We start from the raw sequence: 102,648 nt of genomic DNA, 5'->3' as shown, positions 1-102,648 counted from the left end.
GACAGGTTCAAGGTAGTGGCCTCGGATATGCATTACTCACAGACTGTGGTGGCACATATCAGTAAAGACGGACACTATTACATTCACCCGGATATCAAACAACGCCGTTCGCTTTCAGTGCGGGAAGCGGCCAGACTGCAGTCGTTTCCTGACAACTACTACTTTGAAGGACCCCGGACTTCGGCGCTGAAACAGATTGGCAATGCAGTCCCGCCGCTGATGGGTGAACGAATTGCCCTAAGCGTTCGCAATGCGCTGAATGGCGTCGGAAATTTTCTACGGCCGGACTCTCCGGTAGGTAAACGCCGCTCCGGCAAAAAAGACAAGCAGTTGGCGCTAAACTACGCGCAGTAAGAATCCGATACGATTCCTGCTGCATATTAATCCGGATTTCAGTCAGACAGCTGGTGCCATCTTCGTTCAGGGGATGTACCAGCTGTTTTCTTCCCCATGCCAAATCTGATATAACTCTTACCTTCATCCGATACCTCCACTATCGGGTTTCTACCTACCGGCAACAGGCCGGCTATCAATGAGCTTTGAGACAATTCCTTTCGAGGAGGCCGGCCCGCGGGCTGATTCCATGCTCGAAACCCTACGCTCCATCGGTTACACGCTGGACACGGCCGTGGCCGATATAATCGATAACAGCATTGCAGCCGGAGCAACGGACGTACAGCTCGAAATCATCTGGCAGGGGCAGCAGTCCACTTTGACACTATCGGATAATGGCCGGGGTATGAACCCGGAAGCGCTACGGGAAGCAATGCGACCGGGCAGCCGGCACCCCAGCCAGGTGCGCCACAAAGACGACCTGGGACGGTTCGGACTGGGCCTGAAAACTGCCTCTTTCTCCCAATGCCGCCGGTTCACAGTTCTTTCCAAGCCCCGGCTGGGAGAGGTGACTTTCCGGTGCTGGGACCTAGATTATGTGAACGAGGCAAAGGCTTGGAACCTGCTGTGCCACGTCTCGGATGAATCCCTGGTGGAACAACTGGCAGCCCAGCCGCAGGGTACCATTGTGTTCTGGGAAAAGATGGACCGGCTGGTGAGAACCCTGCAGCTGGGCAATCCAAAGCACGAAGCGCTTTTTGGCCAGTACGTCAAGCTGGTCGAACATCATCTGGCCATGGTCTTTCACCGTTATCTGGAAGACGGCAGCCTGACGATTTACGTTAACGGAGAGAAGCTGAGCCCCTGGGACCCTTTTCTCACGGCTGAACCCTTCACCCAGCGTCTGATTGACGAAACCCTGCTCAGCGGGCAGGTGGTTATCCGACCCTACATTCTGCCGCATCACCGCCGGCTTTCCCATCCCGACCTGTTTGAGGAAGCAGGGGGCCTGCGCGGCTGGGGTGCCCACCAGGGCTTTTATATCTACCGTAACCGGCGGCTGCTGGTAGCGGGGGACTGGCTGGGCCTGTTCCGCCGCGAGGAGCACTGCAAGCTGGCCCGCATCATGGTGGACCTGCCCAACACGCTGGACGATGCCTGGCAGATTGACATCCGCAAAGCGCAGTCCTTCCCGCCGACCACGCTGCAGGGCGACTTCAAGCGAATCGGCACCCATGCCCGCACCCGGGCGGTGGAAGTCTACCGGGCCCGTGGGCGCAAGCTCAAGCACACCCACAGCATTGGTTTCACACCGGTCTGGCAGGAGAATGTCCGCCTGGGTCAGCGGCACTACACCATCAACCGCCAGCACCCGCTGGTAAAGGACCTGCTCGAAAAAAGCAAAGGCCAGTCTTCCGCGCTGCTGCATGCCGTGCTGCGGATGTGCGAGGAAACCATCCCCGTACCCCTGATTGTGCTGAGTGAGGCGGAAAAGCCCCGCGAACAGGCCGTGCCGTACGAAAACGTCGGCGACGAGGAAATCATGCCGTTGCTGCAGGACCTGTTCAGGGACTTCCGGGCGGCCGGCCGCTCCGCGGCTGACGTGCGGCAGTTGCTGTTCAACATGGAGCCTTTCAATTATTTCCCTCACCTCATCGACAAGCTCCCGAATGCCTGATTCCCACGAGGAGGCCCTGAGTGTGGCCATCACCATGCTCACGCCCAAGGCCCATAAAACCCCGGCTGTTATAACCGAAACGGTGGGCCGGGTCGGGATGCTGTACCCCGAGGCTGACAAAGAGCGGCTGCAGGCGGACCTGCTGGCCTACTACCGGGTGAAATCGCTGGATTACGCCATTCTGGAGGATAAGGCCAACCGGCAGCCCCCGTGGCTGGACAAGGCCCGTGAGGACATCAAATGGAAGTTCTGGAGCCGCTACCGCGACTACATGCAGTTCGACCGGCGGATGGCCGCTCATACCGTAGACCAGCTGGGCGACCTGACCGATGACATCCTTGACCGTCTGAGTAACCCCCGCAGCACCCTGCCTTTTGACCGGCGCGGTATGGTTGTGGGGCAGGTACAGTCCGGCAAGACCGGCAACTACACCGGTCTTATCTGCAAGGCGGCGGATGCCGGCTACAAGCTCATTATTGTGCTGGCGGGTATCCATAGCAGCCTCCGCAGCCAGACGCAGGAACGTCTGGACGAGGGCTTCGTTGGGTATAATACCCAGACGGCCCGTACTCACCGCACCGGAAACCACTGGATTGGTGTGGGGAAGCGTGACCGCAAGGTGCCGGCTCACTCGCTGACCACCAGCGCGTCAAACGGGGATTTTAAAACCTCCTTGGCGGACAGTGTACCCGCTACCATTTTCGGGTCGGACCCGGTGCTGATAGTGGTGAAAAAGAATGTCAGCATCCTGCGCAACCTGATTCTGTGGCTTGCCGCCAAGGGAGAGGAGACCGAGAAAGGGCACCGCCTGCTGAGCGATATGCCGCTGCTGCTGATTGACGACGAGGCTGACAACGCCTCGATTAACGTCAGCAAGGAGAATATATCGGCTGTGAACGCCGCCGTGCGGGTACTGCTCTCTCTGTTTGAGCAGAAGGCCTACGTGGGCTACACGGCGACTCCGTTTGCCAACATCTTCATTCCCGTACTCAGCCGCGCCGATTTTGAGGCATTAAACCTGAGCATCAAAGGGCGCCACAACACCCTGGACGCTGCCGTCGGGCAGGAGCTGTTCCCCCGGGACTTCATCGTCAATATTCCCCCGCCGACCAATTACATCGGCCCCGACAAGATTTTTGGAATCGGCGACCCGGATGACGAAGAGGATGGCTCCCATGAGAACGTCCTGCCGGTGGTGCATGAGCTGGACGAGGAGACCGACAACTACCTAGAGCTGTTTCCCAACAAACACAAAAAGGACGACGACCTGCCCACTTCCCTGCCGGATTCCCTGGAAGATGCAGTGAATCACTTCTTCCTGACCTGTGCGGCCCGCATGGCCCGCGGGCAGACCCGGCAGCACAGCTCGATGCTCATCCACGTCTCGCGCTTTGTGCGCTGGCAGAACCAGACCGGAAAACTGGTCAGCGAGTACCTGAGCGACTGCCGCTCCAAGCTGACCCTGCGCAAAAACAGTCTGGAGCCGGCGCTGAAGGCGTTATGGGAAAACGAGTACGAGCCGGTCACGGCGCGGTTTATCGATGAAAAACTGCTGGATGACCACGCCATCAAACCCCTGAGCTGGGAGGCGGTGCGCAAGCAGCTCCGGCCGGCCATGGAACGCATTAAGGTGCGGGTGGTGCACGGCACCCCGGACCGAACCGGCGATACCCTGCACCTGCCGCTGGCTTACAGCGATTACGACGATACGGGATTATTTGTCATTGCCATCGGCGGAAACAAGCTTTCCCGTGGGCTTACGCTGGAAGGACTGTGCGTGAGTTATTACCTGCGGGCATCGCGGATGTACGATACGCTCATGCAGATGGGGCGCTGGTTCGGCTACCGTCCCGGATACGCCGACCTGTGCCGGCTGTTTACCAGCGGGGAAATCATCAGCTGGTACCGTCACATTACCCTGGCCACCGAAGAGTTGCGTCTGGAGTTTGACCGGATGGTACGGCAGCGCCGCACGCCGGAAGAGTACGGCCTGAAAATCCGCTCCAAGCCCGGGGTGCTCCAGATTACGGCGACCAACCGGATGCGCGGGGCCTGGCCGCTGCAGCTGAGTTTTGCGGGTGAGCTGATGGAGACCTATGCTTTCCCCCGTCGCGACCCCGGTTTCATAAAGACCAATTACGATGCGGTGCAGAAGCTCATCAACCAACTGGGGGCACTGGCTCCGGTGGGCAGGCAGCCCTATGCCTGGCGCGGGGTAAGCGCCGATACGGTGCAGGGTTTCCTGCTGGAATACCTGACGACCCAGCGCAACATCGAGCCGGGGAAACTGACGGATTACATCAGTAAACAGCAACAGGACGGACGCCTGACTAAATGGACCATCATCCTGATGCAGGCAGAAAATGATACGAACCTGAAGGTGCCGTTTATCATCAACGAAAAGCCGGAAATGGTCCGCACCACGTTCCGTAATGCGGCCGGGGCAAAGGATAAGTCCAAAGCGGTCAGTACCGTCGAATACGTAATTCCCAAGGCGCACATTATCAGTCCGCGCCACGAAGCGCTTGATTTGGACGACACCCAGCTGAGCAAGGCATTGGAAGCCACCCGGGCAGAGCGTGCCGGGGCTGCTTACCCTTCCGGGGAGCAAATCCGGTTGCAGCGGCCTGCTTCCGAGGCGCTGCTGCTGCTGTACCCGCTCGACCCGAGGCCCGCAGAATATGAGGATGGTATCCCGGTGATGGGTTACGCCATTAGTTTCCCGGCGCTGAAAGGTGACCGGAAAGTGACTTACATGGGTAATTCACAGTTGCTGGCCGAGTTTACCAATGAAGACGATAACGAGCTGGACGACGAGGCCGACCAGCAGATAACCCGCGACGATGACTAACGCCGGAACCGCCGCTGGCCTAGAAGCCATCTGGAAAGAACTTGCGCTCGAACCGCCGGCATCCGGTAAGGTAGAGGCCCTCCCGTGTTTGCCGGCCAACCCCGAAAGCCCGCTTTCGGCAGGGATACTCAATGCACCCGACGGAGGTATCCGCCGGGTGCTGATGCTTGCGCTGCCGGTGCGCCTGCGTTCGCGCATAACCCCCGACCGTCGCTATTCTGGCCTGAGCCTTGAGCCGCTGCCGGACCCGGATGAACCCGAAAAAGCGTTTCTGCTGGCTCTGATTCTGACGGATGAGCGGTTTTCGGACATCTTCTCCATCCTAGCGGCCGACATCGTGGCGGCTTTGGCAGATGCCCATGACAGCAACGCCCACCTGCGGGCTTTTATGGCCCGGCTCAACCGCTGGCAGGAACTGTTCGGCTTGTTTAACCCGGCCGGGCTCAGTGGTCCGGCGCGGCAGGGTTTGTTCGGGGAACTGCACCTGATGCGGGAACTGCTCGCGGAGGGGCTGGCACCTGGTCTGGTAATAAATGCCTGGACAGGTCCATTGCACGACCCCCAGGATTTTCACTTCGGGCCAAACGCGGTGGAAGTGAAAACCAGCTCCGGGAGCAGTCAGTCCTTTCAGGTCAGCGGCGCCGCCCAGCTGGATGAGAGTCCCTTCGAACAGCTCTTTCTGGTGCATCTGTTTCTGGAGGTAGCGGAAAATGCCGGCGAAACGCTGCCCCAGCTGGTGCAGCATCTGGTTGCACAGCTAGAGTCCGACCCGGCCGTATTCAAGCTTTTTGAAACCCGCCTGCACCAGGCCGGCTACTTCCATGCGCAGGCCGAGCGCTACCACGCGGAGGGATTCCGGGTGCGGCATACCATGCCGGCCCTGGTTCACGAGGCCTTCCCGCGCATCCGGGCGGCGGACCTGCCGCCCGGGCTTGGCTCAGTCGCTTACACCGTCGACACCGACCAGTTGCTTCCCTATCTGATTCCTTTCGCTACCCTCACTGCTACGCTCGATTCCCATGTCTGATACCGACGAATTGCTGACCTTTCTGACCGACCTGAATCAGGAAATCCGTGCTCTTACAGAGGCGGAGCAGGAGGGAGCGCTACTGGAAGAAAAAGCTACTGAGTACATGATTGGCATGCTGTCTGATGCTGGTGAGACGGAGGATGCCCGCGTCTGTACCAGCATCAAAGCAAACAAAGCCAATCAGATTCAGCATAAAATCAACGGGTACGCGCTCAGCGAGGACTACGAAACCGTTGACCTGTTCATTACCTTTTTCCAGGAGGGTGAGGAGGTGCGCTCGTTTCCCAAAAGCGAGGTAACAACAGCTGCCAACCAGTCGGAGCGCTTTCTGAAGGATGTATTTAACGGCTACCGGGAAAAGCTCGATGAGTCGGCTCCGGTCTATGACTTGGCGCAGGTGCTGTTTGAGCACGCCGCCAAAGTGGTGCGGGCGCGCATCTTCATCCTGACCAATGCCCGGCTGACCTCGGACATTGTGTTGCCGGACCGCAAACTGCGGGATACCCTGCACGTCCAGTACCATCTGTGGGACCTTGAGCGCTTCCACCGTCTATGGACCAGCCGGAACCGCCGGGAGCCCATTGAAATAGACTTTGAAAAGAGCTATGGCAAGCCGCTGGCGTGCCTGCCCATGCCGGTGAGCAACAATGATTATCAATCCTGCCTGGCGATTGTTTCCGGGACCATGCTGGCGGAAATCTACGAGCGCTACGGTGCCCGCCTGCTGGAGCAGAACGTTCGTTCCTTTCTCGATTTTACGGGTGGCGTAAACAAGGGAATCCGCAACACCATCCGCACGGCTCCCCACCGGTTTCTGGCTTACAACAACGGCATCGCGGCCACTGCCGAGGATGCCGAAGTGCGGGAGATGCCCGGGGGAGGGTGGGCCATCTACAAGGTCCGCGACCTGCAGATTGTAAACGGGGGCCAGACCACGGCCGCTATTTTCCGCACACAGCGCCAGGACAAGGCGGACATCAGCACGGTCTTCGTCCAGATGAAGCTGACGGTGCTGCGGCGGCCCGAGGAGATGGACGAAATCATCCCGCTGATTTCCCAGTACGCCAACAGTCAGAATGGTATTCAGGCGGCCGACCTGTCGGCCAACAATGCCTTTAACCGGCAACTCGAAAAGATTTCCCGTACCTGCTGGGCGCCAGCAATCAAAGGCTCCGCGCTGCAGACCCGCTGGTTCTTTGAACGGGCCCGCGGCCAGTACAAGGTGGCCTACAACCGGGAGCTGTCGTCGAGCCGGCGCACGGCTTTCGAGAAGCAGAACCCGCGCAAACAGCTTTTCAGCAAGGAAATGGTTGCCAAGTTCGAGCACATGTGGAACGGCTACCCCCACCTTGTGGCCAGGGGTGCCCAGAAGAACTACTCGGAGTTTCTGAAGGATAAGCTGAAGAAGGATTTCCTGCCCAATAATGTCTTCTTTGAGGACCTGATAGCCAAAGCCATTCTGTTCCGGGCCGCGGATACAGAGTATGGCCGGGGGGCTACCAAAATCGGGGATTTCAAGTTCCTTACGGTCCCTTACACCCTGGCCTTTCTGAACCACCTCACCGGAGGGCGGATTGACCTGTTTAAAATCTGGAAGCAGCAGGAGGTATCAGAAAACCTGCGGGAAGTTATCCGCAAGCTGCTCTACGTGGTCGACAAATTCCTGCTGGACAATGCCGGTGGAAAACTAGTAAGTGAACGGGCCAAGCAGGAGGATTACTGGAAGCTGCTGCTTACCAAAGCCCCGACCAGCGACAGTCGCCAGAAGATGCTCAACCTGCTGGCAGATGACTTTGCGGACCCACAGCAGCAAAAGAAACGCTACAGTCAGAACAACGATGAACTGGCAGCTGAGGAGCGCCGGCAGGAGGAAGAGTCACTTCGCTCCCTTGGGGCAAAGGCATGGGAAATCATTGAGCAATGGGGTCGTCAGACTGACCTGCTGACACCGCATAAACGCGGAAAATGTGCTGCAATCGCCCTAAGCATCAATAAAAAACGTCCTCTTACGGATAGCGAAGTTGAAAATGGCAGGTCTGTTGTCGACTTGGTGCTGGAGAAAAATCCGCAGCTGCTTGAAGAGCTGTATGCTGAACAGACTGTATCAGCCACCACTACTGCGCCCCGTAGAATCATAACCATGCAGGATGTTGAGCATCTGGTTGATTGGGAAAAATCGAACAGGAAGCTCAAAGCAGAGGATGCAGGCTTCCTTATCAAAATAAAGAAAGGGGAATTGAGGCTCAGCGATTCGGTCAAAGGCAAAGTATGGTATTTACAGAATAGTGTAGTTCGTAACGGGTATGTTCTTCCTGTACTAACAACGTAGAAAATGTAATGCAACTAAGTGGCTAGTTGTTGTCCCAAAGAGCTAATTCACTATGTATGAACCAAACTAGGCTTGTGTTTGGGTTAGTCGTAATGTAAAATATAGCCTCTTCCAAAAAAGGCATCATGAATTCATTTATCAATTTATACATCGCATCACTAAGCGATATATAAGTTAAGTGAAATTCAGTCGCTTTGTTATGCACAATAGCGTTTCGTATCATGTATACCATTTTTGGCAATACTTCCTTCAATTTAGCAACATTATTGACAGCGCTAATTGTAAAACCATTTTTAGATACAGCAAGCGCATTCATTACAGATTCGACATCAGATGTTTGAGAAGGATTCAGCCCACTAACAAACGTGCTCCACTTCGAGTAAATCAGGTCGGCAACAAAGCCGCCTGCATATGGCAAAGCATTGACATCAGCTAAAAAATCTTTTAACGCTACCAGTTCGCTTTCTGCAATTTTTTTGTTCATTGTACTAAAATCTCTCATCGAAAACATTCTTCCATTATTAATGCTCTCCATCTTCACTAGTAATGATTTATACATAAATTCTTCAATAACATGGTATATAAGCAAATATTTAGATAAAATCTCTTTATTATGACTGTATTCACTCAATACGTATAGAACGTTGTTGAACTGCTGATATTTATTCGAGATGGAGATGTTATCCCGCCATGGATTGGATGTAGCTGAAGTATAGTTCTTGGGGCTATGGAAAGGTAATCCAGCTGAAACGTAATGCATAAGGACCCCAGCGATTGTACTTGGCATACTAGCAAAACTTCCGTTTTTTGCCAATATGTATTTCCTTTTTTCATTTATCGACCCTGCTGCAAGTTTAGATAATAAAACAAGATACAGTGACTCAGGGATTGTGTTTTGCGTTATATAGTCATGAAATCCGGATGGATTGCTGAAATCAATAACAAAAATTGACTCGTCAAAATGACTGCTGTTGTAAAAATGAAAAAATGGTATTATGGTTGAATCAAGCTCTAAGGCTCGACCAATATCAAAATTAACAGTATAGTTAACTGGATTCGGGTCGGTTAGGTTAAATGACTCATTCGCGAGTAGATTAGATATTATTGTAATAAATCGAATTTCGTTTAGATTAAGTATTTGATACAAAGGAAAATCGGATTCAAGTATGGCAATAATAGCCAGTATATTCGGGTAGTCCGCAGGAAATACTTGATTTTCTTTAGCGAGAGTGAGATTAGTTATTATTGTACTAAGCTGTTCGCTGATTTCCACAAATCTCTCCTCATCTGCCGAGTTTAAGGTTCCAACAAAAGCTTCGATTGATGGCTCGTCATTCAGACTCTGTAAGAAGCCAAGAAGGTTGTCAAAGATGATATCCGTTCTATTCATTTGTGGAGCCTTTGAAGAATTCAACCCATGAAATGCCTCCACTATTCCGGCTACTTAGCACGTGTAAAACCCCTCTAAAAACAGCGTTTTTATTAGCTGTTCCGATATTCACTTTTGCCAAATCTAAGCTGTTACGTTCTGTTTCGAACTCGTGAATATTCAATCTGCGGATATTCGTGAGTAATAAGTCTACAGCACCTTCAAATGCGGAATCAATGTTCTCAATGTGAATATTGTGTATTCCTATTGACTTGCCAATTGCTCCATAGATACCGGACAGAACAACTTCTCTTCCAATCCATTTTATCCCTTCAATATCATAATTAGCCAGTAAGCTGGATTCTATTTCAAGAACAGAATTAATATAGCGCACCAAGAATTCATAACTCAGCAACTTCGAATCAATTTCGGTCGCAAAATCTTCATTCTGAGATTTTAGAATGAGTGTTGAGTTTGTTGTGACAGGTTGCCCTACTCTGAAAGATAGTAATGCTGATATTAAATGTGAGAACAAAAACTCGCCCCTTGACCTTTCTTTGCCGTAATGAATTGAACTGGTTTCTCGTTCTCTAACAAGATGAAATCTGCCAATATTGATGTTTTCAAAAACCGGTAAAATGTTTAAAAAAATCAACTCCAGTTGATGCTTAATTTTAACTGGCTTATGTCCAGCATTTAGAATAAGCATTTTATTCACTTCTTCATCCGGAGACAGATTGTACCAGACTTCAAACCATTGATAGTTGTCCTTAAATGATTGTTCAATATCTCCTGATGGTCTCTTTTGCTTGAAATCCTGTACTATATCAAATAATATCTTCGTACTGGAGTTTATGTTCGTAAGCTCCTTAGAGTACCTCTTCGACATCTGATAACGGTTAAGCTCAAGTATGTCTCTGCTGGCACTCAGCTGCTCTTTAGCTAACATTATAGTTTTCCATATCATATGCAGCCTATACGTGCGTTGTAGTCCATCAAGTATTCGAAAAGCAGCAATGTTAACAGTGCCGCATTGCGGAGGATTCTCTTTTGTACTGCTAACAGTCAATACAATTGGGGGAATATGGCTCCCCTTTAATACAGTATTAATCAACGAGTCCAAGTATATATTCGATACTATTCCACGCTGAATCTTATACTCTTGGTAATTCTCTGGAAGGCTGTTTATATAATCAAACAAAGAGGCTTTTATTAAATAACACATTGTAGAGCCTTCAACTCTCGTATCTAATATTTCGGCTTGCATATGCGCTCGATTATTTGTGAAGACTGTTTAGTTGGTTGGTCTATTATGGACAGCCAATTAGCTAAGGTATGGCAGTTTTTAGCTATTCTTCAACTTGCTGGGGCAGATGGTTACCCAAGACAGAGTTCAGAGGTGGAAGCTGATGAAGGCTTCAGGGTGATGGACTAACCTTAGCCAAGCCTCCTTTATTCAGGGAAAGGGATGCTGTTAGGTAGCAGTTCTGTTATGAGCGTGTCTCACCCGGCTTCGGTCTATGCATTGTCGTTCGTGTTTCTCAACTGACTGAAGCTCGGCTTTCCGCTGAGGGCGCGACAGGTGGCGCTGGGCTGCCGTGGCCGGGCATAGGTATAGGGGAATAGGATAGGTCTTGTTTGTTCCCTTGGCGCTGGCGGTTACATCGCACATCCACTCGGCCTCAAGGCGGTAGTACACTTGTACTATCCACCAAGTTTGAGGGTTTGTTTATGGGCATTTGAAGATACGGTCTCTCTGGTCGTTCCGGCCAAGCCAGCCTAGACATTGATTTCGCGGACCATACAGCTACCAGTAAAGTCAAACGTTTTGTCGCCGCCTTTGTCGTCCAGCACACTTACCATATCCAGCACAATGGTCTTACGCATGGCTTCAACGAATTTCTCCATTCCGTATTCGATGTTTGTGGCGTGAATTGTGAAGCCGAGCTTTTGAAGTTTAGTGAGCACCTGAAGATGTGGATGGCGGTAGCCGTCGTGATGACCGGACGAAATCACGGCTTTCCTCCCGGCTTCAGCTGCCAGCCCCTTCCAGAACCTGCCTGAATAATTCTTCTTGGAACCGTGGTGGGGGGCTTGGACAATCGAATATGCTATGCCTTCCAGTTCCGGGTCGCTGTTGAGTCGCTTCAGTGTTGAGGTGACGGCATCTGCAGTCAGCAAAATATTAAAACTGTTGATGGTAATGAGCAACACAGTCGAAAGCATGTTTGCTGCTTGGCTGGCTTCCTTGGGATTGGAACTGGAGTCCAGTCTGACAAGCCGGTTATAAGCTTCCCCCTCCAGATGGGCCGGCGAGAGTGTCTTAATCGCCAGATTTGGTGTGAGCTGCCTTTGCCATCCTTCCATAAGCTGGCAGATTTTACCCAATAAACCCTGTGAACGCAGGGCAGGGAGGAGTTTCACAATTTTGCCCAGTTCCTGAACAGGACCGGGAGTTGGCTCGAAAAACTTCCAGTAATCCTTGTTCAGGTGGAAGACCGTGTGGCCAAACCACCCAATCGGAATCTGTTCTTTCAGGCAATGCTCAAAAAGCTCAATAAAGCCGGAATAATGGTCCTCGTGGGGGTGAGATAGTATCAGAAATTCTATTCTGTCGTAGCCTCCATCAATGAGGTGTTTGAGTACAGGGTTGCTGTCCTCTTTCTTGTTGCAGTCGATAACCCCTATCCGCTTCTCGCTGCCGTCAAGCCATTCGAGTATGATTGAGTCGCCTTGGCCAACATCCTTAAAAGTTAAAGAGACCATTATTCCTCTTTAAATATGCTTTCGTCTACGTCATCAAAATAACCCTCTTTTGAGAAGAGAGTGGCCAGTTTATCGGATTTGGTATTTGAAAACTCAAACACCTTACTTCCTGGCTTGGTAATAACTCTGATGAACATGTAACCTCCTTCTTCCAGGGTCACTGCGCCTTCCAAGGGCTCCAAGTCGAATCTCCTTCGTTGGAATTTTTTCTCTTCCTCGTTGACCAAGCAATCGACCAATACAGATTGCTTTTTTACTTCGATTATCTGCCCGTAAAAACTCTCCGTGGTCGAAGGCGTGCCTATCTCGAAATTCAACTCTGCGAGTAACCTTTCAACATCGTAGGCCCCACCAGCAAGAGAGAACTGTTCTTTTGATTTCAGGTGTACCTGAGTTGGTGTGCGGTTTATATCATCCAGAATATCAATCACATCCTGCGCCTTATTGGTGTCTCTGGACCATACAACCAGAATGTATCTCTTGCCTTCAGGAACGATATTCCTGATGCTTTGGGCGCACCTGTATGGGTCAAACGGCAGGCCAATATTAGGGTCATAGTGCAGGTCAAGAAATACCAGTTCTATGCTCTCGATGGGATGTGGCGGAGCCTGCATTTCCTCCAGATTAACCTCGAAGAATTCTGCTTTTATAAGCTTCCTTCCAAAAGCCGTCTGAATGGGCAATGCGTCAGCCGGCATGTCATCAATCAGTGCCACCTGAGTTCCCTGAAGTTTCTCGAAGAGTAGCATACTAGAATTTATTAAAGAGTAACTCGACCGCTGCGCCATTATACATGGCCGGAATATTCCTCTCAAGCAGTTCTTCCTTGTCGTAGATGATGTTAAGCTTTCCGAACTGCATCATGGCTGTGTCTATCATGTACATGCCAATGCCGATTCCCCCATCCTTTCTACTAAAGAATGGTCGCACGATGTCCTCGATGTTGTCTTTAAACCCAGGGCCGTTGTCAGCCACTACGATGGAGACGCCATCCTTCGACTTGGTCGCGGATATATAAATTCCTTTGTTCGGCTTATACACTGTTTCCAGCCAGTGGATGCTGTTATCGATGAGATTCATCAACATCGTTATCAGCAGGCGCTTGTCACACCTGATTTCGCTGATTCCCGGGTCGACATGCACGCTGACGTTGACCTTTCTCATCTGCAGCCGCAATTCATAATTTTTTACGGCCTGCTCAACTGTCTCAGCGAGCAGAATATTTTTGATGCCGCCCTTTCTTAAAATTGATAGAATTCCGTTTACGTAGTCAGTTAACTCGTTAACCAAGCTTTTCAGCTTTATCGAATCGAGGGGATTCTCTCTGACGCTATCATGTAATCTTGGAACAAGCTTTTCAATCTCATGAATGGCAAAAGAAGCTGTCATACCAACACCAGCAGGAATCAGGAGAGCTGTCTTATCCTGCTGGTACCTTTTCTCAAGAGCACTTACTTCCGATAAAATCCTTTTCTTTTCTTGGGCATTCGGAATAACAGCGCTCTCAACCAGTTCTTTAAAGCTTTTGATGTTGCCCTCGAAAGAGTTAGGGCTCTCTTTATGGTTAAACTTAAGCCATTTTCTGCGGTCAACTGAACGTTCAACTTTAAAATCATTAAAGATGAATTCTAGGCAGAGGATGAATTTTTCGAAGGCTGCATTAGCGATAAAACCTTCTCTGTTCGTTTTTTCAACAAGCACTCCGGATTGCGCAGGGTCCAAGTAAATGAAACCTATCACCTGATTGTTGGAGAACCACTCTTTATTCTGAACCCGCTTGAGGTCAAAACCCAGCCAGTCATTTCCTGGCTCACCATAATCGTAAACGCGCAGGTCACCTTTAAAAACCCGGATGCCTGACTGTTCTTTTAACAGGTCCTTAATCAGGGTAGGTTCAGGCATTGTATCCCGCAGGGATTGAGCATCGAGGTCGTAGGAATAAACCTCCAGTTTTAAAGTGCCAAACGAAGCCGACCTATTCAAAAGCGCTTCGGTATGAGCCTCTATTTCTTCTGCAGCAATCTCCTTGTTTTTAGCGAAGAAGTTTCGCACAGACTGTTTCAGTTCCTCCCTGATATTTCTCTTGTACTTACTCCGGATTACCGCGTCCTTGCTTTTCCCGTCAATATCCCTGTGCCCGAGCGCAGTGTTGTTTTGCAGAGAGAAGTGGTAGTCAAAAGTCAGGTTGTACTGCGGGTCCAGCGCGGCCGTGAGTTTATATGGCGCGGCATCCAGTACCTGGTTTACGCTTGGCAGAGCCTTCAGCCAGTCGTTATGGAAATTGAGGGCTATGCTAAATTCCTTCTCCTCGTTTTTGGGCGAAAGCATGGATACAGTGCTTCGCTTGAGTTGCCTAGCCATCCCCTTCGTCCACGTCTCTTTTAAGTCATTCAGCTCGATGTATGTGCCGGGAGACTTTTTAAAGTGAAATGACTCAGGGGCAGTTACTTTCTTCCAAGAGATAGCAACTTCGTCAAGGTATTTTTGGGAGGAGAATGAGCGCCAGTCTATTTCTACATGTAATTCATAGTCCAAGAGATTTACGTTAGCGGTAGCTCCACTTTTGCCCGGGGTGACTTCAGCAGGTCTGGTTTTAAGTTTTATGAGGTTACTGAGCTTATGAACGGCAAATCGTCCCACGCCTTTTTCACCCATTGGGACTCTTTTGAATACAGGGCTCAGATTGGCCTTTCTTGTTCCATCATCCTGCAATGGTTTGCGGAAATCAGTTCCTGGCTCAAACCAAACACTGGTTAGCACTGCCTCATTTATTCCTGTGCCATTGTCTGTTATTACTATCTGAGCTTTTTGTGGGTCCTCAACGTTGTTAAATTCAATCTTTACCTCAGTGGCATCAGCATCATAACTGTTCTTTATAAGCTCATAAATAGCCATGACAGGACTCTTTATGAGTTCCTCTCCTAAAAGTATCAGAAGGTTAGCTTTTGGCTTAAATTGAACTTGGTGACCGGATGGTTCAGCCATGATACGTGTTGGGGTGATAGTAGTGTGTTATGACGATGTCAAGCAAAAGCTTTCGGAATCGCGGTAAGCGGTACCGTTATTAATCGAAATCCAGATAGAAAATTAGATTATTCAAATCCTCGTCAAGTTCGGATTGATTGGCATAAAAGAAAGTCTCTTCCTCCAGAATTTCATCATGCTCACAAACTGTGAGCATGAGCGTAGGTCCTTCACCGCGTCCACTATCCCGCTTCTTCTCTTTATAAAATTCAGCTTCAGGATATTGTGTACTGATATTGGATACATACTCTGCAAGAGCCTGATTGAAGAGAGTCGGAATGTTGGCTGTTGTCTGCATGGTCAAATCCGGTTTGTGGTTTAATTGGTCTCAATGTGTCAGTGCATTTAACTTCAAGCAGCATCAGAGGCTGATGGCGTACTATGAATAATGCTTTGAGGACTCAGGGTCTGGACAAAAACGATTACAAGCCTAGGGCTTGAGCAGCATTATATGCAATAACATCCGTAAGGCGGGTATACCGGCTAATCATTTCGTCAGTCTTCTGCTTTGTCTGGTTTTTGATAAAGTTATTGGACTGGCCGTTGAGCACGGCAACCGTGATAAAGGAAGCCCGCAGCGAGTGGGCTGAGTACTGGTCGCCCAGGTGCGTCTTGACCACGTTGTTTAGCCGGCCATCGGTCAGGCGGCGGGTGCCCGGCCGGCCCGGCTGCCCCGGCTTTGCGCGCACCATCGACACGAATAGCGGCCCGGACGTGCGGCCGAGCACCGCCACCCATTCCTCGCAGGCGCGAATCGGACAGAACAGCGGGGTCGGCGCGTAGAACACCGCTTTGTCTTCGGTTTCGCCCTGCTGGTTGGTTTTGCTTTTCTCCAGGTGCAGCACCAGTGCCCCGTTTTTGTATTCCAGCGCCTCGACGTTGAGGGCCACCAGTTCCGAACGCCGGAATGCCCCCGCGAAGCCGAGCAGCAGAATGGCCCGGTCCCGCAAGCCAACCGGTGTGGTCAGGTCCAGCCCGCGGATGGCCTGCTTCAGGGCCTCGACGGTAAAGGCCGGCGCTTGCTTCTGCTTTTTGCCCACGACGCGTCCGATGCCGCGCAGCACGGTCTCGACCGGCTTGGAGCCCACGGCCGACGGATGGCCGTGCAACTCGTGCTTCTTTTGGATGGCGGCCAGGTGCCGGCGGATGGTGGCCAGCTTGCGGGGCAGGTCGGCCAAGTGGGCAATGTAAGCCGCCAGGGTCGCTGCGTCGGCCGGGTACGGCGTCAGGGCGTTGGCTTCGCAGTAGGCCTCGAAGCTTTTCAGGTCGGCCGAGTACGCCAGGCGCGTGTTGTCCGCGCCGTGCAGCCCCTCGACAAAGTAGCGGCCGACGTGCGCGGCCAGGGCTTCGCCCATCTCGGCCAGCGATGAGGCCGGCACGACGGCTACTTGCTCTTTCTTTCCCTTTTGTTCGTTCATGGGTACAGGCGTGAGAGAGTGTCCGGCGTCGTGCTCACGGACTCCCGTGCGCGGCTGGATTGGTGAAAATCGGCCGGGTAAAAGTACGAAAAGATTAGGGATGATAATTAATGATTATCATCCCTAATCTCTGGAAATTGACTGAGCCTTTCTAACCCTGCTCATCGAGGTAGTCTTGCCAGATTTCTTTCCATTCGCTCAAATACGCTTGCGCTGATTCATGGCTTGGGAAGTCATAGGTTATGACGTCGGCCAAGTATTCCTTCTCCCATTGCTTCGTGCCCGGGTGCAGCACGTAAACCGGCCGGGTCTTGTATTCCACCACCAGTTGCCGCGTGTCGTTGTCGTCGATAAGAAACGGCGACAATTTGAAGCACTTGATTTGCGCTAGGTCGAGTGTCAGACCCGCGTGCGTGGTAATGGTTGCCTTATTGTTCATGGGATGCTTTCTGGTTCAGGCCGTAAGCGCGGGAGCCGAGCTTTTTCATAAAAAGGTATTCACGTCTTTCAACTTCTAACCGGGTCATGGTTTTGGGTAACGTCATGAGGACAGTAAATTGGAAATGCCGGGCGTGAGATGGGTCGGCTTCCATTAATTTGACGAGTTCCACATTGCCCCCGGTTCCTGCTGAAGTGACGTACTCCCTCCAGCGCCCCCAAATGCCTTCCGTCCCGGAAGCCGAGCCAATGTATTGCTTGCCGCTGGATTTGTCCAGAATAAGGTAGATGCCGGCCACGGCGCTAAGCATCCGGCACCACTCATCCCGTGGAGACTGGCTTTTCACCAAAGTTCGGAGCTGCGCAAAAGTGATGGTAAAATCCAAGTAATCGGTAAACGGCAGACTGAAAGGCCGCGCCTGAATTTCCAGGACCGTTTTAGGGGCCGTATCGCGCATCATCATGTGCCAGTTGCGTTCATTGCCTTTGCCCCAGTCAATAATGACCCGCTCTTTGAGGTCCTCGTACCCGCGCATTTCGGTTAACGTGTAGTCGAGCGCATCTTGGCCCATCGCTTCCACCGGGCCGACGGCATAAACACCAACAAAGCGTGCCCGTCGCCCGTCTTCGCCTAAAAAGGAAACGAGGTATTCACAGTTTTTGAACACCTCTTTTTTCTGCCGGCGCTGATAAGCCAGGAATTTTTCTGGTTCGTCGCGGTACAGGGCATACACATCGACCCCTCCCGTCGTGTCCCGGTGGCGGACCAGTTTCACCCGGCTATGACGGGGCAGTCGGCGATGATGCAACAGTTCCTGCAACGTGAGGGCAATGCCCGGCGCTTCCTTATAGTAATAGATACAGCCATCCAGTACCCCTTGGTCCTGGTCGGGGTAGCTGAACACAATTTCCTGTCCATTGGCTTTGCGCAAAATGGTGCAGAGTTGTTCCGGGCCAAAGCTCATCATGTAGGTTGCCGGGCTCACGGCATCGGGGAACCGCTGATGATACTCGTTCAGCAACGCATCAAACTCGCTGTGGGGGTCTGAAAGGGATTGAGCCGTCATGTAAGCAGGGCTGAGGAATTAGCAGCCGGTCCTAATAAGTGGCAAAAAATCGTTCCGTGCAAATCGAAGATATCCCGAACATTTAGCTTAGCCCCGGCAGCAAATTTTCGGCTCGGATGAGGACGACACGTTCTGTCGTCGTCCGCCTGCACCTTCGTTTAAAATTGGCTCTAATACCCATGCAAATCCCACTCATCCCACCCTTTGCCAGCGGCCCAGCTCAAGCGGATGCCCTGTTCACGTTCTGGCTACAAGAATGTGCCGATGTACCAGCCGTGCAGGCATTGACGCCGGTCACAAATGCCGGCCTGTTGATCGTCTTGCAGCTCATTTTGGCGGATACTGGGGATATCAAAGTGGACCATCAGGACATTTGGACCGTGCTGGCCGGAGCCAACTCCATTCAATTCGGCATGGCAACCGGGAAAGGCCACAACCGCGTCGCAGTAGTCGGGCAGCAACTGTGGGATGGTTCCACCCTGCTTGGCGATGATACACTGCCAGCCCACCGGATTTTACTGGCCATCCAAAGCGGAACGGCGACGGAACTGGAGATGGACGAGCTTACCTACCTCTTGGAGTACGTAATGAGCCAGGCCGGGGACCAAGCCGAAGTCGTTTTTGGGCACGGTCTCAATCCGGCCCTCGGCGAAAGCATCCAGGTGATGATGCTCGTCAGTCGGCAGTAAGACCACCCTTTCTTTTTGAGTAACCCCATGCTACGACCGCTACGCATTGCAAAACTGGAATGTCAGACCGAGGAGGACCGGCAAGCCAGGCAGGAAGTGCTAAACGCTCCGGTGCCTCCCGGCCTGCCACTTGGCACCAACATGCTCCTGATTTCCGTCGCCGGCCGCTTCCGGGGGCGGGGCCTAAGCCTGGCTGAACTGGTCGAGGCCGGGAAACACGGCTGGCAGGGGGCACAGCGCTACTATGGAGCGGAAACCGACAAGTTCGAGCGGTGGGGGTTGCTGTGGGTGCAGGAGAGTATGTCAATGGCGCTGTATGACCACGAAAATAAGGCCGGCCCTCCATCATAGCAGGTGTTTGTCAGCCACCACTAATCCTTACCTTGCACCTTGCTTACGCTTCTTCAGGAGAGCAGGTACCGTCCGTTTGCCTTCTACTTCAGGAGATGAAATTGGGCAGCGTATCCGGTTGAAATCCTGGACGAACGGGAGCAACTACTCTGCTCTGTGACTACCCACGCCCATTTTCTTCGTCACTTATTAGTGGTCCTGCGCCTGCAGCACCTCAAGCGGGCGGTGCCTTTTGAGGAGTTGCGCGACTACCTGTTGGAGCAGACCTCGCTGCGGGACCTGGCCGCTAACTATTCGCAGCGCACCCTGCAGCGGGACTTGCCCCAAATTGCCGAGCGCTTTGGCGTCAACATTGGGCATGACCGGCAAGCCGGCGGCTACGTGATTGTCACCGCAGACCCGTTGCCGGAAGGCTACCAGCGGCTGCTCGATGCCTTTGAGCTGCAGGAGTTCCTGCGGCTCCCGACGGCCCTGAGCCCGTTTGTGCAGTGGGAATCCCGTCGGCCCCTGGGCACGGAATGGTTGCAACCGTTGCTACGCGCCGTGCAGCTACGCCGGCAGGTAGTGTTTCAGTACCACAAGTTTTGGGAAGAAGCGCCCACCCATCGGACCGTTTCGCCCTTGCTGCTTAAAGAATTCAAAGGCCGGTGGTACCTGCTGGCGCACGAGCCGGCCCGCCAGGGGCTGCGGTGCTTTGGGCTCGACCGCATCCGGGCCCTGGAATCAACTGCTCATTCATTTGAACCCCCTGCCGACTTTGAGCCCGATACTTACTACGCCCACAGCTTTGGCATTATCCGCCCAGACCACGAGCCCCCGGCCGAAATTGTCTTGGCGCTGGAACCTACACAGGGTCAGTATCTCAAGTCGTTTCCCCTCCACTCTTCACAACGGATACTGGTGGATACGGACGAGGAGCTACTGCTGCAGCTCACCTTGTACAATACCCACGACCTGCTGATGGAACTCCTTTCGCTTGGAGACCAGGTGCAGGTATTGGCCCCGGTGTCGCTGCGGAAGCAGATAAAACAGATTCATGCCACCGCTATGAAGGCCGTACCCTTGTAGCGGGCAGCAACCAGCCTGTAGCCTACGACCCTAAACCATCACCTTACAAACAACATAATCCCCATTACATGGAAGCATCAAGTACCATCAAGAAAATGCTGGCCGGCAACAAAATTGTCGTTCCAACTTACCAGCGCGCTTACTCCTGGGACACCGAGGCGAAAAAGGAGAATTCCACCAAACAGGTGAATGTGTTTCTGCGCGACTTAGAGCAATACAACACCAGCTCGGCAAAGACCCCTTACTACTTCGGGCACTTCCTGTTTGAAGAGATAACTAAGGAGGACTTCGCGGTGATTGACGGGCAGCAGCGGCTTACCACGCTCGTTATCTTTCTTTCCGCCCTTTTTACCCGCTTGAAAGCAATTCGGAAGTTAACTGACCCGGAAATTGAGGCCAAGGAAGACATGGTAAAGCGGAACTCGACCTACCGCTTTGAAACCGTCGATTACGACCGGCAGCTATTCAAAGACTATGTTATCAACTAGGAGCGGAAGGATAACCGCGGCCTGCAAACCACTTCTGCCAAACGCATCGTAGCCGCATTCGACTTCTTTACCAATGTCCTGGCTGAGAAAGACGAGAGCTATCTGGTGAAGATGCTGGACACCATCAGTGCGGCCACCTGCACCACCCACCCGGTGCGGGACGAATCGGAAGCGATTCAAATGTTCATCTTTCAGAACAACCGGGGAAAAAAGCCCTCGAATCTGGAGATTATCAAAGCGCAGTTCATGTTTGCCGTGCACTTGCAAGGCGGGGAAGCCAAGAATAGTCTCATCGACGAGATAAAGACGCGGTTCGAGAATATCTACAAGTCCATCTCCTCTATTGAAGGGACTATCAAGGAGGATGATGTGTTGGGGTACACCTTCCAAGTGTTTTTCAATTCCTTATCGGAAAGCAACGCGCTCGATAGAATCAATAAGAAGCTGGCGGTTGCCGACCCCGTACCCTTTGTCAAAGCCTTTACTCAAGCCTTGGACACGAGTTTTCGGCACCTGACGACCTTCTTTAGACACGATGAGCCCGAGCACCATGCGATTCATTCACTGGTAGCCCTTGGCGGATATAGCCTGGCCATCCCCTTCATCATCAAAGCCTACACGTTCAGATTGCCCATTGAGAGCATCTGCCAATTGTGCACCTCGTTGGAATCCGTGGTGCTCCGGAGCCGGGTAATTGGTACGCGGGCCGATTTAACTTCTCGTCTGAATGATGTGTATTCGGACTTCACGGAGGATACCCCCAGCATCGAACCGATTGTCAAGCGGGTCAATTATTTGAAAACGACCACTGAGTGGTGGTACGCCTATTGGAATAGAGTGGAACTGGACAAGGCCCTGCAAGGCTGGCTGCACCCGGCCACTGCCCGGTTCCTGTTGTGGAAGTACGAAAATCACTTGCTGGGCAAGGGCAAAAGCGGGTATGCCCTTTCCCGCTTCGATGCCGTTACCCGCCCGGAACTGGAGCACATTGCGCCCCAGACGCCAACCAAAGGGGAACCAGTAGCCGCGGGGTACCCGGCATACGACGAGGAATTCAGAAACCAGTATATCGACTGCTTGGGCAACTACCTGCTGTTATCCAAGTCCCATAACTGCTCGGTTGGGAACAGTCCGTTTCTGGACAAGCGGGCTTCCTACACGCACACGGCGCAGCAACGGGAGATTCAGGACCTTAGCGCGGAATCCAACGTGTGGAGTAAAGAAATGATTACTGCCCGTAAAGCAAGCATCATTGAATTCATTACTGAGAATCTGTAATAGCAGGTAGCTGAGCCACTAGCGATAATGCAGACAGGAGAAGCAAAGAAGCCCAACCATAGTAAGGTTGGGCTTCTTTGTTTGGTAGTGCTAAGCCACACTAATCGATACCTGTTATCTGACGAACAAGACTGAAGCCTTTGGTGCCCGTTAGGTATCATAAGGAAGAGTTATGATACCTAAAGTGCTGATTTTGCTTGACCAGCATAAGTAGCGTTAGTGTCCTGCTCGCAACGTAGATTGCGCTCCTTACTGACCACTGCTTTTTTCATCACGTGCCCCTTACCACGCCTTCTTATATATGTGTCTGAACCCTGACTCGGATGAAAAGTCGGCTGTTCCTCCCGGATTAAATTACAACATCTCCGATAAGGAACTTGACCGCGACATCATCAACCTGCATCTGCCCGAGCCGGATAACTACATCGCCACCGACGAGGAGTTGCGGGCCTTGTACTTGCCGGGCGAGTACGACCGCATGATGGAGGAATTTAAAAACCTGTAGGGCTAACTTGCCGGCCTTGCTTCGCCGGCTCCTGTTTATGGACTCAACCGCATATAAGGAAAGCCTGCAGCAGGCAGCATCTGCCTTGTTCAACATTCGCGAGCGACTTTTCAATGCCGTCTTCTAGGTCGCCATCACCGGGGAACTGAAAGAGTGGTCTGACACCATTACCGTTGGGGAGCAGGTCACTTTTTCCAAAGAGATGTTCGAGGGATGTGAAGATGCTAACGTGCAGTTGCTGACGCAACTTCTGAATAACGTCGAGCAGACCTGCGATTCATTGCTGAATCTGAACAATATCGAGTTGGAAGGCGAATAGCGCATGCGGGCGCATTCGTTAACTGTATTAAAAACTGTATGCTGTAAATATGGTCCACCTTTCCCCAGTTAATACCCTCTATTTTTCCGAACTGCTGCCTGCGGCGGCTCCACGGCTTTGGCAGCAGCTGACACCGGTACTGGAGGAACACGCAATTCCTTATCAGTTGCTGACCCAGACCAAAGACATCTGGGCTGTCGACTATATGCCGGTGCAGGTGAGCCGGACGGAATTTGTGCAGTTTCGCTACGACCCGTCCTATCTGAAATTTAAGAAGTACGCTAATAAGCGCACTGATGCCACCCCGGTATTGGCCGCATTGCCTCTGCCGGGTGCCACACTGAATCCACTGCGTCTTGACGGAGGCAACGTGGTGCGGGTAGGACAGAAGGTTATTGTTACCGACCGGGTCTTTTCTGAAAACCCCGGTGTGCCGCCCGCCCGGGTGCGAGAGCAGCTCAGTGAGGCCTTGCGGGGAGAGTTGATTATTATTCCGGCCGACCCGCACGATTTCACCGGGCATGCCGACGGCATGGTGCAATACTTGGACGAGCGAACCGTGCTCATCAACGACTATCGGGGCAAGGAAGCCCAGCTAGGGCAGCAGCTGGCCAGTGTGCTGAGTAATGCCGGCCTGACCTGTATCCCGTTTCCCTACTTTCCCCAGGCAGGCAGCTATTCATCGGCGGTGGGTGCCTACATCAATTTTGTGCGGGTAGGGCCGCTGGTGCTGCTGCCCGTCTTTGACCTGCCTTCGGACGAAGCGGCGGTGTACCAGACCGAGCGGTTGTTCCCTGGATGCCGGGTGGTTCCGTTGAATGTGGCAGAGCTGGCTAAGGACGGTGGGCTGCTGCATTGCGTGACGTGGGCCATTGACCAGCCCGGTGCGCATGCGTTGCCGCAGGAGCTGCCCGAGCCAAGCGCCCATTCTTATTATGGCCGGAAGCAATTCCAGAAGTGGGGCGATACCACACAGCCGGGCCGGCCGCTGGACCTGCGGGACCGTTACCGCGGCAGCCTATTAGGTGCTACATATGGGGACGCCCTGGCGGCGCAGGCTGCTCCTACGGGAATTCCCGCGCAGGCCACGGCTGTCACACAGCTGATGCTGTTCACGGCGGAAGGCCTGCTGCGGGCAGAGCACCGCAGCGTACAGAAAGGCATTGGCGGGGCCGAGCCGCAGATTGTCTGGGAAAGCTGGCTGCGCTGGCTTGGCACGCAAGGCGCTACCCCTCCCGGAGGGTACAATCCGGAAAAGGTGACTTCGGGCTGGCTCAGCCGGCAGGTGCCCCTGAAGCATTCCCGTAAGCCGGCCCCTACTACCTGGAAGGCCTTGACGACTTCCCGGTATTATCCCCCGGAAGCCGTGCCTAATATGAGCATGGGCGCGGACCCGCTCGTGAGGGTGGTGCCGTTTGGCCTCTTCCATTTTCACTCCACAGCGTACGCCATGGAGCAGGCAGCCAAAGTAACCGCCTACACACACGGGCATCCCGTGGCCCAGGCGGCAGCCGGCTGGGCATCGGCGACCGTGGCACAGCTGGTGCACGGGGCCTCGTTGGAAGAAGCAGCCCGGGTGGCGTACCACCTGCTCCCGCCTGCCACCGCAGGCGGTGACCTGTGCCGGTATGCGGTGGACATGGCACTGCAGCTGCACGGGAAGCCGACACATTTGCTCGCGGCGGACTTTCGGCAGTTTATGGCGGGACGCACTGCGCCGGCAGCCCTGATGGGCGCACTCTACCACGCGCTGCAGTTCCGGGACAAGCCCGAAACTGCCCTGACGGAAGCCGCTCAGGTGGGTGGGCGTTCCATGGCTGCGCTAACGGGTGCCTTGCTAGGCGCGCACCTGGGCGAATCGGCCTGGCCGGGCGGGTGGAGCAGCCGGCACGACCTGGCCGGGCTGACCCTGGCCATGGCCGATGACCTGTTTACCCGCGTGAAAGGCGACAGCTTTACCCTGGACGAGGAGTGGTGGGCGCGGTACCCGGGGTTTTAACCACGTTCTTAAAGTCCGCTTTTAAAGCACAGTACTCACTTTTTTGCAGAGATGGAACATATTAAAAATTACGGCATTCTCGCTTCGATTGCCTGGAACAGCAACGACTGGACCGCTGACCCGACCGACGCGGACCTGAAAAAGTCGAAGTACGATTTTGTCAAGGATAACCAACACACCCACGAAAGCATCAACTTTGGGCACGAACTGTATCCCGCTGAAGCGGATGGCAACTTTATCGGCTACACGCCGATGCTGCGCCGGTTACCGGACGTGGAAAAGGCAAAGAATGTGTGTGCGGTATTCTTTTTAAGCTCCGACTACCAGAACCAGAACCGCAAATGCATTGTGGGCATCTACGGCTTTCCGGAAATCGGTTGGTTTGAGCGGACAGCTGAGCACCCGATTTTCGAGAAGTACGATGCCGGCAACGTACGCTCTCATCTTGATGATATCATCTATTTCAAGAACCCGGTGGTACTCGATAACGAACGCGTCGTCCGGGAGAAGCTACTGCCTGAGGGCAAGCTGATATCCCAGCAAGGGTTTAATTACCTGGATTCGGACAACGTCTTCAACGTCCTGCTGCTGGCTGCCCGGCTAAACCCGGACAACACCAAGCTAACCAACCTGCTGAAGAAATTTCCGAATGACCTGAGCTACATCAACGAGGTGATTGATGCAGAAGATTTTCGCGGATTCCTGGGTAACCAGGATGCGGACAGCTTGGAATCGCTTGCCTGCCTGGAGAAAAAAATGCAGCAGCTGCGCCCGCAGCTAAAAGAACGGGTTTCGTCCTTTATCGAACGGGGCGCCATTGCCAGCAAGGTCAAAGTGCTGACCAAGCACAAATGCCTGGTTTGTGAAGCCATGGGACTGAGCCCCGTCGGGTTTCGCAAGCCGGACGGCACCCCTTACGTCGAAACGCACCACGTCGAGCCGGTTTCACAGCTATCAGTGGGGGCCCTCGGCTTGGCAAATCTGATTACCATCTGCGCTAACCACCACCGGCAGATACATTACGGCAACACCAAACTGACCCAGCAAACCACGACGCATTTCACCTTCATACTGGACGGGCAGAAAGTGGTCATTCAAAAAGTAGCGCTGTAAACCAATCTCAGGCGGATTGCTCATTCAGGTAATCCTGCCAGATTTCCTTCCACTCGCTCAAGTGGGCCTGCGCGGATTCATAGCTTGGGAAGTCGTAGGCAATGACATCGGCCAGGTATTCCATCTCCCACTGCTTCGTGCCCGGGTGCAGCATATACACCGGCCGGGTCTTGTATTCCACCAGCAGTTGCCGCGTGTCGTTGCCGTCCATGAGAAACGGCGACAGCTTGAAGCACTTGATTTGGGCCGGAGAATTAGCAGCCAGACCTGATAAGAAGCGAAAAACTGGCCGGTGCAAACCGAAGATATCCCGAACATTTAGCTTGAAAAGGCATGTTTGCATTTTAAGCAGGAGGTCAGAAATTTTAATCTTCGTCAAGGTGCGCTGATTTATAGAACCAAAGGCCAGTATAGCCTGACTTGCACTTCGGTTAAGTTTTCTGCGTGGCGGTTAAGTAAAGCAAGCTGGATAGATGATAACGGAGTAAGGTTAGTACCTATACCGCAGACTACCTGCCACTCTTCAGTAGTAAGGTCGCGGGCTGCAAGTGATGGGTAGTCTAGCTGTTTCTCCAGATATTCTGTCAGCGCAATGCGATGTTCTCTCGGATTGGCTACCCATTCAGGGCGTAATTGTCTGGCCGCTACAACTGACGGCGGAATATTGCCCTGAGCCAGGTTACTGATAAATCCCGGAATGCTGTTTTCCAGCTTCCAGCCAAGCGATAAATAGGCAACACATTTGCTGTCGTCTGTTGCCCGCTGAAACAGATGCGTCATCATCTGCGAATTCTTGATACGGTTCATAAATAAATCTACCGTGCGGAGCAGCAGCGCTATCGTATTTGGGTAGGGACGGCTGCCTAATGGTCCCAGGCCAGCCCCGGCATCCGATACGATGATGGTGTTGCACTCGTAGCGGCTGGTCGCCTGCGTGAGCTTCTGCAGGCCCTGATTATCATACACTCCGCCATCAATAAGCTGCGGCTGGGCATGGATGGTATCAGTCGGGTCCCGAAAGTATTTCGGGTCAATGGTGATGGGCGTAAAAGCAAACGGCACACAGGAGGAGGCGGTTACTGCCCGGGCTATTGGAAAATCGGCACCATTAAAATGCACCGGATGAGGGGCATAGGTGTAGGTGGAGTCGGCCATGGAATCCCGCGAAAACGTAAAGGGCCGACCTGTTTGCAGATTCGAGCTGCCAATCGCCAGCACAGGCTTTTCAGGCAACTGCTGCAGCGTTCGTCCCTGGTAGAAAAAAGTATCGTAGGCCTTCTCTATTTCCTGGCTGACGGGAAGCAGCCGAAATTGAAACCGGAGCACAAAATAAAACAAGCCAGCCAGCGGAAGCAGGGCAAGCGGGGCCCAGCGGGTAAACAGCAGGAAACCGCTCAAGGCGAGAAAAGCCAGTACCAGCAGTACAGACCGCACGAATGACCAAGAGCGTAGCGCATAGCTGATAACGTTACAATGGAGTAACGCCGCTGTCATACCATCATGGAATTCCTCGAAACTTCCCTCGTGCAGGCAGTAGGCCGCCCCGGTAATGGAGCCTCCGGAAATGGTTGAGATAACTTCGATGCGGGAAAGCAGCTCCAGTTCGTGCAGTTTTTTAAGCGTGCCTAAGTGAAAAGCGGCGGCCCGGTAGCCACCACCGGACAGAGCTAAACCGAAGCGGCGAACGAATGTCATACTAAATCTGTGCTGAAAATACTGGTAAATAACCGATTAGCTGGTATTGGTTAAGACATCTGGCCCAGTGCCTCTTGTCGGGCGGCGTTGGTGCACGGAGTAAAGGCCAGTCTGTTCGTGATAAACCTCTGGCAAGAGCCACGGGGTAAGTCACCGGTGGAGTAAATGGCGCAGCCGGGGACTGTCTGCTCAAGGCACCGTAGTAAATCCGGCCCCGGATGCATGCCGTCATTGGGGGCTGCTACCCAGAACCTGTCAGCTCCGAACTTCTGCATCCGCGCAGCATTCAGATTGTAGCGACTGCCGTGATGAGGCAATTGTACTAAGTGGTAGTGGCTGAGTTGATGACTCCCCTTTTCTATAGCGGCAAACGAGGGCTCACTGGCATCGGCAGTGAATAAGCATCTATCTCCCTGCGCTGTTATCAGTTCTATTACCACACTGGCTTTGTTATCGTGCGAAGGGTCTTGGCGATTGGCAATAGCGCGGCAAGGGTCAATAATGGCTTCCGCCTCAGCAAGTTGTTGACTTGGAAGGAGGTTCCAAGATAACTGCCGCCCGGCTTGTTGCATCATTTGCTGAAAGAATGCTGGGCTTGGTCCCAAAATGCGTAAGTGGTCCTGATGAGGCTTCGGAAGTAGTGTGGTACCAGCAAAAGCGTTCCGGTGTGCAATGCCAAGATGTTGCAACTGCTTTTCGAGGCTGCTGGCTTGCTTTAATGACTCGGCCAGAAACTGTGCCCGTCCCTGGAGGCGGAATTCTGCGAAGAAGAGGAGACGAGTCTTCTGCTGTACTTCCCGTAGTAGCAGGCGGCTCCCCCAGGGACCAACCGGGTTGTTGAAGTAAACAGCCTCTACCTTGTTGCCTTGCTGGTGAAGCTGCGTTAGCAGTTGTTCCATTCCACCCAAATGGTCGCTATGCATGTGCGTGTTGACAGCAATCAGGTAGGGTGATGGCCCGAGGGCGTCTTTTATACAGGCGTTAAAATGGTCAAGGACCAATCCGGCATCTGCCTTCTTTCCAGCATCTAAAAAGACTACGTAATCCCGCGTACTGTCACGGGCCCAGATAATACTGGCATCGGCCTTATCTAGGCTCAGGATATCAATGACAAAATGCATAAAAAAAGCTGGGGTTCTCAATTCTGTGGCGGCTGACCAACCGGAAACAGGTTAAGCCAAGCGGTCAGGCAACTCATATGCTTGCGCTGGATACCAGCCGGCGAAGCTAGACGATTTACCGCACCACACCGCATTATCCCAATACAGGCCTTAGCCAGGCTGCTGTATTTTTTAGCAAAAAAAGCTAAAATTTATGGCAAAGCCATTGTCTCCGCGCAACTTGAACGTTACTTTGCCTGACTGTTTATTTTATTTCGCTCATGCCTTCCAAAGCCAAAGAAGTTATCGTGCCGCCAGTGGGCGTGTTCCGGGTAGTTTTTCTCTATGTAGGGCAGGGCGACGCGGCCATTCTGGCTGTGCCGGACGGGCCGGCATTTCGCTACGTGCTGCTGGACAATAATATCGACCGTAGCGCCGGGGGCATCAATACGGAAAAGCTGCTCAAAGACCTGCTTGATGACGGCCTCGACGTGTTTATAAATACGCACCCGCACCGCGACCACACTGAGGGTATTGAAGTCATTCACGAGGCCACGCCCATCAAGGAAGTCTGGCACTCGGGGCATAAGCCTGGCAAAGACAGTGATGGTGCTTATCAGGAAATGCGCCGGGTAATCAAGGATATCGGCCCGGCCAATGAGTACAAGCTTTTTGGCAGTAACTCGACTAACAAGATTCGCAAGTCTGATGGTATTACTACCGTGACTAAAATGCTGGGGGATATTACCTATCAGGTGTTATCGCCCGCCGAATACCTTTGCGATGACATTGCTGAAGGCGAGGACAAGGAACGTGACCGTCGCATTCACGAGCACTGCGCCGTTATCCGGTTTTCCTATGGAAACCCGGCCCGACATATTCTTGTAACGGGCGATGCTGACCGCGTGGCTTGGGAAGACCACATTATGCCCTACCATCAGACGATGGTTAAGGCCGATGTGCTGAGCGCAGTGCACCACGGCTCGCGTACGTTCTTCAAGTTTCACGGCGACGACGAGGACGTGTATGAAACCCATATCGAAACCATTGCACCGGAGTATGTGATAGTCAGCGCTCCCACACAGGATGAGAGCCGTCACAGCCACCCGCATGATGATGCCATGGACTTGTACAAGGAGCATGTCAGCGACCCGGCTAATGTGCTGCATTCCGGCAAAAACCGGGAGTCATTTATTGTAGACATACACCCGGATGGCAACTGGACGGTAACTCCGGACCAGGAACTGGTAGAGGCCTACGGGTACGACAACGACGGCGGGGATGGCGGCAAAGCCAGCGGGCGCAGCGCGTCGGTCAGTTCCTCGCGTCCGGGCACCCGTCTGGATAAGCAACCTATGGGCGCTGCGCATGAGTAAGTGGTTTGAGCGCCATCCGGACATCCTGTACGCAGAGGCTGACCAGCTGGCCTCTACCAGTAGCTATGAGCAGCAACACCACGAACTGGGTAACCTTTTTGTTTCGGCCGGTAATATTCTCGTCCGGGCAAACGGCCGCGTCGAGCGCTTTCCCGTGGCCATTGTGTACGCCGAAGCTACACCTTACGACCTGCCCAAGGTGTTTTTACTCGACCAGCCGCTGACAGAAAGCGACGTAAAAATTCTGGCCAGACTGACCTGTGATGCCGTTGCCCAAGTGCTTCAGCAGAAAGCCAGATTTTATTTTAAGCGCCACCAGAATCCGGACGGCAGCCTTTGCTTACTGGAACAGGATAATCTGGACCGCCACGGAGCGGAGTTCTACGATGCCCGCAGCATTATCCGCAGGGTTCAGCAGTGGCTGACGGCACAGTTGCTGGGCCGGCCCATGCCGGAGAGCCAAGAAGTAGAACTGTACGCGCATTATCCCCACCGGCTGCCTGTGCACATACTCCTGACGGCGGCCTTTTATATAGCCGGGGCGAGCCGGGGCCATTTCTATCTGTTGCCAGTACCCCTGTATACTGCGCAACAAGACCACCAACTATACATTGGTGCGGGTCTCGTATCCGACTCCGCTCCGACTGACGAAACAATAAACTGGCCGCACATGCCGGAAGGCCTGCGCACTCCGCAACAGTTAACGCGGCAGCCCGGTAAGCTCAGGCAGGCGCTTAAAGACAATAAGCTGGTGGAAGGCTACTGGTGGTCACTGCCTGGCGAGCCGCCCGTTTTTGCCGATGGGGTAGTCCTGCTGCAATATCTGACTGATAATCTTCCCGAGGGTGGGCAACCTGCCGAATTGTTATGGAAACCGCTTAAAGACCGGCGCGATTACATCTTCGTGGGTTTGTGCTTTCCTAACCGGCACGCGCAGCCGGAGTGGCTGCTGCTGACTCTGGAAAGAACGGGCAACCAGTTTAAGGCTGACTATGCCCGGCGCAACGTGCCTGAACTGCTCCGGAACTACCGCCTAGCGTCATGCTACAGTGAGGCGTTTCGCGACCAGGATTACCACCTGCGCAATAGTGGCCGGGTATCTTATGAAGCGGTGCGCGGGCAGGCCGTGACCGTTGTGGGCTGCGGAGCACTGGGCAGTGAGATTGCTGACTCGCTTGGTAAGGCTGGGGTGGGGCACCTGAAGCTGGTGGATAACCAGACGCAGTATCCGCACAACAGCATCCGGCACCTGGCAGGCCTGCACTTGGCCACCCTGCCCAAAGCGGTGGCCGTAGCACAGGTCGTTGCCGACCATAATCCCTTTGTCAAACTCGATGTTGCAGTAGAGGATATACTACGCGGAGAGTTTGCGCACTATATGCTGCCGGCCGGTATTGGTATCTGTTCTATCGCTGAGGACAATACGGAAGCTTACCTGAATGAGCAGGCAATCGCGCACCAGCGCACGATGTTCTACGCCCGTGCACTGCGTGGTGGCAAGGCCGCCCGTATTTTCCGGATTATCCCTGGTGTAGACGCATGTTTTCACTGCCTGACGTTGTATCGCCGGGAACAGCATGAAGACTTTGTGGATGTGCCCGAAGACACCGCGCTGCCCACCCTGCGTAATGAGTGCAACAACCCCATCCGACCGGCCAGCGCGGCCGACCTCAAGCTGATTTCGGCCCTTACCAGCCGTTTATTGCTCGATTATCTGCAAAGCCTTACTCCCACTGCCCCAAACCACTGGGTCTGGGCTACCGAGCCGATTTCGGGCTTGCCCGAGCAAGCGGGGGTACCATTCAGTCTGCACACGCGCAGTCTGCTGCCGCACCCGGACTGTCCCTATTGCCAAGCTCTGCACAGAATGCGTGTGCTAATAGAGCCCGCCGCGCTGGACTTCATGCGGCAACTAACACTGGCTACCCCCGGCGTTGAGACCGGCGGTATTCTGATAGGGAAGATTAGTGCGGGCCTCGTGCATGTCCAGTACGCGTCGCCTCCCGGACCCGGGGCCGTGCGGACGCCTATGCGCTTCGAACGGGATGTTGAGTCTTGTCAGCAGTTTTTGAACGGTTATGCCGCCCAGGGACTGCTATACCTGGGGGAGTGGCACAGTCACCCTGATGAAAATAACAACCCCAGCACCACAGATTTGACTAGTCTGGCCCGGATTGCGCAACAGCCCCAGTACCTGACTACGAAGCCCATCATGCTCATCTTCACTCGTTCCGGTCAGGTAGCCTGTACAGTGCATCCGGTCAGTGCCACTTACTATTTATGCACGTTGGAAACGCTTGCTACAACCGTAGAAAATACAAACCAACCACCTGTGGATTAGCTGTTAGCCCGCAGCCACGTTGCCCGATTGGCAATTTTCTGTCTCCTTACTGCTGTGACTTTAATCGACTGAGTTAGTAATCTTAGGCTAATCCTCAAGTCAAGACCTCCCGTTTCTGGCTCGCCTCATTGAGGACTACGGCATGAGCGTGGAGCCGTTGATGGAACACCTGCAGATGACGTATTGCACCATCAGGCAGCGCGAACCCCTCTCGTCCGGCTTTCCGCTGGCTGGGGATATCCGCGTCGCCGACGTGCAGGCAAGCCCAGCAAGCCAAATCTGAGCTGACTCGATTTTGTGGTAATTTTGGTTGCAAAAACGGCCGCTAAATCGCGCAAAATAGGATGGACATCAGCCCGAATTTTGGTCCTAAAGAGGCCAACTAAGAGCAGCGCCAAGCTCTATCGGACCGTGCTGACGCATTGAATGCAATCCAGAGCCGCAATTAAGCCCCATTGCCGAGCATTTGACCTAGCGCTACATCAAAGGCGAATTGAGTTTGGTCGCAGTACACACACAGCTGGAAGCCTACTATCCGGTAAGTCAAGGTAATTAAGTCGGCTGTCTTATTGTTGGGGGAGACACACATTTTCCACGCTTGCTCTGGCTGACAAACGGCGCTGATTAACCGCTCAGGACCGCCCTTATCGCCGATTTTACGTATCTTGTATTATGGAAAAGACTCCGTATTTCTCCGAAAACGAACGCACTGAGCAGCAGCGCCGCGACGTGGTTAAGTTTGCGGTGGGCGTATCGCTGAGCCAGAGCCAGCCGCCCTCAGCGCAGCTGGTCGAACTGCAAAACCGCTATATAGCCGGGCAGATTGACTTGGAGCAACTGGCCGCCGTACTCGATGCCGAATACGGACCCGCGCCTAGCCCGGACCCGCACGCTAAGTATGCGCCGGGCGAAGGCCCGCTCGTGGAGCCCGCTCAATCTTACGAACCCTATCTGCAATTCGAAGAGCGCATTGTGAGCTTGGCTTAGTAAGCTGGCACTCCAGCATCTTGTATCATCCGCGAAGCCCGGCCCGGTGCCGGACTTTCTGCTAGGCTTGCCCTGGTACTTCCCGCCCTATGGCTGACCTCTTTGCCAACCCCGCCGATGGGTTGCTTTACAATAATGTGCGCGCCACCAGCGAGGTGCAGCTCGACCGCTTCGAAGCCGACCTGTCCATCAAGCGCCTGATGCTCGTTCGGGCGCAGGTAGGGCTAACTACCCCCCGGCCGGCCAACGTGCCCATCGTGGGCCCGGCTTACCCCATTCCTCCTACCCCACTGCGGTTTGACGAGCAGTACCTGCGCGCTATGCACCGGTACCTGTTTCAGGACGTGTACCCGTGGGCTGGCGAAACCCGCCAAGACCGGTCGTTCCAGGGCTACAAGCCTGCCCCCAATGTGCAGGCCGACCACCTGATGACCTATGCTAACCACCGCCGCATCGGTCCGGATGTGGCGGCGCTGGCGGCGCAGCTGGCTGCCGAAAACAACCTGAAGGGCCTGACCAAACCGCAATTCGTGGAGCGGGCGGCATACTACCTCGACCACTTCAATCACGTCCACCCCTTCCGGGAAGGGAACGGCCGCACTATGCAGGCCGTGCTGATGCAGCTAGGGCACCAAGCGGGCTACCGGATAAGCTTTGAGAAAGTCTACAAGGATTTCAATCTAGCGCGGGATACCGGCGTAGTGGGCGTTTCCGCCAATCACCACGAGAACCAGACCCGCCTGCGCTACCTGCTCGACGCGGCCACTACGCCACTGCCCGGCGCTGCCGGCTTGCTGGCCCGTTTGCCCAGCCAGGCACAGCCCTTGGCGGCAACCACGCTGGAAGTAGCCCGCATCGAGGCGCTTCGCGAATTGAAAGCCAGCAGCCAATGGGTAGGAATTCGCCACGCGGAAGAAACTGGAACTTCATTGAAAGCTCCCAACGGGGCAGCGCTTACCTCGCCGGTAATGAACTACGTGCAGGCCGCTATCATGGCCCGGCCGGAGGCGCTGACCGAGCAGGCCACGCTGGATGAACTGAAGAGTGCCTACCTCGTCATTGCCCGCTCGGACCAGCCCCATTTTTCGGACAAATCTGTGCTGCAGCGCTTTACCCAGGCCACCCAGCAGGCCGTTAAACTTCATCAGTCACTTCCGGTGGCTCAGCAGCAAAGAGTACCATTAACACAGCCCAAAGAGGCAGTTGTGCCGCCTGTTACAGCAACTTCCACGAAGCAAAAAGCCCCCGCGCCGAAGCGTCGAGGGCCGAAATTGTAGTTGCCGAAAGCAGTTTAGAACGGTTTGAACCGCTCGTAAGGGTTGTACGGATTGCGGTTGGGTGGCGTGACCTTGCTGGAAAGCCCCCAGAACTTACTCAAGCCAAAAAGCACCAAGCCCCAGGTAGCAGCAGTGCTGCCCCAACTGGGAGACCAGGACGAATAAAGAAAGGCGATAATCGCCGCGAAAATCAGGAAGCTACGCATACCAACACGGGTTAAATCTTCACGCTAACTAGGTAGGAAACGCTACGAGAAGTGCTTTCGTTGCTTTAGCCGCGCCGCTAAGACCGGCGGCCGCTAGTTAAACGTTCGGGCTTTGAGCAAGTCGGCGTTAGTGAGCTTGAGCTTGACGTTGCGCCCGCCGCCCTTCTCATACACCTCGATGATAAGCTGCTTTTGCTCAGGGATGGTGAATTTCTTAAAGATGTAGACCTGCTGGAGTTGGCCTTTGGCGTCAATCTTTTTCAGGCCCCCATTGAAGACGTAGATGGGCGTGATTTCTAAAGCCTGCTCGGCCGTGCGCTTGGCTACCTGTTTATCCTGGATGTAGAATTTGACGAAGTCCACATCGTAAGTTACATTCGATTTGTTGGCAACGTGCAGCGGAAAAAACAGGGTTTCCTGCTTGTAGCCCACGTTGCCGGCGCGCACGCTGAGTTGGTTGGCACTCTCGCTGGCCGAGGTGCCGCCCGCCGCCAGCGCCTGCCGGGAGTAGGCATCCAGGTTGCCCTGCGGGATGGGCGAGTTTGATAAAATGGCTTCGCCCTGTGCCGACGAGGCCGACCCGGCAGCACCGAGGTCGAGGCTGAGCACCTTGGGGTCATGCTGGTAGTTCACCACGAAGGAGTATAGCTTTCCATCCGAGGTGAGCACCGTCATGTTCGACTCTGGAAAGCCCGCCGAAGCTGCTTTCACCCGCACGATGTTTTCCGCGCCGGTAGCCTTCGCCGCAATCAGGCCCGAGCTGCCCAGGTCGACGTAGGTGACCGGGAAAGGAAATACCAAGTGGGTGGTTTTCTGGTCGCTGATGTAGAGTGGGTAGGTCGGCAGCTTGTTGGCTTCCGAGTATTGCAGCATCCGGGCGGCTGAAGTCTGGGCCCGCGCCGGAGCAGCCGCTAAGCCGAGTAAAAGGGCGCTGGTAGCAAATAGGGTGGTTTTCATGGAAGAGGGTCGTTAGTCTTTGTCTACTTTGAGCATCACGTTGTAGCCAGCCTTGAGGCGCACTTTGACTAGGCGAATTTTCTTCTGGCCAATGCCTTTCACGGCACTCACCGCCACGCCAGCTGCGGCCATGGCAGGGTCAGCACTCATCGTCATCATGTCGGCCGCGCCTAGCCCTTCTGCACCGGCTTGCTTGGCAGCATCGCGCGTGATAGCCCCGGGAATGTGCAGGCCTTCCAGGCCGTCCACGTCGTACACTTCCAGCGCCGCCGGAAACACGCTGTTGCCCGATTTCAGCGTTTCGATGGCAATGCTGAGCCGCTCGCCAGCCAGGCTGCACTTGCCGTAGATGAAGGTGTTGGCCGGCAGCGAGTGGCCGTTGATAACGGCCGACTCGGTGAGGCGCATCTTCACCAGTGAGCCGCTGACCACTTCCTGCGATTCGTGGATGACGGCCGGCAGAGTATTGCCGTCGCCACCCGTGCCGGTTTCAGCATCAAATCCCTGAAAAGAGGCCGTGCGCTTGCGCCCCGGCCCATTGGAGCCCAGACGCGATACCACGGCGTCATCATCGATGGCACGCAACCGGGTGGTGGGTTTCTTCTTTTTCGGTAGGGCTGCAACCGCGCGCGGGGCCGCTCCTCCCCCACCGGCACTGTTGGATTGAGCTAGCAACGCCGCCATTTGCAGCTGCGCCTTTTGCTCGGCTAGGTCGCGTTCGTGCTGGCTGCGCATCAACTCCATCTGCTCCTGCGGGGTGAGGGCACCAGGGGCTGTTGTGGTGGGTGCTACCGTGCCAAGCGCTACGCCGCCGTTCATTTGGGCCTGCTGCGCGGCAATGAGCTGCTGCTGGGCCTCGACCACTGACTTGTCGACGGAGCCGTTGGGGCCCGCTTTGCCATCGGCCCCCACCGCGTAGGAAAGGCCCGAGCCCGAAGTCGTATCGAGGCGGGCATCGACTAGGCCCCGGTTGCGCAGGGTGTCGACCGGGCTGGCGTAGGCTTCGAGCTTGCTGCTGGTGATGGTGCCCTTCTCGGCCTTGGGTAGATTGGTATTGAAGCCGGTTTCGGTATTCTGCGCTGCTGCCGGTGTGCCCTGGCCGCCCCCGCCTAGGTAGAACATGACGGCCAGAAAGGGTACTCCCACCATTGGTAAGAAGGTGGCCATCTTGCGGGTGCGAAGAAATTGCGCGTCGTGCGGCGCGTTGGTTGCCGTTGCCATAACTGGGGAGGATTAACGGGGGAGCGTATTCAGGTCTTCATTCTTGAGCACCCGCCAGTTCTCCATCAGGAAGCCGTGGGGGTTGTTCTCCGAGCGGGTCACGTCGCGCAGAGAGCACTCGGAAAGGAAGTTGCGGTTCGTAACCGAGGTAGCCCGAATGACGCGCTGGTGCCCGTAGCACCGCGCCACCATCGGGCGCGAGTTTGTCACCACCACACTGTCTACCGTCATTTCCAGGCTGATGTTGGCGGCAATCAGGTCGTTGTAGAAGCCCTTTTCCTTGAAGTTCTCATACTGCCGCTTGGCCGAGTTATCAGCCAGGTACAACGCCTTATTGACGTTGCTGTCAATGGCTTTCTGGTCGGGGTCGAGGGTGAAGAACAGCTCGTGAAAGCGCGTAACGTGGCTGCGGGCCTCCACCGGCCGGTTGGCCCGCGCATCCCGCGCCCCGGCCGTGAGTAGTTGCCCGCCTTCCAGCACGTAGATGCGATTGGCCGCGGCATTGGTCGTTTGGAAGGCGAAGTAGGCGATGGTGCCGGCCAATACCAGCACGGCCACAATGAAAAGCAGCGCCAGAGTTTTTACCTGCTGAAAAGCCGAATCAATGGTTTTAAGGGAAGCAAACATGGGAAAAGGAAATAGTGGGAAATCACCGCGCGACCAGGGTTAGCCCCGCAGGCGGTTGACGAAGCTGGCCGCCCGCTCGCGCACGGCTGTGCCGGCCCGGTGGCCAGCGGCCTCGCTTCGCGTCATGTTGCCCGAGGCACCATTGCCGGCCAACGCCTGACCTGCTCCAACCGCCGCCCCCAGGCCCGACGCGGCCCCGGATACGCCCGCCGCGCCCGCCCGGCCCGCCGAACCTGCCGCCGCGCCGGCCATTGCCGCTCCCCCACTCATGGCCGACTGCATGGCCCGGGCGGCCATGCCAGCCCCGGAGGCCGCAATCATCATATCGGTGATGAAGGGAATAATCAGGTAGCCCGTGATGGCAATGCACAAAAAGACGAGGTAGCCGAAGTCGGCCGAATCCACACCCTGATTGGAGGTCAGGCGGGTGATGTCGCCTTGCAGCATCATTATTTGAAACTGGCCCATAATGGCCCCGAAAATGTTAGCCACCGGCACCCACAGACTGATGGTGATGAACTGGCCCAGCCATTTGGGAATGGAATTGCCAAAGCCCGGGAAGATGGCCAACCCAAAAGTGAGCGGCCCCAGCACCGACAGCACAATGAGCAGGAACGTGGCCAGCACGTTGATGAGCAGCCGGGCCGCGACGTGGAACAGCTCCAGCGTGTTCTTCATCCACTCGCGGAAGTTCTGGTTCACATCATACTTCAGCTTGTCGAACGAGAGTGACATCTGCTGGCCCATATTCATCATGCCCAGCTCGTCGAGCCGCTTCTCATAGGCCTCGTCGGTGGCGAAGTACTTGTTTTCGGGCCGGGCGGCCAGTAAAGCCTTTTTCTGGTCCTGTAAAGCAGTAATATGAGTGGTCTGGTCTACCCGCACCGAGTCCGTGCTCGACGCCAGCGCGCCGGTGATGCCGCGCAGGCCACCGAGCAACTGCGGAAACAGTAGGATGGCCAAGCCAATCAGAAACGGACGCAGCAACGGGTACAGGTCGATGGGCTCGGCGCGGGCAATGTGGCCCCACACCCGGGAGCTGATGAAAATGAGGGCTCCCACCCCGCCCACGGCCCGGCCCAGGGTCACGAACTGCGCCACCAGGGGCAGCATGGAGTCATATAGCCGGCTGAGCATCTGCTCCATTTCGAGCATTTGCGCGGTGATGGAATTCATTTCCATAGTCGGGTGGGTTAGGGGCTAGTGAATGAAAGCGAAAGGGCTACTGCTTAGCGCCCACGAGGGTGAGCACGGATGCCCGGTCCTGAATGGCCTGCTGCTGGGAGAGGGCTACGGCGCGGCATTTATTGGTGTAGTAGGTCATCAGGTATTGCTGCTGCTGCATCTTGTCGCCAATCTTGTTGATGAATTTGATGCGCTGCGGGTCTGTCATTTCCGCCCGGTTCGTGGTCATGATGGTGGCCAACTCACCAATCAGGGCTACGTTTTCCTGCAGCAGCACTTGGTACACCTGCGCTGCTTCGGTTACCTGATTTGGGGAGAGGCCGCGCCCACGCAAGTCGGCCACACCCGAGCTGAACTGCGATATCATCGAGGCCTGCGCGGCGTAGATTTCCCGCACCCGGCGGTAGTTGCGCACCCCCGCGCTAATCTGTAGCAGGCTGCTGTACCACTGCGCGTGCAGGGCTTGCGTCTGGTCCACGATGCCCTTAATCTTGCCGTTCACCATCTGCATGTCGCCGGCCAGGGCCTTGCCCCGGGCCAGCAGCGTGGTCGAAACGCCTTGGTGCACAATCTGCTTTCGCGAGCTGGATTCGGCGATGGGCGCGGAAATAACGGCCGGAGCCTGGGCAAAGCCCTGCTGGGTGCTCAGCCCCAGGCTAAGCAGCAGCGTCGTGGTAAATGATTTCATCGGGAGAGGAAGAGTTAGTGCGCGCCCATGAGACTGAGCAGCGCCTGGTGGTCCTGCTCGACCTGCTGGGCGGTCTTGAGCACCATCATATTGCGCCGGGTGTAGTAGTTGACCAGGCCCAGCTGGTCGGTGATTTTGGCGTCCAGTGTGTCAATGAACTCCATTCGTTCCGCGTCGGTCATCTTGAGCATGGACGGGCTGGTAATGGTGGCCAAGTCGGACACGGTATTGGCTCCTTCGGCCAGCATCTTCGTGTAGATGGACACCATCTCGGTTAGCTGGACCGGCGTGATGTAGCGCGAGGTACGCAGCACGTTGATGGCGGCGGAGTAAGTCGAGATAATCTGGGTTTGCTTGGCGTAAATGGCCCGCACCCGGCGGTAATCCCGCACCGCGCTGCTCACCTTCAGAAGCCCGTCGTACCAGGCCTTGTGCTGCTCCATGTTCTTGAGCGAATAGGTCTTGGTCAGTTCCTGCTCTTTCACGCCCAGAGCTACCAGCTTATTGGCTGCCGCTTCCAGCCCCTTCATCGTGTTTTGCAGGCCGGTTTGCACGCCGCTTTGCACTTCCAGCACCGGGGCCGTTACCACCAGCTGGGCTGAAGCTTTCGAGGCACTGAGGCCAAGCAGCGCCAGGCTGAGGAAGCCAATCTTCGTTTTCATAGGGAAGGCAAGTAGTTGACAGAGGTGGCGCTACAGTGTCCGCGTGTAGGGGTGCTCCAGATACATCATGTGCCGCTCGGCCGCGAAGCGCACCCGACTGATGCCGGAATGAACGCTCTGCAGCGTCGGCAGGGCCTGGGTGGCCGTCACGTTGGGCTCCTGGATGAGCGGTAGCAGCATTTTCATGGCTTCTTCGCACTGCGGCGTAAAGCCGTTCCAAGTGGCCACGTCTTCGAGCTTCACGCGTTTCATGCCCCGCGAGTGGACCACCGTACGCAGCACGTAGCGGTAGCGCTTCCAGATGTTGGCCACCACGGGGTGCTCCTTCACCGCACCGTTCAGGTCGCTGGCCTCCCAGGTATTCACGGCCTGCGCGAAAGCCCGGGCGGCGGTGATGTCAGCTTTTTCGGCTTTGGGAGCCGATGCTAGGCTATCGGCAAACGCCACGGCGGCCACGGCCACGGGTGAGGTGGAAACGGTTGGAAGAGCTGTTTCGACGGCTTTATTGTCCGTCGCCGTCGTAGCCTTGTCGGAGCCGCAGCCAATTAGCAAAGTGGCCAAGCCTAGTATTGGAAGCGTGATTTTCGTTTTCATGATTTTTCCCTTTGGTTGAAATCAGCCGCCCTACCCTTCGCGCAGCTCGTTGGCGAAAAGCTTAATGGCCGTGGGCATGTCGCCGGTCTGCTTGAGCTTCTCGAACAGCCGCACTTTCTCGGTTTCCTCGGTGGTGTAGGTCACGTATTCTTCCTTCGATACCTCGATGGCATACACCTTCGACACGACCCCACCCAGGCTGATGAATACCTCCGTGTAGCGGCCCCGCGTGGCTTTGTTGTCGCGGTTGATGCTCAGCACCAGGTCCTTTTCCTTGGGCGTGAGCGAGAGCAGCGCCTGAATCTCATCGAAGCGGTTGATGAACTTGCGCTGGTCGAGCAGAATCTTACAGTCCGAGTTGTTGATGATGGCATCCTTGACAATCTCGTTGCCGATGATGTCATCGATTTCCTGGGTCACCACGATGGCCTCGCCGAAAAACTTGCGCACCGTCTTAAAGAGATACTTGATGTAGGCGGCCATGCCCGGGGTGGTCAGCGCCTTCCAGGCCTCCTCAATCAGTATCATCTTCCGCACCCCTTTCAGCTTGCGCATCTTGGAGATGAAGGTTTCCATAATGATGAGCGTGACCACCGGAAACAAAATGGGATGGTCCTTGATGTTGTCCAGCTCGAATACGATGAAGGGGGCCTGCACCAGGTCCAGCTCTTTCTCGGAGTTGAGCAGGTAGTCGTACTCGCCGCCCCGATAGTAGGGCTTGAGCACGTAGATGAAATTGTCGATGTCGAAGTCCTTCTCGCGGACCTTTTCCTCCTCCAGAATCTTGCGATAAGGTCCTTTAACAAACTCGTAGAACGTGTTGAAGCTGGGCTTAATAAGCGCATTGGCTTCGAGCATCACGTAATACAGACTGACGGCCGTGGAGAGCGAGACGTACTCCGACTGGCTCACGCTTTCGTCGTCCTTTTTCCAGAGCGCCTGCAGCAGCGTTTTGATGGATTCCTTCTTTTCGACATCCAGCTTGCCCGAAATCAGGAAGGGGTTGAAGGCAATCGGGTCGTCCTCCTCGTAGGTGAAATACACCCCGCCCACCAGCTCACAGAGGCCTTTGTAGGAGTTGCCGGTGTCCACGAGCAGCACGTGCGCGCCCTGCTCGTAGTACTGGCGCACCATGTGGTTGGTGAAAAACGACTTGCCCGAGCCTGAGGGGCCCAGCACGAACTTGTTGCGGTTGAAGATGATTTGCTTCTTCATCGGCTCATCCGATATATCGACCAGCACGGGCTTGCCCGTGAGGCGGTCGGAGAGCTTGATGCCTTTTGTGGCCCCGGTGCTGCGATAGTTGGTTTCGGAGGCCCAGAAGCAGACGGCCTGCTCGATGAAGGTGTAGAAGGTTTCCTCGCTTGGAAAGTCGCCGGCATTACCCGGAATGCCGCCCCAGTAGAGGGCGGCGATGTCCACCGTGTTCTGCCGCGGCTTGCAGTTCATGGCATTGAAAGCGGCGTTTACCAACTTGCGCACCTCGGTCAGCTCCTCCTCGTGCCGGCCCCAGGTGAGCACGTTGCAGTGCACGCGCACCGGGCGGTGCTTGTGGGCAATCAGCTCATTCAGAAAGGCGTTGTAGTACTCGAAGTTGATGGCGTTCTGCCGCGAGTAGAGCGAGAGCGAGTTAAGCCGGTCCTTCTTCTGCTCGAAGGTTTTGACCGTCTTGGTGGTGTTATCCAGGAACACGTACTGGTTCAGGATGTGATTCGCGCCCAGCAGCAGCCCCAGCGGCGCGGCAAACGAAATGGGAAAGTCCGAATACTCGGTGCTGTATTGCTCGTAGCGAATGTCCGTTTCCACCGAGGTGGGCAAGTCATCAAGGTTGGCCACCGAGAACATCTGGCAGAACTCCGCCCCCACTTTCAGCCCTTCGGTCAAATCCAGGTCCACCTGCAGGGCCTGGTCGGACAGGTCTAGGGCCAGGTACTTTTCCAGCAGCCCGGCTTTTTCGGCCGTGCCAGCCAGCTCATCCGAGGTGAGCCGGTGCGAGCGGATGTAGGGCGCGTTGGTGGGCCCTACCCCTTCCAGCGTGCGCACGAACTGGCCCACGTTGTCGAAAAAGCTCTCCAGCACTTTCGTGTCGAGCATATCCTTGGGCACGATGTTGCGCCGGGCCAGCAGCCCCGAGGTGCTGCCCCAGTTAGGCCGCTCCGACGAGGTTTTGGTGATGTAGAGGTAGCAGAAGTGGTTCAGGAACGGCCGCTCGTTGAAGTGGCGCTCATAGGCCGAGGAAAGCAGCGTGCGCTCGGCCTCGAAGCCCGGGGCGTACTTGTCCTCCACGTACCAGTCCTGCTTGTGCACCACGCAGTGGTCGGGCAGCAGGCGCACGGCCTTCACGAAAGCCGCCTGCAGCTGGGCGTAATCGTCCCGGGAGAGGGTAAAGATTTCCGGCAAATCCAGCCGGAAGGCCACGGTCACGTCCGCATTCTTCGAGATGAGGCAATCCTTTTCCACCTTGTAGATGGGCTGCTTGGATTCCAGGGAAACGGAGGGCAGAACCTTATTGCTCATAAGCGGAGAAAGCACCCAAAACCAGCCGCTAGGCGCGGCCGGCCGGGTCCTCGTTGAGGCGTTGGAATAAGCGGCTGTGCCGGTTGGTGATGTACTTGGGCGACGAGCGCCGGGCGGCGGCCTTCATCAGCCCGTGCTCGCCGTAGCGGCGGTTCAGGGCGAAAACCCCGGCCCACATGCCGCCCCCGGCCCCGAAGGTGACCAGCACGGTGAGCACCAGCGGCACACCCACTAAATAGCAGGTCACGAACAGGGCGAACACCAGCCCGATGCCGGCGGCCAGGAAGTAGATGTTGCTGCCCACCAGCCCCTTGAATTCCACGGGCTTGTTGATGCCGCGATTGAGGTCGTAGAGGGGCATGGCGGCGGTTTAGAGGAAGAACGAGCGCACCACCGTGGCCACAATGACCAGGAAAATCATCGAGCCAAACCACGACACGGCCGTTTTCTGGGTGTCCTGGTCGCCGGCGTTCCATTTGCCGTAGACCTTGATGGCCCCCACCAGTCCCAATACCGCGCCGATGGCGTACATAAGCTTGGTCAGCGGGTCGAAGTAGCTGGTGACCTGGGTGGTGGCATCCTGAATGCCGGCCGTGCCGTTGCCGCCCCCAGTCTGGGCGTAGAGCAGCTGTGAGCTGAGGAGCAGGACCGCGAGAGTCAGCGAGGTAATGAAAGGCTTCTTATTCATGGCAATGGGTAATGGAATCAGGAATATTGGAAGTGGAAATGGAGCGCCGGCTACTCGTCGTCGGGGCCGAAGAGGTCGTCCAACTCGGCGTGGTTGAGGGCCATTTGCTGGGCCATCTGCTCGGCCAGACTGGTGCCGGCCAACTCGATTGGCTGCGCGGGCTGCTGGCCAGCTTGCAGCAGGGTTAGGTATTCAGCGACGGAGGCAGCAGCCACCAGCGTGGGCGGGTCCACGGGAGCGATGTCCAGCCGCGAGGCTACCGGCTCCTCGAACGTGGCCAGCGGCTCGTAGCCATCCGCTACCAGGGGCAGCTGCACGGTTTCAGGCTCCAGTACTGCATCAACCGACGCATCCGCAGCCACGGACTCCGGGGGCAGGTTGTGGGCTTCGCGCCGGACCAGCGCAGCCAGGTGCTCATCGGCCTGGTCGGCTTCTTCAGTGCGGTTTTCATCCTGCGCCTGAGCCTCGTCGCCCGCGGCGGCCGTGGCTTCCATTGGGGTGGTATCGCTGGTGCTTTCGTCGTGGCCGGTGGCCGTGCCGGTGGAATCGGGCAGCGTCCCGCCGACCAGCGGTTCGGCGGCCGCCGGCAGGTTTTGGTCGGCCCCGGCTTCGGGGCGTTCCGCGTCTTCAGCGTCTTCAGCGTCTTCCCGGGTTTCCGTGGCCGCTGGCGTGGCCTTCACGAAGGCCGAGGTGGGGCGCACCAGTGAAGGCGGAGCCACCGCGCTGCCGCCCGCGCCGGCGAGTTGGGCACCGGCCAGCTTTTTGCCCGGCGTCAGCAGGGCCTTGAGTTCTACCCGGTAGTAGAGCAGGCCCACCACCAGGTAGTAGAGAACGACCACAACCAAAACGAAAAGGCCAAACTGGCCCCAGGAATAGGCGCTGAGCATCGCGGGGAAATAGCGTGGCACCCCAGGCCGACCGGCCCGGGCGTGAACTTGCCAAACCGTGATTTGACGCTACAAACCTATGCGGGCTATAAACCGCTTGGGTAGAAAGTTGACGAATGGCTGGAATTCGGTGGTGAGGTGCAGCCCCGACACACGAACGGCACCGCATTCAAGCCTGAATTTTAGAGAAAAGAAACTTGGCTGTTGCAGAACTTGCTGGACGGCTCACTAAGCGGGTAGGCGGGCTGTCAAAAGCACGTAAATGGCCCATTTGCCATTCTTTCCAGTTTGATTCGGCTTATCAAACCCTTGTTTCCAGACGCCACACCGAGTTGTGCAACCGCCACGAGCGACTGATTAGCGGGGCGCAGAGTGATGACTTGCCCGGCTGCGCTCGCCATTCGTTTTTAACTCGGCGGGAGTATTTCCCGTTGAACGGAATCGGCTGTTGACCTTCCCTATGCTCCTACTTTTCCGCATCTCCTGGCTGCGCATGGCGGCCGCGTGGGGGGCGTTTGCCTTCTTCATGATGCTGGTGGCGTACGGGCAGGCCATTACGGGCACCGGGCCGTTGCAATGGCGCACGGTGCTGCTGGGGCCGCTGCTGTACGGGCTGATTGGGACCCTGCTCACACCGGTGGTGTTTGTGCTGGCAGCGCGCTTCGACCTCACGGCCGGCCGCGCCCACTGGCTGCCCTACCTGCTGGTGCACGCGGCCGCCAGCGTGGCCCTCACGGTGGCCTACCGGGCCTTGTTCATGGCCACGCTTTACCTGGTGGGCGGCTCGAAAGCGCCCGTTTCATGGGTCACGATTCTGGCGGGGTTTAATTTCTGGATTCCGCTCTACTGGATGGTGCTGTTCGTGGCCTACGCCCTCGACTACCACGACAAATGGCAGCGCCGCAACCTCGACGCAGTACGCCTGGAAATGCAGTTGGTGCAGGCCCAGTTGCACGCCCTTAAGCAGCAGCTCAACCCGCATTTTCTCTTCAATACCCTAAACGCCATTGCCACCCTCATCGGCGACGAGCCCGCCGCCGCCCAGCGCATGACGGCCAAGCTCGGCGAGTTTCTGCGCTTGGTGCTCGACCACTCCGATGCCCAGCAGGTGCCGCTGGCGCAGGAGCTGCACTTCGTGGAGCTGTACCTGGACATGGAGCAAGTACGGTTTTCTGACCGGCTGGCCGTGACCTACGAGGTGGACCCGGCCGCGCTCTCGGCCCTGATTCCGCACCTGCTGCTGCAGCCCCTGGTGGAAAATGCCGTGCGCCACGGCCTGAGCGCGGGGGGCACCGGCCGCCTGCATATTGCCGCCGAGCGGCAGGGCCAGCAGCTGGTGGTGCAGGTGCGCGACTCCGGCCCCGGTCCTGCGCAGGCCGGCCCCCGGGGCGTGGGCCTCGAAAACACCGAGCAGCGCCTGCGTGCCCTCTACGACGACCGGTATGCGCTGCGCCTGCTGCCCGCGGCCGGGCAGGGCACCGTGGTGCGCATCGAATTACCCTTTCACCACTAATCCGTGGCAATGGCCCCCATTCAAACCCTGATTGTGGACGATGAGCCGCTGGCTCGCCGGCGCATTGCCCAGCTGCTGGCCGACCAGCCGGGCTTTGTCATCGCGGGCGAGTGTGGCACTGGTGCCGAGGCAGTGGCCGCGCTCTCGCACGGACTGGCCGTGGATTTAGTGTTTCTGGACGTGCAGATGCCCGATTGCAACGGCCTGCAGGTGTTGCAGCAATTGCCGGCCCAGCCGCGGCCGTTGGTGGTGTTCGTGACAGCCTACGACCGGTATATGCTGCAAGCCTTTGAGGCCCACGCCGTGGATTACCTGCTCAAGCCCCTGGACCCTGACCGTTTCGCGCGCTGCCTGCTCTACGTGCAGCAGCGGGTCGGCCAGGTGGCCGCGCCGGGCTGGGAGGCGCTGGTGCAGGCGCTGCCCGCCCCGCCGGTGCCGTATGCGTCGCAGCTGCTGGTGAAACAGCCCGGACGTTTCTACTTCGTGCCCGTCGAGCAGGTACGATACCTCGAAGCCACCGGCAACTACGTCACGGTGCACGCGTCCGGTGAAACCCACCTAGTGCGCGCCACGCTCACCCAGCTGGCCAGCCAGCTCGACCCGGCCCGCTTCCTGCGCATCCACCGTTCTCTGATTGTGCACACCACCCACATCAAAGAGCTGCGGCCCTGGACGCATGGCGAGTACCTGCTCACGCTGCACGATGGCACGCACCTGACCTCTTCGCGCAGCTGCCACGAGGGCATTCAGCAGTTTCTGCGGCAATTTGTCTCTTAAGTACAGCTATTGGCTGGGCCAACTGCTTAAGAAATATTGCTGTTCGTCCCGCTAAAAGGCCACTTCGTCACGGTGGATAAACACTGCTTACTTATCGGCCGTATGAGCGGGTGTCGGGCCGCATTCGTGGCGCAGCTATGCTTTGCCAGCTTATATGCCCCAAACTACTACTTCGCTACCTAGCCCCGTGGCTTTACTCCCGGCCCCGGCCGAGCATGAGCTGGTGCAGCGCCTGCTGGCCCGGGACGAGCGCGCTCTGGGGCAGTTGTACGAGCAGTACGCCCGGAATCTGTTCACCGTCATTCTGCGGGTGGTGCAGGACGAGGCGATGGCCCAGGACGTGCTGCAGGAAGGCTTGCTCAAGGTCTGGCTCAGCATTGGCAGCTACGAGGCCACGCGGGGCCGTCTGTTTACCTGGATGGTGCGCGTATGCTGCAACCAGGCCATTGATGCCCTGCGCAGTCCGCGCCATCGCTTTCACCGCCGCAATCCGTCGCTGGAGGCTGCCGGAGCATACTATAGTCCGGCTCCCACGGCCTTTTATCCCGAGCACATTGGCGTGCGCGAGCTCATTGTGCATCTAAAGCCCCGACAGCGGGAAGTCATGGACCTGCTCTATTTCGGCGGCTGCACCCAGGCCGAGACGGCCGAGCGGCTAGCCATTCCGCTGGCCACCGTGAAAACCCGGGCGCGCGCCGCTTTGGCCGTGCTCGCCCGGACGGCCAGCTAGTGGCAGCGCCTACCTAAGCAGCGTCTTACTAACTAACCTGTTTCATCTCTCATTTTTTACTTTACTCCCTGACCTGATGGCCAACTTGCACCACTTCCGAGTGCCCGCCCTTCTTGTTTCGGGCCTTGCCGTGGTGGCGGCGGCCGCCTGCCAGGGTGGTTCCGACACGAAGACAAGTACCGAAACTTCCACCACCCAAGCAGCGACGGATACCACTGGCACCGGCGCCACGCCGGTGGAGCTGCGCACCGGCAACGCCGAAGCCGGGCGCGACGTGTACCGCAACGAAACCTTCGGCGACGAGGGCTTCTGGACCGATGCCGTGCGGATGCCCCAGGGCATGAAAGCCGCCAAGCTCACGGTGCTCGACGCGCTAAAAGCCGGGGTCAGCTTCGACGTGGACGCCATGCCGGCCGACCTGAAAGCGGCCTTTGCGAGCGAGTTGAAAACCGACCACTCGCCCGCCAAAGCGCCCAAGCTTAACGACCCCGCCACCCTGGATGCGCTGGTGAAGGCCAACGCCGTCATCGGCATGGTGCCCAAGGGCGGCAAGGTGGGCGTGACCTGCGCCTTGTGCCACGCCATCACCGATAAGTCGATGTACGAGCTGACGGGCAAGGGCACGATTGGCAAGCGCATCGACGGCCCCACGCCGCACGGCCTGAACGTGGGCAAGCTGCTGGCCACGGCCGCCAACTCCCGCGCCCTGTTTCCCACCTTGCAGCTGCAGCAGCCCGACGGCAGCACCATCGGGCGCGCGCCGAAGGGCCTGACGGCTAAATCGACCGAGGCCGAGGTGGATGCCTACCTCAGCAACCCGAAGTTCTACCCCGTGGGCAGCTTCGACGACTCGCCCGATGGCAACGGCAACGCCGTGCACATCACGCCCTTTTTCCGGCAGGACTTGGCCGCGCCCTACGGTTCATCGGGCCAGAATGATAAGCTGGACGACTTTAACAACACGGTTTATACGGCCCTGTTCGACCAGACCAACCTGCTCTCGCCCGGCGGGCGGCAATTCATGCACGCCCTCGGCGCGGCGGGCGGCGACTCCATCGTGGCCGGCTACGCCAAGGTGCTGGCCGCCACGGGCGTCACCGGCTATCCCTTCGTCACGGCCCACCTGCAGGGCAAGGCCGGCGACCCGCCCACGCCCACCGGCAAGCGCGTGGACGAGCAGAAGCTGCGCGACTTGAATGCCTACGTATCGAGCCTGCAAGCGCCCAAGGGCGTGGTGCGCAATGCTGCGCAGGTAGCCACCGGCCGGGCCCTGTTTATTTCGCAAAACTGCACCTCCTGCCACAACACCAATCAGGGTGTGGCCGTCCAGTCCAAGCTGGTGCCGATGAACATTATCTGGCCCGGCTACGCGCCCAAGGTGCTGGCCCAGCGGCAGGCACCGCTCACCCCCATTCAGAATGCCCCCGGCACATTTGATGACAAAATGGTGGTAGTGGATGCCAGCCCCGGCGGCGGCATGCGCGGCAACGCGCTGCCCCTGCTGCTGGACCTGGCCCGCAAGCCCGTGTTTCTGCACGACGATTCCGTGCACAGCCTCGACGAACTGCTAAATCCCAAGCGGGGCAAAACAGCGCCGCACCCGTTCTACGCCGTAACCCCGGCCGAGCGTACCGCGCTGGTGGCCTACTTGAATAGCCTGGACACCGACAGCAAGTAATAAGCTCCTTGCATTAGCTGCGGCGTCCCGCACGACTTTTTTATCACCGGGAAGGACAAGCTTAGCCGCGACCTGATTGTCTTTGTCACTAACAGAGGGGTACGCGGTGCCCAGAGCAGCTAAGCGAGTACGTAATTGAAAGCGAAAGCCCCGGCCCTGATAAAGGGCCGGGGCTTTATTGTGCCTGGGAACCCGGGCAGCCATCGTGCTTACGCTGGGGTGCTCGCCGGACTATCGCCCCCGCTTTCCCCGCGACGAGAGCAGCCAAAAGCCACCGGCTAGCAGCGCCAGTGCGGCTGCCACGACGGCCGCCTTCGGCAAAGTCGGTGCCGCCACTTCTGCTTTTGACAAAGCAATGGATTCATCGGTGAAGGGCTGGCGGCTGGTGGCGGCCAGAATCAGGCGCGTGGCTTCGGCGGGCTGGTCCCACTGTGGGAAGTGGCCGCAGTGCTCGAACCAATACAGGCGCGCATCCGGGAACTTCGCCAGCGCCAGCGACGACTGGCTCGGAAGGCACACCCGGTCCTGCCGGCCCCAGCCAATGACCAGCGGCCCGGGGATGCTGCCCTTAGGCGCGGGCTGCTGCACTTCGCCGTGCGCCAATTGGTCGAGCAATTCATCAAAGGCAGGCGAGTGGGCGAGGGTGTACATCTCGTCGATGGCCTGCTGCGAATCTACGGCCCAAGGGCGGGCGGAAAACTGCGGGAGCAACACCGTGCGGCCCACCGCCGAGCCGGCCAGGGCGGGCATCACCGGCTGCAGGGCCTTCACCAGCTTCACCGACAGGTCCACCGAGTGGTAGAAAAAAGGAATCTGCCAGCCCTGCCAAAATCCGCCCGGGTCCAGCGAAACCACGGCGCCGAGTACACCGCCGCGCCGGGCCAGCTCCAGCACCAGCCGCGCGCCCATCGAACTGCCCACGGCATCAATCCCGAGCAGGTCATGTTGAGTGAGAAAGGACGTCACCGCGTCGGCCAAGGTGGCGATAGAGTTTTCGCCGGTCAGCTTAGGGGTGTCGCCGTGGCCGGGCAAGTCCACGGCGATAACGTCGCGCTCGGCGGCCAGGGCATCGATGATGGTGTTCCAGGACCGCCAGCTGCCGCCGATGCCGTGAACCAGTAACAGGGGGCGGCCGGTGCCGCGGCGGACAAAATGCAAATCCATAAACGGAAGAATGAAAACGGGTGAAAAAGAACGTACAGCCCTGTAACAGCCGGCTCCGCGAAACGGCTGAGCGAGGCAGGCCCAAAAACGAAATACTGCCCCTAAGGCCCGCAAGCTGCAGGTTGACGCTCTGGCCTTCCAATGGCCCGTCAGCCTAGCCTTTCCGGACGATTGGGAGTACAAACAACCGATTCGAGAGGCTTGGCTGCGGGTTCTGCAACCGCCAAGGTGGATTTTGTAGCCTGATTACCAACCGTTAATAGCGGGCATATAGGCTACCCCACCAGATGAATGCGGTTTTTCAATTCGTCCTTGGATGAACGGCTGACGGGCACGTAGTCCTCGCCGAGCAAAACGCTACTCTCCTCATAAGCCTGTACACGGTCCAGATTCACGATATAGGAGCGGTGGGTTTTAAAGAATTGGTCAGGCAGCTTCTGCTCCAGCTCCTTCATAGTGGAATCGAACACGAACTTTTCCCGCACCGTGTGCATCCGCACGAAATTCTGCAGGGCTTCGAAATAGAGAATATCGGCGAGCAGCACCTTAACGTGGCCGGAGCCCTTGCGCACAAACAGGTAGTCCTTGAACTTGGGACAGCGCTCGGCCGCTCCCAACACCTCCGTGTCGGCGGCATTGGCGGTGTCCAGGACGGGGCCGGTGGGGCCGGCCTGATAGGCATTGTAAAGGGCCAGCTCGACCTGCACCCGCAGCGAATCATCGGTGAAGGGCTTGACCAGGTAGCCGTAGGGCTGGGCCAGCTTGGCACGGTTCAGGGTGTCGGCGTCGGAGCGGGCCGTAAGGAACACCACGGGGATGGCAAACTGCCGGCGTATGAGCAGGGCGGCCGCGATGCCGTCGCAGTCGCCGGCAATGTTGATGTCCATCAGCACCAGTTCCACGGGCTGCGTGGCCAGCACGCGCAGGGCTTCGTCGCTGTTGTCGACGGGTTCGAGTGGAGTGTGGCCGAGACGAACCAGCGTGCGTTCTATCTCCGCGGCAATAAGCAATTCATCTTCAACTATGAGAATGGTAGACATAGGGTGGGATAAGGGACGCGCCGGGCGGTTCCTCATTCACGAGTAACCTCCATGCGTGTGCCCGTGGGAAAGGAACGGGTCACCGACAGCTTCGCTTTCAGCTGTTTGGTGAGCGTGCGGACCAGCTGCATACCCAGGGAGTGGGCTTTAACCGGCGCGTCCCCGGCCGGCATGCCAGCCCCGTCATCGGCGATAACGAGCTGAAAGCCGGTGGGGCGGCTGGTGAAGGAAACGTGCAGATGGCCCTGGGCAAGGCCCTGAAAAGCGTGCTTGTACGCATTGGTTACTATTTCGTTGACCACAAGGCCCAGCGTGCTGGCCTCTTTGGGGCTCATGATTACCGGGGCCAGGTCCGTACTCAACTGAATGGTTTGTTCGGGCGTAGTAAGCGCCGTTTTCAGAGAATCAAGCAGTTCGCGCAGGTACTGGTCCATGCGTACTTCGGCCAGATTATCGGCTTGATATAAGAATTCATGGACTAAAGCCATGCTCTGAATTCTTACCCGGCTGGCATCCAGCGCGGCCACCAGGGTGGGTTCAGGCAGGGTGCTGGCCTGCCAGCCCAGCAGGCCACTCACCAGCTGCAGATTGTTTTTTACGCGGTGGTGGATTTCCTGCAGCAGCACCTCCTTTTCGGCCACGGACCGGCAGTTGGCCTGATTGGCCACGGCCAGCAGCGCTTTCTGCCGCCGCAGCCGCCAGTACAGCCAGCTGCCCACCCCGATGGTGGTCGTGAGCCCGCCCAGCAGCAGCCATAGCGAGTGCAGCTGCGCCCGCTGGCTGCGCTGCTCAAACTCGGCGGCCCGCTTCTGTTCCGTCAGCAGCTTCACATCGTAGCGCACCTGCAGCTGGGCCAGAGCCTGCGCCTTGTCGCCGTTAAAGAGGGAATCGCGCAGGTCCTGGGCCCGGTTGTCGAGGTCGAAGGAGCGGCGCATCCGGCCCTGGTCGGCGTGGGCCCAGGCGAGGCTCGCCAGCGCGTCGGCCTCGTAGTCGGGCATCTTCAGCTCGCGGGCCAGGGTGAGGGCCAGTTCCGCCATGCGCTGCGAGACGGCCGGCTGGCCTTGCAGCCGGTACACGCGGGCCAGCGCCAGCGCCGAGCTGGCTATCTGGGGCCGAAACCCGTGGCGCTGCATGATGCGCAGGGCCCGGTTCATGTTCGTGGCCGCTGAATCCAGCGTGGCCCTGGTCTGGGGCTGAATTATGGCGTACACCTCGCCCCGGAACTGGTACACGTAGCCCAGGCCCCGGGCATCCTTGGCCCGCTGCATATAAGGCAGGGCCCGGGTCGCGTAGTGCAGCACCGAGTCGTAGCGCTGCATGACCAGAAAGGTGTTGGCCAGGTTGAGCAGCAGCCCGCCCCGTTCCCGGGGTGGAACGTTACCCACGGCTCCTTGCTGCTGGTAAGCCTGCCGCATGTATTTCAGGCCTGCTTTCACATCTTTGGTATCGACCGCTACCAGCCCCATGCACTGGGTAAAGCGCCACTCGTCGGGCAATTGGTGCACCCTGGCCACGCCGGCACCCTCCTGGCTGTACTGCATGGCGGCCACGTAGTCGGCCGCCCGCTCACAGTTTACCACCAACTGGTACAGGGCATCGGCCACGCCCGGCCAATCCCGTCGATGACGGGCCAGCTGCACGGCCTGCTCCCCTACCCGGCGCGCCTCCGGCTCATCCTGGGCAAACAGTGCGTCGCTCAGCGCGCGCAGCGTCCGAAACCGGACCGAGTCCGGCAGCTGTGGCCGCCGGGCCACTTCGCGCAGCGAGTCAACGGTGGCGCTGTCCCCGGGCGAGGCCAGGCTGCTTTCAGTTGGCAAACCGGTGGCACCGGCTACCGTACTGGCCAGCAGCAGGGCCAGCACGGTCAAACGCTTACCGCCCGCCACGTCGCTTCGACACACTTTGGGGGCTGAAAATGAAAGTACTGCTGGTACGCATTGCTGGTAGAGTATAGGGCCCCTCCCCTACCCTGCCCAGGTAGGCCGGCAGCGGAGGGCATAGTTTGAAATAGGGAAGGAAGAACCGACGACCCCCCAATCGGGCCGGGCCGGCGGAATAGCCCCTAACGGATACGCTTACTTTTTGGGCGACATCATCTGGCGCAGCTGCCGCTGAAACGCTTTCTGAATCTGGGCCTCGTTCGCCGCCTTGAACTGGGCGAGGATGTTGTGAATAACATCAGTCGAGGAGGCTCCCCCACCCAGCAATAGGCCCATCTGTTGGAAAAACTGCTGGTGGCTGGCCGTGATGCGAATCTGAAAAGTCTTCTTCTCCGCCGAATCCGCAAACAGGGAGGTTAGGTCCAGCTTGTCTTTGCCGTCCCCCGTGGCAACTGGCGTCGGCGCAGCTTCCACTTCAACCTCCTCTTCCTCTTGGTCATCTTCAACGGGCAACTCGGCAGCCGGCGGTGCCGGTGCCGCAACGGCCGATGCTTTTTCTCCCTTCGGTTCCAACGGGGCTGCACTGGCGGCTGGCGCGGGAGCAGCAGCCGATTTAGGCGCGGGCTCTGTTGCGGCAACAGGGGCGACCTGCACCGACGGTTCCGGTTTTGCTGCCGGGACCGCGGGTGCGGCTTCGACTGGCACCGGTGCCGATTCCAGGGCCGTAGCCGCCGGCGTGGGCGTAGTCTCCGGGGCAGGGGTGGGCAGGACGAAGGGCTGGCTGGTCCCCATGTGGCTGATGGCCGCAACGGAGCCCGTGAGGCGGGCCAACTCAGCCATTTGTTCTTCCGGGGTGAGTTTGGGTTTCTTGATGGAGGCTTTGGCCATGACGAAGAAGAATACAGACTTGAATTTTTAGAGGAAAAGCAGCGGTGGATGAGCCGTAGGGCTACGCGCCGGGGGCTGACTCGACGGCCGGGGCCGTAAACGCAATGGTTTTACCCGAGGGCGTGACCGCCCCCTCCCCTACCACGAGGGTCAGGATTTCCAGGATGAGCTGACCCAGGCCGAGCCGGTTGAGGTCACGTTCCGGCAGCGGAAACATCGTGGAGCGGTTTTCCTTGTAGGTCATCAGCAGCTCGACCCGGCTCTTGAGCAAGGGCAAGCCTTTCTCCTGAAACAGCTCCTCCGTCTTGTCATAAATTCCCTTTTTCTCGGACTTCACGAACTTGTTCCAGAAGGCGTAGAAGCCCAGCAGGTTGGAGTCCTCATCGCGGGCCTGCACAAACTGGCCCAGGATGCCCATGTAGGACATGGTGGAGGCAATTGAGCCCTTGTCCGGCTCAATCGGCAGGAAGATGTAATCCACCAGCCGGAGCAGCTCGGGGAGCCCCACCACGTTCACCGTTCCGGGCGTATCCACCAAGATGAAATCATAATCCTGCTCAAACAACCCTTCGATGGAACTCACGGCCTTCTCCACGCTGGAAATGATAACCGGGTACGGCGGGATGCCCTGCTTCAGCAGGCGGGCCTGGAAGGGCGCTTCCGACTGCAGCCGGTTCTGCTCTTCGAGGCGGTAGGCATGCAGGGAATTCTGCGGGTAGTCGCAGTCCACCATGGCCACTTTGTAGCCATAGTAGTAGCACAGCGCCGAGGCCATGTGCGTGCCGATAGTCGACTTACCAGCGCCCCCCTTCTGGGTGGCAAATGCGAGTACGTGGGGTTGATTCATGCGTGGGACCGGGAGATTGATGAAGGCTGGGTTACTAGTTGTAATGTGGCTTTGTTGCAATGCCGCTAAGTTGTATTGTGTGATTGCAACAAAGTTTCATTGGGGCATAGCAACAAAGTTGCGTTATGGCATTGCACCTATACAACTTGTCGCATTGATAAAAAGGTGTATAGGTGCAAAGTTGCAAAGCATCAATAAGCTAATGTGGTATTGTTGCTTAGTTGCAATGTGGCAAAGGTAATATGTTGCGTTGTTGCAAAGCAACATTATGGCAAATAATTTGAAGCGCAAAATTCAGTAAAGTTGCAAAGTTGCTTTGGTGAACTGTTGCAATTTATCCAGTAGGTCATACTTCTCTATGTTGGTTAATTGTGTTGCAAAGGGGCAAAGTTGTAACGGTGCAATGTGGCAATATTAAAATATTAAACGCCACGAATGGCATCATTCCTGATTGATAGCTGTGGAGGTGGAAAGTTGCATTGTGTCAAAGTTGCAATGTGGCATAAGTGCTAATCTATAGTTCTAGCCCTAGCACCGTGCAACGCCCCCGTTCCAGTAGCCCGTTCAATCGGTCAGCAAGCCATGTCATTGTCCGGACAAACTTCGTTTGCCCGAGTCAATGACACCACCAAGTTCGCAGGCTCACATGGCTTGGCTTGCTAGTTTAGCGTATAGAGTTTTACGTTTCGCAATTCTAAAGTAGTTTTAGCAAACTTGGGTAAACTAACGTCCCCAGAATCATTATGGAACCAGAGAAGCAAGTTGAGAATACCATTGAAGCAGTCCGTACTCTGCGTATTGACGTGCGGGTGAGCCCGGATGAGAAAAAGGACTTGCAGGCAAAAGCTACGGCCGCCGGCTACAAGAAAGTGTCGACTTATTTGCGCGACGTGGGTCGTGGGGTGCAGGTCAAAGAAAGTATCCCGCCGGAGTTACGTAGAAAGCTGGTAGGCATCGGCACCAACTTGAATCAGATAGCGCGGCTGGCGCAGGCTGGTAAGTCTTTTAGCTCCCACGAAGCTCAATTGGTACAGGCATTAGCCATCATCAGAGGGTACCTGGTATGATTGCAAAGACCACCACCGGCAATGACTTCGAGGGGGCGCTAACCTACGGCGCGGGGCAGCGCCAGGGCCGGGGCAAGGAGCCGGGGGAGGCCCCACTTTTAGTAGTGGCTAATCTGATTCCGGGCACTCCTGGGGAGATGGCGCAGGATATGCGGGCCGTGGCGGCGCAGAGCAAAAGGATTCAGAAGCCGGTGTGGCATACCGTGCTCTCGTGGAAGGCGGGGGAGGTAGTGAGCCAAGCGCAGAAAGTGGCCGCTGCCCAGCGGTATTGTGAGCTGATTGGCGCGCCCATTGACCGGCACCAGGTGGTGGTTTATGAGCACCGGGATAAGAAGCACGCACACGTCCACATCTACCTGAACCGGGTGCCGATTGATGGGGGACCAGCGCTGCGGACGGATAATAACTTTTACCGGCAGCCGGCTATCACCCGGCAGATAAGTCAGGAGCTGGGCATGGAGCCCATCCCGGAGCGGCGGCGCAGCCTGCGGGCGCTGGACCCCACGAAGGAGGCGGCGCGGGAGCAGGTCAGCCGGGCGTTGCAGCACTTACTCGCTCAAGCCGATAGGGGAGGGGAGGAGTGGCTGGCTTTGCAATTGCAAAAAGAGTTGATTGGAGTGCGGTATACCCATGACAAGGGCGGCGTTCTGCGGGGCGTGAGCTTTGAACTGAACGGCGTGGCCGTCCGGGGGCAGGAGGTGGGCTTTAAAGGGGCGCAGCTGCGCGAAGCCCTGGCCGCGCCCGGGCTGCAGGCGGCGTTGGGGTCGGAAGTTGCGCGGGTGCCCGGCGCGGTCACGCCAGCCGTGCTGCCGAAGGCCAGTCGGAGCGAGCCGATGAAGCGCCCCCGTCGGAAGGGGCCCGCCGGGTAGCGGCCGGACGGGTGGGGCAGTTCATTCGTGTGCCCGACGTGCACCTCACCGCTGACTTTGGACCGCTCGTCAAATAATCCGCGCCGGGTGCTGCCAGCGGGGGTAGGTTGCTTGATTCACCAAGCGTTTCAAGCGATGGAAGACGAGAAAGGACTGCGCAAAATCATGGAGTTTATGCGCCTGTTTGCCATTGTGCTGATGGGCATCAACATCTACTATTACTGCTTCGGCTACTTCAAAAGCATGGGCTGGACGCCGGCCGTGGTCGAGCATATGCTGGAGAGCTTTACCCGGAACACGTTCCTGTTTAAGGCCAGCTGGGTGAGCAAGACACTGGCTGTGGTATTCTTGCTGCTGAGCTGCCTTGGCACGCGGGGGCGGGCCAATGAAAAGCTCAAAGGAGCCTCGGTGGCGGGCTACGCAGCCACCGGGCTGGCGCTGATTTACGGGTCGGATGTGGTGCGCGGCTTCTCGTTGGGAGCCGGGCTGACGACGGCGCTCTACGCTGGGCTGCTGTCGGCGGGTTTTCTGCTGCTGCTGAGCGCCGGGGCCTGGCTAAGCCGGCTGTTCAACAACAACCTGATGAAGGACATCTTCAACAAGGCCAACGAGAGCTTCCCGCAGGAGGAGCGGCTGATGGAAAACGAGTACTCGGTGAACCTGCGCACCGAGTACCAGCTGCGCGGCAAGCAGCACCACGGCTGGCTGAACGTGGTGAACCCGTTCCGGGCCACGATGGTGCTAGGCACCCCCGGCTCGGGCAAGAGCTTTGCCATCATCAACGAGTTCATCCGGCAGCACCTGGCCAAGGGCTTCTGCATGTACATCTACGACTACAAGTTTGATGATTTGAGCCGCATTTGCTATAACACGTTGCTGCGCCACCAGGACAAGTTTGACAAGCCGGTGGGCTTCTACGTCATCAACTTCGATAACCCCCGCAAAAGCCACCGCTGCAACCCGCTGCTGCCCGAATTGATGACCGACATCGTGGATGCCTACGAAAGTGCCTCCACTATCATGCTCAACCTGAATAAGAGTTGGATTCAGAAGCAAGGCGACTTTTTCGTGGAATCTCCCATCAACTTCGTGGCGGCCATCATCTGGTTTCTGAAGCTGTTTGAGAAGGGCAAGTACTGCACCTTCCCCCACGTCATTGAGTTTCTGAGCCGCGACTACGAGGAGATTTTCCCGGTGCTGGCCTCGTACCCGGAGATTGAGAACCTAGTGAAGCCCTTCGTGTCGGCTTTCCAGAAGGATGCTATTGAGCAGCTGGAAGGGCAGATTGCCTCGGCCCGGATTCCGCTGGGCCGGCTGGCTAGCCCGCAGCTTTACTGGGTGATGTCGGGCAACGATTTCACGCTCGACATCAACAGCAACGAGGAGCCCAAAGTGTTGTGCGTGGGCAATAACCCCGAGCGCCAGGCCATCTACGGGGCGGCGCTGGGCCTCTACAACGCCCGGTTGGTGAAGCTAGTGAACCAGAAGGGCAAGCGCAAATCCTCCATCATCATCGACGAGCTGCCCACCATCTACTTCAAGGGGCTGGACAACCTCATTGCTACGGCGCGTAGCAACAAGGTGAGCACCTGCCTGGGCTTCCAGGACTTCTCGCAGCTGGAGCGCGACTACGGCCAGAAGGAAGCCGAAGTCATCAAGAACACGGTGGGCAACGTGTTCAGCGGGCAGGTATCGGGCAACAGCGGCAAGTGGCTGAGCGAGCGGTTTGGCAAGATTCTGCAGCAGCGCCAGAGCCTGAGCATCAACATGCGCGAAACCAGCACCAGTCTATCCACCCAGATGGACAGCATGATTCCGGCCAGCACCATTGCTAACCTCACGCAGGGCAATTTCGTGGGGGCGGTGGCCGACAACTTCGGCGAGGAAATCGACCAGAAGGTGTTTCACGCCCGCATTCAGGTGGACGTGAAGGCGGTGACCACCGAGGCCCAGGCTTACCAACCCATCCCCGACATCACCAGCTTCATTAACCCGGCCACCGGCAAGGACGAGGCCGAGGAGATGATAAAGGCCAACTTCAACCGCGTTAAAACCGAAGTGAAGGAACTGTGCGCCCGCGAGCTGCTGCGCATCGGGCAGGAACCCACGCTGCGGCACCTCATCAAGGAGAAGGCAGAAAAGTAAGGCCTGGACAGGTGGCCTATTGGACGGCACGAAGCCGGGTTTTGCGCCCCGGCTTCGTGCCGTTCGTGTGCCGGAGCGGCACCTCACGGCCCAATTTCGGCCACTCGTCAATATTCTCCCCAGGGCCTGATGGGGGCCGGTAGGTTTGCAGCGTCGAATTCCGGGCTGGCCGCGCCTGCGCCGGTCGGAAGGGCAGCTTTTATTCACCTACCCATTCCTCCTATGGCTGAGCAAGATGAAGTGAATACCCCCACGCCGGAGCGCTGGTACATGAGTGCGGTGCCAACCTCCAACGGCAACCTCAGCGGCCAGGGCCTGCAGCAGCAGCCCGCCAGGCACTCCCTCTATGAGATTCAGGTCAACCCCGCCAACCCCAACCAGGCGGCCCTGCTGCCGGCCCCCGGCGCGGATGGTCGGCTGCTGAATGCCTTCGACCATGCCCTGATGCGGGCCTTTACTACCAACCGGCTCCCCGGCCGGGAAGACAAGTTTCTCACGGTAGAAAAGCCTACGCGGCTGGAAAAAGTGGGCGACAACTGGAAAATCACCGAGCAGGGCCGCGTGGGCTACAGCGCCACCGAGCCCGAGCAGCGGTTGCAGGTATTTGGCCAAGTGCCTCCACAGGCTACCCAGCAAGCTGAACTAACGACGCGGGCCGAGGAGCTGGCCAGCGAAGTAGCTACCACTACCGGCACTGTTCGCACCAAGTCGGAAGTGGAACTGGAAGGAGTGGCCGACCGCGCGCAGCAAGGACCCGACGAGAGCCGGGCCACTTACGCGGATGCGTTACGTGACGAGGCCCGAACGGAATTAGGCGAAAGCACCGACGCGCCGGAGCGGCAACAACCGGTAGGGGAGGGGCAAAGTCGCGAGCACCCGCCCGTGGCCCCCATACCAGCCCCGTATGCTGCGGCCAGTGCGGAGCCGGTCGGAGAGTTGCGCATTACCTGGCAGCAGAAGAGCGACGAAGTGGCTCCGCTACTAGAAATGCGGGCCTACCTCGACCAGCTAAAGGAAGCCGGCGTGGCGGTGGGCGCTTTGCAGCTGGAGCGCGACCTGGCCGGCAAGCTCAGCGGCGGCTTCGCGGTGAGTTACGACCCGGAGTCGCACAAGCTGGGCCAGCTCGAAGCCGCCCTGCAGGGCTTCCGACAAGTGGGGAACGGCATGGCCGTCGTGGAGGAGCCCGAGCAGGCGACTGCCCGACGGCAGGAAGTGGGCTACGATGACGACTACGAGCCGCAGCGCAGTAAGCAGGTTCGGGAAGCCTTCGGCGTGAAGCAGTGGGACGCGCTCAGTGCCCAGCTATCGGCCGTGCCCAAGCACGCTCTCACGGCTCCGGAGCAGGTGCAGCAGGGCGCCGCCGGGCAGCGGGTGCAGCAGCTGGCCCAGCAGCAGGGCAAAACTACCGAGCAGGTCATCCGCGATGGCAAGAGCATTTTTGACATCGACACCAGCGGTAACCCCGCGTCGGCGTTTCTCAAGAACTTCTACGCCCACCTGAACGGCGGCCCGAAGACCCGCCAGAATCTGGAAATCGACTATGAGAAAACCCGTCAGGATTTGCAGGCCCGCCTGACCCGGCAGGCCGGGGCGGCGCAGCCGGAGCTTTCGCCTGGTTCGCCGGCCCCGGATGCCCAGGCCCCCAGCGTGGCGACTGGCCCCGGTGTGGGCGAGGTCGCCCGCAAGACCGCCGCGGTGCCGGCCCCTCCACCGACACTGTTCAAAGCCGATGAAGTGCCGCAGAAAGTGCTGGCCTCTCTCGGGCTGAATCTGGCTGAGTTAACGGGCAGCGGGCAGCTGCAAAAGCTGCTCAGCGGCGAGAAAACCGACTTGTTGCCCATGCAAGTCGTGGGCAAGGAAGGGCAGGAGCCGGTGAAGTTCGAAGGCAAGATGGTGCTCCACCGCGAGGCCGACGGGACGGCCACGCTTAAAATGGAATTGCCCCAGGAAAAGCTGGTCATTCCCAACGAGATTGGCGGCCAGCCCTTCACGCCCGAGCAGCGCCAGCGGCTCGAAACCGAGGGCAACGCCGGCCTGATTCGGGGCCTCAAGGACGAGCAGGGCCGCAAGTTCAACGGCTACGTGGCCGTGGACAAGGCCATGAATAAGGTGGTAGTGCTGCCCGAAAGCAAAGTGACGCTGCACGACACAGTGGCCGGCGTCAAGCTCACCCCCGAGCAGCGCCAAGACCTGCGCGAAGGCAAGGTGGTGGCGCTGGCCAACATGGCCAGCGGCAACGGCGGCCAGAAGTTCGACGGCACCGTGCAGGTGAATGCCGCCAAGGCCTGCATCGAGGTGAAACCGGCCGCCCACGAGCTGGGCCAGCGCCAGGCCCCACGGGCCGAGAAGACGGTGAAAGCCACCCAGACCGTGACCCCGGCCCCCGTGAAGGCCGAGGTGCCCCAGGTGAAAACCCGGGGACCCCGCCACTAGCCGGGCCTCCCCCTTAACCTCCATTTCTCACCCTACAAGCCCGGAAGCCCACTTCCGGGCTTCTTTTTTCTGCCTTCCATCCTTCAAACTAATCCGCTTTGCCATGGAACACGAACTCACCTTCCAGAAGATTAAGGAGCAGGTTGAGCTGCCCGAACTACTGAGCCACTTCGGCTATGCCCTGCGAAAAGGCGAGCACCTGGGCAAAGGCAAGTGGCACGTTTTCGAGGGCGATGACACGCTGGTGGTATTCAAGGGCCGGGGCGGCGACTGGATGTACTTCAACTCCCAGGACGACCGCGACAAGGGCAGCGTCATCGACTGGATGAAAAACCGGGTCAGCTCCGACCGCATCGCCGGCCTTGGCCCGCTGCCGGGCCGCAACCTCTGGCAATCGGTCAACGAGCACTTCCGCGCCTACCTCAACCTGCCCGAGGCGCAGCGCCCCCGGCTCGACCTGCCGCCCATCGCGGAAACCGCGCCGGGGGAGAAATTCCACAGCATCTACACCCAGCACTGCCGGCCGCTCGAAAATACGGCCTACCTGGAAGGGCGCGGTATTACCAAAAGCACGATTGCCAACCCGCAATTCGCGGGCCGCATCCTCAATCAGCTCTACACGGTGCAGAAGGAGGGAATGCCGGCCAAAACCTACGTCAACATCGCTTTTCCGGCCTACCACGAGGGTCGGGTAGTGGGTTTAGAGCTGAAGGGCGAAGGCTTCAAGGGCCAAGCCCCCGAAAGCCAGTTCACCCGCTCGCTGTGGCTAAGCAAGCTGCCCGAGGGCCGGCCGGCGGCGGTGCTAGTAATCAGCGAATCGGCCCTTGATACGCTGTCCTACGCGCAGCTGCACCCCGGCGAAAGCGCCCTGTACGGCTCGACGGCCGGCACGCTCACCCAGAACAAGATTTTCGAGCTGAAGCGGCTGCTTAGCGAGGAGCGTATTCCGGCCATCCGCGCCGCCTTCGACAACGACACGCAGGGCCACCACTTCGATACTCGGCTTCTGGCGAGCCTGGCCAGCGAGCAGAACCCCATGAAAGTGGTTCGGGAGCACGAGCACCTACTGACCGTCGAAATCATGGCCGTCCACCCGGCCGGCGTGCAGGCGCTCAGCCAACACCTCAAAAGCTACAACGACCAGGCCACCCGGCAGTACGCTCAGGAGAATGGGGAGCCGGGCAATCCGACCAGCAGCCAGACCCTCCGCGACGAGTTGATTCACTCCAACAAGCTTGGAGCGCACACTTACCAGTTTCACGTGCCGATGAGCCGCGAGGCGCTGGGCGCTTTCAACCAGGCGGCCAGCCAGGCGCTGGCCTTTGAGCACCGCGTGGAGCTTGTGAAGAGCCAAGGCAAAGACTGGAACCAGGACCTTAAGCAAGACCAGCTGCAGCGGGTGGTGCAGCGCGAGCTGGGTGGCATCTACGAGGACCAGTACGGCTTTGGCCAGCAGCACTGGGACAACTCACCTATCGAGGGCAGCGGCAAAATCACGCAGCAGCACGCGGCGCAGGCCCAGGCCCGGAGCCAGGGCGAGCGGCTGCTCGTGGTCGAGCTGCGGGAAAGCCGCGACGCTGTGGCGCTGCTGCCTACCCTGCGCGAAAACCTCGAAAAAGTCGGGTTCACCATTGACCACGCCGTGAAGCTGGAACCGACTGCAACCCGGGAGATTGCCACTGAGCTAACCCTGCGCTACCGACTGGATTCGCTGCATCTTCCCGCCATTAGCGACGCGCTGGATGCGTTGCGGCAAAATCCCAGAACTACGGTCATTGAGCCGGGGCCGGATGCGTCCGAGCGTCGGCAGCTGGTCGCCGCGCAGGAGCAGCAGCGCCAAGCGGGGCCGAAATTGGTGCCCAGGGACTCCCCCACTCACGACCAGGCCCGGCAATCGTTTATCGAAGCGGCGGGCCAGGTGGCCCGGGAGTTGCGCGCAAGTGCCGCGCTGCTACATGCGGCCCGCCTGCAGGAAGTTAGCCGGCAGCTGCTGACCAGGCCGGCGCTGGAGGGCCTGAACCGGGAGAACGTGGAGAAGGTGCTGGCCGTGGTCAATAAGCTCGACGCGTTGAAGGATAACCCCGCCGTGCAGCAACTGCGCCGGGCCGTGCACCTATTGCAGCAGCCCGCCCAGACGCAGCCGACGCAGCAAAAAAACCGGCCCGGACCTCGCTTGTAGGCCGGTGACGCTGGCTTTGGTTAAAAGTCTGGTCCAAAAGTCGCGTTTGGCCTTGCAGCTGGCTACTTTCAGCAATCAAGACGTGTGCGTAGCTAATTATGCGTTATATGGTTCAGAAACTATAGCTCATAAAGCAACATGCCAAAAACTTTCAGAACCCACTTCTTGACCCATTAAAATCACCTGTTTTGCTTCGCGCAGCCAGTAGGGGAGGGGGTATCAGTATGGCGCACCTTTGTGGTTTCTGCCAAGTGTGTCGGCACGCTCCATCTTCGGGTTACCGAACGGCTACACCTTTCGCTGCTTGCGGCTCAAGAACGTCCAATCTCATCCAGTTCGAGGTTTTCCCACCGCTTGTGCTGAGCTTTTTTTCAGCCGCCGATAAAGCAGCAGCGAGGCAGTGTGCGCCGCTTTCTTTTGCCAGGTTGGCCATGGTCGTGCGCGAACCGCCCGTGGTCCATACAATGCGGCACTGCGAATTGCGCTAATCCGGCAGCTTCACCACCTGCACGTAGCGGGTAACTACGTCTAACGCCACGGCCCGTAAATGGCCCGGTAAACGGAGGCCATGCGTTGGTCCTTGGCCCGCCCGCAGTTACTGCCGTTTTTGTGGACCGGCTCACTGAACCAACGACCGCCTAAGTAAATTATGGTTAGCACAGTATAGCGCCAATACGCTCCTGATATGCCCGTAGACCACTGCTAAAAATAAATGTTAGCTAATCCATTGCTACTTCATGCAAGTCCTGTAATATTGTCGCAGGTAGTCGTGCTGACTTTCCTTTCCATTGAGTTGTCGGTTGTTCGTCTCAATCCTACAAGGCTCCCCTATTCATCCAATTCGCTCCTGACCGAACTGGATTTCTCTCGGACGACGGGTACTTTTCCAGTCACACTACGCGTCTTTAGGCAGCGGTGTGTGCATTCCACGCCCCCACACGTCACTATTTGAGTAAACCCTTACTTTTCCAGTATGCTTTTGCGACCTACCGCGCGAAAAGGGATAGCCATATCCCTGCTAGTAAACACTGTTGCCAATATTTTCCTGCCGGGCATCAGCTATGCCCTGACCAGCGGGCCCAGCCAACCCGAATTTTCGAGCTTCTCGCCGGTGAGCACCGCCGGCATGGTCGACCAATTCACGGGGGATTTCAACTACAGCATTCCCGTGCTGGAAGTCCCCGGGCCGAACGGCAGTTCCTACCCCCTGTCGCTGTCTTACCATAGCGGAGGGAATCCGGAAGAAGAGGCCTCTTGGGTCGGGTACGGCTGGACGCTGAACCCGGGCGCGATTAACCGCGGGACCCGGGGCTTTCCGGACGACTACGACAACGAAACGGTAAAGTACTGGAACAAGGTCCCCAAAAACTGGACCGCGACCATTGGCATTGGCGTTGGGGTCGAGCTATTCAGCACGGACAACATCGGCAAGCTCAACGGCACCGGCGCGCTGCGTTATAATAACAACAAAGGCTTTGGCACGAACTACGGCATTGGCGTCAGCCTGGGCAAAGGGCTGATTTCCCTGGGGTATAATGGGACGGATGAGGGCCATAGCTTCACCGCCAGCATTAACCCCATGGCCTTGTTGTCGCATCCGTTCACAATGGAGAAGAAGGATGCCACCCCCCCTACGGAAAACCCTTCGCCGACCACCGCCAGCAAGGAGGAAAAGGCGACCGGGGGGATGCAGCGGCAAGCCATGCAAATGCTCAATAAGGCGGCCACGATAAGCTTGTTGGGGGGAAACCACGGAATGCTGGACTACGGCGAGACCAATCGCTCGACGCAGGTGAGCGAATACACGGGGGCTTCGTTTAACGTGGGAACCGGGGTGCAGGGCAGTCCGACCTGGCTTCCGGCCGGGGTCACCGCCAACGTGTTTGGCACCTATTCCTACCAGGAAAACGTTCCGCAAACCGATTTATCGGCGGCCGGCTATATGTACGCGGCGCATGCAGGCAGCACTTCGGTTTCGGATTATTACACCGAGAAAGCGTCGTCTTATAATACACGTGATGTTTTTCTGGGCATTCCCTTCAATAACGCCGACGTGTTCAGCGTGAGTGGGGAAGGCATTGGGGGAGCTTTTCGGCTGCACCATGACCGGGTGGGGGAGTTTGCCCCCAACCGCAAGAAAAGCAGTGTCGCCATCGCCAATATTTCCGTAGAGTTCGACGTGCCCCTCTCTCCGCAGGGAAATCTGGGCATTGGCTACGACGGTGGGGTAGGGACGCAAAGCCTGGAGGAAGGCTCCTGGAGTGATTTGAGTGCCTCACGGGTGCCGCCTCCCAAAAGAAGCTTCTCTGACGTTGGGGGCAACACCGGGGATGCTTACGGCGAAGGCGTCTATTTTCAGTTTGCCAACGAACTCACGGCCAATCCCGACCAGCAGGACACGGACGACAAAGCCGTATCGGCCTCGTTATCCACCACTGATTTTCAGAATTTCAACCCGCAATACGGGGCGGCCTTGCTGAAGGCAACGAATCAAGCGGCCACCGCAACCACCGTTTTGCCTGCTCATGCCCGGGAAAAGCGCGGCTCGTATATTGGGTACCATACCCGGGGGCAGATGGGGCATCCTGCCGCGCGCTACTGCCGCAGTGCGGATGTGGCGGACCTGGCTTATGCTGGGGTAGGGAACGAACGCATTGGCGAACTTTCGGTGGTCAACGAGCAAGGTCGCCGGTATACGTACGGCTTGCCGCTTTACTCCGCCCACGAAAAGAACTTGCAGTACGGCGCGCAGGGTACTGCCGGGGCCGGTTTCAGCGAGCACGGCTTCATTCTCTACAACCAAAGCCAGGACACCAAGATTGGGGAGGAACGGGAAGCGGCCTACGCGGCGACGTACCTGCTGACGGAGGCCACGACCCCGGACTACGTTGACCGCACCCTCGACGGGCCAAGTGATGATGATTTTGGGGGGTTCACGAAGTTCAATTACAAAAAACAGAACTCCCTGGATGGGACTCCTTACCACTGGCGTTTGCCCTATACCGGCCACGTGTACGAGAAAAACTCGCTTTCGGACCCGTTGGACGACATGGGCAGCGTCTCGGAAGGCGATAAAGAAATCGCGTACCTGTACTCGGTTCACACCAAAACCCATACGGCGATTTTCCAAGTGAGTGCCCGCGAAGACGGACGCGATGCTGATAACACCGCGACGGCCCGGAACTCGTCCGCCGCCAAGGGCGACCAACTCCTGTACAAACTCGACCAGATTGATTTGTATGCGAACGGCGATGTTCAGGGGTTTGACACGCAATCGAAAACCTGGACGCTGAAATCGACCGCCAAACCCCTCAAGACGGTAAAATTCCAGTACACGTACGAGTTGTGCCCCGATGTGCCGAACAGCTGGACGGCCACGGACCGCCCGCTCAAGAAAGGCGGAAAGTTGACCCTTTCGCGGGTGTGGTTTGAATACCAAGGGCAAGTAAACACCAAAGTCAACCCCTACGAATTCACGTACCGTTACCCCACGGACTTTAGTATCTACCCTGCCCCCTACCACGACCGCATCGTGGCCGAGTACGGCAAGTACAACCGGTCCGGTCATGCCAATGACCAGAACCCCGGGTATCGGCCCACCAATGTGGATGCGTGGGGCAACTACCAGTTCAACCCCGATATCCTCGGCAATAACCGGTACGACAGCTTAAAAACCTGGGTCAACCAGCGGCCCAATTCTAATGATTTTGACCCCGCCGCCTGGCAGCTGAAGGTCATTAAGCTGCCTTCCAAAGCCGAAATCCACGTCCAGTACGAACAGGACGATTACGCTTTCGTGCAGGGGGAAATGACCCACGCCCTGGCTTCGCTCTACCCGGGTAAAGACAACGGGGACATCACGCCCACTGGTGCTGCGGCGGGCACTGGCAACACCTTTTATATTGACCCGAAGTCCGTCGGCGTCGCGGAGCCCACGGTGCCGGCCTCGCCGGCCGCCGCCGATGCGGTTGATTCGTTGTGCACGGCCATTAACACGTTTTACGGACCAAGCAAACGGCCCATCTTCTTCAAGTTTCTGTACAGCCTGGTCGGTTCCGCTATTCCCACGCCGACCATGTGCAACACCGACTACCTTTCCGGCTACGTCAACCTGCGGTCCGCCAGGGTGGTGCAGAAAGATGGCCGCCGGCTCATCGAAGTGACGGTGGGAAATACCAACTCGTCTGGCTACTCGCTGCCGAACCAGGTGTGCCAGGACTTTGTCAAGACCCAGCGCCGGGGCAAGCTTTCCCCCAGCGGCAACTGCGACCCGCGGGTGGCGGGGGTTCCCAGCAATAATGCCAGCGCTAAACAGATTGTGCAGCAAATGGCCAGCTACGTGGGCAGTGTGCTGGACCCGTCGAACATGTGCGCCAAACTGAACCCGCGGCTGTCGTACTTTAAAATTCCGGTCCCCTTCTCCAAAAAGGGGGGCGGCGTACGGGTCCGGCGCTTGCTCACCTACGCCGCCGACCCCGCGCTTGACAACGAGGCCGTGTTGTATGGCAGTGAGTACATTTACAAGCTGGCAGGCAGCAAGTTGAGCAGTGGCGTGGCCACGAACGAGCCGGCGGCCTCCCGCGGCGAAAACCCGTTGGTGCAGTTCATTCCCCGCCGGGGCCAAACCCTGTTTTCGAAAATCATCTCCGGGGAGGACCGCAAGCAATCCGAAGGGCCGCTGGGCGAGTCGGTATTGCCCGCGCCTTCGGTGGGGTACTCGCGGGTCATTGAGCGGAGCATCCACAGCGGCAAAACCAACCCGGGCTTTACGGTTTCCGAGTTTTTTACGGCCCACGACTACCCGGTGCGGTACGAGAACACCACCTTGGAACGGAGAAATTACTACAAGCCCGGCTTTGGCAGCCTGGTTTCCTCCACGGTCAACAACGAGTTTGCGGCGCAGGGCTTTAGTGTCATCCTCAACAGCATGCACGGGCAGCCCAAGCGCACGGCTACGTACGCCGGCGATTACGCGCACATCAACGACGGGACGGGGGCCACGCTCATCACCGAGCAGGTGCAGGAATATTTCCTGCCCGACCAAGCGCAGCCCGTACGGTGGAATGCGCCGGGACAAGGGGACGAACTCGGCACACACTTGCCGGGCCGCGAGGTGGACCTCACCATGGCCCAGCACGCGGTCAAGGATTTCAGCCTGGATGCAAGCATGGAGTTTGACAACACGTTCGGCATTGTCTTCATCTTTCCCATTCCGTTTGTCACGGCCCGCTTATCGGCCACCAAAAACGAAGCGGCTATCTACACCCACGTGACGTCGAAAGTGGTGCGCTACCCGGCCATTGTGAAATCGGTGCGCATGTACAAAGACGGCATCTACCACCTGGAGGAGAACCTCGCCCTGGACCAGAACACCGGGAAGCCCGTTGCGGTCCGGTCGCAGGACGAGTTTCAGGGAACGTACCTGAAGGAGGACGTCATGGCCGCCTGGCTCTACCCGGAGAAACAAAGCAAGGCCCAGAATGAGGGCGTAATTCTTGCCAGTACAGGCAGTAACGCAGTAGCAACGGCTACCGTAGCAGGTGGCATCGGGTCCTACTACCTGACGTTGGTGAGCACGATGAATAGTCAGGGCGCTTGTGACCTGCTTCATTATTTGCACAAGGGCGATTTGGTGGAAGTAAACACCCCCAATAGCGGGAGCAATAGTGGCAACCTGTTTATCTCCGGGGGCGCTGACTATGCCCGCAATCGGATACAAATTTATCCGACCAGTGTTTCGAACACCTTGCCAGCCAGCAGTGCGGTTTCCAGCATCCGGGTAGTCGCTAGCGGGAATACCAACGAGTTATCCATGGAGGCAGGGTCTACGACCTACCACAAGACAGACGCGATAATTAGGCTGCGCAATAATACAGATGCCAACGCTGCGAATGAAACGGCAAAGACTCCCCAGAACAGTGATTTTGTCCAAGCTTTCAATGCGCAGTTAGCCTTGAGCACGCCGGCGGGCATTGACCATTTCACGCTCGGGGGGCCTTTTGCACACATGGATGTGTCCGGCTTTTATAACCGCTTGCCTACGGCATTCCGACCCACCGTTCACGACATGAAAGTGCAAAACATGGTGTTTATGACCAATAAAGTAAGCGGAGCAACGACGTATACCCTCGTTTCCTTTGAGGCCTTGCTTGATGCCCAAGCCGGACGCCCAGCAGCGCTTTACAAAGTAGAATAAGTACGGTTTTTATTCTTTGGCACAATCTCACTTATTGTTCTCTACACATGGTGTTAAACACTACTGTATTAATATGTATTGGGATAGTTCACAAGTTCATGCGTGTGCCGATTACTTTAGCGAAAGTAGCTGTGCAAACAAGTAGTTCGGGCATGGGAAAGTACTATCTCGTACCAAGTGGCGGAGCAAACACGGCTAAGTATGACGTTTTGCGCATCTTGCACAAGGGCGATGTGCTGATGCCCAATGGCCTGTCATCCCAGCCATATCTGTCGGACTGGGTAGATTATGCGCGGGCGAATATTTCACTGTTGTCCCTGACAGCTTCTACAGTCATGCTTCCCAGCAGCAATACTTACGAAATGGCAATGACCGTGGGGGCAACGTCCTATCACAAAGACAATGTGACCCAAAGTACCACAGCCATCGGGTTACGCACAAACCGGACAAAATATTTGGGTACTGCGTCCACTAGCAGCGATTACCGGCCCTTTATCCATGACTTCAACGCGAAATTGCAAACCGTTTCCCTTACAACCGGAGTGCGTTCTCTTACGGTTAGCAACTCAGCGGGATATGCAGCGATTGATGCGGCCGGCTTCTATGGCCAAATAAATCAGTTGGCTCCCGCACTGCGCGGAAAGACGGAGAATCTGACCGTTAATAATTTGCGATTTATCGCGCAGTCGCTTAAGGGTGGTTTAAAAATCGTTTTAGTTTCCTTTGATATTATTGATAATGGGAATACTTATCATATCGGCAGTTAATACAAAATGCTTGTTTTTATCTCATACATAATAAACTACAAACATTGCCTTTTATGATTCTTGACAAACGCTCAACGCTATTTAAACTTGTATTCACTGCTGTATTTGCTTTATGCAGATTTCAGTTAATAGCACAGTCATGCACGAACTTGTCTTCTCCGGTTACAGTCAAGTCGTTTGATTATGAGACACGGGGGACGGGTGCCGGAACAGCAGACAGCCAAGTTTCCTCGGACGAACAACGTGGCAATGGCCCGGCGGAATATGAAGGGGCTTCGCTACTGCCTTATTCTACGAACGCCTACAATCCGGGGTACGCTGGTGGGCAGACGTACTGTATAATCGGCCCGAGTAGTAGTACTTCGAGCGTAACACCAAGCGCGTGGGCAGGCAGTACGTGCAACTTGCGGGGCATCTCTAATCACCTGATGGCCGTTTGGGCCACCGTCCCGGTCAATAACTCATCTCCGAATACTTCCGTGCTGGTGTGGCAAACGAACGTGCGGGTGGTGGAAGGCGGGGAGTACACTTTTTACGCGGAAATGCAGGACCTGATGGCAGACTATACTTCCGGCTGCCCGGTCCTATCGCCTGGCGTCCAAGCGCCAACGTTTGAGATGCGGGTCAACTCGCTGCCAGTGACTCGGACCAACTTCAACACAGCCAAGTATACGGCCTTGTCCCCAGGGATAGCCACGTTTCAAATCTACATTAGTGCCTTCAACGGGCCATTAAATACCCCTTACTATTATCCGCAGTCATTTCCGACTTCCCCACGGACCATGAATTGTCTTGTCGGCATCGATAACGTCAGGATTCAGGAACAGTATTGCTTACCTCCGCCTTGTTCTCCAGCTACAGTTCAAGTCAAGTCGTTTGATTATGAGACACGGGGGACGGGTGCCGGAACAGCAGACAGCCAAGTTTCCTCGGACGAACAACGTGGCAATGGCCCGGCGGAATATGAAGGGGCTTCGCTACTGCCTTATTCTACGAACGCCTACAATCCGGGGTACGCTGGTGGGCAGACGTACTGTATAATCGGCCCGAGTAGTAGTACTTCGAGCGTAACACCAAGCGCGTGGGCAGGCAGTACGTGCAACTTGCGGGGCATCTCTAATCACCTGATGGCCGTTTGGGCCACCGTCCCGGTCAATAACTCATCTCCGAATACTTCCGTGCTGGTGTGGCAAACGAACGTGCGGGTGGTGGAAGGCGGGGAGTACACTTTTTACGCGGAAATGCAGGACCTGATGGCAGACTATACTTCCGGCTGCCCGGTCCTATCGCCTGGCGTCCAAGCGCCAACGTTTGAGATGCGGGTCAACTCGCTGCCAGTGACTCGGACCAACTTCAACACAGCCAAGTATACGGCCTTGTCCCCAGGGATAGCCACGTTTCAAATCTACATTAGTGCCTTCAACGGGCCATTAAATACCCCTTACTATTATCCGCAGTCATTTCCGACTTCCCCACGGACCATGAATTGTCTTGTCGGCATCGATAACGTCAGGATTCAGGTAACAGGGTGTTATACTCCACCGACGGCAGTTGTTTCCCCCAGCCCGCTTTGTGGTACTGGTAATGCAATAATTACCTGTACTACTCCGGGTACTCTACCAAGCGGGCTGTATTTCCGGGTATACAAAAGAACCCCTGGAACATGGACAGATGTACAAGTTGGTAATTCAGCGCAGGGGGTAAGTTCCTTCACTTATAGCGCAAGCTGCCCTGTGTCAACATTAAATTCGATAGTTACAGAAGATTACTACGTATCAATTGCGGGTAGTAACAGTGAAAGCGACCGTACGCTCGCGCGGGTAACCTGGTATCCTCAAATGACGGCACCAGTGGTAAGCTGGCAATACCCTATCGGGATACTCAACCGCCCCATGTCCCTGCTTATCGGTGGAGCAGCGCCGACGGGCACGATATACAACTGGAACGGGCCAGGCCCGCTTTCCCCGCCTTCTACCTCTTATACACCCACCAGTTCATCAGCCAATTTCAACATAACGGCAACTGCACCGAGTGGATGCTCCGCAATTAGTAGTTTGTCACTCGTCTCCTTTCCCCTGGATGTTCCGTCGGTTTCAGCCTGTGGCACGGTAGCTATACCGCTACAAATCCCGGCCTCTTATCCCGCACTGCCTTCCGGCTATCAGTACCAGTGGTATGATGGCACCGGTACTGCTCAGGGCACTAGCTACACCGCAACTTATACGGCGGCAACCCATAGTTCCGGCACTCGCACGGTAGAAGTATCGATTGTTGGGCCAAGTGGGACGGTTACTAATGCCGAAAGTGAACGACTGGCTATTCAACTCACCTGGAACCCAGAAGTAATAGTGCCAGTCATTACGGCAACACCGCCAATTGCACTCAGTGGTCAAACGGTAGCTATTGCTGTATCCTCATCCCAAGCCAATGTTAGATATGACTGGACTGGACCAGCAATAATAACTACCCCACCCACCGGCAACCAAATTACCAGTGGACCACTGACCGCTAACAGTGCTACATTCATAGCAACAGGCATTGGCCTTGGAGCCTGTCATGCAGAATCTGTGCCGTTGACACTACCCATATTCCCATTAGTGGTGAATGACCAAGTGGCCTGTGCACCGACAACTATTACGATACAATTAGCCACATTAGCAGTGGCCGGCTACGAATACCGGTGGTATACCGCCGTTACAGGTGGGCAACGCTTGACGGCTTCCGGCACTTCCTATGATGCGCTGTACTCAGCAGCCGGTGTAACCGGCAATCGCACCATCTACGTGTGCATCGCCAACACATCCAGTAATGCCGAAAGTGACCGACTGGCAATCCAACTTACCTGGCACCCGGTTCCCCCCAATCCGGTATCGGGGGGCTTTACCCCCACACCCATTGTGCGGGGTACGCCGGTAACGCCGGTAACCTACAGTCCGGTCACCACGAGCTATACCTACGTGTGGGACTGGAAAGACAACACTGCGCCCTCGCCGCCGCCCCATACCTACACTGTAGCGGGCAATTACCGCGTGGAACTGCTGGTGACCGATAATTCGCCGCAAGCCTGCGCCACCACCTACTATTTTGACCTGAAGGTTACGGACTTGCTCTGCGAGACGTATTTACCGGCTCAGGGTATGCAACTCGCGCAGAACCCCATCAACGGCACGTTCACCTTTATCAGCACCTGCGCCCCCACCACCGGAACCACGCCCCGGGCAACCTACGGGGAGGCCCGCATTGTCTTTGACTGCCTCAGCGGTATGCCCACCCCGGAGCTTTTTGACCCCCGGCAAGCCGTCGCGGCCTCGGCGCAATCCCTGCAGCCCGCGGTGGTCCCGGCGGATGGCAGCTACGGAGTTACCACCCAAGCGCTCACGAACAACCCTTTTCTAAGCGGGGCCGGCTACCTGCAGCCGCAGGCGGGCTACAGCTGGTCCAGTCCCCTCTCCCGCGACGTGAATAAATCGTCCGGCCGCTTTACGCCGCGCCCGTTTGCCTGGGAATTAAGTGCCCCCAACCGGATGCGGTCCTGGGTGCCGGCGGGGCAGGCCACGCGCTACACCCCCAATGGCGATGGCGTCGAAGAAACCAACGCCCTGGGCACCCCCAGCGCCGTGCGCCTGGGCTACCGCGGCCGTGCCCTGCCCTACATCACTGCCCAGAACGCAACCTACGCCAGCCTGGTGTTCGAGAGCTTTGAGTCGGCCTACGAAGCCTCAACGGTTGCCGCGTTCGAAGACGGCACCCCCATCGGGCAGGCTCCCACGGGCTTAACCGATATCTGCGCCCACGCGGGACGCCGCAGCCTGCTCTTGCCCGCGGCGGGGCAATCCCTGCCGGCTGTCGCCGGCCTGCCAGCCGACTGGACGCGTAGCGGCCTGCGTCTGCTGGTGTGGGTCCGGGTGGCCGCCGGGGCCAGCGCCGCCGTGACTGCCCCCGCGCTGGCGACCACCTCGTGGTGGGCCGGAACCGGGACGTTTCCGCTGTACGCGGAGGTGGTCAGCGCCGGTACTACCAGCCGGACATCGGGCCGGGTGGCGCTGGAACTGGTTGGCCAAAGCGGGGAGTGGAGCCTGTGCCAGGTCACCATTCCGGGTACGTTCCTGCGGTCAGCAGCCGCGACGGCTCCCACCAGCACCACCGTGCGCCTGGGCTGGACGGGCAACGGCAGCAGTTCCTACACCGTGTGGATTGACGACGTACGCCTGCAGCCGTCCGACGCCCAGGCGACGGCTTACGTCTACGACCCCGCCAGCCTGCGCCTGCTGGCGAGCTTCGACGACCAGCACTTTGGCATGTACTACCAGTACGACACCGAGGGACGACTGGTGCGCAAAATCGTCGAGACCGAACGCGGCCGCAAAACCGTGCAGGAAACCCTGTACAGCACGCCCAAAACCGCCAAAATTCCCTAACCATGCGCCGGATATTCACCACGGTTCTGCTGGGGATGGCGGGCGTGCTTGCCGCTACGCAAGTCAACGCCCAAGCCACCGACTGTAAAAGCTTCGCTTTGAAAGCCTATCAGCAAGTGCAGGAACGGTATGCCCTCATCGCGAACCGCGCCAGTGGCAGCGCCAGCTTTGCCCTGCAGGTAGACACTTACCTGCGGGTGCCGGGCAAAAAAGCGCCCGTCAAGACCACGCAGCATGTCGAGATGGCCCTGAAAGGGCAACGGCTGTACTATTCCGACGGGGCCACGGAACTGTACCAGGGGCCGGGCGAGCTGGTGGCGATTTCCAAGGGCGAACGGATGGTGTACGTGAGCAACGCGACCTACAGCAAGCAACAGCAGATTATCCCCAACATTGCATCGCTACGGGACGGGATTATCCGGGAATCGACCGTGAGCCGTTGTGAATCCGTCATCCAAGGTGGCAAAGCGTATCGCCGGGTGCGGTTCGTGCCCAAAAAAGCGTTTCGCGAACAATTCAGCACCGAATACCTGGAACTGCTCATTGACGAGCGGGCAACGGAAATCGCGGAGTACCAAATCGTGTACGGCCCGGCGGCCAAGGTCGCCAGCATTCACTACACGGTGGTGCCGTCGTCGCTGCTTAAAAATGGACGCATGAGCAGCATCGCGGCCCCTTTCACCTACGTCCTGGATGCCCACAACACCCTTTTGCCTAAGTTCGCCGGCTACCAACTCGTCGACCAGCGCAAGCGCTAAGTCAAGTCCCCGCTATCCTGTTTTTATGAAGCAATTCTACTCGCTGCTTAGCAAAAAAACGCCCGTTGCCCAAGCAACTCCTGGCCTCGTACCGCCTGTTCACTGCAGAGCCGGCCGAGCTCATCGGCGTGGCCTGGGACTACTGCTACTCTTGGTTTGCTTATCGTTCAGCAGCCAAGCCCAAACGGTATTGCAACCCGGGGATTTGGTCATTACCGGCCTCAATTCTACCGACGACCCCAACGCTGTCGCTCCGGTTCCGAAGGATGACTTTGCTTTTGCCCCGCTGGTGAATCTGGCGGGCGGCACCCAAATCACATTCACCGACAACGGCTGGCAGGCTGCCGGCAGCTTCCGGGCAACGGAAGGCATTGCAACGTACACCGCCCCCGCCAGCGGTGTGCCCCGCGGGACGATTATTAGCCTCGTGGCCAACCGGGCCGATTTCGCGATAACTTCCGGGTTTGAGCTCTCCGTTTCGGGCGACCAGATTTTAGCCTACCAGGGCAGCAGTGCCAACCCCTCGTTTGTGTACGCCTTGACAACGCGGGGCAGTGGCTGGACCGATGCCACGACTTCTAACACCTCCGCGCTGCCGCCCGGCCTGCAGAACGGGACGACGGCAATTGCTATCCCTTCGGTCAATGCCTTCATGTCGGTAGCGGCCAACCGCCAGGGCACGGTCAGTGCGTTGCGCTCGGGATTTAGCACCGCAGCAAACTGGACGGGCAATAATTCCAGCCGCGTGAGCTGGCCAACCAGCAGCCTGCAAATCCAGGTGTTGCTGATTACCGCAACGACCGTGGCCCCGGAACCCGGCACGGCCCAAACGCGGGTGCGGGAACTCGTATTCACCGAGCCGAACTTTGTAGACCAACAGCTGGCTGGCGAAATCCTGCTGACCGACTTCCCGGGCTGTGGCACCCCCGCAACGAAAGCAGCTTTGCTGTACCTGCGGCTGGATACCGGTCCGGTGCATAACCTGGGCAATGCCGCCGCCACGCTAAGCGCCCAATTCAACGTGAGCGTTAACGGGTGCACGGCCGCAGGCGTTTGCACCACGCCGTTGCCGACCCCGCTCAGCAGCGGGGTTAACCTGCTCATCGACGGGCACACGCCCCAGCAGCTGTTCGTACTGGACTTGGCGTCCTACCTGAACGCCAACCCGTCGCCGGGGGTCGTGAAGCTGCGGGTGGAAATCAATACCCTGGCCGTGGCCCCGCTCGTGATGCGCAAAAACGTGCGGCTGGTCGCACGTCTGGAACAGCAGTTGCAGGTTGCCCCCCCGGCGCTCACCACCATCAACCCGGCCCCGCCCACCGGGGGGCTGGTGTACGACAAATTTGAGTACCGCTTCCAATGGACTTCGCCCTGCGAGCTGGTCCGCAACTACCAGGTGCAGATTCTAAAGTTTGCCCCCGGGGGCACGACCGCGACCAATCAGGACTGGAGCGAACGGGCCTCGTTGCTGGAAACCGAAAGCAGCACGCCGGAACTGACCACCGTGCTGGCCGAAGGCCCCGGGACCTACCTGTGGCGCGTCCGGGCCATTGGCTCTGCCGACGGCGGGGTCGCCAACCCCGACAACTGGGGGACGTGGGCCAACGGCTCGTCAATTAGCTTGGCGGAGCCCACGACCACGGCTTGGACTACGAATTTGAACTGGATTTACAGCCGCACCTTCAGCGAGGGCGGGCGCACGGCCGAGCACCTGACGTTTGCCAATTCGCTGCTGCACACCCGCCAGTCGCTCACGCGCCTGCACTTGAACGGCGGCGCGCCGATTCTCATCGGCCTGCAAACGCTCCAGGACCATGTGGGGCGTGATGCGCTGCAGTCCCTGCCCATACCCTTGCAGGGAAACGCCTCGGTGCAGTTGCCCGGCGCCGCCGGGCCGCCGCTCGGGTTTCAGCCGGCCTTGCTGCTGAATGCCGCGGGTACGGCTTACAATGCCAATTCCTTTGACGGGGACAACGCCTCGACGCTTGCCACGCGGGACAACAACGTGCAAAGCCCGGCCAGCGCCACGGTGCAGGAAGGCTATTACAGCGGTGCTACGAGCACGGCCGTGCCCAATGAGGGCGTGGCCAGCGCAGAAAACGTTCCCTTTACGCGCACCCTGTTCACGCGCGACGGCACGAACCGGGTCCGCGAACAGGGCGGAGCCGGCAGCGTGCTGGGCTTGCACGCCCTGGCGGGCGATACCCATACCATTCGCACGTCCTACGGCTCGGTGGCGCAAAGTGAGCTCACGCGCATTTTTGGCCCCGACGAGGCGCCCCTGGCCAAGAACACGTACAAAATCATCACCCAGGACCCCAATAACACCACCACCGTTACCTACCAGACCAAGGAAGGTCAAACCATTGCCACGGCGTTGTCGGCCAGTTCCGGTACTCCCAACCTGCTGGCGCTGGGCTCGGCAGCGGCGTCGACGTTCAAGGTTGTGGACCACGTCAACGAAAAGATTCCGTTTGGGACGACGGGCAGTTTCGGGTCCAAGCTGCTGGTGGTGCCTCCGGGTGGTATTCAATTGAAGCTGGCTTATACCATCAATCACCAAACCATTACGGATGCCTGTGGGGCGTGTAATACCTGCGACTATAAAGCGGTCATCACCGTGCGGAACGTGGATACGGGTATGCCGCAAAGGCAGCCGTATACATACGAATCGCCCTTTATCAAATGTGGCCTTGCCGAGGCACCCGACAAAATCCCCGATTTACCGCTGGCACAGGGCACCTATTCCATTGAGAAATCCGTGGTGGCCTACAACAATGCCACCAATGAAACCACGACGTGGATTGACAAACGGGCGGCCGAGCTCCGCACCACCTTTGCCGCCTATCAGGCCGTTGGGCTCTGGCCGTCCATCAACGCCTTGCTAACCGCCAAAAAAGTGCAGGATTTGTACGACTTGTTGGATAAGAGCACTTCGGTCACCAAAGTGCCTGCCACGGGTCCGGTGCAGTCGTATCTGGTGCCCTTTGCGCCGGCCACGGCCGGCTGCGAAGCGACAACCATTGAGATTCCCAAGCTGGACCTCACTTGCGGTACGCCTGCCATCGTCTGTACACCCGGTAAAGCAGGCTTTGAATCCTACCTGCAAGACAATGCGCAGACATGCTACGCGAATTTTAACACCTTCTTTCCCGGCATGCAACCTGGGGACTTGGACAAGATGGCGGACGCCCTAATGCAAGACCCGCTGTACAACCAGCACTGCGACTCCCTGCAAAACTGCTGGCACAATACCATTGACTCCTACGAGGCATTTGTGCAGATGAGCAACACGGGGGGGGCCTCCACTCCGCTACCCGACCTGCTAGGAGATTTTCTTGATTGCTTTCGGGTGAAAATGCGCAAGGTGGTTCCTCAGGGCACAACTATTCTGCCCGAAGAGCGCTATTTCACCTTCGTTTTTGACGACAACAACCTAGGGCATCAAAACTGCTTGCGCCAATACCAGCCGTCGGCTGGTAATCCAACGCCGCCCTTCATCCTCTACAGTTTTGCGGATGTTGCCAAACTGGACCCCAACGACGACAAGCAGCTAAAAATCCTGAACGACATCTACCAATGCACCCGGTTTTCGCCCAACGCCCCCTTACCGGCCACGGGCCAAAATGCCGGCGCGTTTACCCAGCAGCAGCTCGACGCCATGCAGGCTAGCGGGGAGCAGCGGTGCGAAGACCGCCGCGAGGAGTTTCGTCAGGCAATCATCGCCGATTTCCACAAACAAAACATTTACGTTTCCACGGACCGCTACGTGCTCAAATTCAGCGACGAATTCAAAACCTATCTGGCTTCCACCGATGAGCGGAAGCCCGAGCCCGATGATGTGGAGGAATGTGAGATTTTGTTTATGGTGCAGGAACTGGTTGATAATTGCAAAACCTACTGTAATCTGCAAGTTACGCAGACAGCCTCTGGGCTGGAATTTGACCAGGACAAATTCAACCTCTTTCAGTCGGCCATGCTCGACCGTGCCGACCTGCACGTGAAGAAAATCGGTGCCGATTGCCAACCGGGTTATGCCCCTATTAAGTTACTGCCGGGTCCCTTGTTGCAAACAGTACGCGTGAGTAAAACAGCAGAAGACCTGGTCAATTACATAAACACCTTGGTCCACAAGGCCAATTCCATTTCCGTAGATGACCCCCGCCGCCAGAAAATGGGCCCGGTGGTTGGAGTGCAAGGCTTGGGCGAAATAGAGAAGGGCATCCTGTGCTATGTGGGCCCTTTGGAAGTGGCCGGCAACCGGCTGTTTAACGATGGCAGTACTTTTGCCGGACTTCGGCGCAACTACTGGGTTACCGTGGTTGACCCCCGTGGGGACCGGACTGCAGACATTGCGAACCCTCCTTTGTGTGCAAACCCTAATTCCACCCTTCCCAATGCGCTGGGCTCCGACTTCCGGGTTATTTGGGCACTTGATGAGAAAGTAGCTACAACGTTTCCCTACGTATGCTACGCTCGTGGAGAAGACGTACCGGGGGTACCGAAACTATTGACGTTTCCAGCCAGTAGCACCTTTGATTACATCCTACGCTTTCTCGACGACAAAGGCAACCCCATTCCAAAAGGGGACATCACCAATATCTCGGCTCCCTACGCCGTGGCCGGTAGCCCTGCGGTCACCGGTTATGGCGACCCGCTTTCGACCGATGGCATTTACGTAATCCTGGCCATGAAAGGAGGGGGCTCGCAACGGGCGCACATTCAACTGCTGCCGCCGGCCCCCTATCCGAAGCCAGCTACTGTGAATATGTCGGATGCGGATTACCTCAAACAGTTTATGATGTGGAAAGACGTGCAGGAGTGCCGCTCCGACCCCCGTCGCTTCACGACCTGTTTTCGCTGGGTAAAGCTGGTTATTCCCCCCCAAGACCCCTATTCCTACGAACCGGTGCTGCCCACCTGCGAAGGCCTCGTGGCAGCAACGCTGACCAGCAACATCAGCGCCCAGCAGGATACCTGGATTGAGAGCAGAATCACGGACTTGCGGTCGCAATACGCCATGAAGTGCGCCTCAACGGACCAGCTCCGGGATGATTTGCAGGTGGAGTACGACCTGGGCTTCCACCACTACACGCTGTATTACTACGACCGCGGCGGCAACCTCATCAAAACCGTTCCGCCGCAAGGCGTAGACCTGGTGGACCTGACCACAACGCCCGTGCGGACGCCGGTGCACCGCATGGCCACCACCTATTTCTACAACAGCCTCAAGCAACTGGAAGAACAAAACACGCCGGATGGGGGAAAGACGCTGTTTTACTACAACCGCATCGGGCAGCTCCGCTTCTCCCTCAACGACAAGCAGCGGGCGGCCAGCGTGTACTCCTACACCAAGTACGACAACCTGGGGCGCGTCGTGGAAGTCGGGGAGAGCTCCCGCGCGTTCACGGCCTCGCTGGACCTGGTGCTGGCCCAGCTGGAGACCAGCAGCTTTCCGCTGAACTACGAGGACCCCAAGTCCCTTCCTTCCACGTCCCTTGTCGGGGTGCCCACGTTAGGCGGGCCGACCAATCAGTTTGTCACGCAAACGGTTTACAACACCCCCGCGCCCAACCTCACGTACCGCGGCAAGGCCCAGCGCTACCTGACCAACCGCATCAGCTACGTCGTGAGCCGGGCCGAGCTCCCGGCCAAATCGGTGTACACTTACTACAGCTACGACCCGCACGGCAACGTGGAGTGGCTGGTGCAGCAGATTCCGGGCCTGACCGCCAAAGGCACCCGGTATGAATACGACCTGATCAGCAACAAAGTGCTGCGGGTGGCCTATCAGGAGGCACAGCCGGACCAGTTCTTCCACCGCTACACCTACGACGACGACAACCGGCTGCTGTCCGCCTACACCTCGGCCGACGGCCAGATTTGGGACCAGGATGCCCACTACGAGTACTACGCCCACGGACCGCTCAAGCGGCTGCTGCTGGGGCAGGACCAGGTGCAGGGCCTCGACTATGCGTACACCCTGCAGGGCTGGCTCAAAGGCATCAACCACCCCAACCTTGACGACACGAAAGACCCGGGCCATGACGGTACGACGAGTGGCGCGGCCAAGGATGCTTTTGGCATGACGTTGGGATACTTCCAGGGTGATTATACCCGCCCCCAGTCATTCCTCAACGCGACAGCTACGGGCAGCGGTACTGCTAACCCGGACTTGTTTGAGCCCAGTGCTACCCAGAGCCTTTACAACGGCAACATCGCCACCTGGCAAACCAAAAGCCGCCAGGACGTGACGGGCAACACCGCGGCGGCCGTGCAGGCTAACGAACTCTACCAGTACGACCAACTCAACCGCCTGCGCGGGAGCACGCAGTATGACCGCGCAGGCAACGCCCGTACGGCCCTCGGCAGTTACGCGACAACCTATACATACGATGCCAACGGCAACCTGAATACGCTCAAGCGGAGGGACCAGGGCGGCGACTTCATCGACGACTTCACCTACAACTACCCAACCACCGGTACCGGAGCCAACGCGGTGCGCACGAACAACAAGTTACTATCGGTAACGGACGCAGCGGGCGCCAGCGTAACGGGTGATGACCTCGGGACCCAGACGACGGACAACTACGACTACGACGCCACGGGCAACCTGATTCAGGACAAGCAGAGCGGCGTGACGAGCATCACCTGGACGCCGTATGGCAAAATTGACCGCATCCGCAAGGACGACCCCGCCCACGTGGGTAGCCTGGCCTACGCGACGCTCATCGACTACAACTACGACGCCACCGGCAACCGCGTAAGCAAAGTATACGCCGCGCCCGGCACCAATACGCGGACCACCTACTACGTGCGCGATGCGCAAGGCAACATGATGGGCGTGTACGAACAGCTCGACAACGCCACCAGTGGCACGAGCGAGCTCCGCTTGCTGGAGCAGCCCCTCTATGGCGCGGCCCGCCTGGGGGAGCGCAAGCCTAACCTGTTGCTGCCTCCTGCCGGAGCCCTCCCGAACCGCTACTCGCGCGTATTGGGCCTGAAGCAGTACGAACTCAACGACCACTTGGGGAACGTGCGCGCTGTTGTCACCGACGAAAAGCTCGCCACCGTGACCAACGGGACCCCGGATATAACCAGTTTTGTGCCTAAGCTGACGGCTTACTACAATTACTATCCTTTCGGCATGCTTCAGCCTAATCGTTATGGCCCCGGCAATAGTACCTTCTCTGCCACTGGCTACCGGTTTGGTTATAATGGTAAAGAGAAGGATAACAACGGGGAATTGGGGTTGACTAATTATGACTATGGCGCTAGGATTTACAATCCTAGCGTTGGAAGATGGCTTAGCCTAGACCCATTGCAGAGTAAGTATCCTGCTCTAAGCCCTTACCACGCCTTTAATAATAACCCTAACGTTTTTGTGGACCAAGACGGAAAAGAAAATATCATATATATATATGTGTCTTCTTCAATAACTACATCTGTTAAGAAATTTGATAATGTCAAATTGCAAAAGGAAACTGAGCGACTTTTATCAATTCACGGCCTTACCAATGTTCGTGTAATGATTGTAAATACTCCTCAGAAAGCAAATACGCTGGATGGTAGTGACACTTTTGTTGCAGTAGTAGGTGGCGCGACTCGCACAACAGGGGATAAAAGCGATAAGGCTGGGCTAGAATTGAATGATATAAATGAAAAAACTGCTAGCTATGCTTCTGTTGGTTCGGGTAGATTTATGCTTAAGGGAGCATTTACTGCAGGTGCTGAGAACTTGGACCTATCCTCATCCAATACCATGATTGAAGACCAGAAGAACGGTGATTATGGTTCAAATCCTCTTACACCGGATATCATAGGTATAAAAATGGATAACGTGACGCAAGCTGTTCAAGACAATGGCATGAAAATTGGCAACGAGTTAGCTGTTGCCACTATTATAATTCATGGCATAATCCACAATGGTGGCAGAAGCCACATTCCAGGTCCCCCACCTACAGGCACTAATAATAACGATGCTCTTACAGTCGGAAGTTATGACGGAGAATTCGTTTTTCGAAGAAGAGAAACTTCTAATGAGGAAGAGAAAGTCGCAATGCGTCGCCAATTTCCAAGTAAAAACAAACCTGCGGACAACAGAGAAAAAAAGGTGAAAGAATCTAAAGGGAAAAACTAAGTATGGAATTTGTTTTAACAAATCGCATTATTGGGCTGTCATTGCTCATCCTATTAGGATGCTCGCCCGTGATTGAACAAAATCATGATGATATAACTTTGTTTAAAAAGTTATATGCAGACTTAAGAGTCATGAACAAGTCAACAGAGAATGTTATCGATGGTAAAGTAACGCCTGTATTTATAGGGGGCAATCTTATACAACTATCCATTGTAGATATGCCATTAGATAGTATACCCTCATCAATCAATATGTTACGACACCTGTATGAATTAACAATATTTAATTGCAAATTAAAAGATATAAAAAATATACATAATCCAATTATAACGTCTTTAAATATATCTAAAAACAATTTCTCAAATATTCCAAACCTAAAAAAAGCTCTTCCGAACTTAAAATACTTAGATATTAGTGACAACCTTTTGGAAGGTCGCATAAACATTACAGGGCTTAACGATTCTATATCCTCTATAAGCTTTGCAAAAAATAAGATTAGAGTTTTAACATTCAAAGAGCCGTTAGAAAATTTGACATCCGCTGATTTTTCGTACAATGAATTATCAGAAATTGATGCGTCAATCTGCGAGAAAACAGCTTTGAAGTATATTAATATATCAAATAATCCATTAAAAAGCAAGACACGTACAACTGCTTGTGGCACGGTTTTAATAACAACAAAAAACTATATTGATTAATCAAAGCGTGATGCAATAGCAAGCCCTTGGTGTATAGTCACAAGGTCAGGTAGGCTGGGCTTGGGTAAAGATAGTCGGGTTCATCTGCCACTGGGCACAGACGAATCCGTATAGAGTCAGTCCGCGCAGCGTCTTCGGGAGCTTGGCGTGGTTGTAGGCCAGCAAAAAGGCTTGCAGTTGCTTGTTGAGTTCGTCGGTCGTCTGGTAGTGGTAGCGCTGGACCGTGGCCTCTTTGATAGTGCGGTTCATGCGCTCGACCTGGCCGTTGGTGCACGGGTGTGCCGGTTTGGTCAGGCGGTGCTTCACGCCTAAGGCCCGGCAGATGCGGTCAAAGATGTGCCCGCCCGGAAACCACTGGAGGGGCTGTAGCGTGAATTGTACGCCGTTGTCGGCCAGCACGGTATGGGATTCGTAGGGCAGCTTTTCCTGCACCCGCCGCAGAAAGTCAACCGCGACCATGCGCGTGGCCCGCAGGTGCAACTCGGCAAACGCCACTTTGCTGGTGCGGTCAATGGCGACAAAAAGTACTGGCGGCCTCCTTTGGTGCGTACTTAGGCGAAGTCAACGTGCAGGTAACCGATGGGGTAGTCTTAAATTTCTTTTTCGGGGGACTCTGCCCGTTCTCGGTGAGGGGCAGGCGGCTGATGTTGTGGCGTTGGAAATAGCGGTGCAGCGCCGAGCGGGAGAATTGCGGAATCGTGGCTTGCAGCATGTATATACAATCGTCCAACGCGAGCAAGGTGTGCCGGCGAAAGGCCACGGCGATGGTTTCCTGCTCGTTCGTAAGCACCATTGAGACTGGCTCCGGGCCCATGCGCGCGTCCTGCACACCGGGGAGCTTGCGCCACTTGGCCACCGTTTTCGGGTTGATGCTGTAGCGCGTGGCTAAGCTTTGTAGGCTTTCCTGGCTGTGTTGGATAGCGCACCGTAACGCTGCCCTTGCGCGGGTGCTGCCGTGTAGTACTTATCTCATAAGTGTATGCGAAATTCCAGCCCAGCAAATACACCATCGCTCTCTGGGGCTATACACTGAGGACACCATGCTGAACATAGTTTAGCGGCTACTTATTTGTACTTTGCTGTGCATTCAATTCTACGAGTACTGGGACAGTAATATCAAACCCGTTCTTGGAATACGCAATATTGTCCCCTTCAGCAGTAAGAAATATCAAATCATAGTTATGCTGCTGGCCATATTGCTTTAGAAAAGCATTAGTGCTGTCTACCACCGTGCGGGTAAGCTTTTCCTGCGCTTCCCGGTCCTGGCCCTGAATGGCCAGTTGGTACTCTCCTAACTGCTTTTGACGGACCCGCAGGGCTGTTTCGGACTCAACACGTTGCGCCGACGTGAGGCTGGGCCGTTTTTTGCGGTATTCCTGAATGCTGCGGGCCGTTTCCGCCTGCAACGTATCAAAGTTGCGCTGCCACTCCTGTTGCTGACGGTGGTAGGTGCGCCGGGCCTCCACCATGCCCTGGAAATCGCTGAGAAGCCGGGTAGAATTCACGTAGGCAATGCGGGGCGGGCGGTGCGTGAGGTAGAGCGTGATGCAGCCGACCAAGGCCAGCAAGGTCAAGAGTCGAAAAAGCCAGTCGAGGCGGGTAGTAGGGGTAGGGGACATTTATGACAGAAGAAATGGGTGCGTCAAAGCTAGAAACAACAAGCTGTTTCGCGATGAGTTAATTAAAAATCCGGGCTTGTTTATTCCAGCACGAGTCGCCGCGATGCCGTACCCGTATCCCCAATGAGTTGCACCAGGTACAAGCCGCGCGCCTGCTGTGTCAAATCCAACGCCACGTCTTCGGCTTGCTCGTGGACGGTGAGCACACGGCTAAGCACAACCTGCCCGGTGCTGTTCAGCACCCGTACGCGTTGAAAAGGCCGCAAAGGGTTGGCAATGCGTAGGGTGACCGCGCCACTTGCCGGATTCGGAAAAAGGGTAAAACCTGCCGCTAGTTTTGTGGCCCCGGCAGCGGTGGCCGCGGGCGTGCCTACCTGCAGGTAACGGGCAGTGGTCAACTGGTAGCCCGCCGGGCTGCGCACCGTGAGCAGGTAGTAGCCGGAGTGGGCCGCCGTCAGGTTGGTAAGCGTCGGGCGGGCCTGGGTGGACGTGAAGCCCAGCGGCCCTTCCCACAACGCCGTTGCGTTGGGGGCCAGTGCCACGCGGGTGCCCAACTGCACGGAGCCGCCGACGCCCTGCGTGCCGGTGACCGTAATGTCCGGCGGCGCAAACGCCGACAAGCTCGCCACGGTTACCGTGTAGTCCTGGGTTTCGCCCCCCGTGAAGCGCGTGCAGGCCCCGCCCGCCGGAATCTGCGTTCCCGCACAGCGTACGCGCAGGTGCAGCGGCCCCAGCGGTTGGGTAACGGGCAGCGACAGCCGAAACGCCGGGCCGAGGTTTGACAGGGGGAGGTATTCGCTGGCCTCAAACACCCCGTTGCTGTTGAAGTCGGCCCATACGGCCGTCGAGGATCCACTGGTGGTGGACACCGTGCAGACGCAGCCGGCCCCGGCCGTCACCACGGCGTGCGTTGAGTCGGTCATCCCGTAGGTTCCGTAAATCGAGGCCGCGGGCGAAGCCGTTCGGATGCCGCTGGTGTTTGCCACCAACGAGGCCCCGCCCCCGTCTATTCCGAAGGCGCGGATGCCGTCCGATATCGTACTAAAGCCGCCCAGGTTGCTGGTGCAGGGGCACGGCGCGGTGGGGGCCACCGTCACCGGGGCCGACACGGCCGTGTTGGCTCCCGCCGTCACCCGCACCCGGAAGGACGTGGCGGTGGTGATGGGAACGGAATAAAGCACGTCCTCGGTGCTGGCCAGCGCCTGCCAGGCCGTGCCCACCAGCTGTTCCCACTGCAGCCCGCTGCCGCGCGAATAGCCAGCCGTGGCCAGGCGCACCGGCTGGCCGGCGCACACGCTGGCCGCGCCGGTGACCGTGCCCGCCGACAGCGGCAGCGCGGGGGCCGGGGGCCGGGCCAGGGTCACGAGGAAGTCGCGCAGGTACGACACGTTGGGGCCGCACTGGGTCGAGGCCGCCAGCAGGCCCTGGCCGCTCATCACGCGCATCCGCACCACCCCCGGGCGGGCCGTGGGCGGCACGGTCAGCGCGGAAAGCGTGTCGTTGTTGGCGTAGGCAAAGCCCTGGCGCAGCACGGTGGCCTCGTTCTGCGTGAAACGACCGTCGGCGTTGTAGTCCACCCAGACCGTTACCGGGTACAGGCTTTGCCCGTAGACGTGCTTGAGGTACACCGGGTACGAAAGGCCGATGAGCAGGGTCGCCGTGTTGGCGGGCACCGCAGGCGGATAATACTGGTATACCATCAGGGGTACCGAGGCACTCTGGCGCACGTACAAGGGCGTATTGCCGATGGCAATGGACGCCAGCGCGATGCTGGAGCTGCCCTGCTGGGTCCTGGGCGTACAGAAGCACAATTGCGGGTCGGGCCGCAGGTACACGGCCGGCGAATAGGCCGTGCGCCCGGTGCACTGCACCCGCACCCGCACGTAGAGCGAATCCTGGTAGCGGCTGGCCGGGCCGCTCAGCTGGGCAGCGGTGGCGCCCGGCACGTCGGTCCAGGCCAGGCTGTCGGGCGAGGTCTGCCACTGAAGGGCCGCGTTGGGCGTGGGGGCCAGCACCGAGACGGGCGGCACCGTGCCGGGGCAGAAGGTGCGCGGCCCCTGCACCTGCCCGCTCACCAGCGGCGACGCCGCGCAATCCGGCGGCCCAATTGTGACGAGTAAATCCAGGGTTTCGCCGGTGCCCTCGGGCGTGCAGCTGAACGTGGGTATCAGGTTAGGAAAGCCCAGGCTCTGTACCTGCAAGCGTAACCGCAGGCCGGTGAGGCCCAAGGTCGCGGTGGCCGGCACCGTAACGGTGGCCTGCACCTGGGTATTGCCCGGGCCGCTGTTGGTGAAGGCCAGGTATTCGTTGGCCTCAAACACGCCGTTGCGGTTGAAGTCAATCCAGCCCAGCACATACTCCCCGGCTGGCACCACGGCCCTGAGCAGGTACACGCCCCCGCGCTGCAACGTCACCGTTTGCGAGGCCGGGGACAGGCTCAGGATGCGGCCCACTTCGTCGGGCTGGGTGTCGCAGCCTGTCGGGGGCACGTCCAGAGTTGTATTGGGCATCCACACCCGGCCCAGTCGGCTCAAATTGCCGCAGGTGCTGGTGCTTGAGATGGGAGGGCGGCAGTAGCACAGCGCGGGCACCGGCACGGGCCGGAACGCCGGGCTGTAGCGCGTGGAAGTGCCGCACACCGCCCGCGTCCGGTAGTAAAGCGGCGTCGCCGTGATGGGGGACGTAGTCAGCAGGTCGGTGGTGGCCAGCGGCACGGTGGTCCACGTCAGACTATCGGCCGACGACTGCCACTGCAGGCTGGCCCCGGCCACCGCGGCCGCCGGGTAGTAGAGCGTGGCCGGCAACCCCACGCACACCTGCGGGGCCGTGATGCGCGGCATGGCCACCGGCAGGCCCGCACACGGCGACGGCGTGATGGTCAGGCTGTAGTCCTCCACCTGCCCCAGCGAAGGGGCCGAACAGCTCGTCACGGGCTGGCCCACGATGTCGGCCACTACGCGCATACGCAGCGGGGTGCCGGTAATGCCGCCCCCCGCAATGCCCACCCGCGCCGACGGGCTAATAGCCGACAGCGATTCCATGACCAGTTCCTCGGGCTCGGCAAAGCTGCCGTTGTTATTGTAATCGATGTACACCCGCACCTGGTGCGGCGAGGTATTGCCCGTGGTTACTTGGATGGGGTAAATCTGGCCCTGCTGCACCACGAAGCGCCGCACGCAGCTAAAATCTTCGTAGCCCGCCCGGCCGTCGGCCGAAGCATGGCTTTGCCCAGCCAGGCTCACCTGCGTGATGCCGTAGCCGCAGCAGGGGGCCGTGGCGACGGGGGCACAGGCGGCGGCCACGCCCAGCGCCGGGTACCAGGTCACGGCCGTGGCCTGGGTCACCGAATCGCAGCCGAAGGCGTTGCAGGCGCGCAGCTTCACCGCGTAGGTGCCGGTCTGGGTGTAGGTATGGCTGGGGTTGCGCAGCGTGCTGGTGGTGCCGTCGCCGAACGTCCAGCGCCACGTGGCGGGGCCGCGCTGGCTGAGGTCGGTAAAGCCGAACGTGCCGCCGCAGGCCTGCGTGGCATCAACGCTGAAGGCAGCCACGGGTGGCTGGGTGGGCACGCCAAGCAGCACGCCGTAGTCTTCTGTCTGGGAGTATTGCGGAGTCGAGCAGGGCGTGGGCAGGGGCGAGGCCTGCGCATCGGCGGCCACGCGCAGGCGCAGGCGCACGCCCAGCACCGCCGTGGTCGGAATAACCGCCGTGACGCCGGTGTGCAGCCGGGCGTTGTTGGACGAGAACAGCAACTCGCCCACCGGGTCGAACGCCCCGTCGTTGTTGTAGTCCAGCCACACGCGCACGTTCTCGTTCGTATTGGCATTGGTGGTGATGCTGATGGGGTAGTTCAGGCCGGGGGCCAGCGATGTGCGCTGCGTGCAACCGTAGTTCTGGTAGCCATCCGCTGTGCCCGCCGTCGTGGTATCGATGCTGCCGAGCCGGACCCGGAAAATACCCATCCCAAACGCCGCTGCCTGCGGGTTACTGGCCCGCCCGGGGGTGCAGGTAGCTGCCACCGGGCACTGGGCCACCACCGTGGCCGGACGAAAGGTAAAAGCAGTAAGGAGGGAAAAGAAAAAAGAAAGGTAGAATTGCTTCATCAGGTAGAAATTAAGCCGTTGAAAATTGTCACAAAAGGAAGCCAAATATAAACCGGTTTCCGCTCCCCCATTGCCGGTCGACCATATTATTGAATAGCGTTGCTAATCTGGAAGATGGGCAGGTACATCCCGATGAGAATCAGGCCCACCACCCCGCCCAGAAAGAGCATGATGAGCGGCTCCAGGGCCGTGCTCAGCAGCGCGGCCCGGTGGTCCACCTCTTCGCCGTATTGCTGGGCCAACAGGTTGAAGAAATAATCCAGCTTATTGACCTCTTCCCCGACTTTAACCAGGGCCACCAGCCGGGCATCGAACAAAAAGCCAAACTCCTGCAGGCTGCTATGCAGCGGCGCGCCCAGCAGCACCCGGGCCTCTACCTCCTGCAACGCCCGCGCCAGGGGCGCAAAGCTGAGCATTTGCCGGGCCAGGGCCAGGGCTTGCAGCAGCGGTACGTGGGCACCGGTGAGCAACGCCAGGGACCCGCACAACCGCCCCAAGTATACGCCGCGAAGTAGTGGCCCCAGGATGGGGATGCGCAACATAAAGCGGCTAAGGAGGTAGCGATAGGTCGGCACGTTGGCCAGCCAACGGCCCAGCAGCACGAGGCCGAATACGAGCGCGACCCCTAACAGGCCGTGTTCGCGCACGCCGGCCGACAGGCGCACGATGGCCTGCGTCAGGGGCGGCAACTCGCCGCCGAAGCGGCGAAAGACGTCGGCGAACATCGGCACGATGAAGCGCAACATGAACAGCACCGCCCCGGCCGCCGTGGAGAGCACCAGCGCCGGGTACGCCAGGGCTTGCAGCAACTGCCGGCGCTGCTTGATTTGGCGGGTGTAGTAGCGGGCCAACTCGTGCAGGATGTCGGCCAGGCGGCCGGTTTCCTCTCCAATCCGCACGCTGTGAAACTCGTAGGCAGAGAAATGGCCCGATGCTTCCAGGGCCGCGGCCACCGTGCTGCCGCTTACCACGGCGCTGCGCAGTTCCTCCAGCGTCGTCCGTAAGGCTCCCTTGTGCTGGTCCACCTGCAAGTCCAGTGCCGTTTTGATATCGACGCCGGCCCCGAGCAACATGCCCAGTTCCAGGTAGAGGGCCTCGCGCTGCTTCGCGGTGGGCTTGCCCCGGTTTCCAAATGAAATGTCCCGGCTCAACAGGGTGCTGAACTGCCCACCCCTTGCAGAGGAGGGAGCGGCCAAGGGTGGGGCAACGGGGCGCAGGCGCAAGCCATTACTCATAGCGGGGAAGCGGTCAGGGGCAGGGAGGGTACCTGTTCTTGCGCCGCGTATCGCGCCGCGGCTTGCAGGTAAAACGTGTCGCGGGCCGCGGTGCCCGCCGTGATGGCCAGCTCATCGATGAAGCCGCTCGTGCGGGGCTGGCCTTGCCAGTAGTAAGTGCATTCCCGCACTGTCATCGGCAGCGTATCGATGACTTCGCCTTGCTCGCGCACCAGCACCGAATCCCGGAAGGTATAAAGCACCCGCCGGCCCTCGCGTTCACAGCGCACCTGGTCATCGGCCACGGCGACTATGGTGCCGGCTCGGAAGTCCGCTGCCAACGCCGTTTGCCAGGTGCTGACCTGGCTCAGCGCCGCTGATTTGCGCTCGATGGCCCGTTGCTGGCGCTGCACCATGCGCAACGCGGCATAGGCCATGCTGAAGAGCAGGGCACTGACCACCATCACGAGCAGGAGCTCAAGCACGGTGAAAGCATTAAGGCGAGACGAGCGGCGGGGCATAAACGAGCTGTTGCAAATGGGCCATTTCGTGGCCGCGCACGGCCGCCGTGATGCGCAAGGTAATCAGGTAAGGCGCTTGCGGCGAAGTACTCACTACTTGTTCCAGTTCCAGGGCTCCTTCGTGCCAGACGCGGGATTGCCAGGTCCGGTCCCGAATCGTCTCGGCGGCCACCCGGGCCACCACTTGCCGGGCGCGCAGCGGCAATCGCTGCGGCCCGCTGACGACCAGCCGCGTGAGACTGGCCATCGCGAGGCTGAACACGAGCACCAGGATGACGGAGGCCACGGTGACTTCGACCAATGACGAGGCCACCAGCCGGCGGCGGCTTAGTGAAGCCATGCGATAATGCCAGTAGGCGCTCCTGCGTTAAGCAGGGGCGAGGTAAGAAACGTGGCGGGGAGCGCCGGCCGGTCCAGCACGGCGTTCACCAAGTAGTTGTCGTAGAAGGTGGCGGGCGTGCGATATACCAAGCGGCGGCACATCACCGTGCCGCGGACTGTGCCGCAGTTCTCAATGATGCCTGCCGAGAACACCTGGCCCTGCACGGTGGCCCCTTGCCCCATGCGAATGGTGCAGGGTACATTGCTTCCACTCGTGGTTTGGGCAGCCACGACAACGCCGTTGATAATACTATTCTCGCCGAGCAAGACCTGCGCGGTCGCTGCTGTGGGCACCGCTCCAACTGAATTAAAGGCACACACGGCACTTGGGTACAACAATTCACAGTTGGACTGGACGTCGGCGGTGTCGCGGGCCATAATCTGAACCCGGCCCCGAAAACCGGATTTCACCACGACCACTGGCGCAATCAAAAGAACATTATCAAAGTGATTAGAGGCCTCCACCACCAAGCGACGCGAACTGATGACCACAATTTGTCCTTCCAGGGTGAGCCCCGTCAGCGTGATAGGCTCGGGCCGGTACAGCACGGCCGCCGCCCCGACGAAGGAAGTGCGCAACGACCGTAGGTTGCCAGTCGGCTTGCTGCCGGTAGCCAAAAGGTGTTCCAGACGCAGGGTGGCGTATTCGCCCAGGCGCGCCAAGCTGGAATCCGCACTGATGGGCAAACCGGACCGGCTGGGCTGCCGGCGGCCGGTCACGGCCGGGCCCGTGCGCGCGGGGCCGGTCAGGGGCAGGTTGGCATCGCGGGCGGTTTCGCCCTTGGGCAGGTAGGCCCCACCCCGAACCTGGGCGTCGCCATTAAGGCTGAGCGGAGTGTTCTCGTTGGCCAGGTATAAGGCGGCTTGGTTGGCTTCTGAAAACTGACTACCTAACAGCGCCATAACGGTATCGGCCAGCGGGCCCCGAGCCGCGATGACCACCGCCACGTCAAATACTCCCCAGGGCTTTTTCTCAATCATCACCGAATCGGTGCCTTCCCCGAATAAGTCCCGCGACTGCCGCCTTAAGTAAGGCAGGCTGGTCGATGCCTGGGCATAAGCTAGTCCGGATAACAGATTGCGACTGACGATTTGCCGACGCTCATCCCGCTGCATCAGCAGCCGGCGGTTGCTGGTCAAAAACAGCAGAGACAGCAGAATGGCCGCCACCAGCATGCTGACGACGATAACCAGCATCAGCGCCCCCGCGGGCAGCCGCTGGGGCCGGCCGAAGTTCCGGGTCACGAACCGGCCTGCTTAGGCGTTACCGGCGGGAGCACCTCCTTTTTCGAGCCGCTCTTTTTCTTTGGCATCGGAGCAGGCGTGACGGGGGCACTGCCCGGGGCGGGAATCGCCCGAGTCGCCCTGCGACGCTTGAGCTTGATTTTCCAGTAGGCCGGCTGCCACCAGCGCACCACTGGCGCAGCGGCGTTTGGAGCAGCCGGACTGTGCTTCGGGGGCGCGGCGATGGGCAAGGGCCGGCTGTTGGCATCGTAGGCGATGGTTCGCCCCCGCTGCCGCCCCTGCCGCCAGTGGCTGGTACTGGCCAGGCTGCCATCGGGACGCCAGGTGCGCCACGTGCCCGTTTTCAGGCCCTGGCGCAACGCCCCGTTGCCCAGCAAGTGGTCGTCGCGGTCAGTCAATTGGTAGGAACCATCAAGCAAATGGCCGTTGTAGCCCCCCGCGTTGCGCTGGATACGGTCTTGGCCTTGCCAATAATAAAACCGGTCGGGCCTGGGTTGTGGGTGCCGCAGTGTGGTGGTGAACCGCTGGATGGTGTCCCCATTGACGAGGGTAATGCGCGTGCGGTTAATAGACCCGCGCTCCAGCTTGCGCAGTGACTGAGCGTGCAAGCCCCCCGGAATCAGTCCGCTCAATAACAGCCCCCAAAGCACGCGGCAATAAATAGTATTCATCAGCGAATCGTCCGGATTTGTAAATAAGGTAGATGCCCGGCGAATTGTGCGGGAAAATACTAGTTATTTCTTTACTTTTAGCCCCCGATTGTTTATCGTCCTTTCATTTGCCTACTCCATGGTTTTTTCTACCCCTGCTATTCGGAAGTCCGTTTCCGCGGGTCGCCTGCCGGCGTTCACCCTCACCGAGCTGCTCATCGTCCTGGTTATCATCGGTATTCTGGTGCTGATGGCCCTGCCCGCCCTGATGCCGCTGATTAGCCGCACCCGGAGCGTGGAAGCCAAGCAGATGCTGACCCACCTGCAGGCACTGGAAAAAACGTATTTCTACGAGCACTCGCGCTACACCAACAGCCTGGACGACATCGGCTTCGAGCAGGAGAAGCTGGCCACCGAGAACGGCAAGGCGAACTACCAAATCGTGATTACCGCCGCCGGCCCCACCACCTTCGCCGCCCGCGCGACCTCGGTGGTCGATTTTGACGGGGACGGGGCCTTCAACGTGTGGGAAATAGACCAGAATCAGAACCTGGTCGAGGTCACCAAAGACTAGGCCCCGTACCTGCCATGGAACAGTATCTACCACTGGGAATTGCAATCGGGGCCGGCAGCATTCTGGCTTTGATGTGTTACCAGGATTGGCAGGCCCGCAGCATCAGCTGGCCCGCCTTTCCGGCGTTGGGCGTCGCCTTAGTGGCGTTGCATCTTTTGCGAACCCCGGCGGCCGAGGTCGTCGGGCAGGTAGCCGTGAGTTGGACGGCCCTGGCCATCTTGCTGACCGCGCTCACGGTCTACGTGCGCCTGCGCTTCCGAGGCCTGCGCCTGCGGGACTGCTTGGGCAGCGGCGACGTGCTGTACTGGGTGGTGGCGGCCCTGTACTTCGCCCCGGCGGAATTTCTGCTCTACTTCCTGGGGAGCTCGGTGGTGGCTCTGGTCACGGCGGCCGTGGCGCAGTGGCGACGGCCGGCCGCCCCCGCGGCTTTTCGCATTCCCCTGGCGGGGGTGCAGGCCGCGTGTCTGCTGCTGGTGCTGGGCATTCAGACCCTGGTGCCGGCCTGGCCCGCCCCGGGGTCGGACCTTGACCGGCTAACGCTGCTGCTGCCGTGATGGACGCCGAGCCCCTGGTTATCGCCGCCGAACTGCTGCCCTTGCTCAACGCTCAACTGGCGTGGCATTACCGCGTGGTGCCGTTTTCAGCCACCGCCCAAGAGCTGGAGCTTTACACCGAGCCGGACCGGGCCACCCCGGCGCTGGCCGAAGAGTTGGAAGTGCTGCTCGGCCGAGCCGTGCGCCTGCGCCCCGCCCCGGTGGCGCAGATAGAGCGCACGCTCAACAAGTATTTTCTGCGGCAAAATACTGCCGGGTCCGCGGCCCCCGGCCCGGCCGCGGCGGTCAGCAAGGCCGTGGCCGCTTCCGACGACTTTCTGCTGCAGCTCATCCAGGAAGCGCGCAACCTGGCCAGCAGCGACATTCACATCGAAGTGTACGCGGCCAAGGCCCGCATTCGCATCCGCATCGACGGGCAGCTGGTGGAGCGCTACCACCTGCCCCGAACCGACTACCCGGCGCTCATCAACCGGGTGAAAATCATGGCCGGGCTCGACATTGCCGAAAAGCGCCTGCCGCAGGACGGCCGCTTGTTCATCGCCGCGGGGAGCCAGCAGAAGATGGATGTGCGGGTGTCGGTGATGCCCACCCTGCACGGGGAGAAGGTGGTGCTGCGCCTGCTCAACAACGAGGCCGTGGCCGTGGAGCTGTCCTCGCTCGGCTTCCACCCCGACGATTTGGCCACCTACCTCGAAGGCGTGCGCCGTCCCAAGGGTATGCTGCTGATTAGCGGACCCACGGGCTCGGGCAAAACCACGACGCTCTACGCCACGCTCAAGCTGCTGAACCTGGAAAGCCGCAACATCCTCACCATCGAAGACCCCATCGAGTACACGCTCGATGGCGTCAACCAAGTGCAGCTGCGGGAAAACATCGGCCTGACCTTCGCCGCCGCGCTCCGCACGTTTCTGCGCCAGGACCCCAACGTCATCATGGTGGGCGAAATCCGGGACCCGGAAACGGCGGCCATGGCCGTGCGCCTGGCCCTGACCGGCCACCTGGTTCTCTCCACCATCCACACCAACTCGGCCTGGGGCACGGTCTCGCGCCTGATTGATATGGGCGTGCCGGCCTACCTGGTGGCCAATACGCTCAACACCAGCGTGGCCCAGCGCCTGCTGCGCCGCCTCTGCCCGGTCTGCAAGCGCGAGGAGCCGTTCAGCCCGGCCCTGTACCCGCGGCGGTTCGTGCCCTTCCGGCCGGTGGCCGCCCACTCAGTGGCAGTGGGGTGCGAGCAGTGCCACTTCACCGGCTACCGGGGCCGGCAGGCCGTGTACGAAGTGATTCCCTTGGATGAAGAATTAGCCGACCACCTGAAAGCCAACAACCTGAATGTGTCCCACCTGCTGGCCGAGCGCGGCATTATTTCGCTCGCGGAGAATGCCTTCGCTTTATTCGAACGGGGGGAAACGACCTTGGAAGAAATCTACCCGTTACTCTTTGGCAACTAACCGACCGGAGCGCCTCCGACCACTCGGCTGGCTCCTTCTCTTTCTCGTGCTGCTGACGCCGCGCGCGCAAGCGCAAACCGCGTCGACCAGCAGCACGTTTCCCAGCACCGACCGCTTCACCGTTATGGGCCGGCGGCTGCAGGCCCTGGGCGACTCCACGGCCCCGGGCCTGAACCAGCGCGCCAGCCTCTCGGTGGCCGGGGTGTCCATTCAGGAGTTCCTGCGGGGGCTGGCCGAAACCCACAGCCTGAACGTGAGCATCGACCCGGCCCTGCAGGTGAAGGTGAGCAACAACTTCACGGACGTGAAAGTGGTGGACCTGCTGTTGTTCCTGGCCCGGGAATACGACCTGGACGTGCGCGTGACCGGCAATATCATTGCTTTCTACAAGTACGTGCCGACCCCCGAGGCCAGGCCCGCGCTGCTCGCCAAGAAGCTGCGCCTGACCTACGATGGCCCCCAGGACCGGTTCACCGCCGACCTGGCCGGCGATAGCCTCAGCAGCTTCGTAAAGCAAGCGACCCAACTTACCAAGCGCAACATCGTGCTGGCTCCTGGACTAGGCGGGCGCACCATCACGGGCTACGTGGAGGCCCTGCCCCTGGCCCAGGCCCTGGACCGGCTGGCGTATGCCAACGCCCTGCGCCTGGTGCGCGTCGACGACCAGTCGTACGTGTTGCAATCCACGGAACCGGCCGCCGGTACAGCCACGGCGGCTACTGCGGCCCGCCCCGCCCGGACTGGCCGCGGTACGGCCGGCAATGGCGTCGGATTATCCAACCCCGGGCGCAGCAGCCTGAGCGGGGCCGACGTGGTGGTGGCCGCCGGTGCCGACGGCCAGTCGCGGGTCAGCATCGACGCCGACAACGTGCCCATTGGCCAATTGCTCACCGACGTGTCGCTGGACATGGGCGTCAACTACGTCCTGTTCTCGGAGCTGACCGGCAACACGACCATGCACATCCGGCAGCTGGCCTACGCCGATTTTCTGGCCCTGCTGCTGCAAGGCACCACCCACACCTTTGAGTTCACGGCGGGGCGCTACGCCATCGGCGGGCGGGCCCTGGAAGGGTTTCGGCGCTCCAGGGTGGTCAAGCTCCAGTTCCGGCCGGCCGACAAGCTGGACGAAGTCATCCCGACCGAGCTTAAGAAGGGCGTCGAAATCAAGGTGTTCAAGGAGCTCAACAGCGTCATCCTGAGCGGGAGCCCGCCGCAGATTGACGAAATCGCGGAGTTTCTCAAGAGCATCGACAAGCCGGTCGTCAACGTGCTCATCGAAGTAATTGTGGCCGAACTCCGCCGGGGGCACACCGTGAGCACCGGCATCAGCGCCGCCCTGGGCGACTCCACCGTCAAGACCGGCGGCACGGTCTTCCCGGGCCTGGACATGACCCTCAACTCCAAGAGCATCAACTCGGTGCTCAGCAAGCTCACCTCGCGGGGCCTGGTGGACCTGGGGCGGGTAACGCCGAATTTTTACGTGACGCTGCAGGCCCTGGAGCAGAACAGCTACCTCAACATCCGCTCCACGCCCAAGCTCGCCACCCTGAACGGGCACGAGGCCAGCCTGAAAATCGGTCAGTCAGTGTACTACGTCGAAACGGTGCAGAACGTGAGCGGGGGCGTCACGCCCATCATCACCCGCAGCCAGGTGTTCAAGCAGGTCTCGGCCGATTTGTCGATTAAAATCAACCCCATGGTGTCGGGCGACGACAACATCACGCTGACGGTGGACGCGCAGTTTTCGGATTTCATCGACCCCGTCATCGTGGGCGCGCCCCCCGGCAATGCCACCCGGCAGTTCACGTCCATGATTCGGGTGAAGAACGAGGACATGATTGTGCTGGGCGGGCTGGAGGAAGTGCGCAAAACCCGGAGCGGTTCGGGGGTGCCCATCCTCTCGCGCATCCCCATCCTGAAGTGGCTGTTCAGCTCGCGCCGGGATGCCAAGCAGACCAACAAGCTGGTTGTATTCATCAAGCCCACCATCATGTACTAACCCGCGATGCGCTTACCGATGGTCTTTTCTGCCCTGCCCGCCGTCACCGGCGTGGCGCTCACCTTCCAGGCGGACGGTAGCTGGCGCGCTGATTTCTGCGGAATCAGCCGCCAGCGCGACCTGGTGCGCCTCACCCAGCAGGGGCAGGACCTAACTTCGGCCGCCGCGCTGGGCGAAGCCCTGGCCCCGGGGCCGGTGCCGCTGGCCCTGGTGCTGGCCGGGCGCGGGGTGCTGTGGCGCGCCCTTCCCGGTCCGGCCCCGGAGTCGGCCGCCGCCCGGGCGGAGCCACTCATGGCCGCGCTGCCGGGCGTTAATCTGAGCGACTTTTACATCCAGTACCAGCCCGGGGCGGGGGAGACGCAGGTGGCCCTCATCCGCCGACAGTTGCTGGACGCGCTGCTGGCCGAGCTCCACACGGCCGGCCTGTGGGTGGTGGCCGTCAGCCTGGGGCCGTACGATTTTGCCACCCTGCTGCCGTATCTGCCCGCGGCGGCCCAACGCCCGGTGCTGGCCGTGGGCGATTTTCAGGTGCGCCTCAGCGCGGCCGGCGATGGCCTGGCGGCCGTCGAATACCAGCCGGGCGAGGAAGCGGTGCCGGCGGCCTTCGCGGTGGGCAACGACGTTTTTTCCTCCCGCCAGGTCCTGCCCTACGCGGCCGCGCTCACGGCATTGGTGCAGCCGCCGGCAGCGGGGGAGGAGCGGCTGCCAGTCCCCCGCGTACGGGAACTCCGGGCCGAATGGAGCTATCGCGGCCTCTACCAGCGCCTGCGCCTGGCCGTGCCCCTGGTCATCCTGGTACTATTGCTGACCAACTTCTTCGTAGCCCAGCACCTAATCGACGAGCGGGACCATCTGACGGCCCGCCTCGGCAATAACCAGCACCTGCTGCAGCAGGTGCAGCAACTGCGCCAGAGCACGGCCCAGAAACACCAGTTTCTCACCAGCACCGGCTGGGCTCAGCCCTCCTGGAACAGCGTCTGCGCCGACCGGCTGGCCGCTTCCATGGCCCCCGGGCTGACCCTGCTCAGCCTAGACGTAGCGCCGGCTTCGGCGGGCGGCGGTGCCCAGCCGCAAGCAACGTTTCAGCCCGATTTGGTGACGGTCAAGGGCCAGTGCCGCGACGCCCAGCAGTTTAACGCCTGGCTGCAGCGCATTACCAAGCGGACGTGGGTGCGGGCCGTGCGCGACCAGAATTTCACCTACGACTATGCTGCCGGCGTGGGCACGTTCACCTTTACGCTGGTGATTAAACCCGCCGTGCTCCTCTCCTGATGCGAACCCTTACCTACCGGCAGCGCACGGCCCTGGTGCTGGGCGCGGGCCTGCTCTTCTTCGTCATCGTGTGCGCGGGTTACCTGCAGCCCACCTTCGCCCTGTGGCGCAGCAACGTCGCGCAGGCGCAGGCCCTCGTGGAGTTGCAGCGCGCTCCCGAACAGCTCCAACAGCTCACGGCCCAGGCGCGGGCCGACGCCTGGCTGATGCGCGGCTACCGCATCGACACCACCCGCCAGGAAGGTTATCTACTCAACCAGCTCAGCCAAACCGCGCGCCAGTACGGCGTGACGTTGGCGGCCCTCTCGCGCGGGGCAACCCTGAACCACGCCGGCTACCAGGTGCAGACGCGCATTGCCAAGCTGCGAGGCCCGTTCCGGGGGCTGGTCCAGGCCGTGCACAGCCTGGAGTACGAGCGCCCGGTGGGCCGGCTCGCCTCGGTGCGGTTCGTGGTGGAAGAAGACCGCAAGCAACGCCGCGATTTTCTGTTTGCCTACCTTTATTTACAAAGCATTTCCCGCGAAGTCCATGAGAAGCCTCTGCCGTAATTCCTTGTTGCTCCTGTTGGGCGCGGGCCTAATGGGGCTATCGCTGGCCAGCTGCGACGACCTCATCGAGCCGGATATTTCGGCCCGGCACGTGTTACTGCTCACGCCCACCGACAGCAGCCGCACCGCCGTCGTGGTCCAGACCTTTCGGTGGGAGCCCGTGGCGAATGCCCGCAGCTACCGGATTCAGGTGGCATCGCCTTCGTTCGCCAGCCCCACCAAAGCGTTCCACGACTCGACGGTGACCCGCACCTTCTTCACCACGACCCTGGTGCCGGGTGCCTATCAGTGGCGGGTGCAGGCCGTGAACGGGAGCTACGAAACCGCGTTCAGCACCCGGGGCTTCCAACTCGACACCACCACCCGACTGACGGGGCAAACGCTACAGCTGGGATTGCCCGCCGCCGGGGCGGTGACCAATGTCCCGGTCGTCAACTTTAGCTGGACGGGCCTGCCGATGGCCCAGCGCTACCAACTAGTTATCTCGCCTAATCCGCGGGCGGGGGGCGGAGCTGCCCTGGATACGCTGGTGGGTACGGCCACGGCCGTTAGCCTGCGCCTGCCGCGCACCAGTCAGGTGTACCAGTGGCACATCACGGCCCTAAACGCGAATAGTTCGGCAACCTCGGCCACCCGAACCGTGGAAGTAGACGTGACGCCGCCCGCCGCTCCAACCCTGGTGAGCCCGGCGGCTTCGGCCTTGTTTCTGACCTTGCCGGTAACACTCACCTGGTCCCATCCTTCGACGGATGTCGTGCGGGACAGCGTGTTCTTCTACGAACCCAACCAGACAGCGCTTTTCAGCGGTTTTCCCAAGGCCAGCAGCGGCACGACGCTGGTGTTGCCTGCGCCCGCCATTCCGCTGTCCACCGGCACCTACTACTGGTCGGTGCGCTCCGTCGACCGGGCGGGCAACGTGGGGCCGGCAGCTGCCAAAAGGCCTTTTATCATCCAATAACGCGGGTCCCGAGTGAAAAATAAGCGTTTGCTCTACGTGCTGCTGCCAGCGGTGTTGGCCATCTGGGGCCTTATTTTTCAGCGCCTCTGGTCAGCGGCGGAGGGTGGTCCGGAGGCGGCGGTAACGGAAATAACCCCACCGCGCTTCATCCACCGCCCGGTAGCCTCGCACGGACCACCAAAATTGCTGCTGAATTACGTCGACCCGTTCAAAGGCGGGAAGATAAACCCGCCCCTTTCGGTAGGGGTGGCCGG

The 102,648-nt window shown here is 58.2% G+C and carries 77 protein-coding genes and 1 pseudogene; 41 read left to right on the top strand and 37 right to left on the bottom strand.

The features are described 5' to 3' along the window. From AAFH49_RS08280 to AAFH49_RS08260, 5 genes are all read left to right on the top strand, one after another. Positions 1-354 (top strand): DNA cytosine methyltransferase (locus AAFH49_RS08280; RefSeq protein WP_342297244.1); only part of this gene is annotated, 354 nt, incomplete at its 5' end. A gap of 229 nt (positions 355-583) precedes the next feature. Continuing rightward, positions 584-2,011 carry an ATP-binding protein gene (locus AAFH49_RS08275; protein WP_342297242.1) on the top strand — a complete coding sequence of 476 codons (1,428 nt, stop codon included), beginning with the start codon at positions 584-586 and terminating at the stop codon, positions 2,009-2,011. After that, positions 2,004-4,862 (top strand): Z1 domain-containing protein, encoded by a 2,859-nt coding sequence (locus AAFH49_RS08270; RefSeq protein WP_342297241.1) that lies wholly within the window; start codon positions 2,004-2,006, stop codon positions 4,860-4,862. Before AAFH49_RS08275 ends, AAFH49_RS08270 begins: the two co-directional genes overlap by 8 nt. After that, positions 4,855-5,889, top strand: coding sequence for a PD-(D/E)XK motif protein (locus AAFH49_RS08265; protein ID WP_342297238.1), 1,035 nt, complete (start codon positions 4,855-4,857; stop codon positions 5,887-5,889). Before AAFH49_RS08270 ends, AAFH49_RS08265 begins: the two co-directional genes overlap by 8 nt. Beyond that, positions 5,882-8,221, top strand: coding sequence for an AIPR family protein (locus AAFH49_RS08260; protein ID WP_342297236.1), 2,340 nt, complete (start codon positions 5,882-5,884; stop codon positions 8,219-8,221). Before AAFH49_RS08265 ends, AAFH49_RS08260 begins: the two co-directional genes overlap by 8 nt. Positions 8,222-8,243: 22 nt before the next feature. Here AAFH49_RS08260 and AAFH49_RS08255 read toward each other — a convergent pair whose 3' ends face one another. Continuing rightward, the gene (locus tag AAFH49_RS08255; protein ID WP_342297234.1) at positions 8,244-9,611 is read right to left on the bottom strand and encodes a hypothetical protein; all 1,368 of its coding nucleotides are present in this window, start codon (positions 9,609-9,611) and stop codon (positions 8,244-8,246) included. Continuing rightward, positions 9,604-10,857, bottom strand: a complete 1,254-nt coding sequence (locus tag AAFH49_RS08250) for a hypothetical protein (protein WP_342297232.1) — start codon at positions 10,855-10,857, stop codon at positions 9,604-9,606. Before AAFH49_RS08250 ends, AAFH49_RS08255 begins: the two co-directional genes overlap by 8 nt. Here AAFH49_RS08250 and AAFH49_RS08245 point away from each other — a divergent pair, their 5' ends adjacent. Continuing rightward, positions 10,858-11,025: a hypothetical protein gene (locus AAFH49_RS08245; RefSeq protein ID WP_342297231.1), complete on the top strand. Its 168-nt coding sequence runs from the start codon at positions 10,858-10,860 to the stop codon at positions 11,023-11,025. 344 nt (positions 11,026-11,369) lie between these two features. On the opposite strand, the gene AAFH49_RS08240 is transcribed toward AAFH49_RS08245, so the two are convergent. From AAFH49_RS08240 to AAFH49_RS08210, 7 genes are all read right to left on the bottom strand, one after another. Continuing rightward, a complete protein-coding gene (locus AAFH49_RS08240) occupies positions 11,370-12,356 on the bottom strand; it encodes a ComEC/Rec2 family competence protein (protein ID WP_342297230.1) in 987 nt (328 codons plus the stop codon). Continuing rightward, positions 12,356-13,105 carry a hypothetical protein gene (locus AAFH49_RS08235; RefSeq protein ID WP_342297229.1) on the bottom strand — a complete coding sequence of 250 codons (750 nt, stop codon included), beginning with the start codon at positions 13,103-13,105 and terminating at the stop codon, positions 12,356-12,358. The genes AAFH49_RS08240 and AAFH49_RS08235 overlap by 1 nt, the downstream gene beginning before the upstream one ends. Before the next feature lies 1 nt (position 13,106). Continuing rightward, positions 13,107-15,341: an ATP-binding protein gene (locus AAFH49_RS08230; RefSeq protein WP_342297228.1), complete on the bottom strand. Its 2,235-nt coding sequence runs from the start codon at positions 15,339-15,341 to the stop codon at positions 13,107-13,109. Between the two features lie 79 nt (positions 15,342-15,420). After that, on the bottom strand, positions 15,421-15,678 hold the full coding sequence (locus tag AAFH49_RS08225) for a hypothetical protein (RefSeq protein ID WP_342297227.1): 258 nt from the start codon (positions 15,676-15,678) through the stop codon (positions 15,421-15,423). 124 nt (positions 15,679-15,802) lie between these two features. Next, on the bottom strand, positions 15,803-16,798 hold the full coding sequence (locus tag AAFH49_RS08220) for a tyrosine-type recombinase/integrase (protein ID WP_342297226.1): 996 nt from the start codon (positions 16,796-16,798) through the stop codon (positions 15,803-15,805). A 151-nt stretch (positions 16,799-16,949) separates the two neighbouring features. After that, on the bottom strand, positions 16,950-17,237 hold the full coding sequence (locus AAFH49_RS08215) for a hypothetical protein (RefSeq protein WP_342297224.1): 288 nt from the start codon (positions 17,235-17,237) through the stop codon (positions 16,950-16,952). Further along, entirely contained in the window at positions 17,227-18,303 is a 1,077-nt protein-coding gene (locus AAFH49_RS08210) for a GIY-YIG nuclease family protein (protein ID WP_342297223.1), read from the bottom strand. The genes AAFH49_RS08215 and AAFH49_RS08210 overlap by 11 nt, the downstream gene beginning before the upstream one ends. A gap of 179 nt (positions 18,304-18,482) precedes the next feature. Here AAFH49_RS08210 and AAFH49_RS08205 point away from each other — a divergent pair, with 179 nt between their 5' ends. The 8 genes from AAFH49_RS08205 to AAFH49_RS08170 all read left to right on the top strand — a co-directional run bounded on the left by AAFH49_RS08205 (position 18,483) and on the right by AAFH49_RS08170 (position 26,113). Next, positions 18,483-18,992 (top strand): FtsZ/tubulin family protein, encoded by a 510-nt coding sequence (locus AAFH49_RS08205; RefSeq protein ID WP_342297222.1) that lies wholly within the window; start codon positions 18,483-18,485, stop codon positions 18,990-18,992. Positions 18,993-19,019: 27 nt separating this feature from the next. Beyond that, a complete protein-coding gene (locus AAFH49_RS08200; RefSeq protein WP_342297220.1) occupies positions 19,020-19,343 on the top strand; it encodes a hypothetical protein in 324 nt (107 codons plus the stop codon). A gap of 156 nt (positions 19,344-19,499) precedes the next feature. After that, complete coding sequence (locus AAFH49_RS08195; protein ID WP_342297218.1) at positions 19,500-20,411, top strand: helix-turn-helix transcriptional regulator; 912 nt, start codon at positions 19,500-19,502, stop codon at positions 20,409-20,411. Between the two features lie 68 nt (positions 20,412-20,479). Next, entirely contained in the window at positions 20,480-20,899 is a 420-nt protein-coding gene (locus tag AAFH49_RS08190; RefSeq protein WP_342297216.1) for a DUF262 domain-containing protein, read from the top strand. Between the two features lie 111 nt (positions 20,900-21,010). Continuing rightward, positions 21,011-22,177: an HNH endonuclease family protein gene (locus AAFH49_RS08185; protein ID WP_342297214.1), complete on the top strand. Its 1,167-nt coding sequence runs from the start codon at positions 21,011-21,013 to the stop codon at positions 22,175-22,177. A gap of 301 nt (positions 22,178-22,478) precedes the next feature. Then, positions 22,479-22,682 carry a hypothetical protein gene (locus AAFH49_RS08180; RefSeq protein ID WP_342297212.1) on the top strand — a complete coding sequence of 68 codons (204 nt, stop codon included), beginning with the start codon at positions 22,479-22,481 and terminating at the stop codon, positions 22,680-22,682. A gap of 368 nt (positions 22,683-23,050) precedes the next feature. Further along, a complete protein-coding gene (locus AAFH49_RS08175) occupies positions 23,051-25,000 on the top strand; it encodes an ADP-ribosylglycohydrolase family protein (protein WP_342297211.1) in 1,950 nt (649 codons plus the stop codon). A gap of 51 nt (positions 25,001-25,051) precedes the next feature. Continuing rightward, a complete protein-coding gene (locus AAFH49_RS08170) occupies positions 25,052-26,113 on the top strand; it encodes an HNH endonuclease (protein WP_342297210.1) in 1,062 nt (353 codons plus the stop codon). Between the two features lie 7 nt (positions 26,114-26,120). Here AAFH49_RS08170 and AAFH49_RS08165 read toward each other — a convergent pair whose 3' ends face one another. The 3 genes from AAFH49_RS08165 to AAFH49_RS08155 form a co-directional block, all read right to left on the bottom strand. After that, positions 26,121-26,324, bottom strand: a complete 204-nt coding sequence (locus tag AAFH49_RS08165; RefSeq protein ID WP_342297209.1) for a hypothetical protein — start codon at positions 26,322-26,324, stop codon at positions 26,121-26,123. Between the two features lie 179 nt (positions 26,325-26,503). Beyond that, the gene (locus tag AAFH49_RS08160) at positions 26,504-27,808 is read right to left on the bottom strand and encodes a patatin-like phospholipase family protein (protein WP_342297208.1); all 1,305 of its coding nucleotides are present in this window, start codon (positions 27,806-27,808) and stop codon (positions 26,504-26,506) included. A 50-nt stretch (positions 27,809-27,858) separates the two neighbouring features. After that, positions 27,859-28,929, bottom strand: a complete 1,071-nt coding sequence (locus tag AAFH49_RS08155) for a ComEC/Rec2 family competence protein (protein ID WP_342297207.1) — start codon at positions 28,927-28,929, stop codon at positions 27,859-27,861. Positions 28,930-29,189: 260 nt separating this feature from the next. On the opposite strand from AAFH49_RS08155, the gene AAFH49_RS08150 reads away from it, so the two are divergent. The 4 genes from AAFH49_RS08150 (at position 29,190) to AAFH49_RS08135 (ending at position 34,889) form a co-directional block, all read left to right on the top strand. Further along, positions 29,190-30,284 carry a ComEC/Rec2 family competence protein gene (locus tag AAFH49_RS08150; protein ID WP_342297206.1) on the top strand — a complete coding sequence of 365 codons (1,095 nt, stop codon included), beginning with the start codon at positions 29,190-29,192 and terminating at the stop codon, positions 30,282-30,284. Beyond that, positions 30,277-32,625 carry a ThiF family adenylyltransferase gene (locus AAFH49_RS08145; RefSeq protein ID WP_342297204.1) on the top strand — a complete coding sequence of 783 codons (2,349 nt, stop codon included), beginning with the start codon at positions 30,277-30,279 and terminating at the stop codon, positions 32,623-32,625. Before AAFH49_RS08150 ends, AAFH49_RS08145 begins: the two co-directional genes overlap by 8 nt. A gap of 672 nt (positions 32,626-33,297) precedes the next feature. Beyond that, a complete protein-coding gene (locus tag AAFH49_RS08140) occupies positions 33,298-33,612 on the top strand; it encodes an antitoxin VbhA family protein (RefSeq protein WP_342297203.1) in 315 nt (104 codons plus the stop codon). Positions 33,613-33,701: 89 nt separating this feature from the next. Continuing rightward, positions 33,702-34,889, top strand: a complete 1,188-nt coding sequence (locus AAFH49_RS08135) for a Fic/DOC family protein (protein WP_342297202.1) — start codon at positions 33,702-33,704, stop codon at positions 34,887-34,889. 14 nt (positions 34,890-34,903) lie between these two features. Here the strand turns inward: AAFH49_RS08135 and AAFH49_RS08130 are convergent, their stop codons facing one another. The 12 genes from AAFH49_RS08130 to AAFH49_RS08075 form a co-directional block, all read right to left on the bottom strand. Next, positions 34,904-35,095, bottom strand: a complete 192-nt coding sequence (locus AAFH49_RS08130) for a hypothetical protein (RefSeq protein ID WP_342297201.1) — start codon at positions 35,093-35,095, stop codon at positions 34,904-34,906. A gap of 93 nt (positions 35,096-35,188) precedes the next feature. Further along, a complete protein-coding gene (gene traN, locus AAFH49_RS08125) occupies positions 35,189-36,052 on the bottom strand; it encodes a conjugative transposon protein TraN (protein ID WP_342297200.1) in 864 nt (287 codons plus the stop codon). 12 nt (positions 36,053-36,064) lie between these two features. Continuing rightward, positions 36,065-37,273: a conjugative transposon protein TraM gene (gene traM / locus AAFH49_RS08120; RefSeq protein ID WP_342297198.1), complete on the bottom strand. Its 1,209-nt coding sequence runs from the start codon at positions 37,271-37,273 to the stop codon at positions 36,065-36,067. Positions 37,274-37,285: 12 nt separating this feature from the next. Then, positions 37,286-37,900, bottom strand: coding sequence for a conjugative transposon protein TraK (traK, locus tag AAFH49_RS08115; RefSeq protein WP_342297196.1), 615 nt, complete (start codon positions 37,898-37,900; stop codon positions 37,286-37,288). A gap of 39 nt (positions 37,901-37,939) precedes the next feature. Continuing rightward, positions 37,940-39,082 carry a conjugative transposon protein TraJ gene (traJ, locus tag AAFH49_RS08110; RefSeq protein WP_342297195.1) on the bottom strand — a complete coding sequence of 381 codons (1,143 nt, stop codon included), beginning with the start codon at positions 39,080-39,082 and terminating at the stop codon, positions 37,940-37,942. 40 nt (positions 39,083-39,122) lie between these two features. Then, complete coding sequence (locus AAFH49_RS08105; protein ID WP_342297194.1) at positions 39,123-39,773, bottom strand: hypothetical protein; 651 nt, start codon at positions 39,771-39,773, stop codon at positions 39,123-39,125. 14 nt (positions 39,774-39,787) lie between these two features. Further along, the gene (locus AAFH49_RS08100; protein ID WP_342297192.1) at positions 39,788-40,435 is read right to left on the bottom strand and encodes a hypothetical protein; all 648 of its coding nucleotides are present in this window, start codon (positions 40,433-40,435) and stop codon (positions 39,788-39,790) included. 30 nt (positions 40,436-40,465) lie between these two features. Further along, positions 40,466-40,996, bottom strand: a complete 531-nt coding sequence (locus tag AAFH49_RS08095) for a hypothetical protein (protein WP_342297191.1) — start codon at positions 40,994-40,996, stop codon at positions 40,466-40,468. 63 nt (positions 40,997-41,059) lie between these two features. Then, entirely contained in the window at positions 41,060-43,546 is a 2,487-nt protein-coding gene (locus AAFH49_RS08090) for a TraG family conjugative transposon ATPase (RefSeq protein ID WP_342297190.1), read from the bottom strand. A gap of 28 nt (positions 43,547-43,574) precedes the next feature. Continuing rightward, positions 43,575-43,907: a DUF4133 domain-containing protein gene (locus AAFH49_RS08085; protein WP_342297189.1), complete on the bottom strand. Its 333-nt coding sequence runs from the start codon at positions 43,905-43,907 to the stop codon at positions 43,575-43,577. Positions 43,908-43,916: 9 nt separating this feature from the next. Continuing rightward, entirely contained in the window at positions 43,917-44,234 is a 318-nt protein-coding gene (locus AAFH49_RS08080) for a DUF4134 domain-containing protein (protein ID WP_342297187.1), read from the bottom strand. 50 nt (positions 44,235-44,284) lie between these two features. Then, positions 44,285-45,073, bottom strand: a complete 789-nt coding sequence (locus AAFH49_RS08075; RefSeq protein WP_342297186.1) for a hypothetical protein — start codon at positions 45,071-45,073, stop codon at positions 44,285-44,287. A 508-nt stretch (positions 45,074-45,581) separates the two neighbouring features. Between AAFH49_RS08075 and AAFH49_RS08070 the strand changes: the two genes are divergently transcribed. The 4 genes from AAFH49_RS08070 (at position 45,582) to AAFH49_RS08055 (ending at position 49,819) form a co-directional block, all read left to right on the top strand. Continuing rightward, positions 45,582-46,634, top strand: a complete 1,053-nt coding sequence (locus AAFH49_RS08070) for a sensor histidine kinase (RefSeq protein ID WP_342297184.1) — start codon at positions 45,582-45,584, stop codon at positions 46,632-46,634. Positions 46,635-46,643: 9 nt separating this feature from the next. Beyond that, complete coding sequence (locus AAFH49_RS08065; protein ID WP_342297182.1) at positions 46,644-47,411, top strand: LytR/AlgR family response regulator transcription factor; 768 nt, start codon at positions 46,644-46,646, stop codon at positions 47,409-47,411. 187 nt (positions 47,412-47,598) lie between these two features. Beyond that, a complete protein-coding gene (locus tag AAFH49_RS08060) occupies positions 47,599-48,141 on the top strand; it encodes an RNA polymerase sigma factor (RefSeq protein WP_342297180.1) in 543 nt (180 codons plus the stop codon). 76 nt (positions 48,142-48,217) lie between these two features. Next, a complete protein-coding gene (locus tag AAFH49_RS08055; protein WP_342297179.1) occupies positions 48,218-49,819 on the top strand; it encodes a hypothetical protein in 1,602 nt (533 codons plus the stop codon). 231 nt (positions 49,820-50,050) lie between these two features. Here the strand turns inward: AAFH49_RS08055 and AAFH49_RS08050 are convergent, their stop codons facing one another. The 5 genes from AAFH49_RS08050 to AAFH49_RS08030 all read right to left on the bottom strand — a co-directional run bounded on the left by AAFH49_RS08050 (position 50,051) and on the right by AAFH49_RS08030 (position 55,638). Then, the gene (locus AAFH49_RS08050) at positions 50,051-50,983 is read right to left on the bottom strand and encodes an alpha/beta fold hydrolase (RefSeq protein WP_342297178.1); all 933 of its coding nucleotides are present in this window, start codon (positions 50,981-50,983) and stop codon (positions 50,051-50,053) included. Between the two features lie 275 nt (positions 50,984-51,258). Further along, a complete protein-coding gene (locus AAFH49_RS08045) occupies positions 51,259-52,023 on the bottom strand; it encodes a LytTR family transcriptional regulator DNA-binding domain-containing protein (RefSeq protein WP_245097766.1) in 765 nt (254 codons plus the stop codon). A 32-nt stretch (positions 52,024-52,055) separates the two neighbouring features. Next, positions 52,056-53,924 (bottom strand): sensor histidine kinase, encoded by a 1,869-nt coding sequence (locus AAFH49_RS08040; RefSeq protein ID WP_342297176.1) that lies wholly within the window; start codon positions 53,922-53,924, stop codon positions 52,056-52,058. A 174-nt stretch (positions 53,925-54,098) separates the two neighbouring features. Next, entirely contained in the window at positions 54,099-54,791 is a 693-nt protein-coding gene (locus AAFH49_RS08035) for a hypothetical protein (protein ID WP_342297174.1), read from the bottom strand. Positions 54,792-54,852: 61 nt separating this feature from the next. Next, positions 54,853-55,638 (bottom strand): ParA family protein, encoded by a 786-nt coding sequence (locus AAFH49_RS08030; protein ID WP_169533839.1) that lies wholly within the window; start codon positions 55,636-55,638, stop codon positions 54,853-54,855. A 743-nt stretch (positions 55,639-56,381) separates the two neighbouring features. Between AAFH49_RS08030 and AAFH49_RS08025 the strand changes: the two genes are divergently transcribed. The 11 genes from AAFH49_RS08025 (at position 56,382) to AAFH49_RS07975 (ending at position 85,308) form a co-directional block, all read left to right on the top strand. After that, positions 56,382-56,705 carry a plasmid mobilization protein gene (locus AAFH49_RS08025; RefSeq protein WP_342297171.1) on the top strand — a complete coding sequence of 108 codons (324 nt, stop codon included), beginning with the start codon at positions 56,382-56,384 and terminating at the stop codon, positions 56,703-56,705. Next, complete coding sequence (locus tag AAFH49_RS08020; RefSeq protein WP_342297170.1) at positions 56,702-57,574, top strand: relaxase/mobilization nuclease domain-containing protein; 873 nt, start codon at positions 56,702-56,704, stop codon at positions 57,572-57,574. Before AAFH49_RS08025 ends, AAFH49_RS08020 begins: the two co-directional genes overlap by 4 nt. A 135-nt stretch (positions 57,575-57,709) precedes the next feature. Then, positions 57,710-59,719 carry a conjugal transfer protein MobC gene (gene mobC, locus AAFH49_RS08015; RefSeq protein WP_342297169.1) on the top strand — a complete coding sequence of 670 codons (2,010 nt, stop codon included), beginning with the start codon at positions 57,710-57,712 and terminating at the stop codon, positions 59,717-59,719. Positions 59,720-59,941: 222 nt separating this feature from the next. Next, on the top strand, positions 59,942-62,152 hold the full coding sequence (locus AAFH49_RS08010) for a DUF3945 domain-containing protein (RefSeq protein ID WP_342297167.1): 2,211 nt from the start codon (positions 59,942-59,944) through the stop codon (positions 62,150-62,152). Positions 62,153-62,255: 103 nt separating this feature from the next. Continuing rightward, the gene (locus AAFH49_RS08005) at positions 62,256-64,331 is read left to right on the top strand and encodes a toprim domain-containing protein (RefSeq protein WP_342297166.1); all 2,076 of its coding nucleotides are present in this window, start codon (positions 62,256-62,258) and stop codon (positions 64,329-64,331) included. Between the two features lie 973 nt (positions 64,332-65,304). Continuing rightward, positions 65,305-70,527: a hypothetical protein gene (locus AAFH49_RS08000; RefSeq protein ID WP_342297164.1), complete on the top strand. Its 5,223-nt coding sequence runs from the start codon at positions 65,305-65,307 to the stop codon at positions 70,525-70,527. 98 nt (positions 70,528-70,625) lie between these two features. Next, positions 70,626-71,294, top strand: coding sequence for a hypothetical protein (locus AAFH49_RS07995; protein WP_342297162.1), 669 nt, complete (start codon positions 70,626-70,628; stop codon positions 71,292-71,294). 2,711 nt (positions 71,295-74,005) lie between these two features. Continuing rightward, complete coding sequence (locus AAFH49_RS22200; protein WP_425293325.1) at positions 74,006-75,712, top strand: PKD domain-containing protein; 1,707 nt, start codon at positions 74,006-74,008, stop codon at positions 75,710-75,712. Positions 75,713-75,714: 2 nt separating this feature from the next. Next, positions 75,715-76,470 carry a hypothetical protein gene (locus AAFH49_RS07985; protein WP_342297161.1) on the top strand — a complete coding sequence of 252 codons (756 nt, stop codon included), beginning with the start codon at positions 75,715-75,717 and terminating at the stop codon, positions 76,468-76,470. 205 nt (positions 76,471-76,675) lie between these two features. After that, positions 76,676-84,610, top strand: a complete 7,935-nt coding sequence (locus tag AAFH49_RS07980; RefSeq protein ID WP_342297159.1) for an RHS repeat domain-containing protein — start codon at positions 76,676-76,678, stop codon at positions 84,608-84,610. 2 nt (positions 84,611-84,612) lie between these two features. Beyond that, positions 84,613-85,308 carry a leucine-rich repeat domain-containing protein gene (locus AAFH49_RS07975; RefSeq protein WP_342297157.1) on the top strand — a complete coding sequence of 232 codons (696 nt, stop codon included), beginning with the start codon at positions 84,613-84,615 and terminating at the stop codon, positions 85,306-85,308. A 45-nt stretch (positions 85,309-85,353) separates the two neighbouring features. Here the strand turns inward: AAFH49_RS07975 and AAFH49_RS07970 are convergent. The 8 genes and pseudogenes from AAFH49_RS07970 to AAFH49_RS07935 all read right to left on the bottom strand — a co-directional run bounded on the left by AAFH49_RS07970 (position 85,354) and on the right by AAFH49_RS07935 (position 94,996). Next, positions 85,354-86,227: pseudogene (locus tag AAFH49_RS07970) on the bottom strand (IS481 family transposase). Positions 86,228-86,369: 142 nt separating this feature from the next. Further along, entirely contained in the window at positions 86,370-86,882 is a 513-nt protein-coding gene (locus AAFH49_RS07965; protein WP_342297155.1) for an OmpH/Skp family outer membrane protein, read from the bottom strand. A gap of 125 nt (positions 86,883-87,007) precedes the next feature. Further along, entirely contained in the window at positions 87,008-91,027 is a 4,020-nt protein-coding gene (locus AAFH49_RS07960; protein WP_342297154.1) for a GEVED domain-containing protein, read from the bottom strand. Between the two features lie 86 nt (positions 91,028-91,113). Next, positions 91,114-92,223, bottom strand: a complete 1,110-nt coding sequence (locus tag AAFH49_RS07955; protein ID WP_342297153.1) for a type II secretion system F family protein — start codon at positions 92,221-92,223, stop codon at positions 91,114-91,116. A 35-nt stretch (positions 92,224-92,258) separates the two neighbouring features. Then, positions 92,259-92,726, bottom strand: coding sequence for a PulJ/GspJ family protein (locus AAFH49_RS07950; protein WP_342297151.1), 468 nt, complete (start codon positions 92,724-92,726; stop codon positions 92,259-92,261). A gap of 10 nt (positions 92,727-92,736) precedes the next feature. Continuing rightward, positions 92,737-93,102 (bottom strand): hypothetical protein, encoded by a 366-nt coding sequence (locus tag AAFH49_RS07945; RefSeq protein WP_342297149.1) that lies wholly within the window; start codon positions 93,100-93,102, stop codon positions 92,737-92,739. Next, complete coding sequence (locus tag AAFH49_RS07940; protein ID WP_342297147.1) at positions 93,090-94,388, bottom strand: hypothetical protein; 1,299 nt, start codon at positions 94,386-94,388, stop codon at positions 93,090-93,092. Before AAFH49_RS07940 ends, AAFH49_RS07945 begins: the two co-directional genes overlap by 13 nt. Then, positions 94,385-94,996, bottom strand: a complete 612-nt coding sequence (locus AAFH49_RS07935) for a toxin-antitoxin system YwqK family antitoxin (RefSeq protein ID WP_342297146.1) — start codon at positions 94,994-94,996, stop codon at positions 94,385-94,387. The genes AAFH49_RS07940 and AAFH49_RS07935 overlap by 4 nt, the downstream gene beginning before the upstream one ends. Positions 94,997-95,177: 181 nt before the next feature. Here AAFH49_RS07935 and AAFH49_RS07930 point away from each other — a divergent pair, with 181 nt between their 5' ends. The 8 genes from AAFH49_RS07930 to AAFH49_RS07895 form a co-directional block, all read left to right on the top strand. Beyond that, positions 95,178-95,612: a type IV pilin protein gene (locus tag AAFH49_RS07930; protein ID WP_342297144.1), complete on the top strand. Its 435-nt coding sequence runs from the start codon at positions 95,178-95,180 to the stop codon at positions 95,610-95,612. Between the two features lie 14 nt (positions 95,613-95,626). Further along, the gene (locus AAFH49_RS07925; protein ID WP_342297142.1) at positions 95,627-96,166 is read left to right on the top strand and encodes a hypothetical protein; all 540 of its coding nucleotides are present in this window, start codon (positions 95,627-95,629) and stop codon (positions 96,164-96,166) included. Then, a complete protein-coding gene (locus AAFH49_RS07920) occupies positions 96,166-97,617 on the top strand; it encodes a GspE/PulE family protein (protein ID WP_342297245.1) in 1,452 nt (483 codons plus the stop codon). Before AAFH49_RS07925 ends, AAFH49_RS07920 begins: the two co-directional genes overlap by 1 nt. Before the next feature lie 46 nt (positions 97,618-97,663). Then, positions 97,664-99,616 carry a type II secretion system protein GspD gene (locus tag AAFH49_RS07915; protein ID WP_342297141.1) on the top strand — a complete coding sequence of 651 codons (1,953 nt, stop codon included), beginning with the start codon at positions 97,664-97,666 and terminating at the stop codon, positions 99,614-99,616. 18 nt (positions 99,617-99,634) lie between these two features. Then, a complete protein-coding gene (locus tag AAFH49_RS07910) occupies positions 99,635-100,888 on the top strand; it encodes a hypothetical protein (protein ID WP_342297140.1) in 1,254 nt (417 codons plus the stop codon). Beyond that, a complete protein-coding gene (locus AAFH49_RS07905) occupies positions 100,888-101,436 on the top strand; it encodes a hypothetical protein (RefSeq protein ID WP_342297139.1) in 549 nt (182 codons plus the stop codon). The genes AAFH49_RS07910 and AAFH49_RS07905 overlap by 1 nt, the downstream gene beginning before the upstream one ends. A gap of 4 nt (positions 101,437-101,440) precedes the next feature. Continuing rightward, complete coding sequence (locus AAFH49_RS07900; RefSeq protein WP_342297138.1) at positions 101,441-102,394, top strand: hypothetical protein; 954 nt, start codon at positions 101,441-101,443, stop codon at positions 102,392-102,394. 12 nt (positions 102,395-102,406) lie between these two features. After that, positions 102,407-102,648, top strand: a 242-nt coding sequence (locus tag AAFH49_RS07895) for a hypothetical protein (RefSeq protein WP_342297137.1), incomplete at its 3' end; no start/stop codon positions are given.

The sequence above is a fragment of the Hymenobacter segetis genome (assembly GCF_038448715.1).
GTDB classification, from domain to species: domain Bacteria; phylum Bacteroidota; class Bacteroidia; order Cytophagales; family Hymenobacteraceae; genus Hymenobacter; species Hymenobacter segetis.
Note: the sequence above shows the minus strand (reverse complement) of the source record. Positions and strands in the feature narration are given on the sequence as shown.

What these genes read in the sequence shown, in the direction of transcription:
- AAFH49_RS08030 (WP_169533839.1), bottom strand. Translation starts at nt 55,638, where the DNA reads ATGAATCAACCCCACGTACTCGCATTTGCCACCCAGAAGGGGGGCGCT.
- AAFH49_RS08020 (WP_342297170.1), top strand. Translation starts at nt 56,702, where the DNA reads ATGATTGCAAAGACCACCACCGGCAATGACTTCGAGGGGGCGCTAACC.
- AAFH49_RS07930 (WP_342297144.1), top strand. Translation starts at nt 95,178, where the DNA reads ATGGTTTTTTCTACCCCTGCTATTCGGAAGTCCGTTTCCGCGGGTCGC.
- AAFH49_RS08035 (WP_342297174.1), bottom strand. Translation starts at nt 54,791, where the DNA reads ATGGCCAAAGCCTCCATCAAGAAACCCAAACTCACCCCGGAAGAACAA.
- traK (WP_342297196.1), bottom strand. Translation starts at nt 37,900, where the DNA reads ATGTTTGCTTCCCTTAAAACCATTGATTCGGCTTTTCAGCAGGTAAAA.
- AAFH49_RS08005 (WP_342297166.1), top strand. Translation starts at nt 62,256, where the DNA reads ATGGAACACGAACTCACCTTCCAGAAGATTAAGGAGCAGGTTGAGCTG.
- AAFH49_RS08185 (WP_342297214.1), top strand. Translation starts at nt 21,011, where the DNA reads ATGCTGGACACCATCAGTGCGGCCACCTGCACCACCCACCCGGTGCGG.
- AAFH49_RS08045 (WP_245097766.1), bottom strand. Translation starts at nt 52,023, where the DNA reads ATGTCTACCATTCTCATAGTTGAAGATGAATTGCTTATTGCCGCGGAG.
- AAFH49_RS08000 (WP_342297164.1), top strand. Translation starts at nt 65,305, where the DNA reads ATGCTTTTGCGACCTACCGCGCGAAAAGGGATAGCCATATCCCTGCTA.
- AAFH49_RS08180 (WP_342297212.1), top strand. Translation starts at nt 22,479, where the DNA reads ATGTGTCTGAACCCTGACTCGGATGAAAAGTCGGCTGTTCCTCCCGGA.
- AAFH49_RS08175 (WP_342297211.1), top strand. Translation starts at nt 23,051, where the DNA reads ATGGTCCACCTTTCCCCAGTTAATACCCTCTATTTTTCCGAACTGCTG.
- AAFH49_RS08010 (WP_342297167.1), top strand. Translation starts at nt 59,942, where the DNA reads ATGGCTGAGCAAGATGAAGTGAATACCCCCACGCCGGAGCGCTGGTAC.
- AAFH49_RS08245 (WP_342297231.1), top strand. Translation starts at nt 10,858, where the DNA reads ATGCGCTCGATTATTTGTGAAGACTGTTTAGTTGGTTGGTCTATTATG.
- AAFH49_RS08165 (WP_342297209.1), bottom strand. Translation starts at nt 26,324, where the DNA reads ATGGACGGCAACGACACGCGGCAACTGCTGGTGGAATACAAGACCCGG.
- AAFH49_RS08275 (WP_342297242.1), top strand. Translation starts at nt 584, where the DNA reads ATGCTCGAAACCCTACGCTCCATCGGTTACACGCTGGACACGGCCGTG.
- AAFH49_RS07985 (WP_342297161.1), top strand. Translation starts at nt 75,715, where the DNA reads ATGCGCCGGATATTCACCACGGTTCTGCTGGGGATGGCGGGCGTGCTT.
- AAFH49_RS07945 (WP_342297149.1), bottom strand. Translation starts at nt 93,102, where the DNA reads ATGGCTTCACTAAGCCGCCGCCGGCTGGTGGCCTCGTCATTGGTCGAA.
- AAFH49_RS08220 (WP_342297226.1), bottom strand. Translation starts at nt 16,798, where the DNA reads ATGAACGAACAAAAGGGAAAGAAAGAGCAAGTAGCCGTCGTGCCGGCC.
- AAFH49_RS08215 (WP_342297224.1), bottom strand. Translation starts at nt 17,237, where the DNA reads ATGAACAATAAGGCAACCATTACCACGCACGCGGGTCTGACACTCGAC.
- AAFH49_RS08270 (WP_342297241.1), top strand. Translation starts at nt 2,004, where the DNA reads ATGCCTGATTCCCACGAGGAGGCCCTGAGTGTGGCCATCACCATGCTC.
- AAFH49_RS07925 (WP_342297142.1), top strand. Translation starts at nt 95,627, where the DNA reads ATGGAACAGTATCTACCACTGGGAATTGCAATCGGGGCCGGCAGCATT.
- AAFH49_RS08210 (WP_342297223.1), bottom strand. Translation starts at nt 18,303, where the DNA reads ATGACGGCTCAATCCCTTTCAGACCCCCACAGCGAGTTTGATGCGTTG.
- AAFH49_RS08140 (WP_342297203.1), top strand. Translation starts at nt 33,298, where the DNA reads ATGGAAAAGACTCCGTATTTCTCCGAAAACGAACGCACTGAGCAGCAG.
- AAFH49_RS08205 (WP_342297222.1), top strand. Translation starts at nt 18,483, where the DNA reads ATGCAAATCCCACTCATCCCACCCTTTGCCAGCGGCCCAGCTCAAGCG.
- AAFH49_RS08065 (WP_342297182.1), top strand. Translation starts at nt 46,644, where the DNA reads ATGGCCCCCATTCAAACCCTGATTGTGGACGATGAGCCGCTGGCTCGC.
- AAFH49_RS08145 (WP_342297204.1), top strand. Translation starts at nt 30,277, where the DNA reads ATGAGTAAGTGGTTTGAGCGCCATCCGGACATCCTGTACGCAGAGGCT.
- AAFH49_RS08130 (WP_342297201.1), bottom strand. Translation starts at nt 35,095, where the DNA reads ATGCGTAGCTTCCTGATTTTCGCGGCGATTATCGCCTTTCTTTATTCG.
- AAFH49_RS08260 (WP_342297236.1), top strand. Translation starts at nt 5,882, where the DNA reads ATGTCTGATACCGACGAATTGCTGACCTTTCTGACCGACCTGAATCAG.
- AAFH49_RS08070 (WP_342297184.1), top strand. Translation starts at nt 45,582, where the DNA reads ATGCTCCTACTTTTCCGCATCTCCTGGCTGCGCATGGCGGCCGCGTGG.
- AAFH49_RS07905 (WP_342297139.1), top strand. Translation starts at nt 100,888, where the DNA reads ATGCGAACCCTTACCTACCGGCAGCGCACGGCCCTGGTGCTGGGCGCG.
- mobC (WP_342297169.1), top strand. Translation starts at nt 57,710, where the DNA reads ATGGAAGACGAGAAAGGACTGCGCAAAATCATGGAGTTTATGCGCCTG.
- AAFH49_RS08235 (WP_342297229.1), bottom strand. Translation starts at nt 13,105, where the DNA reads ATGCTACTCTTCGAGAAACTTCAGGGAACTCAGGTGGCACTGATTGAT.
- AAFH49_RS08080 (WP_342297187.1), bottom strand. Translation starts at nt 44,234, where the DNA reads ATGAATAAGAAGCCTTTCATTACCTCGCTGACTCTCGCGGTCCTGCTC.
- AAFH49_RS08050 (WP_342297178.1), bottom strand. Translation starts at nt 50,983, where the DNA reads ATGGATTTGCATTTTGTCCGCCGCGGCACCGGCCGCCCCCTGTTACTG.
- AAFH49_RS08265 (WP_342297238.1), top strand. Translation starts at nt 4,855, where the DNA reads ATGACTAACGCCGGAACCGCCGCTGGCCTAGAAGCCATCTGGAAAGAA.
- AAFH49_RS07960 (WP_342297154.1), bottom strand. Translation starts at nt 91,027, where the DNA reads ATGAAGCAATTCTACCTTTCTTTTTTCTTTTCCCTCCTTACTGCTTTT.
- AAFH49_RS07910 (WP_342297140.1), top strand. Translation starts at nt 99,635, where the DNA reads ATGGTCTTTTCTGCCCTGCCCGCCGTCACCGGCGTGGCGCTCACCTTC.
- traM (WP_342297198.1), bottom strand. Translation starts at nt 37,273, where the DNA reads ATGGCAACGGCAACCAACGCGCCGCACGACGCGCAATTTCTTCGCACC.
- AAFH49_RS08155 (WP_342297207.1), bottom strand. Translation starts at nt 28,929, where the DNA reads ATGCATTTTGTCATTGATATCCTGAGCCTAGATAAGGCCGATGCCAGT.
- AAFH49_RS08170 (WP_342297210.1), top strand. Translation starts at nt 25,052, where the DNA reads ATGGAACATATTAAAAATTACGGCATTCTCGCTTCGATTGCCTGGAAC.
- AAFH49_RS08225 (WP_342297227.1), bottom strand. Translation starts at nt 15,678, where the DNA reads ATGCAGACAACAGCCAACATTCCGACTCTCTTCAATCAGGCTCTTGCA.
- AAFH49_RS08200 (WP_342297220.1), top strand. Translation starts at nt 19,020, where the DNA reads ATGCTACGACCGCTACGCATTGCAAAACTGGAATGTCAGACCGAGGAG.
- AAFH49_RS08135 (WP_342297202.1), top strand. Translation starts at nt 33,702, where the DNA reads ATGGCTGACCTCTTTGCCAACCCCGCCGATGGGTTGCTTTACAATAAT.
- traJ (WP_342297195.1), bottom strand. Translation starts at nt 39,082, where the DNA reads ATGGAAATGAATTCCATCACCGCGCAAATGCTCGAAATGGAGCAGATG.
- AAFH49_RS08100 (WP_342297192.1), bottom strand. Translation starts at nt 40,435, where the DNA reads ATGAAAACGAAGATTGGCTTCCTCAGCCTGGCGCTGCTTGGCCTCAGT.
- AAFH49_RS08105 (WP_342297194.1), bottom strand. Translation starts at nt 39,773, where the DNA reads ATGAAATCATTTACCACGACGCTGCTGCTTAGCCTGGGGCTGAGCACC.
- AAFH49_RS08255 (WP_342297234.1), bottom strand. Translation starts at nt 9,611, where the DNA reads ATGAATAGAACGGATATCATCTTTGACAACCTTCTTGGCTTCTTACAG.
- AAFH49_RS07975 (WP_342297157.1), top strand. Translation starts at nt 84,613, where the DNA reads ATGGAATTTGTTTTAACAAATCGCATTATTGGGCTGTCATTGCTCATC.
- AAFH49_RS07995 (WP_342297162.1), top strand. Translation starts at nt 70,626, where the DNA reads ATGCGTGTGCCGATTACTTTAGCGAAAGTAGCTGTGCAAACAAGTAGT.
- AAFH49_RS08250 (WP_342297232.1), bottom strand. Translation starts at nt 10,857, where the DNA reads ATGCAAGCCGAAATATTAGATACGAGAGTTGAAGGCTCTACAATGTGT.
- traN (WP_342297200.1), bottom strand. Translation starts at nt 36,052, where the DNA reads ATGAAAACCACCCTATTTGCTACCAGCGCCCTTTTACTCGGCTTAGCG.
- AAFH49_RS08090 (WP_342297190.1), bottom strand. Translation starts at nt 43,546, where the DNA reads ATGAGCAATAAGGTTCTGCCCTCCGTTTCCCTGGAATCCAAGCAGCCC.
- AAFH49_RS08160 (WP_342297208.1), bottom strand. Translation starts at nt 27,808, where the DNA reads ATGACATTCGTTCGCCGCTTCGGTTTAGCTCTGTCCGGTGGTGGCTAC.
- AAFH49_RS08230 (WP_342297228.1), bottom strand. Translation starts at nt 15,341, where the DNA reads ATGGCTGAACCATCCGGTCACCAAGTTCAATTTAAGCCAAAAGCTAAC.
- AAFH49_RS08190 (WP_342297216.1), top strand. Translation starts at nt 20,480, where the DNA reads ATGGAAGCATCAAGTACCATCAAGAAAATGCTGGCCGGCAACAAAATT.
- AAFH49_RS08025 (WP_342297171.1), top strand. Translation starts at nt 56,382, where the DNA reads ATGGAACCAGAGAAGCAAGTTGAGAATACCATTGAAGCAGTCCGTACT.
- AAFH49_RS08240 (WP_342297230.1), bottom strand. Translation starts at nt 12,356, where the DNA reads ATGGTCTCTTTAACTTTTAAGGATGTTGGCCAAGGCGACTCAATCATA.
- AAFH49_RS08150 (WP_342297206.1), top strand. Translation starts at nt 29,190, where the DNA reads ATGCCTTCCAAAGCCAAAGAAGTTATCGTGCCGCCAGTGGGCGTGTTC.
- AAFH49_RS08085 (WP_342297189.1), bottom strand. Translation starts at nt 43,907, where the DNA reads ATGCCCCTCTACGACCTCAATCGCGGCATCAACAAGCCCGTGGAATTC.
- AAFH49_RS07920 (WP_342297245.1), top strand. Translation starts at nt 96,166, where the DNA reads ATGGACGCCGAGCCCCTGGTTATCGCCGCCGAACTGCTGCCCTTGCTC.
- AAFH49_RS08055 (WP_342297179.1), top strand. Translation starts at nt 48,218, where the DNA reads ATGGCCAACTTGCACCACTTCCGAGTGCCCGCCCTTCTTGTTTCGGGC.